This is a genomic window from Variovorax sp. P1_G12 (assembly GCF_056405555.1).
On the sequence record NZ_JBFUBW010000002.1, the window covers coordinates 281177 to 394197 of the forward strand.

The 113021-nt window shown below is 66.4% G+C and carries 109 protein-coding genes and 1 pseudogene (2 of these 110 running past the window's edge); 49 read left to right on the forward strand and 61 right to left on the reverse strand.

Going from position 1 to position 113021, the window contains the following annotated elements; translation table 11 throughout:
* Positions 1–655: the beginning of a GMC family oxidoreductase gene (locus AC1D2O_RS03470; protein WP_478156179.1), read on the reverse strand. 956 nt of this gene lie to the left of the window's left edge; only the first 655 of its 1611 coding nucleotides appear in the window; it begins with the start codon at positions 653–655; its stop codon lies off the left edge, out of view.
* 126 nt (positions 656–781) lie between these two features.
* On the opposite strand from AC1D2O_RS03470, the gene AC1D2O_RS03475 reads away from it, so the two are divergent.
* From AC1D2O_RS03475 to AC1D2O_RS03490, 4 genes are all read left to right on the forward strand, one after another.
* On the forward strand, positions 782–1741 hold the full coding sequence (locus AC1D2O_RS03475) for a LysR family transcriptional regulator (RefSeq protein WP_478156181.1): 960 nt from the start codon (positions 782–784) through the stop codon (positions 1739–1741).
* A gap of 257 nt (positions 1742–1998) precedes the next feature.
* Positions 1999–3831: an ATP-binding protein gene (locus AC1D2O_RS03480; RefSeq protein WP_478090470.1), complete on the forward strand. Its 1833-nt coding sequence runs from the start codon at positions 1999–2001 to the stop codon at positions 3829–3831.
* Between the two features lie 8 nt (positions 3832–3839).
* Complete coding sequence (locus AC1D2O_RS03485; protein WP_478090471.1) at positions 3840–4454, forward strand: response regulator transcription factor; 615 nt, start codon at positions 3840–3842, stop codon at positions 4452–4454.
* An 85-nt stretch (positions 4455–4539) separates the two neighbouring features.
* Positions 4540–4896 carry a hypothetical protein gene (locus AC1D2O_RS03490; RefSeq protein WP_478090472.1) on the forward strand — a complete coding sequence of 119 codons (357 nt, stop codon included), beginning with the start codon at positions 4540–4542 and terminating at the stop codon, positions 4894–4896.
* Between the two features lie 13 nt (positions 4897–4909).
* Here AC1D2O_RS03490 and AC1D2O_RS03495 read toward each other — a convergent pair whose 3' ends face one another.
* Positions 4910–5989, reverse strand: coding sequence for an AraC family transcriptional regulator (locus tag AC1D2O_RS03495; RefSeq protein ID WP_478090473.1), 1080 nt, complete (start codon positions 5987–5989; stop codon positions 4910–4912).
* 139 nt (positions 5990–6128) lie between these two features.
* Between AC1D2O_RS03495 and AC1D2O_RS03500 the strand changes: the two genes are divergently transcribed.
* Complete coding sequence (locus tag AC1D2O_RS03500; protein ID WP_478093232.1) at positions 6129–7655, forward strand: coniferyl aldehyde dehydrogenase; 1527 nt, start codon at positions 6129–6131, stop codon at positions 7653–7655.
* Positions 7656–7667: 12 nt separating this feature from the next.
* Here the strand turns inward: AC1D2O_RS03500 and AC1D2O_RS03505 are convergent, their stop codons facing one another.
* Positions 7668–7820 (reverse strand): hypothetical protein, encoded by a 153-nt coding sequence (locus tag AC1D2O_RS03505; RefSeq protein WP_478093222.1) that lies wholly within the window; start codon positions 7818–7820, stop codon positions 7668–7670.
* A 354-nt stretch (positions 7821–8174) separates the two neighbouring features.
* Here AC1D2O_RS03505 and AC1D2O_RS03510 point away from each other — a divergent pair, with 354 nt between their 5' ends.
* Positions 8175–8765, forward strand: coding sequence for a hypothetical protein (locus AC1D2O_RS03510; RefSeq protein ID WP_478156183.1), 591 nt, complete (start codon positions 8175–8177; stop codon positions 8763–8765).
* Between the two features lie 150 nt (positions 8766–8915).
* Here the strand turns inward: AC1D2O_RS03510 and AC1D2O_RS03515 are convergent, their stop codons facing one another.
* The 9 genes from AC1D2O_RS03515 to AC1D2O_RS03555 all read right to left on the reverse strand — a co-directional run bounded on the left by AC1D2O_RS03515 (position 8916) and on the right by AC1D2O_RS03555 (position 15995).
* Positions 8916–9164 (reverse strand): hypothetical protein, encoded by a 249-nt coding sequence (locus AC1D2O_RS03515; protein WP_478093226.1) that lies wholly within the window; start codon positions 9162–9164, stop codon positions 8916–8918.
* A 59-nt stretch (positions 9165–9223) separates the two neighbouring features.
* Positions 9224–9430 (reverse strand): hypothetical protein, encoded by a 207-nt coding sequence (locus AC1D2O_RS03520; protein ID WP_478093228.1) that lies wholly within the window; start codon positions 9428–9430, stop codon positions 9224–9226.
* Positions 9431–10215: 785 nt separating this feature from the next.
* Complete coding sequence (locus AC1D2O_RS03525) at positions 10216–11217, reverse strand: cysteine synthase A (RefSeq protein WP_478156259.1); 1002 nt, start codon at positions 11215–11217, stop codon at positions 10216–10218.
* A 91-nt stretch (positions 11218–11308) separates the two neighbouring features.
* On the reverse strand, positions 11309–12799 hold the full coding sequence (locus AC1D2O_RS03530) for an arylsulfatase (protein ID WP_478156185.1): 1491 nt from the start codon (positions 12797–12799) through the stop codon (positions 11309–11311).
* A gap of 65 nt (positions 12800–12864) precedes the next feature.
* The gene (locus AC1D2O_RS03535) at positions 12865–13263 is read right to left on the reverse strand and encodes a hypothetical protein (RefSeq protein ID WP_478091738.1); all 399 of its coding nucleotides are present in this window, start codon (positions 13261–13263) and stop codon (positions 12865–12867) included.
* 12 nt (positions 13264–13275) lie between these two features.
* Complete coding sequence (locus tag AC1D2O_RS03540) at positions 13276–13689, reverse strand: YidH family protein (protein ID WP_478156187.1); 414 nt, start codon at positions 13687–13689, stop codon at positions 13276–13278.
* A 47-nt stretch (positions 13690–13736) separates the two neighbouring features.
* A complete protein-coding gene (locus AC1D2O_RS03545) occupies positions 13737–14495 on the reverse strand; it encodes a YfaZ family protein (protein ID WP_478091743.1) in 759 nt (252 codons plus the stop codon).
* A gap of 26 nt (positions 14496–14521) precedes the next feature.
* Positions 14522–15115: a hypothetical protein gene (locus AC1D2O_RS03550; protein ID WP_478091745.1), complete on the reverse strand. Its 594-nt coding sequence runs from the start codon at positions 15113–15115 to the stop codon at positions 14522–14524.
* 31 nt (positions 15116–15146) lie between these two features.
* Complete coding sequence (locus AC1D2O_RS03555; protein ID WP_478156188.1) at positions 15147–15995, reverse strand: DUF2092 domain-containing protein; 849 nt, start codon at positions 15993–15995, stop codon at positions 15147–15149.
* Between the two features lie 271 nt (positions 15996–16266).
* Between AC1D2O_RS03555 and AC1D2O_RS03560 the strand changes: the two genes are divergently transcribed.
* Together AC1D2O_RS03560 and AC1D2O_RS03565 are read left to right on the forward strand one after the other, a co-directional pair.
* On the forward strand, positions 16267–16629 hold the full coding sequence (locus AC1D2O_RS03560; protein ID WP_478091747.1) for a hypothetical protein: 363 nt from the start codon (positions 16267–16269) through the stop codon (positions 16627–16629).
* Between the two features lie 98 nt (positions 16630–16727).
* A complete protein-coding gene (locus tag AC1D2O_RS03565) occupies positions 16728–17309 on the forward strand; it encodes a BPSL1445 family SYLF domain-containing lipoprotein (RefSeq protein ID WP_478156190.1) in 582 nt (193 codons plus the stop codon).
* A gap of 83 nt (positions 17310–17392) precedes the next feature.
* Here AC1D2O_RS03565 and AC1D2O_RS03570 read toward each other — a convergent pair whose 3' ends face one another.
* From AC1D2O_RS03570 to AC1D2O_RS03610, 9 genes are all read right to left on the reverse strand, one after another.
* A complete protein-coding gene (locus tag AC1D2O_RS03570; RefSeq protein WP_478088421.1) occupies positions 17393–18589 on the reverse strand; it encodes a PP2C family protein-serine/threonine phosphatase in 1197 nt (398 codons plus the stop codon).
* Positions 18590–18620: 31 nt separating this feature from the next.
* Positions 18621–19508, reverse strand: a complete 888-nt coding sequence (locus tag AC1D2O_RS03575; protein ID WP_478088420.1) for a patatin-like phospholipase family protein — start codon at positions 19506–19508, stop codon at positions 18621–18623.
* On the reverse strand, positions 19505–19849 hold the full coding sequence (locus AC1D2O_RS03580) for an STAS domain-containing protein (protein WP_478088419.1): 345 nt from the start codon (positions 19847–19849) through the stop codon (positions 19505–19507). The genes AC1D2O_RS03575 and AC1D2O_RS03580 overlap by 4 nt, the downstream gene beginning before the upstream one ends.
* A 15-nt stretch (positions 19850–19864) precedes the next feature.
* Entirely contained in the window at positions 19865–20335 is a 471-nt protein-coding gene (locus tag AC1D2O_RS03585; protein ID WP_478088417.1) for an ATP-binding protein, read from the reverse strand.
* Positions 20332–21792 carry an ATP-binding protein gene (locus AC1D2O_RS03590; RefSeq protein WP_478088416.1) on the reverse strand — a complete coding sequence of 487 codons (1461 nt, stop codon included), beginning with the start codon at positions 21790–21792 and terminating at the stop codon, positions 20332–20334. Before AC1D2O_RS03590 ends, AC1D2O_RS03585 begins: the two co-directional genes overlap by 4 nt.
* A gap of 105 nt (positions 21793–21897) precedes the next feature.
* Positions 21898–23298: an ATP-binding protein gene (locus AC1D2O_RS03595; RefSeq protein ID WP_478088415.1), complete on the reverse strand. Its 1401-nt coding sequence runs from the start codon at positions 23296–23298 to the stop codon at positions 21898–21900.
* Positions 23295–25487: an ADP-ribosylglycohydrolase family protein gene (locus tag AC1D2O_RS03600; protein WP_478088414.1), complete on the reverse strand. Its 2193-nt coding sequence runs from the start codon at positions 25485–25487 to the stop codon at positions 23295–23297. Before AC1D2O_RS03600 ends, AC1D2O_RS03595 begins: the two co-directional genes overlap by 4 nt.
* Before the next feature lie 51 nt (positions 25488–25538).
* Positions 25539–26600, reverse strand: coding sequence for a LacI family DNA-binding transcriptional regulator (locus tag AC1D2O_RS03605; protein WP_478156191.1), 1062 nt, complete (start codon positions 26598–26600; stop codon positions 25539–25541).
* Between the two features lie 281 nt (positions 26601–26881).
* Positions 26882–27973, reverse strand: coding sequence for a LacI family DNA-binding transcriptional regulator (locus AC1D2O_RS03610; RefSeq protein ID WP_478156193.1), 1092 nt, complete (start codon positions 27971–27973; stop codon positions 26882–26884).
* A 93-nt stretch (positions 27974–28066) separates the two neighbouring features.
* On the opposite strand from AC1D2O_RS03610, the gene AC1D2O_RS03615 reads away from it, so the two are divergent.
* Positions 28067–29056 carry a tripartite tricarboxylate transporter substrate binding protein gene (locus tag AC1D2O_RS03615; RefSeq protein ID WP_478088408.1) on the forward strand — a complete coding sequence of 330 codons (990 nt, stop codon included), beginning with the start codon at positions 28067–28069 and terminating at the stop codon, positions 29054–29056.
* A gap of 241 nt (positions 29057–29297) precedes the next feature.
* On the opposite strand, the gene AC1D2O_RS03620 is transcribed toward AC1D2O_RS03615, so the two are convergent.
* From AC1D2O_RS03620 to AC1D2O_RS03645, 6 genes are all read right to left on the reverse strand, one after another.
* Positions 29298–30098 (reverse strand): c-type cytochrome, encoded by an 801-nt coding sequence (locus AC1D2O_RS03620; protein ID WP_478088406.1) that lies wholly within the window; start codon positions 30096–30098, stop codon positions 29298–29300.
* A gap of 14 nt (positions 30099–30112) precedes the next feature.
* On the reverse strand, positions 30113–31732 hold the full coding sequence (locus AC1D2O_RS03625) for a cbb3-type cytochrome c oxidase subunit I (protein ID WP_478156195.1): 1620 nt from the start codon (positions 31730–31732) through the stop codon (positions 30113–30115).
* Positions 31719–32282, reverse strand: a complete 564-nt coding sequence (locus AC1D2O_RS03630; RefSeq protein WP_478088426.1) for a cupredoxin domain-containing protein — start codon at positions 32280–32282, stop codon at positions 31719–31721. The genes AC1D2O_RS03625 and AC1D2O_RS03630 overlap by 14 nt, the downstream gene beginning before the upstream one ends.
* Before the next feature lie 5 nt (positions 32283–32287).
* Positions 32288–32494, reverse strand: a complete 207-nt coding sequence (locus tag AC1D2O_RS03635; protein WP_478088402.1) for a hypothetical protein — start codon at positions 32492–32494, stop codon at positions 32288–32290.
* Between the two features lie 20 nt (positions 32495–32514).
* On the reverse strand, positions 32515–33726 hold the full coding sequence (locus AC1D2O_RS03640) for a c-type cytochrome (RefSeq protein WP_478088424.1): 1212 nt from the start codon (positions 33724–33726) through the stop codon (positions 32515–32517).
* A gap of 84 nt (positions 33727–33810) precedes the next feature.
* Positions 33811–34515, reverse strand: a complete 705-nt coding sequence (locus tag AC1D2O_RS03645) for a c-type cytochrome (RefSeq protein WP_478088423.1) — start codon at positions 34513–34515, stop codon at positions 33811–33813.
* Between the two features lie 306 nt (positions 34516–34821).
* Between AC1D2O_RS03645 and AC1D2O_RS03650 the strand changes: the two genes are divergently transcribed.
* Both AC1D2O_RS03650 and AC1D2O_RS03655 read left to right on the forward strand, forming a co-directional pair.
* A complete protein-coding gene (locus AC1D2O_RS03650) occupies positions 34822–35469 on the forward strand; it encodes a TetR/AcrR family transcriptional regulator (protein WP_478088400.1) in 648 nt (215 codons plus the stop codon).
* Positions 35466–36335 carry a crotonase/enoyl-CoA hydratase family protein gene (locus AC1D2O_RS03655; protein ID WP_478088398.1) on the forward strand — a complete coding sequence of 290 codons (870 nt, stop codon included), beginning with the start codon at positions 35466–35468 and terminating at the stop codon, positions 36333–36335. The genes AC1D2O_RS03650 and AC1D2O_RS03655 overlap by 4 nt, the downstream gene beginning before the upstream one ends.
* Before the next feature lie 67 nt (positions 36336–36402).
* On the opposite strand, the gene AC1D2O_RS03660 is transcribed toward AC1D2O_RS03655, so the two are convergent.
* Both AC1D2O_RS03660 and AC1D2O_RS03665 read right to left on the reverse strand, forming a co-directional pair.
* Positions 36403–37638 carry an ABC transporter substrate-binding protein gene (locus tag AC1D2O_RS03660; protein WP_478156197.1) on the reverse strand — a complete coding sequence of 412 codons (1236 nt, stop codon included), beginning with the start codon at positions 37636–37638 and terminating at the stop codon, positions 36403–36405.
* 261 nt (positions 37639–37899) lie between these two features.
* Positions 37900–38625: a GntR family transcriptional regulator gene (locus AC1D2O_RS03665; protein ID WP_478156199.1), complete on the reverse strand. Its 726-nt coding sequence runs from the start codon at positions 38623–38625 to the stop codon at positions 37900–37902.
* 179 nt (positions 38626–38804) lie between these two features.
* Here AC1D2O_RS03665 and leuC point away from each other — a divergent pair, with 179 nt between their 5' ends.
* From leuC to AC1D2O_RS03740, 15 genes are all read left to right on the forward strand, one after another.
* A complete protein-coding gene (gene leuC / locus AC1D2O_RS03670; RefSeq protein WP_478091846.1) occupies positions 38805–40211 on the forward strand; it encodes a 3-isopropylmalate dehydratase large subunit in 1407 nt (468 codons plus the stop codon).
* Positions 40212–40235: 24 nt separating this feature from the next.
* Positions 40236–41405, forward strand: a complete 1170-nt coding sequence (locus tag AC1D2O_RS03675; protein WP_478091848.1) for an enolase C-terminal domain-like protein — start codon at positions 40236–40238, stop codon at positions 41403–41405.
* 16 nt (positions 41406–41421) lie between these two features.
* Positions 41422–42351: a ketopantoate reductase family protein gene (locus AC1D2O_RS03680; protein WP_478156201.1), complete on the forward strand. Its 930-nt coding sequence runs from the start codon at positions 41422–41424 to the stop codon at positions 42349–42351.
* Positions 42348–43034, forward strand: a complete 687-nt coding sequence (leuD, locus tag AC1D2O_RS03685) for a 3-isopropylmalate dehydratase small subunit (RefSeq protein ID WP_478091863.1) — start codon at positions 42348–42350, stop codon at positions 43032–43034. Before AC1D2O_RS03680 ends, leuD begins: the two co-directional genes overlap by 4 nt.
* Positions 43016–43954 (forward strand): Bug family tripartite tricarboxylate transporter substrate binding protein, encoded by a 939-nt coding sequence (locus AC1D2O_RS03690; RefSeq protein ID WP_478156203.1) that lies wholly within the window; start codon positions 43016–43018, stop codon positions 43952–43954. The genes leuD and AC1D2O_RS03690 overlap by 19 nt, the downstream gene beginning before the upstream one ends.
* Before the next feature lie 171 nt (positions 43955–44125).
* On the forward strand, positions 44126–46276 hold the full coding sequence (gene fadB, locus AC1D2O_RS03695) for a fatty acid oxidation complex subunit alpha FadB (RefSeq protein WP_478091852.1): 2151 nt from the start codon (positions 44126–44128) through the stop codon (positions 46274–46276).
* Between the two features lie 45 nt (positions 46277–46321).
* The gene (locus AC1D2O_RS03700; RefSeq protein WP_478091854.1) at positions 46322–47104 is read left to right on the forward strand and encodes an SDR family NAD(P)-dependent oxidoreductase; all 783 of its coding nucleotides are present in this window, start codon (positions 46322–46324) and stop codon (positions 47102–47104) included.
* 178 nt (positions 47105–47282) lie between these two features.
* Entirely contained in the window at positions 47283–48461 is a 1179-nt protein-coding gene (locus AC1D2O_RS03705) for an acetyl-CoA C-acetyltransferase (protein WP_478156205.1), read from the forward strand.
* Between the two features lie 75 nt (positions 48462–48536).
* On the forward strand, positions 48537–49352 hold the full coding sequence (locus tag AC1D2O_RS03710) for an ABC transporter ATP-binding protein (RefSeq protein ID WP_478091857.1): 816 nt from the start codon (positions 48537–48539) through the stop codon (positions 49350–49352).
* Positions 49349–50065: an ABC transporter ATP-binding protein gene (locus tag AC1D2O_RS03715; RefSeq protein WP_478091859.1), complete on the forward strand. Its 717-nt coding sequence runs from the start codon at positions 49349–49351 to the stop codon at positions 50063–50065. Before AC1D2O_RS03710 ends, AC1D2O_RS03715 begins: the two co-directional genes overlap by 4 nt.
* Before the next feature lie 10 nt (positions 50066–50075).
* Positions 50076–50948, forward strand: coding sequence for a branched-chain amino acid ABC transporter permease (locus AC1D2O_RS03720; RefSeq protein WP_478156207.1), 873 nt, complete (start codon positions 50076–50078; stop codon positions 50946–50948).
* Positions 50949–50991: 43 nt separating this feature from the next.
* Positions 50992–51984, forward strand: a complete 993-nt coding sequence (locus tag AC1D2O_RS03725; protein WP_478156209.1) for a branched-chain amino acid ABC transporter permease — start codon at positions 50992–50994, stop codon at positions 51982–51984.
* 27 nt (positions 51985–52011) lie between these two features.
* Positions 52012–53022 carry a phosphotransferase family protein gene (locus AC1D2O_RS03730; protein WP_478092785.1) on the forward strand — a complete coding sequence of 337 codons (1011 nt, stop codon included), beginning with the start codon at positions 52012–52014 and terminating at the stop codon, positions 53020–53022.
* Positions 53022–53393, forward strand: a complete 372-nt coding sequence (locus AC1D2O_RS03735) for a DUF6285 domain-containing protein (protein WP_478092784.1) — start codon at positions 53022–53024, stop codon at positions 53391–53393. The genes AC1D2O_RS03730 and AC1D2O_RS03735 overlap by 1 nt, the downstream gene beginning before the upstream one ends.
* Positions 53394–53396: 3 nt before the next feature.
* On the forward strand, positions 53397–54686 hold the full coding sequence (locus AC1D2O_RS03740; protein WP_478092783.1) for an acyl-CoA dehydrogenase family protein: 1290 nt from the start codon (positions 53397–53399) through the stop codon (positions 54684–54686).
* 79 nt (positions 54687–54765) lie between these two features.
* Here the strand turns inward: AC1D2O_RS03740 and AC1D2O_RS03745 are convergent, their stop codons facing one another.
* Positions 54766–56319, reverse strand: coding sequence for a long-chain-fatty-acid--CoA ligase (locus AC1D2O_RS03745; protein WP_478092782.1), 1554 nt, complete (start codon positions 56317–56319; stop codon positions 54766–54768).
* Between the two features lie 235 nt (positions 56320–56554).
* Here AC1D2O_RS03745 and AC1D2O_RS03750 point away from each other — a divergent pair, with 235 nt between their 5' ends.
* On the forward strand, positions 56555–57793 hold the full coding sequence (locus tag AC1D2O_RS03750; RefSeq protein ID WP_478156211.1) for an ABC transporter substrate-binding protein: 1239 nt from the start codon (positions 56555–56557) through the stop codon (positions 57791–57793).
* Between the two features lie 29 nt (positions 57794–57822).
* A complete protein-coding gene (locus AC1D2O_RS03755) occupies positions 57823–58296 on the forward strand; it encodes a hypothetical protein (protein ID WP_478089026.1) in 474 nt (157 codons plus the stop codon).
* Positions 58297–58363: 67 nt separating this feature from the next.
* On the opposite strand, the gene AC1D2O_RS03760 is transcribed toward AC1D2O_RS03755, so the two are convergent.
* The 5 genes from AC1D2O_RS03760 to AC1D2O_RS03780 are packed head-to-tail and all read right to left on the reverse strand — an operon-like array spanning position 58364 to position 64813.
* On the reverse strand, positions 58364–59134 hold the full coding sequence (locus tag AC1D2O_RS03760) for an SDR family NAD(P)-dependent oxidoreductase (protein ID WP_478156212.1): 771 nt from the start codon (positions 59132–59134) through the stop codon (positions 58364–58366).
* Positions 59135–59190: 56 nt separating this feature from the next.
* Positions 59191–60219, reverse strand: coding sequence for a phosphotransferase family protein (locus AC1D2O_RS03765; protein WP_478089028.1), 1029 nt, complete (start codon positions 60217–60219; stop codon positions 59191–59193).
* Complete coding sequence (locus AC1D2O_RS03770; protein ID WP_478156214.1) at positions 60216–61385, reverse strand: acyl-CoA dehydrogenase family protein; 1170 nt, start codon at positions 61383–61385, stop codon at positions 60216–60218. Before AC1D2O_RS03770 ends, AC1D2O_RS03765 begins: the two co-directional genes overlap by 4 nt.
* Positions 61386–61422: 37 nt before the next feature.
* Positions 61423–63597, reverse strand: a complete 2175-nt coding sequence (locus tag AC1D2O_RS03775; protein ID WP_478089030.1) for a 3-hydroxyacyl-CoA dehydrogenase NAD-binding domain-containing protein — start codon at positions 63595–63597, stop codon at positions 61423–61425.
* A 10-nt stretch (positions 63598–63607) separates the two neighbouring features.
* Positions 63608–64813 (reverse strand): acetyl-CoA C-acetyltransferase, encoded by a 1206-nt coding sequence (locus AC1D2O_RS03780; RefSeq protein WP_478089031.1) that lies wholly within the window; start codon positions 64811–64813, stop codon positions 63608–63610.
* 355 nt (positions 64814–65168) lie between these two features.
* Here AC1D2O_RS03780 and AC1D2O_RS03785 point away from each other — a divergent pair, with 355 nt between their 5' ends.
* A complete protein-coding gene (locus tag AC1D2O_RS03785; RefSeq protein ID WP_478156216.1) occupies positions 65169–66809 on the forward strand; it encodes a fatty acid--CoA ligase in 1641 nt (546 codons plus the stop codon).
* A 72-nt stretch (positions 66810–66881) separates the two neighbouring features.
* Here AC1D2O_RS03785 and AC1D2O_RS03790 read toward each other — a convergent pair whose 3' ends face one another.
* Complete coding sequence (locus tag AC1D2O_RS03790; protein WP_478089033.1) at positions 66882–67484, reverse strand: NADPH-dependent FMN reductase; 603 nt, start codon at positions 67482–67484, stop codon at positions 66882–66884.
* Positions 67485–67585: 101 nt separating this feature from the next.
* Here AC1D2O_RS03790 and AC1D2O_RS03795 point away from each other — a divergent pair, with 101 nt between their 5' ends.
* Positions 67586–68155: a VOC family protein gene (locus AC1D2O_RS03795; protein ID WP_478156218.1), complete on the forward strand. Its 570-nt coding sequence runs from the start codon at positions 67586–67588 to the stop codon at positions 68153–68155.
* Between the two features lie 103 nt (positions 68156–68258).
* Here AC1D2O_RS03795 and AC1D2O_RS03800 read toward each other — a convergent pair whose 3' ends face one another.
* From AC1D2O_RS03800 to AC1D2O_RS03810, 3 genes are all read right to left on the reverse strand, one after another.
* On the reverse strand, positions 68259–68789 hold the full coding sequence (locus AC1D2O_RS03800; protein ID WP_478089035.1) for a MarR family winged helix-turn-helix transcriptional regulator: 531 nt from the start codon (positions 68787–68789) through the stop codon (positions 68259–68261).
* A gap of 129 nt (positions 68790–68918) precedes the next feature.
* On the reverse strand, positions 68919–70043 hold the full coding sequence (locus tag AC1D2O_RS03805) for a hypothetical protein (protein WP_478156220.1): 1125 nt from the start codon (positions 70041–70043) through the stop codon (positions 68919–68921).
* A 336-nt stretch (positions 70044–70379) separates the two neighbouring features.
* On the reverse strand, positions 70380–71348 hold the full coding sequence (locus AC1D2O_RS03810; protein ID WP_478089037.1) for a Bug family tripartite tricarboxylate transporter substrate binding protein: 969 nt from the start codon (positions 71346–71348) through the stop codon (positions 70380–70382).
* Positions 71349–71648: 300 nt separating this feature from the next.
* Between AC1D2O_RS03810 and AC1D2O_RS03815 the strand changes: the two genes are divergently transcribed.
* From AC1D2O_RS03815 to AC1D2O_RS03825, 3 genes are read left to right on the forward strand one after another with little or no spacing between them, the layout of a single operon-like run.
* Entirely contained in the window at positions 71649–72752 is a 1104-nt protein-coding gene (locus AC1D2O_RS03815) for a CaiB/BaiF CoA transferase family protein (RefSeq protein WP_478089038.1), read from the forward strand.
* A gap of 2 nt (positions 72753–72754) precedes the next feature.
* Positions 72755–73903: an acyl-CoA dehydrogenase family protein gene (locus AC1D2O_RS03820; protein ID WP_478156221.1), complete on the forward strand. Its 1149-nt coding sequence runs from the start codon at positions 72755–72757 to the stop codon at positions 73901–73903.
* A gap of 37 nt (positions 73904–73940) precedes the next feature.
* A complete protein-coding gene (locus AC1D2O_RS03825) occupies positions 73941–75272 on the forward strand; it encodes an amidohydrolase (RefSeq protein WP_478156223.1) in 1332 nt (443 codons plus the stop codon).
* Positions 75273–75318: 46 nt separating this feature from the next.
* On the opposite strand, the gene AC1D2O_RS03830 is transcribed toward AC1D2O_RS03825, so the two are convergent.
* Positions 75319–77982: a winged helix-turn-helix domain-containing protein gene (locus tag AC1D2O_RS03830; RefSeq protein ID WP_478156224.1), complete on the reverse strand. Its 2664-nt coding sequence runs from the start codon at positions 77980–77982 to the stop codon at positions 75319–75321.
* 409 nt (positions 77983–78391) lie between these two features.
* Between AC1D2O_RS03830 and AC1D2O_RS03835 the strand changes: the two genes are divergently transcribed.
* The gene (locus AC1D2O_RS03835) at positions 78392–79537 is read left to right on the forward strand and encodes a porin (protein ID WP_478156226.1); all 1146 of its coding nucleotides are present in this window, start codon (positions 78392–78394) and stop codon (positions 79535–79537) included.
* Between the two features lie 39 nt (positions 79538–79576).
* Here AC1D2O_RS03835 and prpR read toward each other — a convergent pair whose 3' ends face one another.
* On the reverse strand, positions 79577–81508 hold the full coding sequence (prpR, locus tag AC1D2O_RS03840) for a propionate catabolism operon regulatory protein PrpR (RefSeq protein WP_478086851.1): 1932 nt from the start codon (positions 81506–81508) through the stop codon (positions 79577–79579).
* A gap of 171 nt (positions 81509–81679) precedes the next feature.
* Here prpR and AC1D2O_RS03845 point away from each other — a divergent pair, with 171 nt between their 5' ends.
* The 4 genes from AC1D2O_RS03845 to AC1D2O_RS03860 all read left to right on the forward strand — a co-directional run bounded on the left by AC1D2O_RS03845 (position 81680) and on the right by AC1D2O_RS03860 (position 85768).
* Positions 81680–82876, forward strand: coding sequence for a CaiB/BaiF CoA transferase family protein (locus tag AC1D2O_RS03845; RefSeq protein ID WP_478086850.1), 1197 nt, complete (start codon positions 81680–81682; stop codon positions 82874–82876).
* An 11-nt stretch (positions 82877–82887) separates the two neighbouring features.
* Entirely contained in the window at positions 82888–83826 is a 939-nt protein-coding gene (locus AC1D2O_RS03850; RefSeq protein ID WP_478086848.1) for a hydroxymethylglutaryl-CoA lyase, read from the forward strand.
* 78 nt (positions 83827–83904) lie between these two features.
* Complete coding sequence (locus AC1D2O_RS03855; protein ID WP_478086847.1) at positions 83905–84471, forward strand: VOC family protein; 567 nt, start codon at positions 83905–83907, stop codon at positions 84469–84471.
* Positions 84472–84520: 49 nt separating this feature from the next.
* Complete coding sequence (locus tag AC1D2O_RS03860) at positions 84521–85768, forward strand: alpha/beta hydrolase (protein ID WP_478086846.1); 1248 nt, start codon at positions 84521–84523, stop codon at positions 85766–85768.
* Between the two features lie 87 nt (positions 85769–85855).
* Here the strand turns inward: AC1D2O_RS03860 and AC1D2O_RS03865 are convergent, their stop codons facing one another.
* On the reverse strand, positions 85856–86527 hold the full coding sequence (locus tag AC1D2O_RS03865) for a hypothetical protein (RefSeq protein WP_478086845.1): 672 nt from the start codon (positions 86525–86527) through the stop codon (positions 85856–85858).
* A 64-nt stretch (positions 86528–86591) separates the two neighbouring features.
* Here AC1D2O_RS03865 and AC1D2O_RS03870 point away from each other — a divergent pair, with 64 nt between their 5' ends.
* Positions 86592–89804: an adenylate/guanylate cyclase domain-containing protein gene (locus tag AC1D2O_RS03870; RefSeq protein WP_478156228.1), complete on the forward strand. Its 3213-nt coding sequence runs from the start codon at positions 86592–86594 to the stop codon at positions 89802–89804.
* A 22-nt stretch (positions 89805–89826) separates the two neighbouring features.
* Positions 89827–90477: a peroxiredoxin family protein gene (locus tag AC1D2O_RS03875; protein WP_478086841.1), complete on the forward strand. Its 651-nt coding sequence runs from the start codon at positions 89827–89829 to the stop codon at positions 90475–90477.
* Between the two features lie 25 nt (positions 90478–90502).
* Here the strand turns inward: AC1D2O_RS03875 and AC1D2O_RS03880 are convergent, their stop codons facing one another.
* Both AC1D2O_RS03880 and AC1D2O_RS03885 read right to left on the reverse strand, forming a co-directional pair.
* Positions 90503–91240, reverse strand: coding sequence for a Crp/Fnr family transcriptional regulator (locus AC1D2O_RS03880; RefSeq protein WP_478086839.1), 738 nt, complete (start codon positions 91238–91240; stop codon positions 90503–90505).
* 60 nt (positions 91241–91300) lie between these two features.
* A complete protein-coding gene (locus tag AC1D2O_RS03885; protein WP_478086837.1) occupies positions 91301–92053 on the reverse strand; it encodes a sulfite exporter TauE/SafE family protein in 753 nt (250 codons plus the stop codon).
* A 96-nt stretch (positions 92054–92149) separates the two neighbouring features.
* Here AC1D2O_RS03885 and AC1D2O_RS03890 point away from each other — a divergent pair, with 96 nt between their 5' ends.
* Together AC1D2O_RS03890 and AC1D2O_RS03895 are read left to right on the forward strand one after the other, a co-directional pair.
* The gene (locus tag AC1D2O_RS03890; protein WP_478086836.1) at positions 92150–93043 is read left to right on the forward strand and encodes a LysR family transcriptional regulator; all 894 of its coding nucleotides are present in this window, start codon (positions 92150–92152) and stop codon (positions 93041–93043) included.
* Positions 93044–93049: 6 nt separating this feature from the next.
* On the forward strand, positions 93050–94243 hold the full coding sequence (locus AC1D2O_RS03895; protein WP_478086834.1) for a M20 family metallopeptidase: 1194 nt from the start codon (positions 93050–93052) through the stop codon (positions 94241–94243).
* Positions 94244–94340: 97 nt separating this feature from the next.
* Here the strand turns inward: AC1D2O_RS03895 and AC1D2O_RS03900 are convergent, their stop codons facing one another.
* Positions 94341–94949, reverse strand: coding sequence for a glutathione S-transferase (locus tag AC1D2O_RS03900; protein WP_478086833.1), 609 nt, complete (start codon positions 94947–94949; stop codon positions 94341–94343).
* A gap of 199 nt (positions 94950–95148) precedes the next feature.
* On the reverse strand, positions 95149–95559 hold the full coding sequence (locus AC1D2O_RS03905; RefSeq protein ID WP_478156230.1) for a hypothetical protein: 411 nt from the start codon (positions 95557–95559) through the stop codon (positions 95149–95151).
* Between the two features lie 260 nt (positions 95560–95819).
* On the opposite strand from AC1D2O_RS03905, the gene AC1D2O_RS03910 reads away from it, so the two are divergent.
* From AC1D2O_RS03910 to AC1D2O_RS03920, 3 genes are all read left to right on the forward strand, one after another.
* Positions 95820–96896 (forward strand): Acg family FMN-binding oxidoreductase, encoded by a 1077-nt coding sequence (locus AC1D2O_RS03910; RefSeq protein WP_478156232.1) that lies wholly within the window; start codon positions 95820–95822, stop codon positions 96894–96896.
* Positions 96897–96900: 4 nt separating this feature from the next.
* Positions 96901–97740: a DUF6920 family protein gene (locus AC1D2O_RS03915; RefSeq protein WP_478086829.1), complete on the forward strand. Its 840-nt coding sequence runs from the start codon at positions 96901–96903 to the stop codon at positions 97738–97740.
* Positions 97741–98001: 261 nt separating this feature from the next.
* Complete coding sequence (locus AC1D2O_RS03920; RefSeq protein ID WP_478086827.1) at positions 98002–99723, forward strand: serine hydrolase; 1722 nt, start codon at positions 98002–98004, stop codon at positions 99721–99723.
* Between the two features lie 37 nt (positions 99724–99760).
* On the opposite strand, the gene AC1D2O_RS03925 is transcribed toward AC1D2O_RS03920, so the two are convergent.
* The 6 genes from AC1D2O_RS03925 to AC1D2O_RS03950 all read right to left on the reverse strand — a co-directional run bounded on the left by AC1D2O_RS03925 (position 99761) and on the right by AC1D2O_RS03950 (position 103434).
* Positions 99761–99886 (reverse strand): hypothetical protein, encoded by a 126-nt coding sequence (locus AC1D2O_RS03925; protein WP_478086825.1) that lies wholly within the window; start codon positions 99884–99886, stop codon positions 99761–99763.
* Positions 99883–100770, reverse strand: coding sequence for a patatin-like phospholipase family protein (locus tag AC1D2O_RS03930; RefSeq protein WP_478086823.1), 888 nt, complete (start codon positions 100768–100770; stop codon positions 99883–99885). The genes AC1D2O_RS03925 and AC1D2O_RS03930 overlap by 4 nt, the downstream gene beginning before the upstream one ends.
* 154 nt (positions 100771–100924) lie before the next feature.
* Entirely contained in the window at positions 100925–101269 is a 345-nt protein-coding gene (locus tag AC1D2O_RS03935) for an STAS domain-containing protein (RefSeq protein ID WP_478086821.1), read from the reverse strand.
* Positions 101270–101289: 20 nt separating this feature from the next.
* On the reverse strand, positions 101290–101709 hold the full coding sequence (locus AC1D2O_RS03940; RefSeq protein WP_478086819.1) for an ATP-binding protein: 420 nt from the start codon (positions 101707–101709) through the stop codon (positions 101290–101292).
* Complete coding sequence (locus AC1D2O_RS03945) at positions 101706–102083, reverse strand: response regulator (RefSeq protein ID WP_478086818.1); 378 nt, start codon at positions 102081–102083, stop codon at positions 101706–101708. Before AC1D2O_RS03945 ends, AC1D2O_RS03940 begins: the two co-directional genes overlap by 4 nt.
* Positions 102076–103434, reverse strand: a complete 1359-nt coding sequence (locus tag AC1D2O_RS03950; protein ID WP_478086816.1) for an ATP-binding protein — start codon at positions 103432–103434, stop codon at positions 102076–102078. Before AC1D2O_RS03950 ends, AC1D2O_RS03945 begins: the two co-directional genes overlap by 8 nt.
* A gap of 136 nt (positions 103435–103570) precedes the next feature.
* Between AC1D2O_RS03950 and AC1D2O_RS03955 the strand changes: the two genes are divergently transcribed.
* Complete coding sequence (locus AC1D2O_RS03955) at positions 103571–104656, forward strand: AraC family transcriptional regulator (RefSeq protein WP_478086815.1); 1086 nt, start codon at positions 103571–103573, stop codon at positions 104654–104656.
* On the opposite strand, the gene AC1D2O_RS03960 is transcribed toward AC1D2O_RS03955, so the two are convergent.
* The gene (locus AC1D2O_RS03960; protein WP_478086813.1) at positions 104608–105003 is read right to left on the reverse strand and encodes a PaaI family thioesterase; all 396 of its coding nucleotides are present in this window, start codon (positions 105001–105003) and stop codon (positions 104608–104610) included. The two genes, AC1D2O_RS03955 and AC1D2O_RS03960, sit on opposite strands and share 49 nt — an antisense overlap.
* 54 nt (positions 105004–105057) lie before the next feature.
* On the opposite strand from AC1D2O_RS03960, the gene AC1D2O_RS03965 reads away from it, so the two are divergent.
* Complete coding sequence (locus tag AC1D2O_RS03965) at positions 105058–105861, forward strand: STM2901 family protein (protein WP_478086811.1); 804 nt, start codon at positions 105058–105060, stop codon at positions 105859–105861.
* Complete coding sequence (locus AC1D2O_RS03970) at positions 105821–106180, forward strand: DUF1493 family protein (RefSeq protein ID WP_478156234.1); 360 nt, start codon at positions 105821–105823, stop codon at positions 106178–106180. The genes AC1D2O_RS03965 and AC1D2O_RS03970 overlap by 41 nt, the downstream gene beginning before the upstream one ends.
* A 97-nt stretch (positions 106181–106277) precedes the next feature.
* Here AC1D2O_RS03970 and AC1D2O_RS03975 read toward each other — a convergent pair.
* The 3 genes and pseudogenes from AC1D2O_RS03975 to AC1D2O_RS03985 all read right to left on the reverse strand — a co-directional run.
* Positions 106278–107045, reverse strand: a pseudogene (locus AC1D2O_RS03975) (enoyl-CoA hydratase); the annotation flags it as partial.
* 22 nt (positions 107046–107067) lie between these two features.
* On the reverse strand, positions 107068–108036 hold the full coding sequence (locus tag AC1D2O_RS03980) for a Bug family tripartite tricarboxylate transporter substrate binding protein (RefSeq protein ID WP_478095072.1): 969 nt from the start codon (positions 108034–108036) through the stop codon (positions 107068–107070).
* A 13-nt stretch (positions 108037–108049) separates the two neighbouring features.
* Positions 108050–108988: a CaiB/BaiF CoA transferase family protein gene (locus AC1D2O_RS03985; RefSeq protein WP_478156236.1), complete on the reverse strand. Its 939-nt coding sequence runs from the start codon at positions 108986–108988 to the stop codon at positions 108050–108052.
* A gap of 169 nt (positions 108989–109157) precedes the next feature.
* Between AC1D2O_RS03985 and AC1D2O_RS03990 the strand changes: the two genes are divergently transcribed.
* Positions 109158–109679, forward strand: a complete 522-nt coding sequence (locus tag AC1D2O_RS03990) for an H-NS family nucleoid-associated regulatory protein (RefSeq protein ID WP_478156237.1) — start codon at positions 109158–109160, stop codon at positions 109677–109679.
* Positions 109680–109794: 115 nt separating this feature from the next.
* Here AC1D2O_RS03990 and AC1D2O_RS03995 read toward each other — a convergent pair whose 3' ends face one another.
* The 5 genes from AC1D2O_RS03995 to AC1D2O_RS04015 form a co-directional block, all read right to left on the reverse strand.
* Positions 109795–110133 (reverse strand): hypothetical protein, encoded by a 339-nt coding sequence (locus AC1D2O_RS03995; RefSeq protein ID WP_477650693.1) that lies wholly within the window; start codon positions 110131–110133, stop codon positions 109795–109797.
* Between the two features lie 71 nt (positions 110134–110204).
* Positions 110205–110810 carry a hypothetical protein gene (locus tag AC1D2O_RS04000; RefSeq protein ID WP_478093429.1) on the reverse strand — a complete coding sequence of 202 codons (606 nt, stop codon included), beginning with the start codon at positions 110808–110810 and terminating at the stop codon, positions 110205–110207.
* Positions 110779–111294 (reverse strand): single-stranded DNA-binding protein, encoded by a 516-nt coding sequence (locus tag AC1D2O_RS04005; RefSeq protein ID WP_478156239.1) that lies wholly within the window; start codon positions 111292–111294, stop codon positions 110779–110781. Before AC1D2O_RS04005 ends, AC1D2O_RS04000 begins: the two co-directional genes overlap by 32 nt.
* A gap of 69 nt (positions 111295–111363) precedes the next feature.
* Entirely contained in the window at positions 111364–112434 is a 1071-nt protein-coding gene (gene virB11 / locus AC1D2O_RS04010; protein WP_478093432.1) for a P-type DNA transfer ATPase VirB11, read from the reverse strand.
* Positions 112435–112444: 10 nt separating this feature from the next.
* On the reverse strand, positions 112445–113021 hold the 3' portion of the coding sequence (locus tag AC1D2O_RS04015) for a TrbI/VirB10 family protein (protein ID WP_478093433.1). Its footprint extends 665 nt past the window's final position; only the last 577 of its 1242 coding nucleotides appear in the window; its start codon lies off the right edge, out of view; its stop codon occupies positions 112445–112447.

Here is a 113021-nt window from a genome sequence, read left to right on the forward strand (position 1 = left end):
AGGCCACGGCATGGGTCACGACCTGCAAGTTGGGCCGCGCAAGGTGCGGGGTCAGATAGCCCTTCGCGGCACTGCAGCGCTCCCCGTTGCGCTGGGTCACCTGGTACATGAAGGCGCCGAACGGGTCCGGGACGTTGTAGTCGGCGATCGTCGGCACGCCCTGCAGTGCCGCGGCCGCGAGGAAGGCCTTGTTGATCGGGCTGGGACACTGCAGCGCCGCCACGTTCAGCGGGCCCCCCTGGCCATGCCAGGGCGTGCCGCCGAACTGCTCGTTGTGCTCGGCCTTGCGAAAGAGGGGCAGCACCTCGTCGTAGGCCCAGCCCGCATTGCCGAGGCCGGCCCAGTGGTCATAGTCATGGCGGTGCCCGCGCACGTAGAGCATGGCATTGATCGAGCTGCTGCCGCCCAGCGTCTTGCCGCGCGGCTGATAGCCGCGGCGGCCACCCAGGCCCGGCTGCGGCACGGTCTGGTAGGCGTAGTTGTGGATGCGCGTGGGCACCATCGCCACCACGCCGGCCGGCGCGTGGATCAGCACGCTCTTGTCCGGCCCGCCCGTTTCCAGCAGGGCGACCGAAACGCCCGGATCCTCGCTCAGGCGCGAGGCGATCACACATCCGGCCGATCCGGCCCCCACCACCACGTAGTCAAATTCCATCGTTGTCTCTCATCGTTTGTGCCGGCGCATGGATCACGGGGGCCGGTCCGTGGACCCGAAGAATGCCGAAGGGAGATGCATCCGTCCAATGCATAATCAGGAGCCACTCATTGCGTGGAGTGCATAGTGAACCTGCGACAACTCAGTCATCTGATCGCGCTCGCCGAAGAGGGGCGCTTCGTCGCGGCGGCCGACAAGGTTCATCTCAGCCAGGCGGCCTTCAGCCGCAGCATCCAGTCGCTGGAAGAACACTTCGGCCTGCGGCTGTTCGAACGGGGTCCCCAGGGCGCGACGCTGACGCCGGCCGGCCGAACCCTGGTCGAGCGCGCGCGACGCCTGGTCTTCGACAGTCGATGCCTGGAACGCGACGCCCAGTTGCTGCGCCAGGGCGAACTGGGCGAACTCTGCATCGGCATGGGGCCCATACCCGCCGCCATCCTGGTGCCGAGGCTGCTGGCCGATTTGCGCCGCAAGGCCCCGCAGGTGATTGCGCGCGTGCGCAGCGGCAACGTCGACAGCCTGCTCGCCCTGCTCCTGGCCGAGTCGATCGACTTCTTCGTCGCCGATCCGCGTCTGCTCGTTCGCGATGCCCCGCTGGACATGGTGCCGATCATGAAGATCGCCGGGGCGCTGTACTGCCGACCCGACCACCCCTTGCTGCGGGACAAAAGGGYGACGCCGGAGAGCCTGCGCCGCCATGGCATCGGCATGGTCTCGACCAAGCCGGAGCTGTTGTGGATCGTCGCGCAGGCCCTCGGCTTCGAGGATCCCGGGAGGTTTCCGCTGGCGGTCGAATGCGACGACCTGCCCACGCTGGCCAGGCTGGCCCTGGAGGGCGACCTGCTGGCCTTGCTGCCGCACGGGCTGGCAACGGTCCTCGGCATCGACTTGCGTCCGGTACGCATGATCGCGGCCGAAACGACGCTGTTCGCCGATGTTCACGCGATCTGGCTGAAGGGCCGCACCCTCTCGCCCGCGGCCGATCTGGCGATTCGCGAGTGCCAGGCGCTGGGCGCGGACTGGCCCGGTCTGTCCCCGGCGCCTGCGGCGACCCCGCACACATCAAGCTCGTCGCACTCGTCTTGACACGGAAATGTGACAACCCGATGACCGGCGTCGCTCCCCGTCGACGACTGTCGCCATATCCCGAAAGCCGGGTTGACGGTGCGCAAACGAAGTGGCGATGATGCGAATGCGTCGCGATGCATCCGGATCCGATCGGAAATCACCGCAATGCCGCGAGGAGCCTCGGACGTGATCGATCGCGACGGCTCCGGCGCCCCGGGATGGCACGGGGATCATCACGCCGACACACAAGGAGGGTTCCCGCCACGGGCGCCGATATGACGGCCTCAGTCCTTCCATGGGCCTCGCGCCCGCCTCCTCGCGACCTGCAGGGCCTGCTGCGCTTCGAGCGCCTGCTGTCGGACCTGTCGGCCACCTTCGTGGCCGTGCCGCTGCACGACATCGACCGCGCCATCGAGGACAGCCTCGCGCGCATCGTGAAGGCCCTCGACATCGACCGGTCGACGCTGACGCGCGTGTTCACGCTGACCGGAAGCGCCCATGTCACGCATTCGTTCTCCAGGGAAGGCATCGCGCAGGTGCAGCACTGCCTCGACGTGCGCGATTCGAATCCGTGGGCGCTTTCGATGGCGATCGCGAACAGGCCGGTCGCCTTTTCGCGCCTCGACGACCTGCCGCCGGAGGCCCGCGTCGACAAGGAGAGCTGGCGCCGGCTCGGCCTGAAATCACACGTCATGATGCCCATCATGGTGGCGGGGCATCTTCAAGGTGCCCTCATCTTCGGCTCCGTTCGGTGCGAGCGCGAATGGTCGGACGAACTTCTCGAGCGGATGCGTCTGCTGGCGGAAATCCTCGGCAGCGCCCTCGCACGCAAGCGCGCGCAGGAAGAACTCGAGCTCGCAATCGGCTTCGAGCGGCTGGCCAGCAGCATCCTGGCCTCCCTGGTGCTGGCCAGACCGGACGAGCAAGGCGAGGCCGTGTTGCACGGATTGCGCGAGATCGGCGAATTCGTGGGTGCCGAGCGGGTCGCCCTCTGGCCGGGGATCGACAGCGACGGGCGCTACGAGCCGGCGCGGCATTGGCATGCCGTAGGGTTCGCGGCACCGCCGGGCACGCACGCAACGGGTTGCCTGCCGTGGCTGGGCAGCCGCGTGGCTGCCGGCCGGGTGGTCCGGCTGACCGGTCTCGCCGAGCTCCCTGCCTCGGCGCATCGGGACCGCGACACCTTGCAGGCACTGGGCATCCGCTCGTTGCTCGTGGTGCCGGTCGCGGGGGAACAGGCGGGCGCCCTCTCGATCGCGACGGTCCGGCGTGAACATGCCTGGCCCGACGCGCTGCTCCCCGGGGTCCAGCTGCTGGCTGAAGTCTTCGGCAGCCTGCATGCCCGCGAATCTGCCGAGCGCCGCCGGCTGGCCGCGGAAGTCGAGGCGGCGCACTGGCGCGAACGACTGGCGCACCTGGTGCGGGTCCACACGGCCGGAGAAATGTCGGTCGCACTGGCCCACGAGATCACACAGCCGCTGGGTGCGATCGAGAATTACGCGCTCGCCGCGCGACGCCGCGCGGGCGAGCGATCGCCCGACATGGTCCGTGTCACGGAACTGCTCGACAAGGTGATCGGCCAGTCGACGCGCGCCGGCGATGTGGTGACGCGAATGCGCAGCATGGTGCAGCGCCACGAACTGGACCCGAAGCCGATCCGCATCGACCAGGCGGTGCGCGAATGCGTCGGCATGGTGAAGCTGGATTGCGATCTTCGCGACATCCGCATCGAGTTGCCGCCGACGGGCCCCCTGCCCGTGGTGGTCGTCGACGAAATCCATGTGCAGCAGGTGGTCCTGAACCTGCTGCGCAATGCGATGGAGGCGATCGAACTGGCGCCGCCCGCCGGTGCCCGGGAGATCAGCATCGCCATCCAGGCCGGCGAACACGACGAGGTGCGGGTCGATATTTCCGACCGCGGCGTCGGCATCCACGAAGGCGACCTGGAGCGCGTCTTCGAATCCTTCTATTCGACCAAGTCCAGCGGTCTCGGGGTGGGCCTGGCGATCTGCCGCAAACTGATCGAGGCCCATGGCGGCAAGCTCTGGGCCTCGCACAATCCCGGCGGCGGGGCGGTGTTCAGCTTCACCCTTCCGCGGCTCCCCTAGCCCACGCCATGGACGAACCGACTGTCTTCATCATCGATGACGACGAGGCCTATCGCGACTCGGTGCGCGAACTGGTGAACTCGATCGGCCTCGCCACCGAGGTCCACAGCTCGGCGCTGGAGTTCCTCGGGACCTTCGATCCGTCGCGGCCCGGCTGCCTCGTGCTCGATGTGCGCATGGCGCGCATGAGCGGGCTCGCGCTGCAGCAGCGCCTGGTCGCGATCGGCGCGCGAATCCCGATCGTCTTCATCAGCGGCCATGGCGACATCACGATGGCGGTCAAGGCGGTCAAGGACGGGGCCGTCGACTTCGTACAGAAGCCCTACCGCGAGCAGCAGTTGCTGGACGCGATCGACGAGGCCTTGCGCCGTGATGCCGGCATGCGGGCGGCGCCGGCCGCCGATGTGCATCAGGGCCTGGCCAAGCGGATCGCCGCCCTGACCGATCGCGAACGCGAGGTGATGTCGCTGGCGCTCAAGGGCTTGCCGAGCAAGGTCATTGCCAAGGAGCTCGCGATCAGTCACCGCACCGTGGAGCAGCATCGCAGCCGGTTGATCGAGAAGCTGAAGGTGAATTCCATCACCGATCTGCTGCGATTGAATCTCGATGCGCCGGACGAATGAGCAGCCGCCGCCCGCCATCCCTGCAGCCACTTGGAACCACGTACGTGGTGAAGGCGGTGGAGACAACGGCCAGGCCCGCCATAGAATGGCCCTGCTCCTCGCACGCCTTATGTCACGACATCGTTTGAGTTTGAAGAAGCCGCTGCTTGCCGCGATGGTTCTCGCGAGCGGGTGGAGTTCGAGCGCCCTGGCCTTCGATGATTTCGAGGGCACGTACGTGAGCGGCGACACCACGATCACGTGGCGAGCGGGCGGCCGTTCGGGCAACGAGTTCCTGTCCAGTCGCTGTCCCGACAAGAAGTTTCGCCACCGCACGCAGCCGGGCGACGCCCATAAAGGCAAGGACTACGCCGTCAAGTCAGACTTCGGGTTCACGAAGCTGGTGGTCACCGGCTCCAGCAAGTGCCTGCCTCCAGGCACCTACCCGCGCGCGGGTCCGTAGGCGCCCCGGCGCTTCAGCCCCGAGGCGCGCGGAAGTACGCCGGGGTCTGGCCGGTCCACTTGCGGAACGCCTTGCGGAAGTTGGACGTATCGGCGAAGCCGCTGCGCTCCGCGATCTCGTCCACCGACAGCTCCGTGCGCTCGAGCAGTTCGATGGCCAGGCGCTTGCGGATGCCGTCGATGATGTCCTGGTAGCACGTGCCTGCATCGACCAGGCGGCGATGCAGCGTGCGCGTCGACACGTGCAGCCGGCTGGCCATCTCGTCCGCCCGCGGCATGCCGCCCGCGCCACGGTTGAGGCAGGCTTCCTTGATCGACTTGACCAGGGTGTCCTCGCCGCCGATGGCTTCGAGCATGCGGGCGCAGAAGTCGGTGGAGAGGCTGGCCGTGAGGGGGTTGGCGTTGGGCAGCGGGAGCCCCAGCAGGCTGGCGTCGAAGTGCATCTGCATGACCTTCGCCTCGAAGCTCACCGGGCAATTCAGAATCTCGGGGTAGCGGCCTGCACAGGCAGGTGCCGGATAGGGCAAGAGCATGCACCGCGGCTGGAACGGTCGCTCGAGCACCCGCCCCAGCAAGGTCAGGATCGAGCTGAACCAGAACTCCGTCGCCAGCGGCAGCAGGTGCCCGAGGTCCAGCACATCCCGCCCTTCGAAGATCGCCAGTTCGCCCTCGACGCGGAACCCTTTCTCCAGCACAGGTCCCGCGAGCCGGACGTGCCGGATGCCGAAAGCCACCGCATCGGCCAGGGTCGCGCTGCTCAGCAGCACATAGCCGAAGACACCAAAGTCCGGAATCCGCTGCCGCTGCCCGGCCAGCAGGCCGATGGCCGGGTCCGGCGACAGGCGCTGCACGTTGTCGAACAGCGCCACCTTCTGGCGCTGCGACAACCGCGCGTTGTGGTCCGTGAGGGCCAGCGGCGAGATCCCCGTGCCTTCGAGCACCGCAGCCGCGTCGACGCCCAGCGCCGCCATCGTCTCGACCAGCGCGGGCAGGCCCAGCGTGCTCTCGGTCGGCGTGTCGAGGTCGCCGCGGCCGTGGCGATGCACCAGGGGCGAGAGGGCCGGGGACGGGCGGGCAGTGGACTTGCTGGGCACGGGGTCTGCTTGGAGGGTTGGCAGATTTTCACCCGAATCTGGCGAGCCGCAACCTGGGCGCCGAGGCCCGGCCCGCCTACAGTCGAGGTCGATGCAGGCGGCGCCGACCCGGGCGCCCATCCAATCACCTGGAGACCGCATGAGCCATACCCTGAACGCGTCGCGCCCCGCGGCGGCCGTCGACCCCGCGTGCGAACGCGTCGCACGCCTCTTCGCTGCACAGCAGGCCGCCTTTGCCGCGGCGCCCTTCCCGGAGGCGGACCAGCGGCGTGCGCACCTGCGCTCGCTCAAGAAGCAGGTTTCGCGCTACCAGGATCTTCTCGCGGAGGCCATGAGCCGCGATTTCGGCTATCGCGCCGAAGCGGAATCGAAGATGCTCGACCTGCTGGGTTCGATGCTCGAACTCAACCATGCGATCTCGCATGTGCGCCGCTGGATGAAGCCGAGCCGCCGCTCGACGGAACTGCTGTTCCTCAGCAACGGCCTCAAGGTCGTCTATCAGCCCAAGGGCGTGGTCGGCGTGATCGTGCCCTGGAACTTCCCGGTCTACCTGGCGCTGGGGCCGATGGTGGCCGCGCTGGCCGCCGGCAACCGGGTGATGGTGAAGATGCCCGAGGTCACGCCGGCCACCAACGCGGTGCTCAAGCGGATGCTCGGCGAAGTGTTCCCCGAGGACCTGGTGGCCGTGGTCGGCGAGGAACTGGTCGACCCCAATGCCTTCACGTCGCTGCCGTTCAACCATATCGTCTTCACCGGATCGCCGGCCATCGGCCGCGTCGTGATGCGCACGGCCGCGGACAACCTCACGCCGGTCACGCTCGAGCTGGGGGGCAAGTCGCCGGCGCTCGTCACCCGCAACTACCCGGTCGCCGACGCCGCCAAGCGCATCACGCACGGGAAGTCGACCAACTGCGGCCAGATCTGCGTCTCGCCCGACTATGCGCTGGTGCCGCGCGAGCATGTCGACGCTTTCGTGGCCGCCGTGCGACGCACCTTCGATCAGTTCTACGACCACACGACGGTGGGCAACGCCGACTACACGGCCATCGTCAACGAGCGGCAGTACCAGCGCCTGAGCGGCCTGCTGGCCGATGCCCGCGCCAAGGGGGCGTCCGTCGTGAGCTGCGCGCCGATGCCCACCGGGGACGGCCGCCAGATGCCGCTTCAGATCATCACCGGCCTCTCGCCCGACATGCGCGTGATGTCGGAGGAACTGTTCGGCCCGATCCTGCCGGTCGTGCCCTACGACACGATGGACGAAGCCATCGCCTTCATCAACGCCCGGCCCCGTCCACTGGCGCTCTACTGCTTCAGCCATGACCGAGCCGAGCGCGACGCGCTGCTGCGCCGAACGCATTCGGGTGGCGTCGCGATCAACGACTGGGGCTGGCAGGTGGTCAACCACGACGCGCCCTTCGGCGGCATCGGCAACTCGGGCATGGGCACCTACCACGGCGTGGAGGGCTTTCGCGAACTCTCCCACGCAAAGACCGTGTTCAAGCGCCAGCGACTGTTCCCCATCGATCTCTTCTACCCGCCCTACGGCACGCTCGTGCAGCGGCTGGCGCTGAAGTTCTTCGTGGGGCGCGCAGACGCCAGCCTGGCGGCCGGGGCGCCCGCCGCTGGGCATGCGACCCGCGCCGGGACCGAGACGATCGGGACCTGAAAACCCCCGGCCCTACTTGGCGGGCGGCATGCCGGGCGTGTTGGGCGGGGCCTGGTACTGGCCTGGCGCCTTGCCCGGGTTGGCGGCTTCGCGGGCGTTGGCGCGCGACTGGCCGGCTTCCGCCGCCTTGCCCGAGCCGATGTTGTCGTTCAGGGGCGAATTCACTTCGTCACCCCCGACCTTCTTGACCTTGTCCTGCGGCCGTGCACATTCCGGGCTCCTCGGTGGGGATTGATCGATGCCTCATTGCCACGAAGATCTCATGCCGGCCCATGCCATGCGCGAGGGTCTGACGAAATCATTCCGGGAACCTCCGCAGGGCAATTCAACCCCGGCGGCCACCTACCTCCACGTACGTGTTCATGCGTGGCCGTCGGGATGGCGCGCGGCCCAGCAGCGGTGAGAATCGGCGGTCGGAGTGCAAGGGATTACTGCGAGGGATGCCCGGCTTGTCGATGTCCCGCGTGGCGAACGCGTTCCGCCTACCTGATCTTCCTGAAAGTGAAAGGAAAACGTGAAATGAAAGCAGCCTACTACCCCCTTCTCGCGTTGGCTTCGGCCCTGGCTTTCACCCCGCCGGCCATGGCGCAGTCGGGCACGCCTTCAGCCGCACCCAAGGTGCTGGATGTCCGGGACATGATGAAAGAGGTCTCGATCTCCGCGCAGGTGACCGCGATCGACCAGAAGAACCGCATCGTGACCCTCAAGGGACCGGAGGGGAATGAATTCGCGGTGATGGTCGACCCGAGGGTCCGGAACCTGGCCCAGGTCAAGGCCGGCGACATGGTCGATGCCACCTACATCCAGTCGGTGGCGCTCGACTTCCAGACGGGCAACGGGATCCGCATGGCGACGACGACGACGGCCGTCGACCGCGCCCAGGTCGGACAGCTCCCCGGCGGGGCGGCGATGAAGCAGACGACGCTGGTGTCGAACATCTGGGCGATCGATCAGGCCAAGGGCACCGTGATGGTTCGGGGTCCGTTCGGTCACTTCACCGAAGTGAAGCTGAAGGACCCGGCCATGCTCAGTGGCGTCAAGGTCGGCGACCAGATGAAGATGACCATCACGCAGGCGATCGCCACTTCGGTGGTGGTGAAGAAGGGCTAGCTGGATCAGCCACTGCCGTGAGCCCGCCTCCTTGAGCGTGAGGCGTAACACCTATGAGAACGTGGTGTTGAGTTCCAGCGTGCTCATTGAGCTGAGCTTGGTCGATTTCTAGTCGCGCGCGGCGGCCACAAGGCCGTCGCACGCGTGACGTCAGGGCCCGGAAAACTCAAATTTGATGCGGCAGGCCACGCAACGCGCTACGACCAGGGGGCCTACGCTGGGGAGCAGTTCCAGGCGCTGAAGGCTGCCGTCAAGGAAGCACTCAGGGCAAGGCAGCGGTTCATCAGGAAATCTCTGTGCCTGATACCACGCGCTCTCCCAAGCGTCGATCACAAACTGCACGGCTCCCTTTTGCCTCAGATAGCCCAGCAGTATGTAGTGCATGCCTTCGGGCGCCATTTCCACCTCCTTCCATCGGAGCACGCAGCATGAAGGTGCTCTCCATTCCTTTCGCGAGCCTACGGCCCGGCATCCAGCTCCTTGATCGCCGCGATGGCTTCGTGCCTCGCCTCGATCAGCGCCTCTTCCTCCGAGCGTGCACCGGACTCGGCAATGTCAACAGTCTTCCGGTCGTCGATCTGGTACGACCAACTCCAGCGCGCGCCGGTTGGCCAGACGTTGATCGTGACTTGGTGGCCGTGGTGTTCAAAGCTGGTGTCGGACATGTGTTTCCTCCAACGAAGAGGACCGACGCATCAAGGACCGCCCCACCCGCCTGTCGACGCCGAGGGCGCGCCCCTCCTGACCATGAGACTCGTCGAATGCCCTCGTCAGGTTCTTCCCGTTTGGGATGAATGCCTCATCCCTTCCTTCGAGTTCGTCTGCTCGCCGACGTGTTCTTCCGACGCGGATCCTCCGGTCGCCATCACGGTGTCGATGTCTCTATTGCGATGTTCCCTCGGCGGAATCAGGGCCGAGGGGTCCTCTGCAGCCAGCTTCGGGTCCTCTGAAAGTTGGGAGTTCTTGCGAGCGCGTGGCATAGGCGGTACCTCCAGACGTTCGGCCTACCGTAGACCTTCGCAGACAACGTTGCAAGTAGGGACGAGCCGCGGAAGGGCCATCGCATGTCGCGTCCTCGAGGAGGCCTGAACCGATGACCCTCGCCCGCTTCAAATCAGCACTGCCGCATGGGCCGTACGAGCGTGAACCCACTTCATGGCCTGCGCTTCAGCGTGCCGGATGGCTTCCGCCTCGGTTCGACAAGTGTCGGCGTCGCTCAGCAAAGACACTCGCCCTTCGCTTGGCCAGGCAAGCCGACGCACGAGGACCGGCCGGTACAAGGCACGGTCCAGACGCTCTGCCGAGCAGAGGAATCGATAGCCCTCGTATACGCGCAACACGCTTCTCGCCATGGTCGGCTCCCGATAGCCAACTTGGGTTGGACATCGGTCACTCCATCAATGTTCCCGATCGCAACACTGGCGATCAGGCCTGCGATTTGGCTAACAGTTCACGCAAGCCACGCCGGAACCGGAAGATTCTTCTCGCGCAGGAAGGCCGGGTTGTACAGCTTCGACTGGTAGCGTGTGCCGGCGTCGGCCAGGATCGTCACGATCGTGTGGCCCGGCCCGAGCTTACGCGCCAGGCGGATGGCGCCGGCCACGTTGATGCCGCTGGAACCACCCAGGCACAGGCCTTCCTCTCGCAGCAGGTCGAACAGCACCGGCAACGCCTCCTGGTCTTCGATCTGATAGGCGTCGTCCATCGGGGCGCCTTCCAGGTTGCCCGTGATGCGGCTCTGGCCGATGCCTTCGGTGATCGAGCTGCCGCTGCTGCGCAATTCGCCGTGCTTGATGTAGTTGTACATCGCGGCGCCCATCGGATCGGCGGCGGCGATCACGACACCCGGCTTGCGTTCCTTCAGGTACTGGCCGACGCCGGCCAGCGTGCCGCCTGTGCCGATCGAGCAGATGAAGCCGTCGATCCGGCCGTCCGTCTGCTGCCAGATCTCAGGGCCGGTCGAGCGGAAGTGGCCATCCCGGTTGGACAGGTTGTCCCACTGGTTCGCATAGAGCACGCCATGGGGCTCGCTGTGCGCGAGCTCTGCCGCGAGGCGTTCGGCCACGTGCACGTAGTTGTTCGGATCGCTGTAGGGCACCGCGGGCACCTCGCGCAGCTCGGCTCCGTACAGGCGAAGCGCGTCCTTCTTCTCCTGACTCTGTGTCAGTGGGATCACGATCACCGTGCGGTACCCGCGGGCGTTGCCCACCAGCGCAAGGCCGATGCCGGTATTGCCGGCCGTGCCCTCGACGATCACGCCTCCCGGCTGCAGGTCGCCGCGCGCTTCGGCATCAAGCACGATATAGAGCGCTGCGCGATCCTTGACCGATCCGCCGGGATTCATGAACTCGGCCTTGCCGAGAATCGCGCAGCCGGTCAGCTCGGAGGCCTTGCGCAACCTGATGAGCGGTGTATGGCCCACCGCCTGGATGAAACTTTCACGCACGTCCATGATGAAGGAGGATAGTCTGCGCGTCCGGGCGTTCCAGGTACCCGCGGCCCGCATCAGACTACCCGCAGAAAGGTCTTTGGCCGGGCGTCCCTCAATGCGCGGCGCTGGAGGATTCCTGCAATTTCCGCATGAGTTCGTCCAGGTTGAACGCGGCCGGCTTCTGGCGCGGTGGAAACTTCTCGAACGCTTCCATCTGCTGCGCGACCGCGCCCTGCATCGCGTAGACGATGTAGGCGTGCGAAATGACCCAGTCCCAGTAGGTGTTCGAGTTCTCGTCGGCCCGCTCGAACGGATCGCGGCGCAGGTGGAACATCTTGGGGGCCCGGTACTTGACGAAGGGCTCGAACCAGCACTGCAGCGTCTTGGCGCGCTGCTCCATCAGCACGACCTTCCAGTCGTGCATGCGGATCGCCATGATGTCCCCGTCATCGCTGATGTAGAAGAACGACTGCCTCGGGCTCTCCTGCACCTGGCCGCTCAGGTACGGCAGCATGTTGTAGCCGTCGATGTGCACCTTGAAGCTCTTCTCGCCGACCTTGCAGCCTTCGAGCAGCTTCTCCTTGACATCGTCTTCGCCGACCGCAGCCAGAAGCGTCGGCAGCCAGTCCTGGTGCGACACGATGCCGTTGATGACCGTGCCGGCCTTGAATTTTCCGGGCCAGCGCACGAAGCACGGCACGCGCCAGCCGCCTTCCCAGTTGGTGTTCTTCTCGGCCCTGTAGGGCGTGATGCCCGCGTCGGGCCAGCTGTTGTAGTGCGGGCCGTTGTCGGTGGAGTACATCACGATCGTGTCTTCAGTGATGCCCAGTTCGTCGAGCTTGTCGAGCATCTGCCCGATGTGCTCGTCGTGCGCGACCATCACGTCGTTGTAGTCGCCCTGCCCGCCGCTCTTTCCCTTGTGCTTTTCCGCGCAATGCGTCCTGAAATGCATCGCCGTGGTGTTGTACCAGAGGAAGAAAGGCTTGCCGTCGGCGTGGCACTTGTCGATGAAGTTGAGCGCCTTCCCGGTCGTTTCGTCGTCGATGGTTTCCATGCGCTTCTTCGTCAGCGCGCCGGTGTTCTCGATCGTCTGTCCGCCCTTGCCGTCGGCCAGGCAATGCAGCACGCCGCGCGGGCCGAAGCGCTTCTTGAACGCGGGATCCTTCGGATAGTCCGGATCCTCGGGCTCTTCTTCGGCGTTGAGGTGGTAGAGATTGCCGAAGAACTCGTCGAAACCATGCATCGTGGGCAGGTACTCGTCCTTGTCGCCGAGGTGGTTCTTGCCGAACTGGCCGCAGGTGTAGCCGTGCGGCTTCAGCATCTCGGCGATGGTCGGGTCTTCCGCGTGCAGCCCGACCGACGCCCCGGGCATGCCGACCTTCGTCAGCCCGGTCCTGATGGGGTTCTGGCCGGTGATGAACGCGGCCCGGCCCGCCGTGCAGCTTTGCTGCGCGTAGTAGTCGGTGAACGCAACCCCCTCGTTGGCGACGCGGTCGATGTTCGGCGTACGGTAGCCCATCTGACCCCGGCTGTTGTAGCTGATGTTCCACCAACCCACGTCATCGCCCCAGAGAATCAGGATGTTGGGCTTTTTCGTCGTCATGCTTCTTCCTCAACGTTGGAGAGGCGCCAGGTCACCTCGAAAAAAATTGCTCCTGGGAATGTGCGTCAGAGATGCGGCCGCCGGCGCAGGATGAGATTCACCAGGCTGCGAAATACCAGATAAGGCAGGACCGCCAGGACCACCGCGACCATCACGGCCTCGCCCGGATAGACCCAGCGCACCGAGATGAACTGGTAGACGGCGTCCATGACGATGGCCACGATGAAGACCTTCCCGATGTGATGCCAACCTTCGCGCAGCAGGGCCTTGCGTTGCACCCGGTCGCGCATGAGCGCCCACATGTAGAGCGGTCGCCCGTCCCGCGCGTCCTGTCTTCCGGCCCTGAAGGCGAAGAAGGCCGCAACAGCCGGCTGGAGAACGAAGCGGAAAGCCAGCGGCGCATGCCGGCCGCTCGTGATGTCGTCCCAGATACGCATCCAGACATCCAGCATCACGTCCCACATGGTCGATTCACCTCAAAGCAGCCTGAAGGCGATGCCGGCAAAGATGAACAGTCCCGCCACGGACATGACCAGCGCCATGACCAAGGAAGGCTGCATGATGCGAAGCCGGCTGTTCTCGCGCAGGTGCTTGAGCCGCAGCCAGTACTCGATCGTTCCCATCACCATGGCCACGGTGCCCAGGCCGGTGAGGAACAGGCCCATGTCGCGTGGCATCTCGGCCTTGATGGTGTGGACAGCTTCGTGCTGGAGCCCCTCGATGACCTTGTAGATGGTGAAGCCGAAGCTGATCATGGACAGCGCCGTCCTCACCCATGCCATGAGCGATCGGTCCGCGGCCATGATGGTCCGTTCGACGGCCAGTTCGGTGTTGAACTGCGCCAGCTCGCCGGATGTCTTCGCCGGCGGCGTGCCCGTTTCCGGCTTCACCGTCGGAGGCGTTGGGGAACTGTCTTTCGTGTCCATCGCCGGTTCGGTCAGAACTTGAAGCCGGCGCCCGCGAACAGGCCGCCGAGCGCCACCTTGCTGAGGAGCCCATCGTCGCTCTTGAAGTTCAGGTAGCGGTAGCCGAACTTGAACGAGACGGTGGGTGAGTACTGGTAGCTGGCTCCCGCGATGGCTTCCCAACTCGACGTCGAACTTCCCCAGCCCGTGTCGAGGTAGCCAAGCAGCGACCACTTGTCGTTGATCGGCGCGATCACGCGCGCGCCGATGATGCCGTTCCAGAAGCTGATCGAATCGTGGAGCCCCGGGCCGGGCAGGTTCGGGGCAATATTCAAATCGGTCTTGGCGTTCACGTAGCGCCCGCCCGCCAGGACATCGACTGCGACGGAACTGTCGAACACCCGATAGAGGCCGGCCAGGGTGTAGATCTGCTGCTCGTAGTCGACGTCCAGACCCAAGGGGGCGCCGAAGGTCGGCTGCCGGGAGACGCCGAGCTTCACGTATTGCATGTCGAGCAGCCCACCCCAGGGGCCCTTGCGGGCCTCGAGCGTACCCATCGCGCCGAAATCGAGTGCGCCCAGCACGCTCGAGGAACTCACGTGCGTGGTGCTCCGGGGCGTCAGGCCGAAGCGAAGATCCGACGAAACCCCGGCCGCCCAGAGGTACGGAATGAACTCGAACTGCCATGCATCGGCCGGCAGGACCGTCTGCCCGGCGGCCGAGAGACAGGTCAGCGCCGCGGCCAGCCCGCCGGCATTCTTCAGGGAGCGCGAGTACGTCGATTTGCGCATGGTGTTGACCGATCGATGGTTCGAATTCAGGGCGCCGGGACCACGCTGTAGTACACGCCGTTGGCGCCGAACGAGGGCCTGAACCAGGAGTTGCCGACCTGGTAGTAGGTGACGCCTGCGCGATCCACATAGACCGCGCCTGTCGGCAGCGTGGAGAAGTTGGCGCCCAAGGGGTAGGCCGGCAGCGTGCTGGCCCGCGCCAACGCAGCGCCGGCCACCGCGCCCGCCGCCAGCCCGACGGCGGCACCCGCAGCGACCGCAGCGCCGCAGTCGTAATAGCAGCCCGGGTGGTAGTACGGCACGCCCACCGGCCGGTAGTACGGCGCATAGCCTCCATAACCGTAGGCCGGTGGTCGATAGGTGGTGAAGCCGCCGGCCGTGGTGTGCACGGCCCCCATGCCGTAGGCGCCGGTGGTGGTTCCCCCATAGCGGTTGGTGTGGGTGGTTCCGCCGTACCAGCTGTGCGAGGTGCTGCCGCCGAACGCGTTGTCGTGGGTGAATCCGCCGAATCCGCCCATCGTGCGGCCGCCCCAGGCGTTCGCCCGCGCCCAGGCCGAGGCGGAGGTGTGGAATCCCGTGGCCAGCAGTGCCGCGGCGAGCCAGGGAAGGATGGTTGTCATCGGTTTCATCTCGAGCGTCCTTCCGCGTCCTTCATGGCGCCTTGCCCGCCTTGCCGGTCCTTGCCTTGGCGRCCGCCGCGGGTGGCTGCGGCGCGGCGAACGGAATCTTCCTCGCGTTGGCCGCGTTGACCGAGGCGAAGGCCTCCGCCGCCACGACCGGGTCGAGCTTCCAGTTCGAGAGATCCACCTGGTGGCGCAGCAGCAGCGGGTCGCCGCGGTAGGTGGCACGCAACCTGCGCGGCAGCTTGTCGTCGGCGCCGATCCAAATCTGCATGAACAGTTCGTCGCTGGCCACTGCCACCACATCGGTCGCGGTGCCGCCGACCGCCGTGGAGGGGCCGACGTAGAAGGCCTTGGTCAGGCCTTCGGTGAGGTTCTTAAAAGGATCTGCGCCCAACACATCGGCGAAGGGAAAGTAGATCGCGGCATCCTTGAATGCCGCCTCGAGCATGGCATCGATGGTGGGCGGCGCGGGCGCCACGGCGACCAGATTCTCGGAGGGCGCGAAGGCGGTGAAGGTCTTGCCGTCGTAGTAGTACTCCGACGTCTTGCCCTCGCCGCCCGTGATCACCCGCAGCTTGTTCGGCCGCTGCACCAGGACTTCGGAGCTCGTCGTGAAGGCCAGCGGCGGGCCGATGCTGGAGGGGCTTTCATAGGTTGCAACGGCAGTGAACGCCATCGACGACGGTGCGGTGAGGGCGTTGCTCATCGCACGCAACAGGTCCATCACCTTGGCTTCCAGCTCGGGCGCCGGCTTGGCCGACTTGCCTTGGGACGTGGAAGCCTTGGCCGGGGCGCCCTGGCCATTCGCCCCAACGACGAAGCTCAGGCTCGCGGCCAGCAGCAACACCTTGGTGAGGATCTGAAATCGGCTTTTCACTAAATCTCCTTCCGTGGCGCTTCCTTGCCCCGCGCAGCGACATGCGTCGGCGTGGCGCGATCATTGTGGAAGCGCCTGTGCGGCAAATCCAGCCGGGCGGCCACCTACGCCCACGTACGTGGTCCCGCGCGCACGTACGTGGCATACGTGGCCGCCGGGATGACCGCCCGAAACGGGAGTTCCAGAATGCCGGATCGGGGCCACGCGCGGCCATCATGCAAAAGCGGCCCGCATTGGATACCATCTCTGACATTCATTGAGGGGCTTTCTCATGAACAAGCGATCCATCGCAGTCAAGAGCGATGCTGCGCTTCCCGGGGCGGCGCAGCCTGGCGAGTGGGAAGTCGTCGAGCCCCCCCGCCCCGCGACCTTCGGAAGCTTCACCTGGTCTGTCACAAAGGTAACAAGCTCCGCCGGCCGGACCCGCATCAGCGCCCGGACGACCCGTTTGACTGACGGACATCTCGTCTCGGAACGGTTCGACGGCGATCTCGACGGCAGCGCGTTCGAGCGAATGGCCATGCAGGCCCATGCACAGTTCATCGAACAGTGGCGTGCCCTGTTGCGACCGATGAGTTGGCTGTTTCCGTTGCCTCGGGAACGGGATTCGCCCCGCAGGCGAAAAGGGCAATAGGACAGGCGCGTTCCTGCAAGCTCGACACTGGAACCATCCTGATTGCCCGGGCCGAGGCCTGAATTCGCCCAGTGATGTCGTGTGGAAAGGAGTCGATCATGCGTCCCATTCATCGATCAGTCCTGAGCGTCGCCTCGGTCGTCTTGGCGAGTGTCGCGTTCGTCGGCTGCACGACGACACGGCCTGGAGACACGTCGAGCACCGCGTCGTCGCGCGCCTCCATGGAGGCCCAGGTGGATGCCGCACTGTCCAAGTTGTATGCCAGCGTGCCGGGCTCGCGCGAGATGGTGGCGAAGGCCAACGGCGTGCTCGTGTTTCCCGCCGTGGTCGGGGCGAGTTTCGGCGTGGGGGCCGAATACGGTCGCGGCGCGCTGCGCGTGGCCGGCCGTACCGAGTCGTACTACAGCACCACCCTGGGCTCGCTCGGGTTCCAGGCGGGCGCGCAATCCAAGGCGGTCATCTACGTCTTCAACACGAGGGATTCGCTGGACAAGTTTCGCAGCAGCAGCGGCTGGACCGCGGGCGCCGACGCCACCGTCGCGCTCGCGACCCTTGGCGCCACCGGCAACATCGACACCAACACGTTTCAACAGCCCGTGGTCGGATTCGTGCTGACCAACGTGGGGCTCGAGGCCGGCGTCTCGCTGCAAGGAGCCAAGATCAGCAGGATCAACCTGTGATGCGTTTAGCGTGTGACGAAGCGCAGCGGGCGGCGCCCGTACCGTTTCCGTCTTGAACATGCAGGCGGCCTCCGGCGTCCTGTTCATGACCCCGCGGTTCCACGCGCCAGACAGAACAGCGTCACGTCGTCATGCGCCTCGAACGCGCCCACATGCTCCGCCAGTTGCGTGCGCACGCTGTCGACCGTTTCCTGCGCAGAGCCGGCTTGGCGGGCAAGCGCGTGCCCCAGTGCCTCTTCGCCAAAGGGCCCCGACACCCCCCGCGCCTCGGAGGCCCCATCGGTGTACAGGAGCAGCCTGGCGCCAGGCTGCATCGTGAAGGTCTGAACCGTGCAGCGTTTGCCGGCCAGCAGCCCCACCGCCGGCCCTGTGATGTCGAGCCGCGTGATGGTGCCGCCTTCGGCTTGCTGCACGAACGGCGCTTCATGGCCGGCATTGAGGTAGTGCATGCGCCCGCTGTCGGGCTCCAGCAGTGCGAAGAACAAGGTGGCGAACATGTTCTCGTGCCCGTGCACGGTGGCGATGTAGTCATTGGCGAACGCCACGCTGCGCACGAGCGTCGCGGGAGGAGATTCCTCGAGCGTCGCCTGGCAGGCCATCGCGCGCAGCAGCGTGCGGAACAGCGCCATGTAGAGCGCCGCACCCACGCCCTTGTCGCACACGTCGGCGACCACGAGAGCGAGCGCGCCTCCGGGCAGCGAATAGGCATCGTAGAAGTCGCCGCCGACCTGTCGGGCCGGCGTACAGCTGGCGCCCAGCGACCATCCCGCCAGGCTCGGCAGCTCCGCGGGCAGGAAGCCCTGCTGGATCCGCTGGCCGATCTCCAATTCGCGTGAGAGCGCCTGCAGCAGCTGGCTCTTTTGATCCTGCAGGCGCTTCTTGGCCAGCGACGATTCGACGCGCGCCTGCAGCACCACGGGGTTGAAGGGCTTGGGCAGGTAGTCGTCGGCCCCCAGCTCGAGGCAACGCACGACGCTCTCGCTCTCGTCGATGGCCGAGACCATCACCACGGGCAACTGCGCCGTCAGGGGGTCGGCCCGGATGCGTCGCAGGGTTTCGTAGCCGTCCAACTCGGGCATGGTGATGTCCAGCAGCACCAGGTCCCAGTCCTGCTGACGCAGCTTGTCGAGTGCATCGCGTCCGTTGACGGCGATGCCCGCCTCGTGGCCCAGGCGTTGGACGCGGCGTGCCAGGAGGTCGCGATTGAGCTCGAGGTCGTCGACCACCAGGATGCGCATCGGGCGTTCCACGTGCTCCGTCGGCGTCAGCTTGGAAAGCATGCCAGGGGCCCTCTTGATGTCAGCCGCGCCCTCAGGCTGCGACAGCTTCGAGGCGTTCGCGATGGGCATCGAGCAGCGCGTGAAGGTAGGGCATTTGCTGCAAGGCGGCTTGCTCGCCCTCTTCGATGATGTGGGGCACCTTGTCGGTGTCGAACAGGCGCACGCGTTGCTTGAACTGCGGCAGGATCAGGATCAGTTCCGAGTGGTGCGCCGCGCTCTGGAAGGCCAGGCGTGACTTGAGCAGATTGTTCGCGAGGATCGCGCTGAGCTGGGCCGCAAAGCGCCCGGCACTGCGGATGTTCTCCTGGTACGGGCTCTCGAAGCCCACCGCGACGATCACGCGGCTGCCGTTCTTCATCGCCACGCTGATCGGCAGCGGGTCGGCCAGGTAGCCGTCGATCAGAAGCCGGCCGTCCAGCTTCACGGGCCGGAACGCCAGGGGCAGCGAAACGCTGGCGCGAATCGCATCGACCAGGTCGCCACGGGTGATGTCGACCAGTTCGCCGTTCTGGAAGTCGGTGGCCGTGATGTGGAGCGGAATCGGCGTGTCCTCGATGCGCCGTTGCCCGAACACGTCGCGAAAGGCCGAGAGCATCGGGCCATCGTCGCGCAAGCCGAAACTGTCCGGCCGAAAACCGAAGAGCTTGGGGGCCAGCAGGCGCAGAACGCCCATGTTGCTGCGCTTGGAAGTCATCTTGCGGGTCCAGGTACGCAGGGTGATGTCCGTCATCCTGGCGGCGTCGAAACCGAGGGCCACCCCGGCCGCGAACAAGGCGCCGCCGCTGCAGCCGACCACGCGTTCGATGCCTATGCCCGCGTCGGTGAGCGCCTTGACCACACCGATGGCGGCCGCGCACTTGACGCTGCCCGAGCCGATCACCAGCGTGACCGCAGGCCCCTGAACCGGCGCGCGTTTCATGCGGCCTCCGCGAAGCTCTCCACCGCGTGGCGCACGTCGGGGAAGATGTTGAGAATGCTGGTGAAGCCGGAGATCTCGAGCACCCGCTGGACCTGAGGCTGCACCGCAGCCACACGCAGGTCGCCGCCGGCGAGGCGACAGCTCTTGACGGTGCCAAGCAGGGATCTCAGGCCGGCGCTGCTGGTGTAGTTCACCAGCGAGAAATCGGCCACCAGACGGACGTTGCCCCGGGAAATCGACTCCGCAAAGAGCTGGGTCAATTCGTCGGCGTTGAAGCTGTCGACGCTGCCTGTGATGGCCAGGACGAATATGGTGTCGTGTTGTGTGATGGCGATCTGCATGTGCTTTCTCCAGGGTCAGTGTGATGCGGGCGGCACCAGGTCTTTTTCGATGGTGAGGACGTTGCCTCGGAGCGGGTGGCGTTGGTAGTGCTGGCGGTCGGAGAGTTGTCGGATCAGGTGCACGCCCAAGCCGCCGAGTTCGCGCGCCTCGGCCGCGGCGGTAGCGTCCACGGGCGCTACCGACAGCGGGTCGAACGGCCTGCCCCGGTCTTCCAGCGTCAACTCGATGCGGCGTGGACCGCCCTCATTCACGATACGGACCGCCAGCGTCAGCGGACCACCCTGGCCTGCCGGATAGGCGTGGTGCATGACGTTGACGCAGGCCTCCTCGACGATGAGCTGAAGGTCATGGCGCGTCGGGTCGTCGATCCGCTCGCGACTGCACATGGCGGCAACCAGGGCCAGCAGAGCCGGCAGGTTGGCGAGCTCGGCGCCGCACGCGATGCGTTCGATCGCGCCAGCGGGCGCGGTGCGCGGTTCCGTCATGCGCTGCGCTCCGAGGCTGCATCCGGCGGCGGTGGCTTGGGCGCGTCTTCTGGTATCGACTCAGGCCGTTGCGAAGGGACCGGCTGAGGCAGCCGGACGGTGAAGCAGGAGCCCGCGCCGGGCGTACTGGTGACCTCGATGTCTCCGCCCATCAGGCGACACACGCGGCGGCTGATCGCCAAGCCCAGGCCGCTGCCACCGAAGGCACGCGTCGTGCCCTCGTCGGCCTGCAGGAATGGCTGAAAGAGCTTGCCGATCTCCGCCGGGCTCAGGCCGATGCCGGTGTCTTCGACATCGAAGCGCACTTCCAGCACGCCGGGTGGTCGCTCGCGCGTGGAAGCGCGCAGCTGTACGTTCCCGTGGGCCGTGAACTTGGCCGCGTTCGACACCAGCGCGACCAGCACTTGCCGCAGGCGCAGCGCATCCACATGGACCAGCGCCAGGTCCGGCTGGACGTCGACCCGCATGCGATTCCCGTTCGCCATCAGCATCGGCTGCGCGGCGGCCTCGACGGACGACAGCAGGCCGCGCAGGTCGCAGTCCTCGAGGTTGAGCTGGACCTGGCTGGCGTCGAGCCGGGTCAGGTCGAGCACGGCGTTGATCATCGACAGCAGATCCTTCGCCGCATGCTTGATGCGGCCCAGGTCGTCGCGGGCCGCGGGCGGCGTGCTGTCGGCCAGTTCTTCTTCGAGCAGCTCGGCGTAGCCGATCACGGCGTTGAGCGGCGTTCGCAGCTCATGGCTCATGTTCGCCATGAAGGCGCTCTTGGCCTTGTTGGCCGACTCCGCCTCCTGTCGCGCTTTTTCGAGATGCAAGGCCTGGGCTTCGATCTCGCGATTGCGCTCTTCCAATGCCGCGCGCGTCCTGGCGGTGCGCAGCGATTCGGCGTGAATCGCATGGCCGAAGAGCGACAGGTAGAGGGCCGCGGCCACGGCCGACAACGAGATGGTCAGCAACGAGGTGTCCGGACGGACTTCGAAGCCGGTGGCGGCAGCGCCCGTCAGGATGCCGATCGCCATGGCCATCAGGCCGCGCAACGCATGGCGCGCCCCGCCTGAACCGAAATTCGATGCATACATGGCGCCCCCCAGGGCGACGATGATCCACGGGTTGAAGCCCGAGAGTCCGCCGTAGGCTCCCATCAGGAACGAGTCGACCAGCAAGGCGCGCATCTCGCTGCGCCGGCTGTCGACGGCTCGGCAGCTCAGCCGGTAGGCGAGATGCGGCCATGTCAGCATCACCACCACCGCTCCCCACAGCGCGATCGGCGGCTGCGTCGTGAACACCGAGCCGAGCAACAGGCCGGCGGCCAGGTGGGCGCCGATGCGCACCGGGTAGTTCACGCGCACGCCGCCGTACAGGCGTCGTGGCGCAGCCGCAACGTCGTTGGCCGTGCGCGGCGAATCGGGATCGCAATCGCATCCCGTCGGCGCAGGCATGCCGGGCAGCGCCGTCACAGGAGACCCTCGATCTTCACTAGCAATCGCTCGAGTTCGATCGGCTTGGTGTCGAAATCGTCCCGGTTGAGCTCGTTGTCCTCGACCAGCAGGATCTTCGTCATGTCAATCCGCGGCGGCGTGGTCGACGAGGGGCAAGGTCGCGAGCACGGCGGCGCGAAACTGGCTGCCCTCGCCGGGCGTGCTGACGGCGGTCACGTCGCCGCCCAGCAGGCGGCACAGACGGCGGCTGATGGCCAAGCCCAGGCCCGTGCCGCCGTACTTTCGCGTCGTCTCGGAGTCAGCCTGCACGAAGGGCTGGAACAGCCGGCCCAGCTGCGAAGGGGTCATGCCGATGCCGGTGTCGCTGACCTCGAACACCACGATGGATTGGCCGCCCGCGTCGAGGCCGCCGGTGGTCTTGATCGAGATGCTGCCGTCGCTGGTGAACTTGGCCGCGTTCGACACCAGGTTGATCAGCACCTGTCGCAGCTTCGTCAAGTCCGACTGCACCTGGCCCAGCCCCTGCGCGCAATGCACCTGCAGGCGGTTGCGGTTGACCGCAAGCAGGGGCTGAGTGGTCGAGACCACCTGGTCCAGCAGTTCGGCCAGTTCGAAGGTCTCGACATGCAATTCGATCTTGTCCGCTTCGATCTTCGAGAGATCGAGCACATCGTTGATCATCTGCAGCAGATGCCGCGCGGCCCCCTTGATACGGCCCAGGTCGGCGAGCGAGGTGTCGGTCTCGCCGCGATCGGCGAAGTCTTCCTCCAGCATCTCGGTATAGCCGATCACGGCATTGAGCGGCGTGCGCAGCTCGTGGCTCATGTTCGCCAGGAAGGCGCTCTTGGTGCGGTTTGCGGCCTCTGCCTGCTCGCGGGCCCGCTCGGCGATCGCCCGCGCCTGCTCGAGATCCGCCTTCTGCTGCTCGATGACCTGGTTGCGCGCGTGAACCTCCCGCTTGGCGCCAATGGCCTGGCGCGTCTGGAAATGAGACGCCAGGCCGAACGCGGAGGTGTAGGTGACGACGGCGAGCGCCGTCATCGCGTGCGCCAGCAGCGGCACCGGCAACACGGCGAACCCGGCGTAGAGCCCCATGGTCAGGACCCCGAGCGCGAAGCACCCGGCGCCGATCAAGCCCAGGCGCAGCCCGCCGATGCTCAGGTTGGCGGCGTTGATGGCGGTGAAGGACACCACGCAGATCCACAGATCGAGGCCGGTCAGCAGCGTGAACGCGCCCATGAGGAAGCTGTCGACCAGCAAGTTCCGCCGCTCGGCGGCCTTGCTGTCGCGCGCGCGGCACGCCACCAGATAGGCCAGATGCGGCCACAGCAAGGCCGTGCCGCAGATCAGCACCAGGGCGCCGACGGGCATGGCCCGCAGCTGCAGCACCGAGAGCGCCACCGCGCCGAAGAAGCCCTGCCCCAGCACGCGCAGCCCGTAGTCCAGGCGCACGGTGGGGTGCACGCGACGGGGCGAGCCCGGGGGTGGAAGGTCTTGCAAGGCGGTATCGGCGCGAGTGGTCATGTCGGTGTCGTGGTGGGTCGGAGCGTCCGGACGATGACTTCGTCGGTCGACAGCGCGCCGGTGTCGCACATGAGGCCGATGCCGCCGGTGTTCAGCGCCTCGGGGCCGGCATCACCGACCGTGAACAGCAGGCTGTCGTCGACCCAGGCGCGCAGCGTCGTGCCGAGCACCTCGATCCTGAGCTTGCAGGGGTGCGCTGCGCGCCACGCGAACGGCGCGCTCGCGAGCGTCTGCGGCGTGTTGCGCATCCGCACCAGGCTGACACGATCGCCGCCGGCGCTGCCCGTGCCGACGCCGCGGTCGAACACCAGCCCATACCAGCGCCTCAATCCCTGGACGCGTGCGAGCAGGCCCCAGCTGCGGCCCAGATGCGGCGTCACGGTCGACTCGACGGCGTAGTCGTGCCAGTCGCGCGTGCCCTGCACCACCATCCCGACGCCGTCCGACTGCGACAGCCGGAACGCCTCCCAGCGCGGGCTGCACGTGAAGTGCGTTGCCGCGTCGGCCCAGGCCTTGAACCACATCCGGCCCGGGCCGTCGGGGCGGCGCAACACCAGCTCCGGGGCGCCCTTCCAGTCCAGCGCGTGCAGCAGCACGCGGCCGTCGAGGCGCGCGACGGGCGATTGCAGCTCCAGGCCGATGTCATAGGTCGGCAGCCCCTTCAGGTCGGGCACGGTCCAGCGCAGCTCGGCCTGTCCGCCGGGCTGCAACAGCACGCTCGGGCCGGAGATCGTCACGACCCGGTCGTGGGCGTCGTAGTGGCCCAGGCTCAGCGCGACCCGGACCGACGCGGTGTTGTCGGTCGCTGCCGAGACGCTGGCGCGCAGGTGCTGGCCCGGGTACAGCGTCGGGCAGGCCACCAGCTCGTAGGCCGGCATGCCGAACACCTCGGGGTGGATGAAGGTCGGCGTGCTGATGCGCGCCACGCGGCCCGCGCTCAGCGCGGCGTAGCGCACCTCGAGCGCACGGCCGTCGTCGACCGCGACGTTCCGCAGCGCCAGCGGGTGCACCAGGCTCGGGTCGCCGGCGCTGACGTGAAAGCCCTGCACGCTGCCGGGGAACGCGAAGCTGAAGCGCGCGCCGTCCTTGGGCCGGGCGGGGGCGCTGGCGCCGGCGAGGCGGTGACCGGCATCGATCAGACGCCAGCTTTCCTGGACCGCGTCGGTGATCGCGCCGCCTCCGTCGCCGGCGGACAGGTACATCCGGTCGGCGACCGGGCCGCGCCAGTCGGCGCCGTTGTCGATGCCGGCCAGCCCGCCGCGTATGCCCATCAGACAGCCGACGTTGCCGGCGTTGCAGTCGGTGTCCCAGCCGGCGGTGCACGAGATCGACAGCGCCTCGTCGAAGCTGTGCTGGCCGTAGAGCAGCGACAGGATGACCAATGCATGGTTGGGCACGACATGGCACAGCCCCTCGAAGCGGTCGTAGCCGTATTGCGCGGCGATGCGCTCGCGCGTCGAACGCCAGTCCTTGGCCGCGTCTTGCGCGTGCCAGCGGCGCACATCGTCGACCACCTTGCGGATGGTCGAATCGGCCGGTATCGCGGCCAGGCCGGTGTCGATCAGCTGGTCCATGTCGCGCTCGACGAAGGCCTGCGCCTCCATGGCCGCGATCAGCTGCGCCGCGTGAACCGCGATGCCGTCGTGGCTGACGCGCGCCGCCTGGCCGGCCAGCCTGGCGGCGAGCGCCGGGTTGCCAGGGGCGGCCATTGCCCAGCCGTCGATGAAGATCTGCGCGCCGATCTGCTCGGCTGCGGCCTTGCCATTCATCGCGATCGAACCGCTCTCCGGCGCCGGCACGCCCGAGTCCAGGCGCATGAACGCGGTGTGCTCGGTCGAATTGCCCGGGCCGCCCCACCACAGCACCGTGCGCTCCCTGACGACGTAGTTGAGCCAGGTCTGGCCGACCTGCCGCGCGCTCAGTTCGGCCGTGTAGCCGTGGTCCTCGAGGGCCCGCGCGAACACGAAGGTGCCGGCAATGTCGTCGTCGGTGACGACCAGCAGGTTGTTGCGCAGCGCCACGCCCTCGCGGTCGTGGACGTAGTAGCGGATGTCGCCGAGCTTGGCCGCGATGTCTTCATAGGACCAGCCTTCGAACGGCCGCCCGAGGTAGACGCCGATCAACTTGCCGAGCACGCCGCTGTAGACGCGTTCGGCATAGTCATGGGGAATCTCCCCGACTTGTTTCATCGCGATATCGCCCTTCTTCTCATGGAAGGGCGGCCGGCCGGCCGACAAGGGTCAGGTCGAGTCGCGCATCACCAGCTGGTAGGGCATTTCGATGCTGCGGCCCGGGCGCTCGGCCGCGTTCTCGTCGAGCCGGGCAATCAACATTTCGGCGGCCATGCGGCCCACCGCCGGCTCGAAGCGGTGCACCGTTGTCAGCGTCGGAAACATCAGCGTCGCGGCCGGAATGTCGTCGAAGCCGGCCACCGCAATATCCTCCGGGATGCGCAGGCCGACAGCGCGGATCGCCGCCATCGCGCCGATCGCGAGCAGGTCGTTGGCCGCGAACACCGCGCTGCAGCGCGGCCGCTGCGCGAGGAATGCCGTCATCGCCCGTACGCCGTCCTCCTGCACGAAGCCGTCGGCCGGGATCTCGATCGGACGCAGCCCCGCATCCTTCATCGCACTGCGGTAGCCCCGGCGCCGTTCCTCGCCCGGCCCGAGTGCGGGCGAGATCATCGCGATGTGCCGGTGCTCCTTGGCGATGAGCGCCTGCGTCATGGCCCGGGCGGCACCCGCGTTGTCGACATAGAGCTTGTCGATCGGCGTCGACGCCTTGCGCACCGGGCTTCCGATCAGCACGAGCGCGGTGCCGCGCTGGGCCAGGCCGGCCAGCTCCGCTTCGGCCACATGGAAGAACGACGCGAGCACGCCATCGACATGGCCCTGCAGCAGCCAGCGCAGCGCCTTGCACTCGCGCTCCGGATTGCCATCGGTGTCGAAGACCATCACGTCGTAGCCGGCCGCCTCGGACACCGCCTGGAAACCGCGCACCATCGCCGGATAGGTGGGGTTCGTGATGTCCGGGACGATGCACGCGAGCGTGTGCGAGCGGGTCGCCTGCAGATTCTGCGCGATGCGGTTCGGCACATAGCCGAGGCGCTGCGCGGCTTCCATGATGCGCTCGCGGGCATCCGCCGAGACCGCCGGCACGTCGCCATGTCGAAGCACCAGCGAGACCGCGGTCTGCGACAGGCCGGTGGCCGCCGCGATATCTTGCTGCGTCGGCCGGCGAAGCGGCACCCGCGGCCTCTTGCCCGTGGGGTCCGGTTCGGCGCCCCCCGTGCCTGCTGCCATCCGCGATTTCCTTGTCATCTGCGACGACTATACGTGCAGCCGCCCGAGCGTCATCGGGCCCCGTAGACACGGCCGGGACGCGGGAGTTTGCGGACTTGGTCGGGGACATAATACGTATTATTACATCCAAGGTATGCAATGCAAAGACGTACGGTCGCCGGCATGTCGCTTCTGCGCGGGAACATCTCCGGGAACAGCGTCAGCGACGGGCCGTTCATCGACGCGAGAAGTGGATCAAGGATCGGACCGGCCGCGAGCTGGACCAGGGCCTGCTCACAGGCCTAGGCTGAATCGCGCAGGACCAGCTGGAAAGGCAGTTCAAAGGCACGGCCCGGCCTGTCCCCATCGGGGCCGTCCAATCGTGCGATCAGCAACTCGGCTGCAAAGCGGCCAATGGCCTGTTCGGATCGGCGCACCGTGGTCAACGCCGGATGCAGCAATTGCGCGGAGGGAATGTCGTCGAAGCCGGCCACCGCGACGTCGTCCGGAATACGTCGCCCTGCCGCGCGCAGCGCTGCCATGGCGCCGATGGCCAGGAGGTCGTTGGCCGCGAACACGGCGCTGCATGAGAAGTCGCCAGCCAGTTCGGTGGCCATGGCGCGCGCGCCTGCGGCTTGCGTGAAGTCATCGGCGACGATGCTGCAGGCCACAAGCCCGGCTTCCTGCATGGCGGCCTGAAAGCCGCGTTGGCGCTCCGCCCCCGGGCCTTTCGGGCAGGACAGCATGGCGATGCGTCGGTGCCCCTTGTCGATCAGGACCTGCGTCATGGCCTGCGACGCCGCCGCGTTGTCGATATAGACCTTGTCGATGTCGTCGCGGGCCGGCCTGGCCTCGCTTTCCACCAGAACCACGGCAATGCGCCCGCGCACGGCCTCCAACAGCTCGGCTTCGTCGATGTGGAAGAACAGCGCCAGCACGCCGTCCACATGCCCCTGCGACAGCCACCGAAGCGCCCGCTGCTCGCGCTCGAGGGTGCCGTCGGTGTCGAAGATCATGGTGTCGTATCCCGCCGCGTCGGCGGCGGACTGGAACCCCCGCACCAGGGACGGATAGATCGGGTTCGTGATGTCCGGAACGATGCAAGCCAGCGTGCGCGTGCGCGCAGACTGAAGATTCCGGGCCATGCGGTTGGGGACATAACCGAGCCGCTCGGCGGTCTGCAGTATGCGCTCGCGCGCCTCCCCGGACACCGTGCACGGCTCCACGTGGTTGAGCACCAGGGACACGGCGGTTTGCGACATGCCCGTGGCAACGGCGATGTCGCGCTGCGTGGGCCGTCGCAGGGCCATCGTGGGCGCCCTGGCCTTGCCGACGGAGGCCGCCGGGGGACTGGCCACAGCGGGCGCTGACTTGCCGGTCGTTCGATTCTTCATGCTTGATCGCCATCCATAATACGTATCAACTTGCTCCAGGTTCGAAGACTGCGGGGCATCGGTCCGGATGATGCCCCGAACACGGTTTCCACCATGAACATCTCGCGTCGCGCATTCGCACTGTCGGGCCTGGGCACCGCTTCGCTCACAGTCGCCCCCCGCCTTCGCGCCCAGACCCGCGCCGGCAATCTCACCATCCTCGTGGCGCAACCCGCGGGCGGCATCACGGATGTATTCGCGCGCGCCGTCGCTCCGGCGCTGGGCCAGGGGCTCGGGCGTGTCGCGGTGGTGGAGAACGTCACCGGAGCGAGCGGCTCCATCGCCGCCAGCCGCTTGCTGGCGGCCGCGCCCGACGGCACCACGCTCTTCGTGGGGTCGCCCTCCGAGACCGTACTCGCACCGCTCACCCTGCGCGCCGTCCGATACAAATCCAGGGACTTCCGGCTCTTGGGCCTGATCAACGATTCGCCGTTGGCGCTGTACGCGCGCAGCGACTTGCCCGCGAACAACCTGGACGAACTCGTCGCACTGGCGCGCCGCGGTGGCGACAGGCCCCTGAGCTACGGCAGTACAGGCCAGGGCTCATTGTTCCACCTCGTGACGGAGATGTTGCTGTCCACCACGGGCATCGAGGCCACGCATGTGCCTTACCGTGGCGGCCTGCCCATGTTGAACGACCTTCAGGGCGGCATCATCGACTTCACGATCCTGCCCGTGGACGCACTTCTGGGAGGCATGGTCGCTGGCGGCAAGATGAAGGTGCTGGGCGTCACGTCTGCGCAGCGGCTCGCCCGGTTCCCCGCCGCCGCGACCTTCGATGAAAGCAGATCGGCGCCTGCCGTCGGTCGCCCGAGCATCTGGGTCGGCGTACTGGTGCCGGCCGCGATGAGCGAAAGCGCCAGTGTGCAGCTGCACAAGGTCGTCACGGACGCGCTCGGCAACTCGGACGTACGCAAGGCCATCGATGCCGCCGGGGGTGCCGTGCCCTCCCCGATGTCGCTGGTCGACGCCGCACGCTTCTACGCCGCAGACGGCGTGAAGCTGCAGGCGCTGGCAAAGGCGGCGCGCGTCGAGCCCATGTAGTCGTCGAGCCGGCTTGAGCCGGCCCCGGCGCTATCCGCAAACACCAAGGCGCTTTTCGAGGGCAGTGATCGCCCCTGCCAACAGCGCCTGGGCCATGCTGGCGTGGCGGTCTGGCACCGGGTGGTCAAGCGCGACCACGTGTGGCATCGAATGATCTGAACGCTTGCGAAAGGGGCGCCCGATGATCTGTGCGATGTGGACGGCCGAAACCGCTCCTGGCGCCGAGCGATCGGAATGACGTTCAGCGCTCGCGCGCGGGCTCGCGCCGCGCATAGAACTCCGCGACGCCGTCGAGTTCCTGTGCCGTCAAGGGCCGCACCATGTTGCGCATCTGGCCGAAGCTGTCGTTGCGGCGATCGCCCGACGCGAAGGCTTTGAGCTCCTTCAACAGATACTCCTTCGGCATCCCTTCCAACCACGGCGCGCCCAGCTTGTGGTCGATGCCGCCATGGCACGCAACGCAAGGCACGATGTTTCGCAGCGGGTCACCCACGCGCACCAACGCCGGTGCACCCGGTTCGTTGGCATGCACCGGAGCCGCGCGCGCCTTGGGCAGCGAGTCGTAGTACGCGGCGACGTCCTGGATGTCCCGCTCCGACAGCTTGTTGGCGATGGACTGCATGAACGCGCTGGCCCGGTTGCCGCGCTTGTAGTCATGCAACTGCTTGATGATGACCTCCGGATACTGCCCGGCCAGGTTGGGCGAACCCCCATCGCTCATGCCCTGCGCGCCATGGCACATGCTGCATTGCTGGATGGCGATGGTCGCTCCGCGGCCAGTCGCATCGCCTTCGCCGGGGCGCCCCATGGCGTTGGTCAGTATGACGCTGGTCGTCCCGGCGCCCGGCTTCGGCCATTCCTTCGCGGCCGTCCATTCGCGGGGCACGCCTGCCGCACGGCAGATGCTGTCCCAGACGCTCTTGGCGGTGAAGTCACCGTGCCTTGACGGCAGCCACACGAAGCCCACGAGCAGCGTCGCCGCGGTGAGCGCCACGAGGCCCAGCACGCTCCACCGAAACCATCGGTTGCTCCAGGCGAACATTCTGGCTTCCTGCATCATCGGCCCCCAATGGGAACGACGGGGACCGAGGCGTTCTCGAGCATCGCCAGCTGCGCGATCGGAAAGCCGTAGTTCACGACCGTGAGGGCGATCATCAGCGAGACCCAAAGTGCGAAGCCGTTCAATGCCACTGGCGTGGACGCAGGCATATGGACCGGCGTGCTGAAGGTGTAGGGTGCAGGGGGTGCTTCGCTCCTGCCCGCGCGCGCCAAGATGTAGATGAAGAGCAGAGCGGACAGCACCAGCATCAGGCCGCCGAGGGTGCCCGCCACGAGTGTCCACCCCTGATTGCTGAGCGCAGGATTCGAAAAGTCGAAGTACGCCATGCGCCGTGGCTGCCCGAGCAAGCCGACCCAGTGCCACGGCATGGTCATCACCATCATTCCGACAAACCACAGCCAAAGTTGCGTCTTCAAGAGGCCTGCAGGCAGCGGCTTGCAGCCGGTGACTTGCGGCCACAGGTCATAGGCCACCACGAAGTACATGATGACGATGGCGCCCGCGAAGATCAGGTGGAAGTGCCCCGTGACCCACTGCGTGTTGTGGATCGTCTCGTTGAGCTGGAAGCTCATGTTGATGAGCCCACCCGCACCGCCGAAGCCCAGCATGATGAAGGAGAAGGTGACGGCCAGCATCATCGGATTGTCCCAAGGCAACGCCTTCACCCATCCGAAAATTCCCTTGCCGCCGCGCAAGCGTGCCGCAATCTCAACTGACGCCACGATGGTGAACACAGTCAGGAAAGTAGGCACCGCGACCATCGCCGTGAACACCGCATGCAGGAACTTGAACCCAGCGCCGACCTGCGGGTCGGCAAAGAGGTGATGGATGCCGATGGGCATCGAGAACACGAGGAAGAGCACGAACGCGACGCGTCCCATCGTGTCGCTGTACAACCGTCCGCCAATGGCGCGCGGCACGATCGTGTAGAACGCGATGTAGGCCGGCATCAGCCAGAAGTACACGATGGCGTGCAGTGTCCATGAGAAGAACACGCGCGCCAGTGCGACATTGATGGTATCCGTCAGACCGATCGCAGCGGGCAGGATCAGCAGAAGAATCTCGACTGCCGCACCCACCGATGTCCACGCCCACAGGTAGGCGCCGGCCACGTTTCCGAACATCGCCAGCGGTACCGCCGTGCCGGCGTTCTTCTTCTTCCAGGCCCGCAGGTTGATCGCCATGAGCGCGACCCAGATCCACGAGCCGACCACCACCAGCACGACGCCGAGGTAGTAGAACGGACTGCCGATCATCGGCGGGTAGAAGGTGTAGAGCACCGAAGCAAGGCCCAGCGCGACCGGCGTTGCCGCGATCACGGTGCCGACGACCACCAGCCAGAAGCCGGCCCATGCCCAGCGCAGGCCGACGAGCGGCTGCTTCAGCGCCAGCTCGCTGACGGCGTAGCCGAAGCCCATGGCCACCAGCGTCGGGAAGACGTATCCCATCACCGTGCCGTGCGCGGTCACCGACCGGTAGTAGTGTTCCGGGTCGCCCACCCAGGCGCTCAGCGGGCTGCGCACGAACATCTGCCATTCCCCCAGGAGGATCGCCGCGCCGAAGGCGATGAAGGCGATCCAGAAGTGCGCCAGAACGAGTTTCTTAGCGAGGAACACAGCTCATCCTCTCTGCGCCCTTGGCCTTGGCAAGGAATTCGTCGGCCGGCAGCACGTGCACACGACCCCACATCGCCTCGTGGCCCGTGCCGCAATATTCGTGGCAAGGCATCAGGCGCTCGCCAGCCTCGTCGAAGGTGGCGGTGAAGGTCGCGACGAATCCCGGAATCAGCATCACGTTGGCGTTGGTCTTGTCGACGACAAAGCCATGGATGGCATCGGCACTGGTCGCGCGAAAAGTGACCGGCACACCGGCCGGAACGACCAGGCACTGTGGTTCGAAGGAATACTGCTGTGCGACGAGCCGCACCATGACCTTGCCGTTCGCATCGACCGTGGTGCCCAGGTTGTTCTCGACGAACTCGCCCGACACGTGCAGCGTGCGCGGATCGACCGTCTCCACGCGGGACGGTGGCATCGACGCCCAATGCAGTCCGGTGAAGATCATCATCGCGAGCAGCAGGGCGATGATGAGCATCACGATGATCGCCCAGCGCCTTTCCGCCCCGGCTGCAACGGCCTCCGATGCGTGCGACGCGCCGGCGTTCATCGAGGTCACTGGATGGCTCCTCGCGGCATGTAGACCAGAAAGTAGAAGAGCAAGACGATGGCGACCACGATGAAGGTGGCGAGCCCGACGACGGCGAAAGTGCCCGCCGGTCCACGCGCGACGATGTCATCGATACGCGCCTCCATACGCGCCTCCTCTTGCGCCAGGTCGGCCCGATCGGCCGCAGTCGGAAGATCGTTGTGGGTTGCCATTGCGCGGACCTTCGTTGCTGCTATTCGGGGACGAGCGTGCGCAGTCCGCTGACGTCGACGGCGGTCACCGGCGTCCCGCTGTTCTCCCACGCGACGCGGATATAGGTCACTACCGCCGCCACCTCGTCGTCGTTGAGGATATGCGAGAAGGGCGGCATGCCGTGCGGCTTCGGGTTTCGCTTCGTGCCGGGCGCATAGCCGCCGTTCAGCACCATGCGGATCGAGTTCACCGGGGAACTCATCGTGATCGATTGGTTGCCGGCGAGCGGCGGAAACTGGGGCGGGTGGCCCTTGCCTTCCTCGCCGTGGCACATGAAGCACTGCGTCGCGTAGATCTTGCGGCCGAGTTCCATCACGTTCGGGCTCACCAGCCGCGCGCTGCTCGTCGGCGGTGGTTCAGCGTCGCGCTGCGGAAGCTCCTTCAAATAGACCGCCATCGCCTCGACATCCAGGTCGGAGAGGTACTGCAGGCTGTTGTAGACCACCTCCGCCATCGGACCGTAGACCGTGGCCCGATCCGAAATGCCGGCCTGCAGGAGGTCGGTGATTTCCTTCAAGCTCCAGTTGCCAAGGCCCGCTTCGCGGTTCGAGGTGAGCGAGGGCGCATACCAGTTCTGGTTGGGGATCATCCCGCCTTCGAACTCCTGCGACGCCTTCGAGCCGCCGAGCTTGTTGATCGCGGTGTGGCACATCGCGCAATGGCCAAGGCCCTCCACCAGATAGGCGCCGCGATTCCATTGCGCGGACTTGCTCTTGTCCGGTTGGTATTCGCCCTCCTTGAAGTAGAGCGCCCTCCAGCCGATCAGCAGGTCGCGCTGGTTGAACGGGAAGTTCAACTCATGGGGCCGGTTCTTCTGGCTCACCGGCGGCACGGACATCATGAACGCGTAGATGGCGTCCGAGTCCTCGCGCGTCACCTTGGTGTACGAGGCGAAGGGCATCACCGGGTACATCAGGGAGCCATCGCGCGAGACGCCCTGATGCATCATTCGGTAGAAGTCGTCGGCGGTCCAGCGGCCGATGCCGGTTTCATCGTCCGGGGTGACATTGGGAACGAAAAGGTTGCCAAAGGGTGTGGCCATCGCGCGGCCACCCGCGAACTGCTTGCCGCCGGGTGCGGTGTGGCACGCGATGCAATCCCCGGCGCGCGCCAGATACTCGCCCCTGGTGATCGTCTGTGTCGTCGGGCTCGCTTCGATCTTGCCGGGCTCCGTTGGCAGATACCCGGGCATGAAATAGAGGAAGCCGGCGACCAGCACCACCACGACCGCCAACACGGCGAGAAGGAGGTTGCGTGTTCGGCTCTGCATGGAGGCCTACATCTGGCTGCCGCACGACAAAGGCATGCGCTGGAGATTGGACGACGCGGGAGACGCATCGCGCGGCGGATCTCGAGACGAGAGCCATGTCGCCACCGCGTGCACATCCGCTTCTGACAGGCGGTCTGCGATGCGCTTCATGCAATCGGGTTGTGCCGCTTGCCGGCTGCCCGTGCGCCAGCGCGTGAGCTGCGCAACGATGTAAGAGGGGCGCAATCCGACGAGTCCCGGGATGCCCGGCTCCATGCCGGTGAGCCCAGGGCCGTGGCAGGTGATGCAAGGTGGTATCTGCTTGCTCGCATCGCCCGAGATGGCGATCGTCGCGCCGCGCGAGATCACCGACTCTGCGGCGGTCGTCGGTTGCTTCGCTTCGAAGGCTGGCCGCTCTTTTGCGAAGTGCTCGGCGATCTCCCGCAGATAGGAGTCCGGCAGATAGGCGACCAGGTAGTTCATCGGCGGATAGACCCGCTTGCCATCGCGAAAAGCGACCAATTGGTTGTAGAGATAGGCCGCAGGCTTGCCCGCGATGCGGGGAAAGTACTGATCGCTGGTCCCTTGTCCGCTTTGACCGTGGCAGGTGACGCAGCCTTGCACACGCGCTTCCATCGAATCGACGGACTTGAAGGCGGGGATGGCCGGATCCTGCTGCGCCAGGGCGGCGCGGGCCAAAGCCATGATGAACATCGCGGTCGCCAGCAGCATGGCGCGCCTGCGCTTGACCCCGAAGCGTCGCGACGACTGGTGGTCGGGAGCCGAGACCCATCCGTTCACCATGAATTGAGCTGAGGCCATCATCTGTGTCGAGATCCAAGGCATCGTGCTCTCGATGGAACGAGAAGCGGTGAGATACACCTGACGCTGGCAGGGGGAAGAGTCAGCAGAAAAAAATTATCTGTCGATCACGCAGGCGCGCATTGACGTTTGTCAGTTCATGCACAGACGTCCGCGACCTCCTGCACCGGCGCTTGACAGTCATGGCTGACGGTGTGAGTATTCTCACCGTCAATCATGACTGTCAAATCCAAGCCCTCCATCCGCGTGGTTCAGCGCGAAGCCACTCGCCTGCGAATTCTTGATGCGGCGGTAGCCTCCCTGGTCGAGTTGGGCACCGCCGCCACGACGACCGTTGCGGTTCAGCAGCGCGCCGGCGTCAGCCGAGGCGCGCTCCTGCACCACTTTCCGAGCCACGCCGAGATGCTCGCCGCGACGATCGAAGAACTGGTGCGCCGCAACGAGGAGGCGGTGCGCCGGGCGCTCGCTGGCTTGCCCGACGATCTCGAACCGATCGAGCGCGCGACCCGCGCTCTGGCCGACGCCTTCGCACAGCCCGCCTATCTTGCCGAACTGGAGTTGTGGGCGGTGGCCCGAACGGATCCCGCACTGCGCACAGCGCTTCGCGTGGCCGAGCGAGATGCGCGCCGCGACTTCGATCGGGTCGTCGGCGACTTGTTCGCGCCGCTGCGGGACCGTCCTGCATACAGCGCTGTCGTGGCACTGAGCACCGAGTTTCTACGCGGCCTGGCATTGGCCGGCGTATTGCGCGACGACCCTGCCCGACAGGGTCGCCTGCTTGATGACTGGATCGGGGCCGTGCGCGTTCTGCTCGATCGACGGCCCGATCCTCCCCCCGGTCCTCAACCCAGGAGTAGACGATGACTGACTTTCAAACCCTTCGTTATGAGTCGCGCGACCGAAAGGCGTACATCACGCTCTCACGTCCAGAGCGCCTCAACGCCATCGATGACCGCATGCCAGGCGAGATTCGCGCCGCTGTCGAACGTGCCGACAACGACCCCGACGTTCATGTGATTATTTTGAGCGGCGACGGCGACGCATTCTGTGCCGGCTACGACTTGAAGAAGTTCGCCGAAGACGGCAACAGCGAATGGAACCAGACCGGCCCTTCGTGGGATCCGATTCGCGACTATCGTGGCATGCGCCGCAACACGGACGACTTCTTCACGCTGTTCCGTTCATTGACGCCCTCGATCTGCAAGATTCACGGTTATGCCGTCGCCGGCGGCAGCGACATCGCGCTCAGCTGTGACCTTGTGGTGATGGCCGAGGATGCCAAGATCGGCTACATGCCTGCCCGCGTCTGGGGATGCCCAACGACCGCGATGTGGGTCTACCGCCTCGGCGTGGAGCGCGCCAAGCGAATGCTGCTGACAGGCGACAAGATCGACGGCCGTACTGCCGCCGCTTGGGGCCTGGTGCTCGAAGCGGTGCCCGCTGACCAGCTCGACGCCCGCGTCGAAGAGTTGGCCGACCGCATCGCCGGCGTTCCCACCAACCAGCTCGCGATGCAAAAGCTCATGATCAACCAGGCGCTGGACAACATGGGTCTGACGTCGACCCAGACTCTGGCGACGCTGTTCGACGGCATCACCCGCCATTCGGCGGAGGGACGCTGGTTCAAGGAGTTTGCCGAGAAAAAAGGTTTCCACGCCGCAGTGGAGTGGCGCGACTCCGGAAAGCCGATCCCCAATGGCGGGGGCCCGATTCCAGAGAATCTGTCATGAGCACCGCCCTGAAGGCCTCCTGCTGGCCCGCTCCGGGGATTCGACCCCTCACAATGGTCCTATGTGTTCATTTTTTTACAAGCTTGCACGTGCTTTGCTCCAGTGGCCGGAATGCCATCTCCGCAGGAATCGTCGCACGCAGTTTGTAATAGTCCCACGGATATTTCGACTCTTCGGGAGATTTGATCTCCCACAAGTACATGTCGTGCACCATTCGACCGTCCTCCCGAATCTTGCCGTTCGTGGCGAAAATGTCGTTGACGGGGATCTTCTTCATGGCTGCGACCGTGGCCTTGGCCTCATCGGTTCCCGCCGATTGAACACCCTTTAGATAATGCAAGACAGCCGAGTACGTGCCGGCTTGAACCATCGTGGGCATTTTCTTTTTCTGTGCGAGGAATCGCTCTGACCATGCACGTGTTTCGGCATTGCGATCCCAGTAAAAGCCGTCGGTCAGATACATGCCCTTGGTTGACTTCAGGCCCAAGCCGTTTATCTCAGTGATGTGGATCAACGATGCGGCAATGATCTGTTTGGGAGTTACGCCGAAACTCGCGGCCTGTTTGACGAAGTTCGCAGAATCCCCGGCCGCATTGGCCATGCCGATCACGTCTGCCTTGGAGTTTTGTGCCTGTGCAATCTGTGACGCAAAGTCCATGGCACCCAGTGGGTGCTTCGCCGAGCCGACAACATTGCCACCAGCCGCTTTCACGGCATCTTCGAAGCCAGAACGCAGTGCCCTGCCACCCGCGTAATCAGCCTCGATGAAGAACCAGTTCTTGTGACCGGCCTCCGTGATGGCACGTGCCGTGCCTTGCCCCTGAGAGTATTCGTCGTAGGCCCAATGCAGTGCGGTGGCCATGCAGTCTTCATTGGTGATACGCAGCGATGCCGGACCGGTAGGAATCACGACCTTGTTCTTCTCGGCAGCCAGATTCATGACTGCCAGCGTCACTGCGGATGACGGTATGTCGACAATCATGTCCACGCCATCGCGATCGAACCACGTCCGGGCGATGGTAGCGCCGACATCTGGCTTGAGCTGCGTGTCCGCCGACAGAAGCTTGACCTTGAACTTCGGCTTGGCTTGCGCAACGAAGTCGTCGATGGCCATTTGCGCTGCGATCACCGATCCGCGGCCGCTGGCGTCGGAATAGACGCCCGAAAGATCCGTCAGGACGCCAATGCGCACCTCGTCGTCGGAGATGCCGGATTGTTGTGCGCCGGCATAAGGGGCCGCTGCCGCAATGAGCAAGACGGCCRCTGCCGCCTGTGTGAACCTGGATTTTTTTCTCCAATTCATTGTCTTTGTCTCCTTGTGTGTGTGGTGGTTTCTTCAACGGCGGAGCGTTCCAGATGACTCGACCATCGCTGATCAGCTAGTATCTGGAAAGGGGAAGGCTTGGGCATCGTCCGAAACGATGATTCTTGAGGTCCGCACCGGCGACCTTGGCACGATGGACGCCCGCGGATACATGCAGGTCACGGGGCGTTTGTCTTGATTGAAGGCTATCGTCGCGCTGGCGCCGATGCGGCAGTTTTTTTGGCCAAGTCCTCACTGGGTTCAACTTGTGCGGATCAAGGTTGTCGAGATGACATAGCGATCCGCCGGGTAGTACGAGCGGGTGACCAGCACCAAGGCGTTTGCTGCGTCCCGATACTTCCGAATGATCTCCAGTCCGGGCGTTCCTTCCGGCACCGACAGCCTCTTCGCATGATCGCCGCCGAGCGCTCGAGCACCCACCGTCTGCTCTATGGTGGCGATGCGCCGCCCGTAGTTCATCTCGATCAGATCGCACAACAACCGGTCGGGATGCTTCTTGGCCAGCAGGCGCACACCGGCATAGTGCGGATCGACATAGGCATCCGTCCACGCGAGGGGAATGGCCGCCCCGGGCTCGCTTCGCGTCATCGCGATGTGGAGCCACCGCGAGCCTGGCTGGCATCCGAGGGCGCGCGCAGTATCGATGTCCAACACCATTTCTCTGCTGGCGTTCACCGCGCGGGTTGCCGACTTGGCAAAGCTGACCAGATCATCCAGTGTCGACAGTGACTGAGTAAAGGCCCCTGCGGAAGGACGCGCCTGGATCGTTGTGCCGCGATTGCGCTTGCGCGAAATCAGCCCGATGTCCTGCAGTTGCTTCAACGCGGCCCGCACGGTGTTGCGGCTCGTGCCATAGGTCTCCATGAGCTTGAGCTCGCTCGGCAGCACGCTGCCAACCGGAAAAACGCCAGACGTCACTTTCTGGACCAGGTCCTGCGCGACGTGTTGATAAAGAGGAATGGACATATTTCGAAGGGCTTTGGATTCAGTCTAGCAACGCAAGGGGCACGGTCCTCGCACGCGTCGATTGACACGACGGCAAGTCGACAGTTTAATATGTACCTACATATCGTTTGAACAGTACATACGCACTTCTGTTCGCATGAACAGGCCGGCAGACCGCGAACAACGCAGCAAGAACATCAATGGCGGGACAGACTCTTTTCGACAAGGTTTGGGATGAGCACGTCATCGACGTGGCACCGGACGGAAACACCCTCCTGTACATCGACCGCCACCTTCTGCATGAAGTGACCAGCCCGCAGGCGTTCCAGGGCCTGCGCATCGCCGGTCTGAAACCGTGGCGCCTGGACGCGAATCTGGCGACGCCGGATCACAATGTGCCGACGCAAGGCCGCGGACAGCAGATCGAGGACCAGGTCGCTCGCGTGCAGATCGAAAAACTCGACCAGAACTGCGCCGAGTTCTCGGTGCCGCTGTTTGCGCTCGCGGACCGCCGACAGGGCATCGTCCATGTCGTCGGCCCCGAACAGGGCGCCACCCTGCCGGGCGCGACGGTCGTGTGCGGCGACAGCCACACCAGCACGCACGGCGCCTTCGGCGCCATCGCACACGGCATCGGCACTTCCGAAGTCGAGCACGTGCTGGCCACCCAGACGCTGCTGACGCGCAAACCCAAGAGCATGCGGATCAACTTCCGAGGAACCCTGGCGCCAGGCATAGGCGCCAAGGACCTGGCGCTGGCGATGATCGCGAAGATCGGCACGGCAGGCGCAACGGGCCATGCCATCGAATATGCCGGCGAGGCGGTGCGGAACCTGTCCATGGAAGCCCGCATGACGCTGTGCAACATGTCCATCGAGGCCGGGGCACGGTGCGGAATGGTCGCGGTCGACGAAAAAACCGTCGACTATCTGCGCCACCGCCCATTGGCCCCCAAAGGACGCACCTGGGAGGCGGCGGTGCCGGTCTGGCTCGCCCTCAAGACGGACGACGACGCGCGCTTCGACGCCGAGGTCGACATCGACGTCAGCTCGCTCGGTCCGCTCGTGACTTGGGGCACATCGCCGGAAATGGTGGTCTCGGTGGATGGTCGGATTCCCGACCCCGCGCTGGAGCAGGATGCGACGCGCCGCGCAGCCATGGAGCGCGCACTGAAGTACATGGCAGTCCAGCCCGGCATGGCCATCGCCGACATTCACCTCGACAGCATCTTCATCGGGTCGTGCACCAACTCGCGCATCGAGGATCTGCGGGCCGCCGCGGGCGTCGTGCGCGGCAGACATCTGGCGCCGACTGTCCGTCGGGCATTGGTCGTGCCGGGCTCGGGCCTGGTCAAGCTGCAGGCCGAAGAGGAAGGGCTCGACCGCGTCTTCATCGACGCCGGCTTCGAATGGCGCGATGCCGGCTGTTCGATGTGCGTGGGCATGAACCCGGACAGTCTGTCTGCCGGAGAGCGGTGTGCCTCCACATCCAATCGCAACTTCGAAGACCGGCAGGGCGTCGGCGGTCGCACGCATCTTGTCAGCCCGGAGATGGCGGCCGCTGCTGCCATCGCAGGCCACTTTGTCGATTTCAGGCGACTGAATTGACAGCCACCCATCCCAAGGAACCCCATGCGAATCGTCGATATTCGTGAGATGTCCATTCCACTGCGCGGGGATGTGTCCAACGCGCTGGTCAATTTCTCGGAGCACACGGTCTCCCTGGTTGCGGTCTTCACCGACGTGATCCGCAACGGAAGGCCTGTCGTCGGAGTCGCATTCAATTCGATCGGCCGCTTCGCACAAGGAGGCCTGTTGCGCGAGCGGTTCATCCCCCGAGTGCTCCATCGCCCGCCAGGAGATCTGCTCGCGCCTGACGGCCGAAGCTTTTCAGCGGATGCGGTGTACCGCGCCGCAATGACGAACGAAAAGCCGGGAGGCCACGGCGATCGGGCCACGGCCGTCGCCGCGCTCGAGCTCGCGATCTGGGATTTGAACGCAAAGCTCGCAGACGAGCCGGCGCATGTGACGATCGCGCGCGCGGCCGGCCGACCGGCCGCGATCGACCCGATACCGGTCTATGCGGCAGGCGGCTACTACTACCCGGGCGACTCGCTGAATCGATTGCAGACCGAGATCAGGACCTACCGGGATCTTGGCTTTGTCGACTACAAGATCAAGATCGGGGGCGCTTCCCTGGATGAAGATGTGCGGCGCATTCACGCGGCGCTCGAAGTCGCTGGCGCTGGCGAGCACCTGGCCGTCGATGCCAATGGCCGCTTTGATCTGAGAACCGCGCTGGCCTATTCGGATGCCATCGCTCCATTGAGGCTGCGATGGTACGAAGAAGTCGGTGATCCGCTGGACTTCGGCCTCAATGCAGAGCTGTCGACACACTATAGCGGCGCGATCGCCACAGGCGAGAACCTCTTTTCCACCATCGATGCCGTCAACCTGCTGCGCTTTGGCGGCATGCGGCCAGGCAGGGACATCTTCCAGATGGAAGCTGGACTGAGCTACGGCCTGACCGAATACATGATCACCATGCGGGCGCTGGAGGCACGCGGCTTCTCCTTGGCTCAGGTGTTGCCGCACGGTGGCCATCTGATCAATCTTCACATCGTGGCGGGCCTGGGGCTGGGGGGATGCGAGGTCTATCCAGGCGTCTTCCAACCGTTCGGAGGCTACCCCGAGGCCTGCATGGTTTCGCAAGGCCACGCCCTGCCCACGCAAGCGCCCGGCTTCGGCCTCGAAGAAAAGGCCGGCCTGCGCGAGGCGATTGCCGACCTGATCAAGAACTGAGCAAGAGCAAAACGTCATGAAAATTGCAATCGTAGGCTGTGGAGCGATGGGGTCGGTCTACGCCGCGCTGCTCGCCRCTGCCGGAAACCAGGTGTGGGCGCTGGCCCGATGGGACGCCCACGTGCAAGCCATCAACGACAACGGCTTGCGCCTGGAAGGGCCGCTCGGGGATCGGTGGGTCAGGATCCAGGCATCGACCCGTGCACCGGAAGAAGCGATGGATCTCGTCGTGATTGCGGTGAAGGCGGCGGACGTGGAGGCCGGCGCCCAGCAGGCCCTCCCCTTTCTCGGCACCAACACCGTCGTCATGACGATTCAGAACGGCCTGGGCTCGGCTGACACAGTCGCGCGCGTCGTGGGCCCGGACCGCCTTGCCGTCGGCATCGCGAGCGGATTCGGCGCATCGTTGAAGGGTCCTGGCTACGCACACCACAATGCGATGCAGGCGATGCGCTTTGGCGCTTATGGGGCCCTGCCGTTCGAGCGGCTGCAGGCCGCGACGCGGATCTGGGAAGACGCCGGCTTCGATGCCAAGGCCGTGCACGACATCGTGGCGATGCAATGGGAAAAGCTCATCTGCAACGTGGCCTACAGCGCGCCATGCGCGCTGACCGGCATGACGGTCGGCGAAGTACTCGACGATCCCGAGATGGGCCCGATCAGCCGCGCCGCGGCAACCGAGGCCTGGAGGGTGGCCAAGGCCCTGGGGGTCAAGATCGAGGTCGCAGATCCGGTGGAACATGCCAGGGCTTTCGGCATGCGGGTATTCAAGGCCAAGCCCTCTGCCCTGCTCGACCACGAGGCGGGCCGCGTCAGTGAGATCGACGTCATCAACGGCGTGGTACCCGCGCAGGGCGCCAGAGTCGGCATCGCGGCACCTGTGAACAGCACGCTGGTCGGCCTGGTGAAGGTCAAGGAGCGGCAATGGCAGCGCAGCCCGCGATGAAGCCGTTCGACTGCCACCGGGGAACGGTCGTGCCGATCGACCGTGCCAATGTCGACACCGATGCAATCCTGCCCAAGCAATTCATGAAGTCGATCGAGCGCACCGGCTTCGGACCGCGTCTGTTTGACGGCATGCGCTACCTCGATGTGGGAGAGCCGGGCATCGACTGCAGCGCCAGACCGCTCAATCCCGACTTCGTACTGAACCAGCCACGCTACCGACATGGGTCGATCCTGCTGGCGCGCCGCAACTTCGGCTGCGGTTCGAGCCGCGAGCACGCACCGTGGGCGCTGGAGCAATACGGTTTCCGCGTGCTGATCGCACCGAGTTTTGCGGACATCTTCTTCGCGAACTGTCTCAAGAACGGATTGCTGCCGATCGCACTCCCCGAAGAAGCAGTCGAGTCCCTCTTTGGCGAAGTGTCGCGCCAGGCAGGCTATGCGCTCGAGGTCGACCTGCCATCTCAGACGATCGTCACGCCGGACCGGCGGTGCATCGGATTCGACATCGAGCCCACTCCCAAGGAACAGCTGTTGAAGGGGCTCGACGAGATCGGCGCGACCCTGACGCTGGCACCGCGAATCAGGCAGTTCGAGGCCGACCGGCGCCGGACGCGACCATGGTTCTTCAGCGACCCCAACTCATCACTTCAACGGAGAATCCCATGCGCTTTGTTAGATTGATCGCTGCCGCGCTGGCGTCCTTTGTGACGAGCGCGGCTTTGGCTCAGGGCTATCCCAGCAAGCCGATCCGACTCATCGTTCCGCAGGGCGCCGGCGGGGGTGCCGACCTCGTGGCGCGTCTGATGGGCGATGAACTGCGTCAACGCCTGGGCCAACCTGTCGTCGTCGAAAACCGGCCTGGAGGCAATGAATCGATCGGGCCCGACGCGGTGGCCAAGTCGGCACCCGACGGCTACACGCTCGGAATCATCAGCGCCACGCATTCCATCAATCAAACCAGCGCCGGCATACGCCTGCCCTTTGATCCGCAGAGCTTCGTGCCCATTGCGCCCATGATGAGCGTTCCGATGATCGTCATCGTGAACAGCGACGTCGACGCCAGTGACATCAAGTCACTGGTCGCCAAGTCGAAGGCCAACCCGGGCAAGTTCAACTATGGCTCGGCGGGCCCCACCACCTTCGCCGGCATGGCGACGGAATGGTTTGTGCGCATGAGCGGGGCAGACCTCACAGGCGTGACGTATGGCACCAAGGGCATTCTTCAGGGCATCGTTGCCGGCGATATCCAGATGGCCTTTGGGGGTTTGGCCGCAGCCTCGCCCATATTGCAGACCGGCAAGGCAAAGATCATCGCGGTGACCAGCGCTCGCCGAACGGCACGCCTGCCAGACGTTCCCACCGTCGCCGAAACCTATCCCGGCTTTGCAGTGGTGCCCTGGTACGGATTTGTTGCGCCACCCGGCACGCCGCCGGAGATCGTTGCGCGGCTCAACAAGGCGATTGGCGAGACCATCACCGCAATGAGCCCCAAGCTGGTGGACATGGGCAATGAGCCGATGGTCATGACTCCGACCGAGTTCCAAGCCTTCCTGAAGAAGGACTTGAAAGATTGGCAGAAGATCGTGGAGGCAGCAAAGTAGAGCCGTGAGCTGTAGCGCAGCTCCATCGGTCCGAGCCCTCGTCGATCTGTTCCGCCGGAGACTTTCGCCACGACTGCCTCAATCGTCGCTTCGGACGATGCCTACGGCTGGGGCGCGTCCTTAAACTTTTCCCCATTGGCCGGCGTGTCGCCGGCTGTGAGGAGAATTTCTTTGTTCCAGGGCGAAAGTATCGAAATCCTGCCGTTGCAGGACGGACTGGTGGAGTTGCGCTTCGACCGGCGCGGAGAGGCCATCAACAAGCTCGACGCGCGCACCGTCGAGGAGTTCCGGCAGGCCACCCAACGCATTGCGGCTTCACCCGAAGTGCGCGGCGTGCTGGTGACGAGCGCGAAGGACGTGTTCATCGTCGGCGCCGACATCACCGAGTTCGGCGCGACCTTCCAGCAGCCCGAGGCGGAGATCGCGCGCGGCGTGCGCGCAAGCAACGAACTCTTCAACGCCTTCGAGGACCTGAGGGTGCCCAGCGTGGTCGCCATCAACGGCTTCGCGCTGGGCGGAGGACTGGAGCTGGCAATGCTCGCATCATTGCGCGTGATGGCGGACACGGCCCAAGTGGGCGTGCCCGAGGTGAAGCTTGGCCTGATCCCCGGATTCGGCGGCACGGTGCGGCTGTCGCGCCTGGCGGGCCTGGCCACCGCCACCGATTGGGTGGCGAGCGGCAAGCCCGCCAAGGCGCCGGCTGCACTGGCGGCAGGCGTGGTCGACGAGGTCGCCGCTCCTGACGCGCTGCGCGAACGGGCACTGGCGCTGCTGCAGCGCGCGGTCCACGGCGAGGTCGATTGGCAGGCCGCGCAACAGCGCAAGCGCTCGCCCCGGGGCCTGGCGACGCGGGAGGCCGGCGCGCTGGCGGAAACTGTGCGCGCACAGGTGATGGCACGCAGCGGCAAGCATCAGCCCGCAGCCGTCATCGCGCTCGAAATGATGGCCGAGGGCGCGGGCCGTGACCGCGCGGGCGCCCTCGATCTCGAATCGATCGCTTTCGGCCGCGTGGCGAAGACGCAGGCGGCCGCCTCGCTGGTGCAAGCCTTCCTGAACGAGCAGGCGCTCAAGAAGCTCTACAAGCGCCATGCCCGCGAAGGCCGTCCGGTGAAGCAGGCGGCCGTGCTCGGCGCGGGCATCATGGGCGGCGGCATCGCCTACACCAGCGCGCTGCGCGGCACCCCGGTTCTCATGAAGGACATCGCGCAACCGCAACTCGACCTCGGCATGGCCGAGGCCGGCAAGCAGTTGGCCAAGCAAGTGAAGAGCGGCCGGCTCGTGCAGGCCAAGGCCGACGCGGTACTTGCGTCCATCGTGCCGCAGCTCGACGAGACGGGTTTCGATGCGGTGGACTGCGTGATCGAGGCCGTGGTCGAGAACCTCGAGGTCAAGCGCAGGGTGCTGGCCGCATTGGAGCACGGCGTGAGGCCCGGCACCGTGATCGCCTCGAACACCTCGAGCTTGCGTATCGATGACATCGCCCAGCCGCTCGCGCGGCCCGAAGACTTCGTCGGCATGCACTTTTTCAACCCGGTTCCGGTGATGCAGCTGGTGGAAGTGATCCAGGGCGCCAAGACCCGTGACACCGCCGTGTCCACCGCCGTGGGCTATGCGGTCGCCATGGGCAAGACGCCCATCGTGGTGAAGGATTGCCCAGGGTTCCTGGTCAACCGAATCCTCACGCCGTATGTCAATGCCTTCGTGCAGCTGGTGGCCGACGGCGCCGACTTCGAGGCCGTGGACCGCGCGATGGAAGCCTTCGGCTGGCCGATGGGTCCGGCCTATCTGCAGGACGTGGTGGGTATGGACGTGGGCGCGCACGTGGGCGACGTGATCGCCGCTGGCTACCCGCAGCGCATGCCGACAATCGAGCGCAACGCGGTGAAGCTGATGGTGGCGAACAAGCGCTACGGCCAGAAGAGCGGCGCAGGCTTCTACCGCTACGAGAACGACCCCTCGGGCCGTCCGCGCAGGTGCGCCGCGCCAGAAGCGCATGCACTGGTCGCCGCGCTGCAGCCGCAGGGCCGGCGCGGCTTTGCCGACGCGGAGATCGTCGAACGCATGATGCTGCCGATGATCGTCGAGGCCGCCCACGCACTCGAGGACGGCGTCGTCGCCACGCCGGCAGAGCTGGACATGGCACTGCTGCTCGGGGTGGGCTTTCCGGCTTACGCGGGCGGCGCGCTCAAGTACGCGGACTGGCTCGGACTGGCGCGCGTCGTCGCGCTGTGCGATAAACATGCGGCCCTCGGTGCGCCGTACGTGCCCACGGCACGCATGCGTGAGATGGCGGCGCAGAAGCAGCGTTATTACCTTCTCTGAGCGGCAAGCACCTTTTCCCTCTTCTCTATCAAAGGACAACAAGAGATGCATCTCGATTCCAGCATTGCCGCCGTCGTCACGGGTGGCGCCTCGGGCCTTGGCGCCGCCACTGCGCGGCGCCTGGCTTCCCACGGCGTGAAGGTCGCGCTGTTCGACCTCAACGCGGAGCACGGCGAGGCCCTCGCGAAGGAACTGGGTGGCGTGTTCTGCAAGGTCGACGTGACTTCCGAGGAGCAGGTGGATGCCGCTTTCGCCAAGGCCCGCGCGGCGCACGGTCAGGAGCGCGTGCTCGTGAACTGCGCCGGCACCGGCAATGCGGTGAAGACCGCGAGCCGCGACAAGAACTCGGGCGAGATCAAGCATTTTCCGCTCGCGAACTTCGACCGCATCATCCAGATCAACCTGGTCGGCACCTTCCGCTGCATCGCCAAGTCGGCGGCAGGCATGCTCACGCTCGATGCGCTGGAAGACGGCGAGCGCGGCGCCATCGTCAACACCGCCTCGGTCGCGGCGCAGGACGGGCAGATGGGCCAGGCGGCCTACACGGCCTCCAAAGCTGGCGTGGTCGGCATGACGCTGCCGATCGCGCGCGACCTGATGGGCGAAGGCATCCGTGTGAACACCATCCTTCCGGGCATCTTCAACACACCGCTGCTGCAGGCCGCGCCCGACAATGTGAAGGCGGCGCTGGCCGCTTCGGTGCCGTTTCCCAAGCGACTGGGCAACCCGGCCGAGTACGCGACGCTGGCCGAGCTGATGATCACCAACGGCTATTTCAACGGCGAGAGCGTGCGGCTGGATGGCGGCATCCGGATGGCGCCGCGCTGAGGATAGAGGAAGAAGTGGCGCCCTCCAGGAGCGCGTTTCGCCACCGCGCATGCGCTTGAGGGCTCCGGTGACTTCCTGACGCGGGGCCCAAAACCGTCGGTTCCGACGACACCGCAATACGGCACAGCGTCAACAATTCTCCGACGTACCCAAATGAGGGTGCAACCGGAGAATTCGCATGACTGAAGCCTACATTGTTGCCGCCGCGCGGACCGCCGGAGGCCGCCGAAATGGCCGCCTCGCCGGATGGCACCCGGCCGACCTCGCCGCGCAGGTGCTCAACGCGCTGGTGCAGCGCACCGGCGCCGACCCCGCGCTGATCGAGGACGTGATCATGGGCTGCGTCGGCCAGGCCGGCGAGCAGGCCTCCAACATTGCGCGCAATGCCGTGCTGGCCTCGCAGCTGCCCGAGTCTGTGCCCGCCACCTCGGTCGACCGCCAGTGCGGCTCTTCGCAGCAGGCGCTGCACTTCGCGGCGCAGGCCGTCATGTCGGGCACGATGGACATCGTCATTGCCGCCGGTGTCGAGAGCATGAGCCGCGTGCCGATGGGCCTGCCCACCACATTGCCGCTCAAGCACAATCTTGGCTTCTACGTGAGCCCGCTGATGGAACAGCGCTACCCCGGCGTGCAGTTCAGCCAGTTCGCGGGCGCCGAGATGATCGCCCGGAACCACGGCATCGAGAAGGATGCATTGGACCGCTATGCGCTGGAAAGCCACCGCCGTGCGATTGCCGCCACCCAGCAGGGTTATTTCGAGCGCGAGATTGTGCCCGTGGCCGTGCGCATGGCCGACGGCGCCGAGACCGGCGAGCAGCACACCACGGACGAAGGCATCCGCTTCGACGCCACGCTCGAGAGCATCGCCGGTGTCAAGCTGATCGCCGAAGGCGGCCGCTGCACCGCCGCCACCGCCAGCCAGATCTGCGACGGCGCCAGTGGCCTGTTGGTGGTCAACGAGCGCGGCCTCAAGACGCTGGGGGTGAAGCCGTTGGCGCGCGTGCATCACATCAGCGTCATGGGGCACGACCCGGTCCTCATGCTGGAGGCACCGCTGCCCGCCACGCAGCGCGCTCTGAAGAAGGCCGGCATGAAGATCGAAGACATCGACCTGTACGAGGTCAACGAAGCCTTCGCGCCGGTGCCGCTTGCCTGGCTGAAGGCGTTGGACGCCGACCCCGCGCGCCTCAACGTGAACGGCGGCGCCATCGCGCTGGGCCATCCGCTGGGCGCCTCGGGCACCAAGCTGATGACCACGCTGGTCAACGCGCTGGGCCAGCGCGGCAAGCGCTACGGCCTGCAGACCATGTGCGAAGGCGGCGGCATGGCCAACGTGACCATCGTCGAACGGCTCTGACGCCGGCGCCGCCATTCGAAGGCAGCCGCATGGGCGGTGCCGTCATACCCCGCCCCAACGCAAAGAGATCGAAATATGGTTCAAGATTGCGATCGCGCAGACAAGAGCACCCCCTTGTTGCGCATCGACGGCGTGTCGGTGCGCTTCGGCGGCATCGTGGCGCTCAATGGGGTCTCGTTCGACATCCAGCGAAGGCAGATCTGCGGCCTCATCGGGCCGAACGGGGCAGGCAAGAGCACGCTGTTCAACTGTCTCTCGCGTCTGTACGACTGCAGCGCCGGCCGCATTGAATTCGACGGTCATTCGCTCACCCACATGCCGCGCCATCGCATGGCCGGCATCGGCATCGGCCGTACCTTCCAGAACCTCGCGCTGTTTCGCACCATGACGGTACGCGAGAACGTGCTGGTGGGCTGCCACAGCAAGCACCACGCAGGCTTCCTGCGCCACGCCTTCCGGCTGCCCGGCGTGGCGGCCATCGAGTCGCAGGCGCGCGCGCGCGCCGACCACTCCATCCATTTTCTCGAACTGGATGCCGTGGCCGATCGCGAGGTGGGCGACCTGCCCTTCGGCACGCAGAAGCGGGTCGAACTGGCGCGTGCGCTGGCGGCCGAACCCCAACTGCTGCTGCTCGACGAGCCGGCCTGCGGCCTCAACCACGAGGAACTCGAAAGCCTGGGCGCGCTGATCCGCAACATCCGCGACAGTCTGCACATCACCGTGCTCCTGGTGGAGCACCACATGAGCCTGGTGATGGGCGTCTCGGACAAGGTGGTGGCACTCAACTTCGGCAAGAAGATCGCCGAGGGCACGCCAGCCGAAGTGCGCGCGCACCCCGAGGTGATACGGGCCTACCTGGGCGAAGACGCGGAAGCGGAGGCCATGGCATGACGAACATCCTCGAAGTGCGCGATCTGCGCGCCGCCTACGGCCACACGCGCGTGCTGCAAGGCATCGACCTCGACATTCCCACGGGCCAGGTCGTGGCGCTGCTCGGTGCCAACGGCGCCGGCAAGACCACCACGCTGCGCGCGCTGTGCCAGATGATGGTCAGCACCGAGGGGTGCGTCATGCTGGCCGGCCAGCGTATCGACGGCCGCTCCACCGAGCAGATCGCCAAGTCCGGCGTAGGCCACGTCCCCGACGGGCGCGGCACATTTCTCGGCCTCACGACCGAAGAGAATCTGCGCCTGGGCGCCTACGCCCGCGGCAACCGCGAGGGCGTGGACGCCGACATGGTGCGCGTGTTCGACTACTTCCCGCGCCTGCGCGAGCGCCGCAACCAGCAGGCCGGCACGCTGTCGGGCGGTGAGCAGCAGATGCTCGCCATCGGCCGCGCGCTCATGGGCAAGCCGCGCCTGCTGCTGCTCGACGAGCCGTCTTTCGGGCTCGCCCCGCTGATCGTGAAGGACATCTTCGCGATCATGCGGCGCATCAACAAGGAAGAGCGCGTGTCGATCCTGCTGGTGGAGCAGAACGCGAAGCTCGCGCTCGACCTGGCCGATTCGGCCTACCTCCTCGAGACCGGCCGCATCGTGCTCTCGGGCCCCACCGCCGAAATCCGCTGCAACGACGCCGTCCGCAAAGCCTACCTCGGCGATTGAGAACCTACACATGAACGCATTCCTGCACCAACTGCTGGCGGGCCTGGCCACCGGCGGCATCTATGCCTGCGTCGCGCTGGCGCTGGTGATGATCTACCAGGCCACGCACCACATCAATTTCGCCCAGGGCGAGATGGCGATGTTCTCGACCTTCATCGCCTGGAGCCTGATGCAGGCCGGGCTGCCCTACTGGGTCGCCTTCACCGCGACCGTGGTGCTGTCCTTCGCACTCGCGGTGGTCGTTGAATTCACCGTGATCCGGCCGATGCACGACAAGCCGGCACTCTCGGTGGTGGTGGTGTTCGTCGGCCTGCTGGTGATCTTCCACAGCATCGCGGGCTGGCTCTTCGGCTTCACCATCAAGCGCTTCCCGAGCCCCTTCCCTGCGGACGCATGGTTCGGCGGCACGATGATGTCGGCGCACGAGGTCGGCGCCATCGGCGTCACGCTGTTGGTGGTCGTGCTCCTGTTCGCGTTCTTCCGCTTCACGCCCCTGGGCTTGGCCATGCGCGCTGCCGCGCAGAACGCGGCCTCGTCGCGGCTGGTGGGCATCAACGTCGGGCGCATGTTGATGCTCGGCTGGGGTCTGGCCAGCGCCATCGGAGCGGTGGCCGGGATGATGGTCGCCCCTGTGGTGTTCCTCGATCCGGACATGATGACCGGCGTGTTGCTCTACGCCTTCGCGGGCGCACTGATCGGTGGCATCGACAGTCCCGTGGGCGCGGTGCTCGGCGGCTTCATCGTCGGCGTGCTCGAGAACCTGATCGGCACCTACGTGGTGGGCACCGAACTCAAGCTGTCGGTCGCGCTCGTGCTGATCGTCGGCGTGCTCATCGTCAAGCCTTCTGGCCTCATGGGCCGCAAACTGGTCACTCGTGTCTGATCGCATGAACTTCGCTCAAGCCTCCACCCCCACGCCTGCGCCCATGGCAGCATCGGCCGCCCGCAATGAAGCACGCGCTGCCGTGGATTCGCGTCAAAGGCTCATGTGGGTCAGCGTGCTGATCCTCCTGGCCACCAGCGTCGCCTTCGTGGCGCACGGCTACCAGCTGTTCCAGGCGACCATGGTGCTGTCGTATGCCATCGCTTTGGTGGGCCTGAACATCCTCACGGGCTACAACGGACAGATCTCGCTCGGTCACGGGGCCTTCTTCGCCATCGGCGCCTACACCGCCGGCATGCTCATGGAACATGCGGATGCGCCGTACTGGCTCGTGGTGCCGGCAGCAGCGGTGGTGTGCCTGATCGTCGGCTATCTGTTCGGGCGGCCCGCGCTCAAGCTCGAAGGGGTGTACCTCGCGCTGGCCACCTTTGCGCTCGCCGTGGCGATGCCGCAGCTGCTCAAGTACAAGCACCTCGAGCCCTGGACCGGCGGCGTGCGGGGCATTGTGCTCATGAAGCCCTCCGCACCCTTCGGCCTGCCGCTCAGCGATGACCAGTGGCTCTACCTGTTCTCGCTGTTCGTCACGGTGGTGGCATTCGTCATCGCGTACAACCTGCTGCAAAGCGGGAGCGGCCGGGCCATGCGCGCCATCCGCGACCACGCGATGGCGGCGGAGGCGATGGGCGTGGACAACAACCACTACAAGGCCATGACTTTTGGCGTCTCGGCCGCTTACACCGGCGTAGGCGGTGCACTGTCGGCCATCGCGGTGCAGTTCGTGTCGCCCGATTCGTTCACGCTGTTCCTTTCGATCTCGCTGCTCGTGGGCATCGTGGTGGGCGGCGTGGGCACGCTGTACGGGGCCATCTTCGGCGCCATCTTCATCATGTTTGTGCCCTCGCTGGCCGAGCAGATCTCCAAGGCCGTGCCCTGGGCGGTGTACGGCGTGGTGCTCATTGCCTGCATGTTCGCCATGCCCGGTGGCGTGATCGGCCTGCTGCGCAAGATCCAGGAGCGCTTCGCCCGCGCCAGATAGCCGCCGCGCCACATCACGAAACAACGAATGAACGACGATGCGACGCTCGTTGCAAACGCGCTGCAACGCCTGGCCGGGCGCATGGCGCCCGGCCAGGCGGTCCAGGCGCTGCGCCGACTCTCAGGCGGCGCCAGTCAGCAGACCTGGGCTTTCGACGTGGCAATGGCAGGCGCGCAGTCTGTCTTGCCGCTGGTGCTGCGCTGCGCGGCCGATGCCTCAGGCGCGCGCGCACAGGGCACCGCCGGCCTGGGCACGGAGGCGCAACTGATCGACGCTGCGCGCGCAGGCGGCGTGCCAGTGCCCGGCGTGCGGCATGTACTGCAACCCGCCGACGGACTGGGCGAAGGTTTCGTGATGGACCGGATCGACGGCGAGACGCTGGGCCGCCGCATCGTGCGCGATGCCCGGCTGGCCGGCGCGCGCCGCGTGCTGGCGCACCAGTGCGGCGCGGCCATGGCGCGCATCCACCGCCTGCCCGCGCTCGGCCTGCCATCGCTTCGAACGGCCGCCGCGCGAGCCGAACTGGATTTCCAGATCGGCCTGCACCGCAGCCACGGCACCGCACGGCCGGTGTTCGAACTCGCCTTCCGATGGCTGCGCGCACACGCGCCCGCCGACGTGTCGACACCGGTGCTCGTGCATGGCGATTTCCGCAACGGCAACCTGATGGTCGGCGAGGAGGGCCTGCGCGCCGTGCTCGACTGGGAGTTGGCGCATCTCGGCGATCCGATGGAGGACCTCGGCTGGATGTGCGTGCGCTCCTGGCGCTTTGGCCGCGGCGAACTGCCGGTGGGCGGCTTCGGCACGCGCGAGCAACTGTTCGAAGGCTACGAGGCCGAAGGCGGGCGGGTCGACGCGGACCGCGTGCACTGGTGGGAAGTGCTGGGTACGCTCAAATGGGGCATCGTCTGTGAAGCCATGGCGCATGCCTGGCTCAGCGGCCGCGAGCGCGACGTCGAGAAAGCCGCCATTGGCCGCCGTGCGTCGGAGGTCGAGTCCGACCTGCTGGCGCTGCTCGTGCCCGAGGAGGCCATCTGATGCAGGATCGTCCCGACGTCATTGAACTGCTGGAGGCCGTCGCCGCCTTCCTGCGCGAGCAGGTGGTACCGGCCACCGAGGGCCGGGTGGCCTTCCACGCACGCGTGGCCGCGAACACCCTCGACATCGTCCGGCGCGAAGTGCAGCTCGGTCCGCAGGCGCAGGCGCGCGAAGCGACGCGGCTGCATGAGCTGCTGGGATCCGATGTGCCCGCCGACTTGGCGGCGGCCAACCGATTGCTCTGCGATCGCATCGCCGCCGGCCGGCTCGGTCCCGAAACCCCGGGCCTGGTCGCCCACCTGCGCCAGACCACACGCGACAAACTTGCCATCAACCAGCCCGGCTATGCCGCCGGCACGAAGGAAGACTGACCCATGGATTTCGACCTGCCCCGCGACCTCGTCGACTACCTGAACGAACTTGACGCCTTCATCGACCGCGAGATCGCACCGCTGCAGGCGCAGGACGACAACGAGCGTTTCTTCGACCACCGCCGCGAATGGGCGCGCACCGATTTCGACAACGGCGGCCTGCCGCGTCCCGAATGGGAAGCCCTGCTGGCCGAAGCGCGTCGCCGTGCCGACCGCGCGGGCCATCTGCGCTTCGGGCTACCGGGCGAGTTCGGCGGCCGCAACGGCAGCAACCTCTGGATGGCCGTGATACGCGAGCACTTCGCCGCGCGCGGCCTGGGCCTGCACAACGACCTGCAGAACGAACACTCCATCGTCGCCAACAACCCCTTCGTGCTGGCCATCCGCGACTTCGGCACGCCCGCGCAGTGCGACGAATTCATCCAGGGCATGCTCGACGAGCGCTTGCACCTCGCCTTCGGCCTGACCGAGCCCGGCCACGGCTCCGACGCCACCCACATGGAGACGCGTGCCGTGCCCGAGGTGCGCAACGGCCGCGCGGGCTTTCGCATCGACGGCGAGAAGATGTGGGCCACCGGCATGCACACCGCCACCCATTGCGTGGTGTTCGCGCGCACCAGCGGCCGCGATGGCGATGCGCGCGGCATCAGCGCGCTGCTGGTGCCGGCCCAGGCCGCGGGCCTCAAGATCGAGGAATACCTCTGGACCTTCAACATGCCCACTGACCATCCGCGCGTGAGCTTCACGAACGTGTGGGTGCCCGAGGACGCCGTGCTCGGCCCGCTCGACGGCGGCCTGGCCATCGCCCAGCATTTCGTGCACGAGAACCGCATCCGTCAGGCCGCGTCGAGCCTTGGCGCGGCCGACTACTGCGTGCGCGAGAGCGTGAAGTACGCGCGCGAGCGCAAGCCCTTCGGCGAGGAACTGGCGCGCAATCAAGGCATCCAGTTTCCGCTGGTCGAGCTGGCCACGCAGATCGAGATGCTGCGCCTGCTGATCCGCAAGACCGCGTGGCAGATGGACCAGATGCCCAAGCCGCAGGTCGAGAAGCAGCTTTCCGACAAGGTCTCGATGTGCAACTACTGGGCCAACCGCCTGGTGTGCGAGGCTGCCGACCGTGCGATGCAGGTGCACGGCGGGATCGGCTACTCGCGCCACAAGCCCTTCGAGCACATCTACCGCCACCACCGCCGCTACCGCATCACCGAGGGCTCCGAGGAGATCCAGATGCGCAAGGTGGCGGGCCACCTTTTCGGCTACATGGGGCCCAACCGCGTCGCCACTGCCGACTGAACTGTTTCTCCGACGACCGACCACGACCGCCATGAGGGCGTGGCACTCGCCGGGGTAGCCCATCGGCAGGGCCCTCCTGTCAGGCCACTTTCCGCTCGCGCCCTTGCCAGTGCCGCTCACGCAGCTTGTACTTCAGTATCTTGCCCGCCGGCGACAGCGGCATCTCTTCGAGGAACTCCACGCTGCGCGGGCACTTGTAGCCCGCGATCAGGGTCTTGCAGTGAGCCATCAGCGCCTCGGCGCTCAGGGTTTCGCCAGCGCGCAGCACCAACACCGCGTGCACACGCTCGCCCCACTTGTCATCGGGCACGCCAACCACGGCGCACGCCGAGACCTGCGGAAGCTGCGCGATCGCGTTCTCGACCTCGGCCGAGTAGATGTTTTCGCCGCCGCTCACGACCATGTCCTTGAGCCGATCCACGACGTAGACGAAACCGTCGGTATCCATGCAACCGCCATCGCCGGTGTGCATCCATCCGTCGCGCAGCACCTCGGCGGTCTGCGCGGGCTTGTTCCAATAGCCGGCCATCACCATCGGTCCGCGCACGGCGATCTCGCCGACAGCGCCGTTCGGCACGGGACGGCCTTCGACATCGACGATCCGAAGTTCTGCGATGGGCACGGGCCTCCCGGCCGAGCGCCGGCGGCCCGACGGCTGGTCGAGGCGGTGGCACCACGTGGGCAGCACCGTGACCACGGGCGACAGCTCGGTCATGCCGTAGAGCTGGCAGAAGCCGGCACGCGGCAGCTTCTCGATGGCTTGCAGCAGCAAGGTGTCGTCGATGGGGGCCGCGCCGTACAGCACCAGCTGCAGGCTGGAGGTGTCGAATTCGGAGAAGCGCGGGTGCTCGATGAGCCGCTTGATCATGGTGGGCACCATGAAGGTCTCGCTGGCGCGCTCGTTCTGAATCGCCTCCAGCACCTTTACTTCGTCGAAGGCGGGGATGATGACCTGGGTGCACAGTCGCATCATCAGCTGCAGCGTGAGGCCGGCGCCGCCCACATGGAACATGGGCGCCATGTTCAGGCCGACGGATTCGGCCGGGCGCGTGGCGGCCATGTTGGTCGAGAGCTGGCCGGCGTAGAGATTGCCATGCGTGAGCATCACGCCCTTGGGCAGGCCGGTGGTGCCGCCGGTGTACATCACCGCGGCCAGGTCGGCGCCGCTGCGCCTGGCGTCGGACACGGGCTGCGCCTGTGCCATCAGCGCTTCGGCGTCGGCCATGCCTTCCGGCGCGGGGCCATCGCCGAAGTGCAACAGGTGCTTCATCGAGCGAGACAGTTCGCGCTGCTGCTGCGCGACGGCGCCGAAGTGCGCATCGGACAGCAGGATGCGGGTGTCGCAATCGTCCAGCGAGTACGCAATCTCGCGCGCACTCCATCGGATGTTGACCGGGTTGATCACGCCTCCCGCCCACCAGGTGGCGTAGAGGTATTCCACATAGCGGTCGGAATTCAGGGCCAGCAGGCCCACGCGGTCGCCCGGCTGCAGGCCGAGCGATCGCAGCACGGCCGCGAGCCGCGCCACGCGGTCAGCGACCTGGGCGAAGGTGTGTCGGCGCTCGCCGCACACGAGGGCGGTGGCGTTCGGGCGTTCCTGCAAGGCCTTGTGCAAGGGCTGGGTGAGGTCCATGGACAGCGTGTCTCCGTCGAATCGTCGTTGTCTGCCAAGTATGAGGCGGACGCGGCCGGCCTGGATCGTCGGAAGCGACGAGAACGGATGGCCTCTCGCTCGGGCGCGCTCAACCGTCCGTTCCGACGATGGGATGTGCGAGCGAAGCTACCTAACATCCGGCACGAACGCCGAACGAGACCCAGCGAGAGGTCCGTCGGCAGCCGCTTCCCTTGAGAACAACCGAGACAACACCATGACATGTGCCACCCTTTTGACCCACCACGCCTCGCGACGCCGCCTTCTGAGCGCCGGCATTGCGGCAACGCTCGGGCTCGCCGCCGCCTTCACGGCCCAGGCCGAAAAACGCTATGACACGGGCGCGAGCGACACCGAAATCAAGCTCGGTCACGTCATGGCTTATTCCGGGCCCGGCTCGTCCTACGGCACCATCGGGAGGGCGGAAGCCGCCTACTTTGCCAAGGTGAACGCCGAAGGCGGCATCAACGGGCGCAAGATCAATTTCATCTCGCTCGATGACGCCTTCAACCCCGCGCAAACGGTGGAGCAGACGCGCAAGCTGGTCGAACGCGACGAGGTGCTCGCGATGTTCGCCGTGCCGGGCACGCCGAACAACCTGGCGATCCAGCGCTACTTGAACGCGAAGAAGGTGCCGCAGCTCTTCATCGCCTCCGGCGCCACGCGCTTCGGCGACCCCAAGGCCTTCCCCTGGACCATGGGCTGGCAGCCCACCTATCTGACCGAAGGCAAGATCTACGCGCAACACATCTTGAGCGCCAATCCCAACGCGAAGATCGCCGTTCTGACGCTGAACGACGACTCCGGCAGGGAATTCCTCAAGGGCCTCACCGACGTGCTGGGCGACAAGGCCAAGACCATGATCGTCGCGCAGACCACCTATGAGATGTCCGACCCGACCATCGACAGCCAGATGATCAGCCTCAAGGCCTCCGGCGCCGACACCTTCATCAACTTCACGATCCCCAAGTTTGCGGCCCAGGCGATTCGCAAGGCTGCGGAGATCGGCTGGAAGCCCACGCAGTACCTGTTCAGCGCCTCGGTGTCGGTCTCGACGGTGATCAATCCGGCCGGTCCCGAGAACGCGAAGGGCGTGATCTCGGCGATGTACATTCGCGACCCCGTCGACCCCGTGTGGAAGGGCGCGAAGGAATTCGAGGACTACAAGGCCTGGATGACCAAGTACTACCCTGCGGGCGACGTGAGCGATTCGCTCAACGTGCTGGGCTATTCCATAGCTCAGACGATGGAACAGGTGCTGCGCAAGGCCGGTGACGACCTCACGCGCGCCAACATCATGAAGCAGGCCGCGAACCTTCAGTACACCCCGCCGATGCTGCTCCCGGGCATCGAGGTCAAGACCTCGCCGACCGATTTCTTCCCGATCGAGCGCATGCAGCTCGTGCGCTTCAACGGCACCCGCTTCGAGCCTTTCGGCAAGGTGCTGGGCGACTGAACTGCATGCCTCACCTTGAGAACCCGAACATGAGCTTTTCCGAACTCCATTCAAGGCTGACTGCCTGCCACCAGAGCGTTCTCCTCTTTTACTATGGCGTGGACCGAGGCGACTACGCCCTCGCCATGGAACAAGTGGCACCCGAATGCCTGTGGGAGCGCGGTGGCGTCATGCTGCGCAATCGACAGCAGATCGAGGAATCGTTGCGCAAGCGGTCGGCAACGCAGGTGGCTCGGCACATCGTCAACAACTTCGCCCTGCTCAGGCAGGACGCCGAGAGTGCCACCGCGGTCTATGGTCTGGCCTTGCATCTCTACGACAGCGGCTCGCCAGCCAGCCTCCCGGTGCCGGGCTCGACACCATTTCTGCTCGTCGACGTCACGTGCGAGTTGGCACTGGCGTCGGACGGTGCCTGGCGTATCCGGCAACTGGATATTCAGCGCACCTTCAGCTATTCCCGAGAGATCACCTCCCCCCTGGTGGCACCCGCCGGCAAGGGGTGAGTCCCGCGCCACGACGAGGGTATCTTGCACCTCGCTGATGTGCGCACCACGTCCGGCCGGACCGTTCCTAGAGCGTGGAGCAAAGGTGTCCTCCGTCGACCGGGATGCAGGCCCCCGTCATCCAGGCACCGGCATCGGTGGCCAGCAGCAGCAGCACGCCGTCGAGTTCCTCGGGCTGCCCCAGGCGGCGCATGGGAATGCGCTTGATCATGGCTTTTCCGTAGTCGGTTTCCCACAAGTCGTCGGTCATCTCGGTGCGGACGTAGCCGGGCTCGATGGCGTTGACGCGGATGCCGTACCGCGCCCATTCCAGGGCCAGGCTCTTCGTCATGTGGACGACGCCGGCCTTCGAGATCGAGTACGCGGCGACGCCGGGCGACACCCGCTCTCCCTGGATCGACGCGATGTTGACGATGGACCCGCCTCGCCCGGCCGCCTTCCAGCGCCTCGCTGCTTCGGTCGCAACGAGCCAGACGCCGCGCAAGTTGGTCGACATGACCGCGTCGAATTGGGCGATCGGCTGCTCCATCGACGCGGCGCCGCCCCCAATGCCAGCGTTGTTGACGACCACGTCCACCAGCGCCCCGGTCACCGAGATGGTCTCGAAGGCCTGCGTCACCGAAGCCTCGTTGGTCACGTCGCACTCAACTACCGTCACGAGCGGTGCGCCGAGCTCCCGCAGTTCGACGGCCAGGGCCTCCAGCCGCGAAACGCGCCGTGCGCTGATGACCACCGCCGCACCACAGCGTGCGGCAAGCCGTGCGAAATGCGCGCCGAATCCAGACGACGCGCCGGTGATCAGCACCTTCTTTCCCTTCAGCTTTGCCCCGAGATCCATGTCTTTTCCTTGTCAATCAATTCGCATCGACGCCCGCTGACTTCAAGGTCGGATAGTCAGCGCTGGTAGCTCTGCGCGCTGGCCCACCCGAGTTGCGCCAACGGCTCGGCCTTGCGCCCGGTCTCGACGGCGTCGGCCGCCGCAGCATTGCCGGAAGCTGCACGCTCCGCAATGCCGTGCAGGATCGCGGCCATGCGGAACAGGTTGTAGGCCATGTAAAACTCCCAGTGCTCCAAGGGCTCGCGTCCGGTGCGCCGTGTGTAGGCGCGCAGGTAGGCCGCCTCATCGGGAATGCCCAGGTCCTCCAGGTCCAGGCCGCCCACGCCGCGCCACAAGGTGGCCGGAATGCGCCAGGCCATGCATTGGTACGAGAGGTCGGCAAGCGGATGCCCGAGCGTGGAGAGCTCCCAGTCCAGCACCGCCACCACGCGCGGCTCGGTGGGATGGAAGATCAGGTTGTCCAGGCGGTAGTCTCCGTGCACGAGCGTGGTCTCGTCATCGGGCGGAACGTGCTCGGGCAGCCAGTCCATCAGCTCGCGCATCGCGGGACCGACCGGCCGCCGTGCGTCCCGGCACTGGCGCGACCAGCGTGCGATCTGCCGGGCAAAGTAGTTGCCGGCCTTGCCAAAATCCGCCAAGCCCGCCGCACGGAAGTCCACCGCGTGCAGCGCCGCGATCACCCGGCCCATCTCCTGGTAGATGGCGCCGCGCTCCGTCCGCGAACACTCGGGCAACGACTGATCGACAAAGACACGCCCCGCGACAAGTTCCATCAGATAGAACTCGCGGCCCAGGCAGGCCGTGTCGGCGCAATAGGCCACCATCTGCGGCACCGGCACGTTGCTGTCGATCAGCGCCTCCATCACCCGGTATTCGCGGTCGATGGCGTGCGCAGACGCCAGCAGTTGGCCGGGCGGCTTGGTGCGCAGGACGAGGCGCAGGTCGCCCGATGTCAGCACGTAGGTCGGATTGGACTGGCCTCCGGACAGGGGCGTCAACTGGACTTCGGGCGTCGGGGTCAACCCCTGCGCCAGCAGATACTCGCCCAGCTTGCGCACGTCGATGGTGGTGTCCGCGGTCGTCACGCGCCGGCCCCGGCCGCCTTGACGATCTTGCGGGCCATGCTCCAGCGATGCACCTCGCTCGGGCCGTCATAGATCCGGAACGCGCGCATGTCGGTGAAGATGCGCATGACCGGCGTCTCGGCCGTCACGCCTTGTCCGCCCAGGATCTGCACGCAACGATCCACGACGCGCCAGAGCGCTTCCGAGCACACGACCTTGGCGCGGCTGGATTCGAAACTGCAGGGCTCGCCCTTGTCGAGCAGCCAGGCGGTATGCCAGATGTGCAAGCGCGCGGTCTGCAGGTCGATGTCGTTGTCCGCCAACTGGAAGCCCACGCCTTCGTGTTGCGCCAGCGGCTTGCCGAAGGCGTGGCGGCGGGCCGCATAGGCGACGGCCGCGTCATGCGCGCGTCGCGCCTGCCCCAGCCAGCGCATGCAGTGGGTGAGCCGCGCCGGCGCCAGGCGCACCTGGGCGTAGCGGAAGCCCTGGCCCACCTCGCCGAGCACATCCTCGACGGGAACGCGCAGGTTCTCGAAACGCAACACGCCGTGCCCGCCCGTGAAGCAGCGGTCCATCGCATCCATGCTGCGCTCGAGGGTGATGCCGGAGCGATTCATGTCGGTGAGGAACATGGTGGCGGATCCATCCTCCATCCGCGCCATGACGATGCCATAGTCGGCGCCCTCGGCGCCGGTGATGAACCACTTCGTGCCGTTGATCACATAGTGGTCGCCGTCGCGCCGGGCGGTGGTCGCCAGCATCGAGGGATCGGCCCCTGCGCCGTCGGGCTCGGTCATCGCGAAGCAAGAGCGGGTGTGCCCCTCAACCTGCGGCCGCAGCCAGCGCTCCTTCTGCCGCGGTGTCGCCACCTCTTCCATCAGATGAATGTTGCCCTCGTCGGGTGCGTGGATGTTGAGTGCCGTCGGCCCGAGCCACGAGTAGCCGGCCTCCTCGAAGACCATCGCCTTGGCGATGTGGCTCAGTCCCTTGCCGCCCAGGGCGACCGAGGCGTGGGGCGTCAGCAGTCCGGCCGATCGGGCCCGGGCCACCAGTTCCAGGCGCAGGCTCTCGTCGGGCCCGTGCGAGGACTGGCGCGGATCGTTCTCCAGCGGGATGACTTGTTCAGCGATGAAGCGCCGGGTGGCGAGCTTCAGTTCCTCGATGGAGGGGCAAATCGTGAAGTCCATGTCGTGTCGATTGAAAGAGGGGGTACTGGGGACGGCGTCACTGGGGCGCCGGCGCCCGGTGGTAGAAGCCGCGGCGCGCCGCGGCGCGGTCGCGCAGCCATGGCGAAGGGCGGAACCGCTCGCCGTACGCGTCTGCCAAACGCTCGCACTCCGCCACGAACTGCGCGGGACCGACCGTCTCGATGAACGACAGCGTGCCGCCGGTCCAGCTCGGATAGCCCAACGCCAGAATGGCGCCCAGGTCGGCATCCGCGACTTCCGGCACCACCTGCTCCTCGACGCAGCGTGCGGACTCGAGCGCCTGGATGTAGAGCAGCCGGTGCTTCACGTCGGTGAAGTCGGGCTGCTCGGCCGCCAATGGAAACAGCTGCGCCAGCCCGCCCCACAGGCGCTTGGGCTGTCCGGGTGCGAAATCGTGGAAGCCTCCCCCGCTCTTGCGACCCAGCCGACCGCGCGCCAGCATCGCATCGACCACCGGCTGCGCGTGCTGCCGCAGGAACTTGCCGGGCAAACCGTCCGCCCTCGCCTGCTTGATCACCCGCGCCTGCAAGTCCAGCGACACCTCGTCGGTGACCGCGAGCGGACCGGTTGCGAAGCCGGCCTGGCGGGCGGCGTTCTCGATCAGTGCCGGCGCCACGCCTTCGGCCAGCATCGCCATGCCTTCGTCGATGTAGGCACAGAAGATCCGGCTTGTGTAGAAGCCGGGACTGTCATTGACCACGATGGGCACCTTGCCGAGCTGCGCCGCCAGGTCCAGTGCACGCGCGAGCGCACGCGGCGAAGTGCGCTGGCCCACGATGACCTCGACCAGGGGCATGCGCTCCACGGGCGAGAAGAAATGCAGGCCGATGAACGCCTCGGGTTGCGGCCACAGGGCCGCCAGGCCCGTGACAGGAAGCGTCGACGTGTTGGTCGCCATCACGAAGCCATCGGGCAGCGCGGCCAAGCCTGCTTTGGCGTGGTGGAAGGCGGTCGCCTTCGCGTCACGGTCCTCGAACACGGCCTCCACCACGAAATCGCAGCCACGCAGCGAGCCGTACTCGGCGCTGGGATGGATCCGGGCCAACTGCGCGTCGGCATTCTCCTGCGTGCAACGCCCGGCCTTCACATCGCGCGCATAGCCGGCCGCGACCTTGGCCTTGGCGGTGTCGACCGCGGCCTGCGAAGTGTCGATGAGAACCACGTCGATGCCGGCAGCCGCCGCCACCTGTGCAATGCCCGCGCCCATCATGCCGGCGCCGAGCACGCCCAGACGCCGGACCGGCTGCTTTTCGACGTCGCGGGGCCGGCGCACCAGCTTGCGTGCCGCCCCCTTGTTGATGAACAGGGTGCGCATCAGATTGCGCGCCACGGGACCCGCCAACAACTGGCCGAAGCAGCCGCGCTCGATGGCAAGGCCGAGGTCGATCGGGACCTGCGTGCCCTCGTACACGGCCGTCAGGATGGCTGCGGGTGCCGGGTAGTTGTCCTGGGAGTCGCGCCGGATCTTCGCCAGCCCCAGGCTGAAACTCTCCATGGCGTGCGGCGCCATCGCGCCCGCTCCGCCGGGCACGGTGAAGCCCTTGTGGTCCCAGGCGGGCTGCCAGTCGGGATGAGCGAGCACCCAGCGTCGCGCCGCCCCGACCACCTCGGCGGCCGGGCGCAATTCATCGACCAGTCCGAGCTGCAACGCCTCCGCTGCGCCAACGTGCCGGCCGCTCAGCAGAAGGGGCAAGGCCTTGGGGATCCCGATCATTCGCGGCAGCCTTTGCGTTCCGCCCCCGGCGGGCAGCAACCCGACCGTGACCTCGGGCAGGCCGACGACCGCCTTGGGGTCGTCAACCAGCACCCGGTAGTGGCAGGCCAGGCACAGCTCGAAGCCGCCGCCCAGCGCCAGCCCGTTGATCGCCACGGCCACCGGTTTGCCGCAACGCTCCAGCGCGCGCAATGCGTTCGCCGATGGCGCCACCCATTCACCGGCTTCCCGCGCCGACAGTCCGCGGTCGTGCACATGCACGAAGTCGAGCAGGTCGGCGCCCGCCATGAAGCCGTTCTTCTTGCCGGAGGTGATGACCGCACCGACGATGTCTGCCCGGCTTGTCAGCTGGACCACGACGTCCTGCAGTTCCCGCGTGAAGGCCGGAGTAAAGACGTTCATGGTGCGATCCGCCACGTCCAGCGTGACCAGCGCAACACCGTCGCCGTCGATTTCGAGATGGATGTTTCTCGTCATGGTTGCCGCCTCAAACACGTTCAATGATCACGGCCGTGGCCTGGCCGGCTGCCGCGCACAGCGTCACCAGCGCGCGGGCGAGGCCGCGCCGCTCGAGTTCGTCGAGCACGGTCCCCACCAAGATGGCGCCGGTGGCGCCGAGCGGATGGCCCAGCGCGATCGCGCCCCCGTTGACGTTCATGCGTTCGTGCGGGATGCCGAAGTGGCGCATGTAGCGCATCGGCACGACGGCGAACGCCTCGTTCACCTCGAACAGATCGATGTCGTCGATCCGCAGACCGGCGCGTGCGAGCACCTTGTCGGTGACGGGCATCGGGCCGCCCAGGCTCAACAGGGGCTCGGAAGCACAGGTTGCCGTCGCCACGATGCGGGCACGCGGCCGCAAGCCGCGCCGCTCGCCGTACGCCCCGCTGCCCAGCAGCACCGCGCAGGCGCCATCGACGATGCCGCTGGATGACCCACCGGTGTGCATGTGCCGGACAGCCTCGAGATGGGGATAACGGCGCAACACGATGGCGTCGAAGCCGGCCTCGCCCGCAGCGATGAAGCTCGGCTTGAGCTTGGCCAGGTCCTCCATCGAGATTCCGGGCCTGGGTGCTTCGTCGCGTTGCAGGAGCAATCCGCCGAAGGCGTCATGCACCGGAATGATCGAAGCGTCGAACCAGCCCTGCCCCCGTGCCATCGCGGCGCGGCGCTGGCTTTCCACGGCATAGGCATCGAGGTCTTCCCGGGTGAAGCCGTCGAGGGTTGCCATCAGATCCGCACACACGCCGTTGGGCACGTACGGGTACTGCTGGCCAAGCCTGGGGTCGGTATAGGCCGCGCCGCCGTCGGAGCCGATGGCCACGCGCGACATCGATTCGACGCCGCCTCCGACCACCGCATCGGCCTGCCCGGAAGCGATCAGGCCGAAGCCCATCTTCAGCGTGTCCAGGCCCGAGGTGCAGAAGCGGTTGATCTGATAGCCGGCGACGCTTTCGCCGTAGCCGGCCGCCAGCAACGCGGCGCGGGCAATATCCGCGCCCTGCTCGCCGACGGGCATGACGACCCCGAGACCCACGTCCTCGAGGTCCTCGGGTTCGATGCGATTTCGCTCCTTGAGCGCGCGCAGCACGGCTGCCGCCAGGTGCACCGGGGCGACGGTGTGCAATGCGCCGTCCGGGCGGCCTTTGCCGCGCGGCGTGCGCACGTGGTCATACAGAAAGACGTTGTTCATGGGTTCACTGTGGGTGTCGACCGGTCCATCCCGGTTTTCGAATGCGACGAGCCAGCGCCTGGGCACTTCCGCCGAGCTTCGCGGCGGCCAGCCCAAGGGGAAGGGCCGCTTCTCGCCGACTTGCAAATTCATCCGAGACGACTATAGGTTTGCCGGCACCAAATGCGGTCGTCGCTTCCGACGGTTCCGCCGAATGTTTCAGCCGCCAGGGCCGTCCGAGGCCACCCGCTGACGCCCCACTCCTGCCGGCTCGAATCGTCGAATCCGACGATGCCGCCGCGCAACGACCAGTCCTACAGTCGCTCGTTCGAGGGCAGCACAATGGACCGCCCTGGCAGCACAAGAGCGCAGACCCATGAATCCGTACGCATTTCCTTTGCTGATCAAGCAACTTCTAGTCACGCCGATCGCCCAGCGCTCGCGCAAGGAGATCGTCTACCGCGACCGCCTGCGCTTCGGCTACCCCACCCTCGTCGAACGCATCGGCCGGCTGGGCAGCGCGCTCACGCGCCTGGGCGTCGGGCCTGACAGCACCGTGGCGGTGCTCGACTGGGACAGCCATCGCTACCTGGAGGCCTACTTCGCCGTGCCCATGCTCGGTGCGACCCTGATGAAGACCAACATCCGCCTGTCGCCCGAGCAGATCGCCTACACGCTCGACCACTCCGAGGCAGACACGGTGTTGCTGAACGTCGACTTCATCCCCTTGATCGAGGAGATTCGCGCGCAGCTGCCACGCGTCAAGCGCTTCATCTGCCTGGCTGACGACGGCCAGGTGCCGTCGCAGTTCGACTGGGCCGGCGAGTACGAGGCGTTGCTGGCCGAGGGTGATCCGACGCACGAGTTTCCCGATTTCGACGAGAACACGCGTGCCACGCTGTTCTACACCACCGGCACCACCGGGCTGCCCAAGGGCGTGTACTTCAGCCATCGCCAGCTCGTTCTGCATTGCCTGACCGTGTTGGCAACGGTGTCGCAGGCCGGCGAGAATGGCCGCTTCTCGCGCAATGACGTGTACATGCCATTGACGCCGATGTTCCATGCGCATGCCTGGGGTTACCCCTACATCGCGACGTTGTGCGGCTGGAAGCAGGTCTACCCAGGCCGGTACGAGCCCTCGATGCTCGTCAACCTGGCGAAGAAGGAAGGCGTCACCTTTTCGCACTGTGTGCCGACGGTGCTGCACATGGTGCTGTCCGCGCCCGAGGCGCAGGACGCCGATTTCGGCGGCTGGAAGATCCTGATCGGCGGCAGCGCCCTGTCGCGTGCGCTGTGCCGGCAAGCGCTGGCACGCAACATCGACGTGTACAGCGGCTACGGCATGTCGGAGAGCTGCCCGCTGCTGACCCTGGCGCAGATCAAGACGGACGCCGCCGAGGACATGGCCGACGACGAAGCCCGACGGGACTACGAGATCGATGTCCGCCTGACGCCCGGCATGCCGGTCCTCCTGTCGCAGGTGCGAGTGGTCGACGCCGGCATGAAATCGGTGCCGGTGGACGGCACGTCCGTTGGCGAAGTGGTGGTGCGCGCGCCCTATCTGACGCAGGGCTACCTGAAGAATCCCGACGCTGGCGCAGCGCTGTGGGAAGGCGGCTGGATGCACACCGGCGACATCGGGCAGTTCGACGACCAGGGCTACCTGCACCTGGTCGACCGGCAGAAGGACGTGATCAAGAGCGGCGGCGAGTGGATCTCGTCGATCGCGCTGGAGAACGCGATCAGCGGGCACCCCGGCGTGTACGAGGTGGCCGTGATCGGTGTGGTCGACGCCAAATGGGGTGAACGGCCGCTGGCCCTGGTGGTGCCCCGGCAGGCGGGTGCGCTCGACGCCGCCGAGCTGCGGCGGCACCTGCGCGCGCTGGTCGCTACCGGCGCCCTCCCGTCCTATGCGATTCCGGAGCGCTTCCAGTTCGTCGACCAGATCGAGAAGACCAGTGTCGGCAAGCTCGACAAGAAGCGCTTGCGCGAACGCTACGCAAGCCTTGCGGGATGAGGAAGGCCGCGGCAACACACCATGCTGCAACTTGACCAAGGGCTCTCGCCTCGCAGCGGGATGCCCGCAGAATTACCGCGCAGGCACCTCGGCCGTCGCGCGAGCCAACTGGGTCACTTGCCCCACGAGGATCGGCAGGAGTTGTTCCGGGAGCGGATCGATGAGCTTGTCGCCAACGAATGCCTTCTCGGCAAAAGGAACAGACACCTGCTGGGTGACCACGAGCGTATGCAGGATGCCCAGGATCTGGCGCAGATGCTGAAGGCCTCGCAAGCCGCCAAAGGGGCCTACCGATGCAGACATGACGCCAGCGATCTTGTTTCGAAATGCGCGGCACGCCGTCTGTCCCTCGCCATCAGTGGGTCGGGACACCCAGTCGATCGCGTTCTTCAGAACCCCGGAAACGGATCCGTTGTATTCGGGCGATCCGATCAGGAATCCCGAGTGACTGACGAACAAGGCCTTGAGTTCGCGCGCAGCGCTCGGAAAGCCGGCCGCCTCGATCTGGGGCGAGTACAGCGGCAACGGGAAGTCCGCCAAGTCGATCTGCGTCACGACGGCCCCCATCTCACTCGCGACATCTGCCGCGCGATTGACTAGCGTCTGATTGAACGAACCAGCTCGCAGGCTGCCGGAAAAGGAGAGCAACTTAACTGTCGACATCGATTCACCCATATCAATAGAGCCCTAAGTTTATTGCAAGTTTGCTTAGGCGACTACATAATAATCCGGCTGGTTGCACCCCGAGACATCAGCCATATCAAGAGGAACATCACATGACAACCAATGGGAACACTGAGTTCGACATTCGCGGCGTCAATCACTTGGCGCTGGTCTGCAAAGACATGCGCCGGACGGTCGAGTTCTACCGCGACGTGCTTGGCATGCCGCTGGTCAAGGTCATCGATCTGCCCAACGGAGGGCTTCACTTCTTCTTCGACATCGGCAACGGCGACAAGATCGCCTTCTTCTGGTTTCCGGTGGCGCCCGAGGCGCATCCGGGAGTCGCTGCACCCGCTGCGCTGCCAGGCCAGGGATCGTGGCTTTCGGCGCACGGCTCGATGAACCACATCGCCTTCAACGTCCCGGCGGACAAGTTCGATGCCTATGTCGCGCGCCTTGCACAGAAGGGCGTCGAGGTTTCCCGCGTCCTCAATCACGACAACTCTGCCAAAGGGGCCACCGACATCCTCACGGATGACGTCTACGTTCGCTCGGTGTACTTTTTCGATCCTGACGGCGCCTGCCTGGAGTTTGCAGCCTGGACGCGTGATCTCGACGAATCCTATGAGCGTGATGTCACGCAGCGGATTCTGACGCGCCTCGGCATCCCGCAAAGCGCGTAAGGCCGACAGCAGCACGAAAGGGCGGGACTCTGCCCTGCAGCCAGCGTGCCCGCATCTCGATCGGGTGCCGTTGATATCTCGTGCGCGTGATCGGCTGAGCTGCCTACGGCGCGCCGTTGTCGGCATGAGAATCCGACACCAGGTCGTCGCGGGCAAGGTTGTCCAGCATCACAAGCATGGCGCGACGCGTGGTTGCGATGGCCGCCTCGTCGAGGCCGCGCATCGCCAGGCCGTTGACCTCCTCGGCCAGCGGCACCAGCTTCTTCTTCAGGGCTCTGCCGGCCGGGGTGAGGAAGACGTACAGATTCTTCCGGTTTCCCGCCATATGCTCTCGCCGGATGTAGCCCAGTGATTCCATCGCGCGCAACGCGATGAGCGTAGTCGGCTCCATGACGCCCGCTTCCTGGCTGAGCTCGCGCTGAGTGAGGCCGTCGTGCTCCCAGAGAATCCGCAGGAAGGTCCAGTGCCCGAGAGACACGCCGTGCGTGACCAGCCGCGCTTGCAGCGATCTCAGAAAGCTGCGAGTGGTGTCCTTGACCAAGTGCGCCATTCGGTCATTCGGAACCGCCTCATGCCAATGTTTGAGCAATCGACCGGAGATTTCGGCTTCGCGCGCCGCTGTGAGTTTGGACATGCGTGCCATTTTCTCAGAGGCGCGCAGGCCATGGCTTGGCACTATTCACTTCTCCGCGATTTTCGGACCCTGCCTGGTCACGTGCGCGACCGAGTTCCGCAGGAGAAGCTCAGCTTGCAGCGCCGGCGCTCATAGCGGGCAGCGCGCCTGAAGCCAAGGCAGCAGCTTTGCCAGTTGCTCGGCCGCGCCGGCGTTCTGCGGCTCGTCGCCTTCCGGCTCGAAGTAGTGCAGCCGGTTGGGGAACTCGAACAACGTCTTGTCGGTGCTCGCCAGCGAATCCATGATGCCCTTCGTGTGCTCCGGGTATGCATCGAGGTCGCGGCCGGCATGCACGACAGCGACTGGTTCGGTCACGGACGGGGCAGTTTTCAGGACATTGGCATTGCTGCTCAGCCCCGACCAGGTGGACAGCCACGCGTCTGGTGTCTGCAGCCGTCCGAAGCCGAGCAGCTGGAAATTCATGATGTCGGGCCGGTCGCTCAACAGACTGCCGTAGCCCCGCTCGCTCGGATCAATGCTGTGGTCCACGTAGTTCAGGTTGGCCATGGTGCGGTAGGTCGTCATCACCGGCGTGAACGTCGCTTGCTGGACGGCAGAACGCTGCAAATGCTGCGGGGCATTCTCGAAGCCCGGCCAGTTGCACAGATCCTCGCCGCGGCTGCGCTCGTCGATCAGCGAATGGGCCAGTGCGTCGATCCGCGCCACGCGTTCCAGCTGCTTCTGGCGGTAGCGAACCACGAATTCGGGGTCGTATCGCGTCCACTGCGGGGCCGGCTGGAAGCCGTTGATCGGGTCATACATATCCAGCGACGAATCGGTCAGCATGGGGTTGTGCTCGTCGACCACTGACGGATCGATGGTCTGGCTGAGCACCAACCCTTGGCCTAGATGCGCGGCCGAGATCATCATCGCGTCGAACGCAGGCATCGAGATATCGGCCAATGGCACCGGCCGCCCGGCCGGCGTCTTGCGCAGGCGCTCGGAAGGCTTGGCCTTGGCCTGCTGCTGGTAGAAGCAGCCCAGCGTGCCGCCGCCCGAATTGCCGAGCCACACGACCTTCTCCACGCCGCACTCGTCGCGCAGCCAGTTGACGTAGGCCGCCAGGTCGATGAGCAGTTGCTCGTGCACGCAGTTCAGGTCGTTGTTGATCGATCGCAGGTTGGCGCCGACGCAGGCGTAGCCGGCGCGAAGCAACGCCGGGAAGGCATAGTGCTGCGAAAAGTCCACCCGCGGATGCGCCGCGATCACGGCCACCTTGGGCCGCGGGTTCGACCGGGGTGTCCAGTGCAGTCCCCTCACCTGCACGCCATCGTGGGTGTTCAGGAGCACAGGTTCACATTGGGCGAACTCGTTCACTGGCTCGCGAAAGCGAATCCAGCTGGCGCGCCAGTAAGTGGCGGAAAGCAGTCGGGAAGCGGTCATGGGGTCCTCGTCAAAGTATCTGAATTCGCTGCGCCTGTGCAGCAGTATGGCCGGAGTCCAGGGCCTGCGCGGCGCGCCAAACGCCGCGAAGGTTCAGGTTCACATCCGTCGTCCTCGTCCGGCAGCGTCTTCGCGGCGCCCTCGATGCGATTGCCATGGCGCGCCGCATCATCGTTCGATCACCACGCCCGAGCGCTGGACCATCGACCGCCAGGTCTCCATGTCGCGCTTCATGGCCGGCTGGAACTCCGGGCCGTCCATCCAGTTCATCGTGATATTCAGGTCGTCCAGCGTCTTGCGCATGGCGGGATCCTCGCCAATGGCGTGAAGCTCCTTGACCAGCCTGGCGGCAATGTCAGGCGGCAATTTGGCGGGTGCCATGAAGGCATACCATCCACCCGTCCAGTTGACCTCCTTGAAACCCTGTTCCAAGAACGTGGGCACGCTGGGCAGCGAGGGTGCGCGCCCGGGCGCGATGACTGCCAAGCCCTTGAGCTTTCCACTTTGAATGTGCGCGCGCGCGGTGGCTACCGTCAGCAGCGCCAAGTCGATCTGGCCACCCACCAGGTCGGTCAGCGCCGGCGCTTCGCCCTTGTAGGGCACGTTGAGCATGCCCAGCCTGGACGACTTGTTGAACACCTCGAGGATCACCTGGGGACCGAGCCCCGTCGTGCCGAAAGTCAGCCCTTTGCCGGGCGCGAACCGCACCAGTTCCGTGGCGGAGTTGGCCCCCAGGTCGGCGCGGGCGACCAGCACCGTCGCCGCCGCGCCAATGCGGCACAACGGCGTGAAATCGGCGATCGGGTCATATCCGACATCCTTGAACTGCACCGGATTCTGGACGTGCTGGGTAAAGGTCAGCATCAGCGTGTAGCCATCCGCTGGCGCGCGCGCTACGGTCACCGTGGCCGGAATGCCATTCGCGCCGGGACGGTTTTCCACCACGACAGGTTGCCCGACACGTTCACCAAGCCGTCGGCCGAACTCACGCGCCATGACGTCGGCCGTGCCGCCGGGCGTCACGGGAACGATGATCTTGATCGGGCGCACGGGCCAGCGCTCCTGGCTACGCGCCAGCGACGTCATGGTTGGCAAAACCGATGCGCCCAACAGTTTGACGAACGTGCGTTTTCTCATTCAGTGTCTCCTTCTCCAAAGTCAATCGTGAGCCAATGGCAGTGAAGAAGGCCGAGTAGCGCCAGGACACCGCCAAGGGTTGACCCGGCTGCATTCAGTGTAGGACCGCGCCTGTCGACAACCCATCGTCCGTTGCGACGTATTCGATCACTGCGAACCGACCGACCAAATCCGTCGAATCCGACGATGGCGCCCGCCGGAGCGCGCGGCGAGCATCCGTACCTGCGACGTGAGCTTCACGCCGACCTTGGTGCGCTGCCGCGCGTGCCAGGCAACAACGACTGACATGTTGAGGGATGGATGGCTGGACCGCTTACAGGATTGCGAATGGTCGAGATGGCCGGGTTGGGGCCGGGGCCTTTTTGCGCCATGCTCTTCGCCGATCTCGGTGCCGACGTCATTTCCATCGACCGCCCGGGAGGCCCGGGAGGCCCGGGCGAAGTGACCGGACGCGGCAAACGCCGCCTGACGCTCGACCTGCACCAGCCGGAGGCCCGCGAAGATGCGCTCGCATTGATTGCCCAGGCCGACTTTCTGGTCGAAGGTTTTCGACCGGGAGTGATGGAGCGCCTGGGCTTGGGCCCTGCCGAGTGCCACGCCCTCAACCCGCGCCTGGTCTACGGCCGCATCACCGGATGGGGCCAGACCGGCCCCTTGTCCGCCGCCGCCGGCCACGACATCAACTACATCGCCCTGAGTGGCGCGCTGCATGCCATCGGCCGCCCAGGCGAGGCGCCGCCCCCGCCACTCAACTACATCGGCGACTACGGCGGGGGCGCCATGCTTCTGGCGGTGGGCCTGCTGGCCGCCCTGAATGAAGCGCGCAACTCGGGCCGCGGCCAGGTCGTCGACGCGGCAATGACGGACGGCGCCGCGCTGCTGTCCTCGTTGTTCTATGGCCTGAAGGCGGCCGGGCAATGGTCTGGCGAGCGCGGTGGCAACCTGCTGGACGGCGGGGCGCACTTCTACGACACCTACGCATGCGCCGACGGCAAGTTCGTCTCCATCGGCGCCATCGAGCCGCAATTCTTCCGCCGCTTGTGCGACCTGTGCGGGCTGGACGAGTCCTTCGCCGCGCAGCAAATGGACCGCTCGCAATGGCCGCTGATGAAGCTGCGCCTGGCCGATGTCTTTCGCACGCGCACCCGCGACGAGTGGTGCTCGGTGCTGGAAGGCAGCGATGCCTGCTTTGCGCCGGTGCTTGACTGGGACGAGGCGCCGGCCCATCCGCACAACCGTGCGCGCGGCACCTTCGTCACGCTAGGCGACGTCGTGCAGCCGGCCCCGGCGCCGCGCTTCTCGCGTACGCCCGCGGAAGCGCCGCGCGCCGGCAGCAGCGCTGACCTGGCCGTGGCGCTGGACGACTGGGGTGCGCGCCGACCCGCCGCCTGTGCAGGCGCCTGATCATGCCCATCAATCTCCAGCGCAGTTGGTCCGACTCGGACCTGGAACAGTACCGCGACACGGTCGTACGCTTCATCCATGCCGAACTCGCGCCGGGCGACGCCCAGGCCAGGCGCGACGGCAACGTCGGGCTTGCGGTCTGGCGCAAGGCCGGCGAGCTCGGCCTGCTGTGTACCGACATCCCGGAGGAATGGGGTGGCGGGGGTGGCGATTTCCGCCATGAGGCGGTCGTCTATGAGGAACTGGCACGCCGAGCGCTCAGCGGCATGAACATTTCGGTGCACAGCATCGTCGCTCACTACCTCCTCAACCACGGCACAGACGACCAGAAGCGGCGCTATCTGCCGCGCATGGCGCGAGGCGAGTTGGTGGGCGCGATCGCCATGACCGAGCCGGGCGCCGGCTCGGATCTGCAGGGCATCCGGACACGGGCCACGCCGACAGCCGCCGGATGGCGCATCGATGGCAGCAAGACCTTCATCAGCAACGGCCTGCTGGCCGGGCTGGTGCTGGTGGTCTGCAAGACCGACCCGTCGCAGCGCGCCAGCGGCATGTCGATCCTGATCGTGGAAACGGAAGGCGCGGCGGGCTACCGCGTCGGGCGCGTCCTGCACAAGATGGGCATGCAGGCGCAAGACACTTCGGAGCTGTTCTTCGACGGCGTCGAGGTGCCCGGGCAGAACCTGCTCGGCGGAATTCAGGGCCGAGGCTTCTACCAATTGATGGGTGACCTTCCCTACGAGCGCCTGGCGATCGGCGTCATCGCGCTGGCTGCCATGGAGGGCGCCTACCAGGCCACACTGGACTACGTGCGAGAGCGGCAGGCCTTCGGCAAGCTGCTGGTGGAGCAACAGAACACGCGCTTCAAGCTGGCCGAGATCGCCACCCGGATCATGGTCGGCCGGGCCTTCGTCGACCAGTGCGTCCAGCGCCTGCTCACCGGCGACCTGGACACCGCCACCGCCTCGATGGCCAAGCTATGGGCCTCGGAAGCCCAGGGCCAGGTGGTGGACGAGTGCGTGCAACTTTTCGGGGGTTACGGCTACATGGACGAGTACCTGGTCAGCCGCCTCTACACCGACGCCCGCGTGCAGCGAATCTATGGCGGCACGAGCGAGATCATGAAGGAAGTGATCGCGCGGTCGCTCTGAGCCAGCCACTTCGATCGGAACACATGGAGACTACAGAATGCTATTGAATGCCATTTTCCGTCGCTGCGCCGTCGCCAGCGCGGTGCTCTGCGTCACCGCCGGGGCCGTGGCCCAGACCGGTTCTTCCCTGCACAAGCAGGTGGCGCCCATCGTGTCCGGCATGTACCCCTCGCTCGAGGTGCTCTACAAGGACATCCACGCCCACCCTGAACTCGCGTTCCAGGAAGTGCGCACCGCCGCCAAGCTGGCCGAGGAGATGCGCAAGCTCGGCTTCGAGGTGACGGAGAAGGTCGGCGGCACCGGCGTCGTCGCCATCTACAGGAACGGCGCCGGCCCGACCGTGCTGGTGCGCACCGAACTCGACGCCCTGCCGATGGAAGAGAAGACCGGCCTGCCCTACGCGAGCAAGGCCAAGACCCAGTTCAACGGCCGCGAGACCTTCGTCGCCCACAGCTGCGGCCACGACGTGCACATGGCGAGCTGGGTCGGCACCGCGCGCACCCTGCTGGCGATGAAGGACCAGTGGAAGGGCACCTTGATGTTCGTCGCCCAACCGGCCGAGGAGACGGTGTCGGGTGCCAAGGCGATGATCGACGACGGCCTGTTCAAGCGCTTTCCCAAGCCCGACTACGCCTTGGCGCTGCACGTCTCGCCCCTGCCCTACGGCACCATCGGCTACATGATCGGCCCGGGCAGCTCCAACTCCGATTCGCTCGAGATCACTTTCAAGGGTCGCGGCGGCCATGGCTCGGCGCCGGACAAGACGATCGATCCGATCGCCATCGCCGCGCGCTTCGTCACCGACGTGCAGACGGTGATCAGCCGCGAGAAGGACCCGGCCGAGTTCGGCGTGGTCACCGTCGGCGCCATCCAGGGCGGCACCGTGGGCAACATCATTCCCGACACGGTGGTGCTGCGCGGCACCATCCGCTCCTACAAGCCCGAGGTGCGCGAGAAGCTGCTGGCCGGCATCCGCCGCACGGCGAACGCCGCCGCCATGATGGGCGACGCGCCCGAGCCGGTCGTGGAACTGGTGTCCGGCGGCAAGGCCGTCATCAACGATCCCGCCGTATCTACCCGCACCGCGGCCGCGCTGAAGGCGGCGCTGGGCAACGCCAACGTGGTGGAGGTACCGCCGTTCGGCGGCAGCGAGGACTTCTCGGAGTTCCTCAACGCCGGCGTTCCGGGCATGATGTTCTCTGTCGGCGCCGCCTCGCCGGATGACCTGGCGGCCTCGCGCAAGCCCGGTGGCAAGCCGGTCCCCTACAACCACTCGCCCTCCTTCGCGCCGGTGCCCGAGCCCTCGATCAAGACCAGTGTGGTGGCGATGAGCCTGGCGGTGCTGACGGCGATGGCGCCGCAGCCGTAAGTCGGCGCGCCTGAACCGGCGTGGCGTTTCGCCGCGCCCGGTCCGCTCAGCCGATCAGGCCGTGCCGGCGCGCGATCGACACCGCCTGGGTGCGATTCTGGGCCGCCAGCTTGATGTTGATGCTGCGAAGGTGGGTACGCACGGTGCTTTCGGCGATGAAGAGCTTCTCGGCCATCGCGCCGTTCGAGTAGCCTTCCGCCACCAGCTTGAGCACTCGCAACTCCTTGTTGGTAATGGGCTCTCCGCGCCAAGGGGTTTGCGTCGCTGGTGCCGGGCCTGATTCACCAGCCAGCGCGTCGCCGCCCAGCGATGCGAGCAAGCGCTGCACGTACTCCAGCAGGATAGGATCTTCCGGCCGGCAGGCCTTGCTCAGGTTCTGGAGCACCGCCTGAATGGGGCCCACGACGGCCGCGCCTTCATCGAGGATCAACCGCGCGAAGCCCTCGCGGCTGCCCGCCAGCAGCACCTCGCCCATCGCGTCGGCGGCAGCCTGCGCGTTGTTCTGGCGCCATAGTGCCACCGCCCACAGCACCCGAAGCTTGTGCGCTCGACGGATGCGCGACTCGGCGTGCGCCATCGGCAGTTCGGCCTCGATGCGCCGGGCCGCCGCAGCCGCATCGCCGAACTGAACCTCCCAGCGCAACCACCCGATGCCGATGTCCAGCAGCTCGTGCGCCGGGAGCCGCTGACGCGCCACCCGATCCCATACTTCACGGTCGTCACTGCGCTCCAGTTCGGCACGCGAGCCGAACGCATTGCCCTGACGCATGAGCATGCAGGCTCGCTCGAGTCTGGCCGACGCCACCACCCGCGGCAGTTTTCTCAGGTGACCCAGGGACTCCAATTCGGTCAGCACGCGCGACGCGCCATCGACGTCGCCGCGTCCGAAAAGCAGTCGCGAGCGGATCGCGTGGCACTCGATCATGTGGTCCGGCAGCCCGACATCGCGGGCCAGAGGCAGGTAGACGTTCAGCAGACGTTCGACCGACTCCAGGTCGTCGGCCTCGTACATCGCGCTCGCGTAGAGAACGCCCGCCCACGCATTGCCGCCGGTGTAGCGGTACGAGCTGGAGCGCGTGCTGCCCACCGCGATCCGAAAGCGTGCCATGGCCTGGCGGAACATGCCGCGCTGGAAATCCAGCATGCCCTCCGTCGACTCGGTGTACATGCGGTTGAAACCACTGCCGTACTGCGCGCTGCGGGCCGAATCGAGCAGCCGCTGGGCCTCGCGTGTCTCGCCCAACACCGCCGTGACGTGCGCCATGCAATTGATCAAGACGGTGTCTGCAAAGCGCACCGCGGTAGGCAGCCGTGCCAGGCCCTCGCGGCCCAGATCGTTGGCCTCGGGATAGCGGTCCGCCATGGCGAGCAACAGTGGACGCAGCGCATTCACGTGGGCACCGATGATGGCGTCGTGGCTCGTCGCGATGCCGCTGTCGAACAGCAAGGCGTGGGCCTCGGCCGGTCCCTGGGTGAACAGGACCGCCCAGATCTCTATGGCCTGCATCAGCGGATGCTGGCGCAACTGAGCGCGCGGGATGGCAGCGAACCAGCGCGCCAGCAACCGCATGCGCCCTTCTTCCAGAAAGCCCTGCGCCGTGCGTGACAGCAGCGTCAACGCATACGGAAAATCCCCGCCTTCGATCGCATGATCGATGGCGGATACCGGTCGGTCGGCCGATTCGTACCATGCAGAGGCGGCCAGGTGCAGCCGCACGACTTCATCCGGATGTTCGCGGGCCAATTGGGCCCGCAGGAATGCGGCGAACAGGCTGTAGAAGCGGTAACGAGGCTCGACAGCATCGGTCTCGACCGGCAGCAGAAACAGGCTGGATGCATGCAGGTGCGCCAGCATGCGTGCGCAGTCGGTACGCGGCAGCAACGCCTGGCACAGCGAAGGGCTCAACTGCCGCAGGATGCTGGTGCGCATCAGGAAATCGCGCACCTCCGGTGGCTGGCGGCCGAGCACGTCTTCGGCCAGGTACTCGGCGATGACGCCGCTGCCGCCGGACAGTCGGTGCACGAAGTTGGCCGGATCGTCGTGGCGTTCGAGCGTGATGGCAGCAAGCATGAGCGCCGCGACCCAACCCTCCGTGCGTGCGTGCAGTGTCTCCAGCACGTCGTGGGACAGCGCCGGCAGGCCACGCGCCTTCAGGAAGTCGCGCGTCTCTTCCACGCTGAAACGCAATGCCTCGACGTCGATCTCCATCAACTGTCCGCGCACGCGCAACCGGCCGAGATCCAGATCGGGCAGGTGGCGCGAACCGACCACCAGCCGCCCGTTGCGCGGCAAGCGCGCGACGATCTCGCGCAGCAGCGCCAGCACGGCGGGAGACTGCAGGACCTCGAATTCATCCAGGAACAGTGCAAACGGGGGCCCCTCTCGCTCGAGCAGCGCAACCGCATCGGCATCGCCTCTGGTTTGCCCATCGTCGGCGATCTGCAGACGGGCTACGGCTTCCGCCAGACAACTGAGGAAGCGGGGCACGTCGTTGTCGGCCGCGTCGAGCGTGATCCATGCCGTCGCGATGCCGCGCGCCTGCAGCTGTTCGTGAATCTGGCGCAATGCCGTGGTCTTGCCAAAGCCAGCGGGCGCACGCACCAGCACCAGTTTGGCAGCGGCGCCGCGCTCGACGCGGTCGGTGACCACTTGGCGATGCACCAGTGAGGCGTTGGAACCCGGGAGGTCGAACTTGCCGGCGTGCGCCAACGCACGCTCGCAAGCCAGAGTGGCAGAGGGGGGCGACGACATGGACAACTGCTGGCGAAGAGTGGCGTCGGATTCTAAGGCCTCTAATCGTTTTTGGCAGCCGCTCCGGCGCGCCCTCGGAAAAACACCTAGTCGCATGCGACGAATTGCACCGCGGACCCAGGCAATGGAATCCGTCTGAACCGACGATGCCCAGCGGGAAGGCCCCCGCCTAGAGTCCCCCGTCAGCAGCGCCATCCCATTGAGACCTGCAACGAACAGCGACTTTGGTCGCAGTTCGCAGGGCTTTGGAATCCAGATGAAACAAGTCTGGCGTGCCTTCGCGCCAGCTTCCCATAAGGAAGATGGCTCGGCGGACAGGGGGAGACAAGGGTGCCAGGCATCTCTATCCAAACTTGAAGAACTTGAAATGAAAAAAACGCTAATTGCTCTGGCTGCACTGAACCTCGTGGGTGTCGCCTCAGCTCAGTCGTCCGTCACCTTGTTCGGCACTCTGGACGCTGCCGTCAGCTACTACCGGAACGAAAGCACTGCCGGCGTGACAACCACCCAGTGGGCGCTGTCGAACTCGGGCCTCGGTTCGAGCCGTCTGGGCTTTCGTGGCACGGAAGACCTCGGTGGCGGCCTGGCCGCCAGTTTTTGGCTCGAGTCGCAACTGAACAACGACGATGGCCGCGCCGGATCGGCGGTCCAATTTTTCAGCCGTCGTTCGACGGTGAGCCTGTCGGGCATCCTCGGTGAAGTCCGCCTCGGCCGTGACTACACGCCGACTGTATGGAACGACGTGGTCTTCGATCCGTTCTACACCATCGGGTCGGGAGGCAGCCTGCTCCTGATGGCCAACACCCCGTTCAACAACAACGGCATCGCCGGCAGTGGCGGCAACAACTACATTCGCGCCAGCAACAGCGTCGGCTACTTTTTGCCCCCGGGTCTCGGTGGTTTCTATGGCCAGCTGATGTACTCCTTCCCCGAAGCCACCAAGTTCGATCCTGGCGCCCTCACGCCGAACACACCGAACACTCAGCGCGCTGGCCGCTACGCCGGCGGCCGCTTCGGGTACACCAGCGGCCCGCTGGACGTTGCTGCTTCTTACAGCCAGAACACCATCGGCGACAACTTCTTCGTCGGCACCACCACCTCGGTGGACAACTTCAACCTCGGCGCTTCGTACGACTTCGGCGTCGTGAAGCTCTCCGCTGAATACACGGACTCCAAGGCCCACGTCGATTACAAGGTCACTCCGGCAGACCCCGTGCATGACATCGATCTGAACGGCTATCTGATTGGTGCGACCGTGCCCGTGGGTCCTGGCCTGATTCGCGCGACTTACGCCCAGGTCAAATACGACTTCAACCGCCTCGGCGTCAGCAACCCGTCCGCCTACAAATGGGCCCTCGGCTACGTGTACAACCTGTCGAAGCGTACGGCCTTGTATGCGACGGTGGGCTATGTGCACGACAAGGATGGCGGTGCCATGACTGTGTGGGGCCTGTTCAGCACCCAGCCAAAGAGCTCGACCGGCTACGATTTCGGTATCCGGCACAACTTCTGATTCGAAGCAGCCGGTTGGCGACGGATCTTCCAAGCGCCATCAGGCGCTTTCATGCGCCTTTGCATCGAGCTTCAATTCGCGTAGCCAACGCCACAGCGTCGAGCGACTGACGCCGAGATGCCGAGCAGCACGCTGGCGATTGCCTTCGCAAATGCGAAGGGCCTCCAGCACGCGCTCGCCCAGTGGCTGTGTCGCGGGCGGATGCTTCTCGAACAGTTCGGGGCAGTCGAGCCGCAGTTCGTCATAGGGGATGTCTTCGAGTCGCTCGAACTGCAGCAGGAAGACGGCGACTCTTTCGCAGATGTTCTCCAGCTCTCGCACATTGCCCGGCCAGTCGCACGCGACGAAGCGGGGCAGCAGCGGTGCGAGCGCGCCCACGGCGTCCATGCGAGAGCCCAGTCGATGGAGGCAACGCCCCACGTGGGTCTGCGCAAGCTCGGCGATATCGTCACCACGATCTCGCAGGGGCGGAATGCTCAGGCGCAGGGTATTGATGCGGTAGTAGAGGTCTTGCCGAAATCGCCGCGCTGCGATCATCTCCTCCAGTGGCTGATGCGTCGCGGCGATCACGCGCACATCCACGGGAACGGGGGCCGTCGCACCCAGGCGGGTGATCTCCTGCTCCTGCAGCACGCGCAGGAGCCGGGTCTGCAGCGACAGCGGCATGTCGCCGATTTCGTCCAGGAACAAGGTGCCCGTGTGGGCTGTCTCGAAGAGTCCGCGCTTGCCGCCGCGGCGCGATCCGGTGAACGCACCTTCCTCATAGCCGAACAGTTCGCTCTCCAGCAGCGTTTCCGGAAAGGCGGCGCAATTGACCGCAACGAAAGGCCGGTCGGCGCGTGCGCTTTCGTTGTGCATCGCCTGGGCGAAGAGCTCCTTGCCGACACCGCTCTCGCCAACGATCAGCACGCCCAGATCGGTCTTTGCGAAGCGGCGCGCCGTGGCAACGGCGCGAACGAAGACGGGGCTTTGACCGACCAGGCTTGCGAAGCCGTACTTCGCGGCATTCTGATGGCGACGCTGCTGAATCCGCAGGGTGGTATCGGCTTCGTGGATGGTTCGCGCGTCGTACAGCGTGATGGCCGCGCCCACGATTTCGCCGTGCTCGCGAATGGGGGTGCGGTTGACGATCCAGTCGCGGCGGGCAAAGCGCTGCACCGCGGCACGCGCTTCGGTGCCCGTGTCCAAAGTGGCTTGGAGGGACAGTTCGGGCTCCAGGAGGTCCAGGCGCTGGCCCAGCAAGGGCCGATGCGGCGTGCCCAACAGCTGCTGCATTGGCGGATTGACCGCGATGATGCAGTTGTCCCGGTTGACGGCGAGCACGGCCTCCTGCAGGTTGTGCAGCACGCTGTTGAGCTGCTCGTAGCGACCTGCCTCGAGCTGGGCCACCCGCGCCAGCTCGACGGCATCCTCGAATCCTTTGCGGATGCTGGCCAGCGAATAGGCCAGGAAGCCATGCAACCCGGCCTCCTCGGCCAGTTCGACCACCAGACTCGAGCCCACGATGACGTCGAATCCGTCGCGGCGCAATTGCTCGAATTGCTGGCGGGCGTCCTCCGGTGTCCGGTAGGCGTGCTGCTGGATCTCGAGGTTGAGAAGATCCTTGATTGCGTCCAGCTCAGGGATGATCTGGCCGTACGTCACCACGCCGACGCGGCTCGAGATGCGGCGCGCCTTGATCAGCGCCTGCAACAGATCGAAGCCGTCAAGCTGGATCGTTGCCACCGGCGCCTCCAGTCCCGCCCGCAGGATGCTGGCGTTGGAGCCGGCGCTGACGAACGCGTCGACCATGCCGCGCTCGACGCGGTCTCGCGCGATCGCCAACGCGCCGTCAAAGGTGCCGTCCACCACTTCGATGTCCGCGCGTCCGACGTATTCCATGACCACGGGCATGGCGAGTTCACGGATCTGCCGGTAGCCGAGAAAGCACAGCCGGGGCAGGCGCGTTCGATGAAGGGGTTTGGCGGCCATGGGATTCAGTGTCTCAATGAGACATTCAAGTGTTTCACTAATGTCGCATGAAACCGTCAATCAAAGCGTCACTTTCAACAAGTCTTTGAAAATCAACACGTTACGGGCTCATCAGCGGTTGGCATGCCTCATGCGATACGAAGAGGGACTGCTCTCTTTGGAAACATCCCCTTGGCACTCGAACACATCACCATCCTCGACCTGACCCACATGCTCTCGGGCCCCTACGGCACCATGCTCCTGGCAGACCTGGGAGCGCGCACCATCAAGGTCGAGCCACCCGGCGCCGGCGAGGGCACGCGGCGATTGCTGGAAAAGGACCCCGACTACGCTCGCGACGGCATGGGCGCCTATTACCTGACGCTCAACCGCAACAAGGAAAGCGTGTGTGTCGACCTCAAGAGCGAGGCTGGCAAGGCGGTGTTTCTCGACCTCGTGCGGCAGGCCGACGTGGTGTTCGACAACTTCAGCGTCGGCGTGACGGCAAGGCTGGGCATCGACCACGCGTCGCTGGCGCAGGTGAACCCGCGAATCGTCACCTGCTCGGTCACCGGCTTCGGCCAGACCGGCCCCGAAACCAACCGCCCGGCCTTCGACCAGGTGGTGCAGGCCATGGGCGGTGGCATGTCGATCACCGGCACCCCCGAGACCGGCCCCACGCGCAGTGGCATCCCGATCGGCGACCTTGGCGGCGGCATGTTCGGGGCCATGGGCGTGCTGGCGGCGCTGGCCGAGCGCGAGCACACCGGCCGCGGCCAGCATGTGGACATCTCGATGCTGGATGTACAGATCTCCCTGCTCAACTACATGGCGACCATGCATCTGATGTCCGGCCATGTGCCCGCCGGCATCGGCAACGGGCATTTCGTGCATGTGCCCTACAACAGCTATCCGACGGCCGACGGCCACATCATCATCGCGTGCATCGGCGATCCGTTCTTCGAACGCTTCGTCGACTTCATCGACCTGCCGGCCCTGCGCAAGCCCGAGTACCTGCAGCAGCCTGCGCGCTACGCGGCAAAGGCAGAGATCGATGCGCTGGTCGGCGCCGAACTCCAGAAGCAATCGACCGCCTTTTGGCTCGAGCGCCTGCATGCCGCTCGCATTCCCTGCGGCCCGGTCAACAACTTCGAGCAGGCTCTCAACGACGTGCAGGTGCGTGCGCGCGACATGGTGGTCGAGGTGCCCCTCAAGACCGGCGAGACCCTGCGCATGCCGGGCAATCCCATCAAACTCTCCGCCGCGTCCGCGAAGCCCTTTTCCTGCCCGCCCGCGCTGGGCGAGCACACGCAAGGCGTGCTGTCCGAACTGGCCGGCTACTCGGCGGAACAACTCGATCGACTGCGGCGCGACGGCGCGATCGCCTGAGGGGCCGCGCGATGGAAAGAATCCACATCACGGACGTCGCCCCGCGCGACGGGCTGCAGAACCAGCAGGTGCACCTCTCCACGGAATCCAAGCTGGAGTTGATCCGCCTTCTGGCAGCCGCTGGCGTGCAGAGCGTGGAGGCCACGAGCTTCGTGTCGCCCAAGGCGGTGCCGCAGATGGCCGATGCCAGCGAACTGGTTTGCCGGTTGAATGAAGCGCTGCCGCAGTTGCGCAGCTCGGTGCTGGTGCCGAACCTGAAAGGCCTGGAACGCGCGCATGCGGCCGGGGCACAGGAGATCGCCGTGGTGCTCTCGGCCACGGAGACCATGAACCGCAGGAACATCCATATGGGGCTGCAGGAAGCCACCGACGTCAGCGCGCGGACCCTCGCAGAGGCCCGGCGTCTCGGCTTGCGCACACGCGCCTACGTGGCGGTGGCCTTCGACTGCCCCTTCGAGGGCGAGACCCCCCTGTCGGAGGTGATGCGACTCGCTGCGTGCATGCACGCGGCAGGTGCCGGCGAAATCGTGATCGCCGACACCATCGGGTCCGCCGCGCCGGGTCAGGTGAAGGAGCGCCTGCGTGCGCTGCGAGACGTGGTGCCGGTGGGGCAGCTCGCCGTCCATTTCCACGACACGCGCGGCATGGGCGTCGCCAACGCCTGGGCCGCGCTCGAATCGGGAGTGCGCCGCTTCGATGCCAGCGTTGGCGGCATCGGCGGTTGCCCCTTCGCGCCCGGCGCCGCCGGCAACGTCGCCACCGAGGACTTGGTGCTCATGGCGCAGCGCAGCGGCTTTGCGACAGGCATCGCCACGGACGGGCTCCTGGATGCCGTGAGTTACGCCGAGGCGCGACTGCAGCGTCCGCTGGGCGGGCGCTCCATTCGCTGGCTGCGCCAGCGACGGGAAGTGCAACCACGCCAAGTGCTGGTGCCGGCGCGGCAAGCCTGAAGCGCGCTCGGCACTTCTTCAACCCTTTGTTCAACAACAACGCCGATCCTGACCGGCGCAACACTCGGAGACACGAACATGTCACTCAATACCCCCACGCCCACGTCTCGTCTCGGCGTACCCATCCAGGGCGTGCACCACTTCGCATACTTCTGCCGGGATTCCGAAGAAACCCGCCACTTCTACGAAGACATTCTGGGTTGCCCGCTGGTGCACGTGATCCGAGTCGAAACCCTGCGCGGCAGCGGCGCGCGCTGCCCTTACAGCCATTTCTTCTTCCAGATGATGGACGGCTCGTTCCTCGCCTTCTTCGATCTGCTCGAGGCGCCGGACGATCCGGCGCTGGTGGCACCTCAGCCATGGACCAACCATCTCGCGCTTCGCGTGAATTCGCTGGCGGAACTGCAGACGGCAAAAACCAATCTCCAGGCCGCCGGCGTGGCAGTGATGGGGCCGATCGATCACGAATTTGTCGAATCGATCTACTTCATGGACCCCAACGGCGTTCGCCTCGAGTTGACCACTGCGACGGAGACAGAGGAATTCGCCCGCCGCGAACGCGAGTCCGCGCACGCGAATCACGCCAACTGGATCCGGGAAAAGAGCGACTGGCGTTCCCGAAACCCGGTGGCTGCGACCGATTGAAGGTGGCGCCGATTGCAAGGCTGCTCTTTGCCCCCAAGGACCTCACACCATGGACCAAGCTACCACCACTTCCCCGGCCGCTCCGAAGGCGCCTCACGATGGCGCCGCAACGAAGCCCGACGGCCAGGCCCGCCATGCGTTCGATCGCATCCCGGTGATCCTGCGCTTCAAGGAGTCGATCGCCATGGCGGAGACCTATGGCTTCAGCGGCACCCAGGGCGAGGTGATCCTGCAAAGTCAGCTGATGATTCCGCGCGGCGTCAAATCCAAGGTGCTGTACGTCTTCATGCACCCCGCTGCCACCTGCGAGATGCTGCCGATGCCCATCGCCATGGCCGAGGCCGGCGTGCACGTGTTGTGCGCCGGCAGCCGCTACCCGAAGAACGACTCTGCGCTGATCATGGAGAAGGTCGCCTTCGACATGGGCGTGCACGTTCGCGAAGCACGCGAGGTCTGGGGCTACGAGAAGGTGATCCTGGTCGGCTGGTCTGGCGGCGGTTCACTGTCGCTTTTTTACCAGGCGCAGGCCGAGTCTCCCACGATCACCCACACACCTGCCGGCGACCTCTACGACCTGACAAGCGCCCGGTTGCCGCCCGCCGACGGTGTGATCTTCATCGCAGCGCACCTGAGTCGGGCCGAGACGCTCACGGGATGGCTGGACCCGTCGATCACCGACGAACTGGACCCGGACCATCGTCTGCTGGAGATGGACATCTACGATCCGCAATGCCCGCACCAGCCGTCTTACGACAGCGAGTTCGTGGCCCGCTTTCGCCAGGCCCAGATCGACCGCAATCGGCGCATCAGCCATTGGGTGTTGGAGACGCTGGAGCGCCTCAAGCGAGGCGGCGTGGAGAAGGAGCGTGGCTTCGTGGTGCACCGGACCATGTGCGACGTTCGCTGGCTCGACCCCAAGGTCGATCCCAACGGGCGTCGAGCCAACTGGTGTTACCTGGGCGATCCGCGGGTGGTCAACAACGGACCGGCGGGGATTGCACGCTTCTCGAGCTTGCGCAGTTGGCTGTCGCAATGGTCCTACGACCATTCCAACATCAAAGGCGCGGTCAACGCGGCGCGCATCCACCGCACGCCGGTGCTCCAGATCGAGAACCAGGCCGACGACGCCGTCCCGGCCACCCACAACCCCATCATCCGAAGTGCGCTCGCGACACCCGACAAGGAGTTCGTCCAGATCCAGGGTGCTACCCACTACTACCTGGGACAGCCGGAGCTGATGCAGGAGTGCCTGGGTCACGTCAAGCGATGGGCAACCCGTCATTGCTTCATTGACTGAACGACGTCGCCCCGACGGTCCGACCACCATCGGCGTCAGGGCACCGTCCATCGTGATGAGCGCCTCGGGTGCGGACATCGGCACCCCTCACTGCGCCGCGGGTCCCAGCGTCAGGAACGCGATGCCGAAGGCCAGCAGGAAGACGACGAGCGCGAGCTTGCAGACGATGCCGAAGGCGCGCAGGCGGCCGATGCCGAGGCGGGTGCGAAACCATTCCGCCTCGACGCCGAGGTACCAGGCGAGCGCGCCGATTGCCAGCACGGCGGCCGGGAGCTGAAAGCCGAGCCGGCCGAACACCGACGCCAGCGAGAGCGTCAGCACGACAGGCGAAGCGAAGAAACACTGCAGGAAGAACGGCTGCCGCAGCGTCTGCCGATCGATCTCCCGCCGCTGCCTCCGAAGCAGGCCGCACGCCATCTGCAGCGCAAACAGGCTGAAGGTGAGCGCGCGAAAGATCAGCAGGCTGGTGTCGGAAGACGGCAGCTCCTTCGGCATCCCCGAAGTGAACGGCGCCAGGCTCGCGTGCAGGCTGATCTCGAGCGCATGCGCCAGCAGGATCGACAGCACCAGGAACAGCGGCGGACTCACGAGGTCGTCGAACGGGTCCTCGGCCTTCTCGCTCATCTCGGACTCCACCCGCGCTGCCAGCGCCAGCGGATGGCGCAGCACGCGCCACAGCGTGCGGGGATAGAAGACCAGCCAGGCCATCACCTCGTACAGCAGCGCTTCGAGTGACCGGATGAACTTGAGGAATTCCATGGTGGCGGGCGGTCATCATGGCGGATTCCGCCGGCCTTGGGAACGCCGCCACCGGGGCGCCCCGGTGGCGCGCGCGCCCGAACTGGCGCAGCATCCGGGCTCGGGACTCGCGATGACCACGACCTGTACCGGCTGCGGCGCCGAAGTGCCGCCCTCCTCGTCCTTCTGCCCGCACTGCGGGCAGCGGCTGGCGGATCCTCGCCCGGCGGAGCCCGAACCGCTGGCCGACCGCCGCCAGGTCACCGTGCTGTTCGCCGACCTGACGGGCTTCACCTCGCTGGCCGAGCAACTCGACCCCGAGACCGTGCGCAGCTTCCAGAACGCCTTGTTCGAGACCCTGGCGCAGGCCATCGCACGCTGCGACGGCTTCGTCGAGAAATTCGTCGGCGACGCCGTGATGGCGGTGTTCGGCGCCCCGCGCGCGCACGAGGACGACCCCCTGCGCGCCCTCGAGGCCGCGCAGGACATGATGCAGCGCGTGGAGCGGCTGAGCCGGCAGTGGGCCGCGCGCCTCGGCCGCCCGGTGACGCTGCACATCGGCGTCCACACCGGGGCGGTGGTTGCCGGCAGCCTCGGCAGCGGTGCCGGCGGCGCCTATGCGGTCACCGGCGACACCGTGAACACCGCCTCGCGGCTGCTCACCGCCGCGCTGCCGGGCACGGTGCTGGTGTCGGAGGCGACCCACGCGATGGTGCGGCACCGCTTCGACTTCGAGCCGGCCGCCGAGCTGGCGCTGCGCGGCAAGGCGCGGCCGATGCGGGTCCATTGCCTGCGCGGCCTGCGCACCGATGCGGTTTCCGCGCGCGGTCTCGCCGAACTCGGGCTGGTGGCGCCGCTGGTCGGGCGCGCCGAAGCCATCGATCGCCTGGTGGCCGCGTTCGACCGCATGCAGGGCGGCCGGGCCCAGCTCGTCGGCATCGTCGGCGAGGCCGGCGCCGGCAAGTCGCGCCTGCTGGCCGAACTGTTCCAGCGGCTCGAAAGCGACCCCCGGCTGGCGGCGACGGGCGTGCGCCGCACCACCTGCTCGTCGCACGGCGAGCCGACCTACGGCACCTTCGGCGCGCTGTTCCGCGAGGTCTACCGGGTCGACGCCGCTGACACGCTGGAAGTCGCCCGACGCAAGCTCAACGAGGGGCTGAAGGCCCTCGGCGCCGACGCCGACGAGGTCGATGCGGTCGAACAGGTGGTGAGCCACCTGCTCGGGATCGAGGACACGGGCCCGCGCGACATCGACCCCGAGCAGTTGCAGCGCCAGATCACGCTGGCGGCTCGCGCGCTGCTCGAGCGAAGGCTGGCCCGGCAGCCGGTGATGATCGTGATCGACGACATGCAATGGGCCGATGCAGCGTCGATGGACCTGCTGCGCGAGGTGATCGACCAGCTGGCCGACCGGCCGCTGATGCTGCTGGCCGCGCAGCGCCCCGACGCCCGTGCGCTGCGCCCGCTGCGGGCCGAGCATTCGATCGTCGAGCTGGGCCCCTTGAACGACGAAGACGCCGGCGCGCTGGTGAGCCACCTGCTGGGCGCCGCGGCCGACGACGGCCTGGCGCCAGTGCGCGAACTGGTGGCGGCGCGCGCCGGCGGCAACCCCCTGTTCGTCGAGGAGATCGTCCGCAGCCTGGCCGGCTGCGGCCTGCTGGTGCGCCAGGGCGAGCGCTGGGTCTGCGAGGCCACGCACGAGGCGGTGGATGTCCCGTCGACGCTGTACGGCCTGCTGCTGTCGCGCATCGACCGGCTGGACGCGCGGGACCGCCGCATGCTGCAGGAGGCGGCCGTGCTGGGCGCCGAGTTCGATGCCGGGCTGCTGCAGCGCATCGCGAGCGACCCGCCGTCGACCGAAGCGGCGCTGGGCCGGCTGGCGGCGGCCGATCTGATCCGGGCCGGGGCGGCGAGCGGACCCCGCTGGCGCTTCACGCACGCGCTGCTGCACGAGGTCGCCTATCAGAACCTGCTGCTGGCGCGGCGCACCGAGCTGCACCAGCGGGCGGGCCAGGCCCTGGAAGCGACGTTTCTTGCGGATCGGGAGCCGAGTGCCGATGGCGAGGCCCGCAGCCCGCGCCGCCTGGCCGAACTCGAGGCCCTCGGCCACCACTGGAGCCTGTCGCCGGACAAGGCGCGCGGCGCCCACTACCTGCTGGCCGCCGGCGACCGCGCGCGCGCCGTCTATGCCAACGACGACGCCATCCGCCATTACGAGCGCGCGCTGCGCACGCTGGCCGAGGCCCCGGCGGACACGCCGGCCGCCGTGTCCGTGATCGAGGCCGCGACGCTCGACGCGCGCGAGCGCCTGGCCGACCTGTTCGGGCTCCAGGGCCGGCGCGCCGAGGCGCTGGCGCAGTACGACCTCGTCCAGCGCGGCGCCGAACAGCAGCACGACCCGGTCCGGGCCGCGCGCGCGCTGCGCAAGATCGGCGGGCTGCACTGGGAAGCCGGCGAGCGCGAGCGCGCCGGCGCCTGCTTCAGCGCCGGCCTGGAAGGCCTGGGGCCGGACGGCGATCCGATCGAGCGCGCCCACCTGTTCCAGGAAATGGGCCGGCTCGCCTTCCGCGCCGGCGACAGCGCCACCGCCCTGACGCTGGCGCAGCGCGCGCTGGCCGAACTGCCCCCCGATGCGCTCGGGCGCGAACGCGAGGCCACCGTGGTGCGCGCCGAGGCCTGCAACACGCTCGGCGTCGCGCTGGCGCGGCTGGGCCGGCCTTCCGAGGCGGTGGCGCAGATCGAGAGCAGCGTCGCCCAGGCCGAGGCTCATCAACTGCTGCAGGCGGCCTGCCGGGGCTACACCAACCTCGGGGTGCTGTATGCGTCGCTCGATCCGCAGCGCAGCATCGAGACCTGCCTGCGCGGGCTCGAGACCGCGCGCAAGGTCGGCGATCTCGGCTTCCAGTCGCGGCTCTATGCCAATCTCGCGGTCGCCTATTGCGCGCTGACCAACCGCTGCGAAGCCGAAGGCATCGAGGCCGCGCGCGCCGCCGCCAGCCTCGACCGCCGGCTCGGCCTGCTCGATCACCTGGCGGTGCCGCTGATCGTGCTGGGCCAGATCTATCAATGCCACGGCGACCATGCGCGCGCCTTCGTGTCCTACAACGAGGCGTTGCAATTGGCCGAGCAGATCGACGAGCCCCAGCTTCTCTTTCCCTGCTACGATGGTTTGGCGACGCTGTACCTCGACACCGGCCGCATGGCGCAGGCCGAGACCTATCTGGCCAAGGCACAGGCCGTTTGCGAGCGCGCCGGCCTCGAACCCGACGCCCTGATGGTGCTTCCGTTTCTCTGCTGAACCTGCCGGAAGGAGTTTCGACATGACCTCCCAGATGGAATCCCCCGTGGCACCGGGCGAAGCAGCCCCGGACTTCGCGCTGCCTGCGGTGGCCGGCCCCGAAACCATATCGCTCGCCGACTACCGCGGACGCAGCCCCGTGTTCCTCGCGCTGATGCTCGGCCTGTGGTGCCCGTTCTGCCGCCGGCAACTGGTGCAGCTCGGCAAGTTCGAGGTCAAGCTGAAGGCGCTGGGGGTCGAGAGCCTGGTGGTGGTGGCCACCGATCCCGAGAACGCGCGGCTTTATTTCAAGTTCCGGCCGACCCCGCTGCGGCTGGCGTCCGACCCCGCCCTGTCGACGCACCGCGCCTACCGGGTGCCCAAGCCCGAGGCGACGCCCGCCCTGATACAGGCCCTGGACGAGATCCGCGTCAATCCGACCGGCGAGCTGCCCGAGCCGCTGCCGATCTCGGAAGCCGCCAAGGTGCTGACCGAACTCGACGGCTATGCCTGCACGCCGACCGACCTGGGCGACGTCGACCGCCAATGGCCGCAGCTCAAGGCGATGTTCATGATCGACCGCGAAGGCATCGTGCGCTGGCACGACATCGAATGCGCCCGCGAAGGGCTGGCCGGCATCGGCAAGCTGCCGTCCGAAGAAATGATCCTCGGCGCGGCCCGCGCCTGCGTCTGATCTGCCCCGGCGCCGGCCTGAGGGCTCAAGTGCCGAGGGCGACCGTCTCCGGTGCCCCCGGCGCCCCTGGTGCCCGCGGTGTGTTTGCCGCCATCAGGGATTCCAGTCGCTTGCGGTCGGCGATCAGCCGCGACGTGACCAGGGTCACGACCTGGAATCCGAAGGCCGGATTCTGGAAATACAGCTGCTTGAAGGTGTTTTCGTCGATCCTCAGGACGGTGCAGTCGGTGACGCAGCGCGCGGTCAGCGAGCGGCGCTTGTCGGGCGCGAAGAAGGCGATCTCCCCGAACAGGCGCCCGGCCTCCATGAGCTCGCCGATCTCGACGAATTCGATCTGTCCCGAGGCGAGGAAATACAGGTGCCTGGCGGCGTCCCCCTTGCGGAACAGCACGTGGGAGGCCTTCAGGCGGCGGCTGCGCATGTAGGGGCGCAGCCAGACCCCGGACAGGTCGTCTTCCGCCGCCGCGGCGGTCACGCGGCGCGTGAGACGCACCATCTCCGCGGTGCGCCAGATATTGATCGGCAGCAGCGCCCCGTGCAGCAGCATCATGATCAGCGAGGGATGCAGCGCCCCGTAGACCAGGAAGCCGAGGTTGCCTCCCACCGCGAGACAGCGCAGCGGGATCATGGTCTTCACGAACGAGCTGACCACCACCAGCGCGCCGGCCACCGCCGCCGAGCACACGGCGACGACGCCGGCCGGCGTGGAGATCGATGACGCCAGACTCGCCATCGCGGTGTCCCACAGTACGTGCATTGACATGCGTCCTCCTTGTCTGGTCAATTCGTCGCGCCTTGCATTGTGCGACGAGGCAGGGATTTCTCAACGCGGCAGTTCGCGTCCGACCATGTAGAGGCCCAGCAGCGCCAGCCCGATGAAGAAGCAGCGCTTGAACACGGCCACGGGAAGCCGCAGCCGCAGCCGCTGGCCCAGCACCATGCCCGCCAGCGCGGGCACCAGCATCGCCAGCGAGGCGCCGACCCATGGCGCCGAATAGCCGCCCTGCCCCGCCAGCGCGAAGCCGAGCGCGAAGGTCGCGCTCGTGAACGACAGCCCCATCGCCTGGATCAACTCGTCGCGCGACAGCCTCAGGGCCTGCAGATAGACCACGGCGGGCAGCACGAACACGCCCGTCAACGCGGTGATCGCGCCGGTGAGCGCGCCCGCGAGGGGGCCCAGCCAGGCTTCATGGCGCGCAGGCAGATCGAGCGGGCGCCCCAGCAACCCCCAGGCCGCATAGGCGGCCAGCGCCAGGCCAAGGGCCAGCATCGCGCCCGAACCGGCCGGGGCACCGAAGCACCAGGCGCCGAGCAGCGTGCCGCCGACGATGCCGAGCTGCATGCCGCCGAGCCGGCGCAGCATGCCCAGCACGCTCGGCCACGGCCGCAGCTGCCAGAGATTGGTCACGAGGGACGGCGCGATCAACAGCGCGGCCGCCGCCGCCGGCGGCATCCACACGGCCAGCAGCGCCATCGACAGCGTCGGCAGGCCGAGCCCGATGACGCCCTTGACGACGCCCGCGAGCACGAAGACGGCCGCCATCAGCGCCCACAGGGAGAAATCGAATTCCAGCATCGGGCCAGTGTCGCGGCCCTCGCGGCACTTGAAAATGCGGAACCTGCACACCCTGCCTCAGGCACAGACTGAGGGCTACCGTGGTACCTTGCCGGCATGCGATTCGACCTCACCGACCTGCGGCTGTTCGAGAACATCGTCGAGGCCGGCAGCATCACCGGCGGCGCCGCGCAGACGCACATGACGCTGGCCTCCGCCAGCCAGCGCGTGCTCGGCATGGAGGCCGACCTCGGCACGCCGTTGCTGCTGCGTTCCAGGCAGGGCGTGCAGCCGACCGAAGCCGGACACACGCTGGTCCACCACGCGCGGCTGGTGCTGCAGCAGATGGAGCGCCTGCGCGGCGAACTCGGCGACTACGGCGCCGGCCTGCAGGGCCACGTCCGCCTGCTGTGCAACACCTCGGCGATGACCGAGCACCTGCCCGAGGCGCTGGGCCGCTTTCTGGCGCAGCATCCCCGCGTGTCGGTCGACCTCGAAGAACAGGCCAGCACCGACATCGTCGACGCGGTGCGCGCCGGGCTTTGCGACATCGGCATCGTCTCCGACGTGGTCGACGTCGAGGGCCTGCAGCACTTCGTGTTCCGGCGCGACGACCTGGTGCTGGTGGTGCCGCGCGGCCATGCGCTGGCGCGCCGCCGGCGCGTGGCATTGGCAGAGGTGGTCGATGACCGGTTCATCGGCCTGGCGGAGGGCAGCCCGCTCCAGGCGCACGTGGCGCAGCACGCCCGGCGGCTGGGCAAGCGGCTGGCCTACCGGGTGCGGGTGCGCAGCTTCGAGGCGGTCTGCCGGATGGTCGCGCAGGGCATCGGCGTCGGCATCGTGCCGAAGGCCGCGGCGGACCGCTCCCCGTCCCTCAGGGAGATCCGCGCCATCCCGATCGCCGAGGCCTGGGCCGCGCGGCACCTGCTGGCCTGCGTGCGGGACCTCGATGCGCTGCCGCTCAACGCGCAGCGCATGCTGCACGCGCTGCTGGCGCCGGCGGCACAATAGCCGCGCATGCCAAGCCCCGTCGTCCCGGCCGACTCGATCGTCGCGCTGCTCCAGTCGCTGGTGCGCACGCCCAGCCGTGCCGGCACCGACGCGCCGGGGCCGGTGGTGCACTGCATGGAGGGCTGGCTCGATGCGCGCCGCCTGCCCTTCCGCCGGCTGCGCGGCGCCGACGGCAAGGCCCTCGGCCTCTATGCCGAGGTGCGCGGCGGGCAGGCCGGCGGCCCCTGGACCGTGCTCGACGCCACGCTGGACACCGCGGGCTTCGGCGAGGCCGCCACCTGGACCTCGCCGCCGACCGAGCCGAGGATCTCGCAGGGCTGGCTCTACGGGCGCGGCAGCGCCGACTCCAAGGGCGGCGCGACCCTGTTCGCACACCTGCTGCAGGAATTCAGCCAGGCGCGGGATCGCTTCGCCGGCCGGCTCGGCGTGCTGCTCGACCTCGACGAGCATTCGGGCCGCTTCGGCGGCGCGCGCGCCTTCTTCGACCACCCCTTCGATGGCGCACCAGCGCCCCGCCCGAACGGCGTGATCATCGGCTACCCCGGGATGCAGCGGATCGTCACCGGCGGGCGCGGCTTCCTGCGCGCGCGCCTCGCGGTGCACGGCATCGCCGCGCACTCCGGCGCCACCCGCCAGCGCGGGCTGAACGCGATCACCCGCGCCACCGCGCTCGCGCGCGCGCTCGAGGCGGCCGGACTGCCGGCGGCGGACGATGCCTTCGGGCTCCCGCCCCAGTTGACGCTGACCGGCATGCACGCCGGCGACGGCGGCTACAGCCAGGTGCCCGACCTGTGCGAACTGCGCCTCGACCTGCGGCTCACGCCGGGCTTCACCGACGAGCACGCGCGCGCGCTGGTTCGCCGCACGGTCGAGCGGCAGGACGCCGAATACGCGCCCGCGCCGGCCAGCGATATCGAATGGACCGCCGGCTGGCCCGCCTACCGCGTGCCCGACACCCACCCGATGGTGGCCGCGCTGCGCGAGGCCGGCCGCGCCGAACTCGGCCTCGATCTTCCGACCACCGTGGTGGGACCGTCGAACATCGGCAACTACCTCCACGGCCTGGGCGTGCCGGCCTTGTGCGGCTTCGGCCTGCACGGCGAGAACATCCACGCGGCCGACGAGCGGGTTTCGCTCGACAGCATCGGCCCCGTGTACCGGATCTATCGCGACGCGCTGTACCGCCTGCAGCGCGCCTGAGGCGTCGCGGCCCGGTCGGCCGCACACGAGGAGCCGTCACTTGTGAGCGCTTACTCTCAAACGATGTCCCGAAAGAAGGGGCCCTGAGGGAACGCGCTCAGAGCGACCAGCTGGCCTGCAGGGACGGGCGCTTCGAGAACTCGGCGAACCATGCCGCCACCCCGGCATGCCTCGTGCGCCAATCGAAATCGCCGAATCGCAGGTCCAGATACCCAAGCGCGCAGGCCACGGCGAGGGTGCCGATGTCCACGCGCCCGGGTGCCAGCAGCGCCGGATTCGCGTTCAGGTGCGCCAGCGAAGTCTCGGCCTTGTCCAACTGCGCCGCTCGCCATTCGGGCCAGCGCAAACCCTCCGGCCGGGCCACATCCTCGTAGCGCGCCAGCAGTGCGCCGTCGAGGATGCCGTCCGCCAGCGACTGCAGGGTCAGCGCACTCCAGCGCGCCGCACCGCTGGCGGGAAACAGATTGCCGCCTCCCACGCTGTCCAGGTACTCGCAGATCACACGGCTGTCGTACAGGGCCTCGCCGTCGTCGGTGATGAAGGTGGGGACCTTGCCCAAGGGATTCTTGGCAATGATCTCCTGGTCGCGTTGGACCGGGTTCGCGTTCGATGGCAGCAACTGCACGCGCTCGCCGAGGCCGAGTTCGTGCGCCACCACCAGGCATTTGCGCACGTAGGGAGAGAAGGGAGAAAAGTAGATCTTCATGAGCCGAGGGGTTCCGTCGTTGAAAGTTCAGGCGCCGTTGCGAGATGCCGCCCGGCGATCCAGCCGAACGTCAATGCCGGGCCCAGCGTGATGCCGGGCGCCGGGTACTCCGCTGAAGGGCGCATGCGCTCGATCGCGCAGACGAGTCCAGGCGCCGTGGCCATGATCTCGTCTTCGGTGAGCGTGGAGTCGACGCGGGCTAGCAGCGCCCCTTCTTCGCCTGCCCCGGCGGGCAGTGGTAGCCGCCATCGCCCTGGTCGTCGTGGTCGTGATTGCTGTGTTTGCCGTTCTTTTGCTTGCCCGGCTTCCACTGGTCGTCGACCCAGCGCCATCCGCCGCTCGCCTGGACCCAGCGGCCCGGTGCATAGACGTAGTCCGGCCGGTCTTGCTGCCAACGGCCGCCCTGCCAGACGTAGTCGCGCTCGTTCCAGACCCAGCGACCCTGCACCCACACCTGGCCCGGGCGCGGTCCTGGGACCATTTCATAGCGCGGCGGCGGCGGCGCCATCTGCACGATGCCGGGCACGTTGATGTTGATGTTGACCTGCCCGAGGGCCGGGAAAGTGGCCGCCGCGGCAAGGGCGGCGAAGGCGAAGGTGGCAATGCGCAAGGGAAGCTCCATTCAACTCGTGGCTGGCCATTCTAGGGAAGCGGCCCAGTCGAACGCGCAGGGGTCGTCAGCGTCGGCTTTCGGGCCGTCCCCGAGCAAGCAGCAACTGATTCTGGACCAACGGCCAGAATCAGCTGAAGATGCGATCGAATCTGGACAACAGGGAGCGCCGCGACATGGATCGACGAGACTTCATTCGCCTGACCTCGGGAGGCGGCATCGCACTGGTCGCCGCAACCGGCACCGCCTGCAGCCAGCAGATGCCCGAGGATGCCGTCGCCGCGTGGAAAGGGCCCGGCGCCGAGCCTGACGCACGGCGCTGGATTCTTGGCTATGCCATCCTGGCGCCCCATTCGCACAACCTGCAATCGTGGCTGGTCGATCTGCGCACGCCGGGCGAGATCCTGCTGCGCTGCGACCTCACTCGCCTGCTCCCCGAAACCGATCCGTTCTCGCGGCAGATCATGATGAGCCACGGCACGTTCCTGGAACTGCTCGACATCGCGGCACGCGAGCGCGGCCTGAGGGCCGAGATCTCCTTGTTCCCGGAGGGTCCGTTCGGCCCCTCCAACCTCGACCAACGGCCGGTCGCGCGCATCCGCCTGATCGCCGACCCCACCATATCCAGGGACCCGCTGTTCGCGCAGATCCTGACTCGCCGCACCAACCGCAGCGCCTACGACCTGGCCCGCCCGGTGCCGCCTCATGCCTGGCAGACGATGATGGAGAGCGTGAAGCCGAATTCCTTGCGCTTCGGATTCGTCGGCCTGGATCAGCCCGATGCGCTCCAGCGCCACCGCGCCATTGCCGCGCAGGCGTGGCAGATCGAACTGACCACGCCGCGAACGATCATGGAGTCGTACAAGGTGCTGCGCGTGGGGGCCACGGAGATCGAACAGCACCGAGATGGCTTGTCCGTCCTCGATCGAATCCCCGTGTGGATGAGCCAGGTCGGGCTGTTCGACCGCAGCAGGCCGCCGGCGCCGGGTGACTACGCCACCACGAGCCAGATCAAGGACTTCAAGGCCAAACTCGATTCAACGCCAGGCTTTCTGTGGATGGTGACCGATGGCAATGACCGATCAACCCAGGTCAACGCCGGCCGAGCGTACGTCCGGGTGCAACTCGCCGCCACGGCTGCCGGCATTGCGCTGCAGCCACTCCAGCAGGCCTTGCAGGAGTATCCGGAGCAGGCGAAACCCCACGCGGAGGTTCGAAGCCTGCTGGATGCGTCGCCATCAAACCTGACGGTGCAGATGTGGGCACGTGCTGGCTTTGCACCGCCCGTCGGTCCCGCTCCGCGCAGGGGCGTGGACGCTCAGCTGGTACCAGCGTGAGTCGATGAAGACGTCCGGCTACATCCTGGTCGCAGGGTTGGTCTCGGCCGCGGCCGGCGCGGTGGCGCTGGGCCGGTGGCAGTGGCAGCGACAGGGCACCGCCCTTCGCGCGACGATGCGGACGGCCTGCCTGCCCCCGTCCGTGAAGACCTACGACGCTCGCGATATCGAAACGCTCCCGCCGCCCGTGAGGCGCTACTTCGAAGCCGCATTGCAGGACGGCCAGGCCATGATCTCCAGCGTTCGGTTCTCGCAGCAAGGGCAGTTTCGGCAGAAGGATGCCTGGCAGACCTTCAGCGCGACCCAGTTCGCGACGATGCACCCTCCCGGCTTCGACTGGGACGCGCGGATCAGGATGGCACCGGGCGCCGATGTCTGGGTTCGAGACACCTATGCCCTGGGCGCCGGATCCTTGCGCGCCGCGGTGCTCGGACTCGTGACCGTGGCGGACATGCGTGACACGGCGGCATCGGCACGCGGCGAATTGATGCGCTACCTCGCCGAAGCGGCGTGGTATCCGACCGCCCTGCTGCCCAGCCAGGGCGTGCGATGGGAGGGCATCGACGATGCGTCCGCGCGAGCGACGCTCTGCGACGGGACGACCACGGTCACGCTGGAGTTCAGATTCGGGACGGACGGCTTGATCGCGGCGGTGTGGGCCGCGTCCCGTCCGCGATCGGCGACCGAGTCTGCGCCGTGGCTGTGCCGCATCACCGGCTACGAGCTGCGAGCCGGCATGCGCGTCCCGCTACAGGGCGAAGTCGAATGGGAATTGCCGAGTGGGCCAGCGCCGTACTTTCAGGGGCTCGTGACGGACATCGACTATGAGTTCGCAGCGCGGTGATCGTGTCCCGATTGTTCCGGCTGGCGCTACGTGGCGCTGATGATCGGCTGCGCCCGGGCTTGATGGCGCGCGCCAACCAACTCCGCCGGATTGCGCATGCGGGAAGGGTTGGACCAGACGAGCCCCGCCCGGACGCGACCCAGGAAAGGGCGGAGCAGGCAGAATGCGCCGCACAGCCGGGTTCGGCCAGGACCGGACCTCCGGCGCCAGCCCAAGAGTTTCAACAGGGATCACCGTGGCTGAAGGCCCCAAGGAGGACTGATGGCAGCTCGCCTCGACGGTTTCGAAGGTTTCATGACCCAAACCTTGCAGGAGTGGAACATTCCGGGCGCGGCGGTGTGCGTCATGTCGGGCGACGATCTGGTGCTGCGCCAGGGTTACGGATACCGGGACTGGGCCACTCGCGCTCCGTTCACGACGCAGACCCTCTTTCCCATCGCGTCCAACACCAAGCTCTTCACCTCGATGGCTGCGGGGCAGCTCGTTCAGCAAGGCCAGCTGACCTGGGATGAGCCCATTCGCGACAAGGTGCCCTCCATCCGATTTGCGACGCAAGCGCTGAACAGCACGGTGACCCTGCGCGACATGCTTTCGCATCGGACCGGGATCCATCGGCACGACAGCGTGTGGAACAAGTCTGCGCTCACACCCGCCGAGATCTTCGAGCGGCTGCGCCACCTGCGGCCGGTGGAGTCCCTGCGCCAGAGCTTCATCTACAACAACCTGATGTATGCCGCGGTCGGCCACATCATCCATATGCTCTCGGGGCAGCCGTGGGCCGAATTTGTCCGGGACCATCTGCTCGAACCGGCGGGGATGGGCAAGACCCTCTTCTCGCACGCCGCGCTGCTGGCGAGCACCGATCGGGCCGTGCCCTACATCGAGAAGCGGGATTCCGAAGAGCTCCTGCGCTTGCCGGATGAAGACCAACTGAGCGGATCAAGCGCTGCGGGCGGCATGGTTTCCACTCTGGAAGACATGTCCAAGTGGCTGCGACTCCTGATGGACGACGGTCGCATGGGCGAGCGACAGATCGTCCCCCGGCAGGTTGTCCAGGAAACAATGGCACCTGCCATGGCGCTGCCCAACACGCTGGCGTTGACGCGGGGGTGGCGCGAAATCCTGAATGTGACCTATGGCATGGGGCGGCACACCGCTGTGTACCGCGGCCATCTCATCAGCTACCACGGTGGGTTGCTCGATGGGGTCACGTCCCAGGTCCTGCTGCTGCCGCACGAACGCATCGGAGTGGTGACGTTCGTGATCGGCGACAGTTTCGGGGTTCTGCGCGACACCATCGCCTACCAGGCCGTCGAGCGCCTGCTTGGCCTGGCACCCACGCCGTGGCACGAACGCTGGCTTGCCGTGAAGAAAGCCTTCCGCACAGGCATGACCCAGGCACGGCAACGCGCGGGAAACGAGCGCATACCAGGCACCGTGCCCTCGCACCCACTCACGGCGTATGTCGGTGAGTACGAGCATCCGGCCTATGGACGGACGGTGATCCGCCACGACCCCGAAGGACTCCGCTTCGCGTTCCGTGCTGCGGACCTGGCACTCGGTCACGTGCACTACGACCGATTCGACACCCCCGACGACGAGCTCCGAGGCAAGTGGTCGCTGAACTTCACCACGGATCCGCAGGGCGACATCGGCGCGCTGCACATGGTGCTCGACCAGGCCGAGGCGACATTCACCCGCGTCGCACCCCACCCGACAGTCGACGACCTCCGGGACCTGTGCGGCACATTCGAAACCGCGTCGGGCGTCAAGTGGCAGGTCGGCGTCAAGAACGGTGCGCGGCTCTATCTGTGCTTTCCGGGCACACCCGACGTAGAACTCGTGCCCTACAAAGCCTCCCGCTTCAGGATTGCGCAGTTCCCGGATCGGGTCTACGCGTTCGAAACGGACGAGGCTGGCCGGTGCCGTCTGCGCATCGCTGGGCCCGAGGGCGTCTATCTGCTGACGCGCGTCGAGCTGTGACGCCGCTGCGCTGCAGCCGGCGCGACGGCGGTGGCGTTCACCGGCGCTGCAGCACCTTGAGCACGCCGAGCGCGGCGGCGCACTTGAGGCCGCCCGACCCGATCACCACCGCCACCTTCGGCTTTCTCCTGTGCTCCGGCGGCCCGGGAGGCCCCTGCTTCATGCGACTTCCGCCGGCTCCGGGCTCTGCCGCATCAGCTCGCGCAGGTACGGCAACTGCTCCTCGGCGGCGCGCTCGCCGGCTTCGATGATGTAGGGGATCTTGTCGGTATCGAACAGCCGCACGCGCTGCTCGAAGCGCGGAATGATCGGGATGATCTCACTGTGGTGGGCCAGGCTGTGGAAGGCGAAGTTCGACTTCAGCAGGTTGTTCGACATGATCGCGCTGAGCTGGAAGGCGAAGCGACCGGCCGAGTGGATGCTGGACTGGTAGGGGCTCTCGAAGCCGGCCGCCACGATCACGTGGGCGCCCTGCCGGATGGCGACGCCGATCGGCAGCGGGTCGGACAGGAAGCCGTCGATCAGCAGCTTGTCACCGATGCGCCAGGGCGAGAAGGCGAACGGCAGCGCGATGCTGGCGCGCACCGCATCCACCAGGCGGCCCGACGACAGCACCACCTGCTCGCCGTTGGCGAGGTCGGTGGCGGTGACGTGCAGCGGCGTCGGCAGGTCCTCGATGCGGGTGTCGCCGAAGGCGCTCTGCAGCCGCTGCATGATCATCCGGTCGTCGCGCAGGCCGTAGGTGGCCTTGTCGAAGCGCAGCCAGCGCGGCGCCACGGTCTGCAGCAGCGCCCGGGTGTTGCGCCTGTTCGCCACTTCCTTGGTCCACAGCCGACGCGTCATGTCGGCCGCCACGTCCGCATCGTGCCCGGCCGCCATGACGGCCGCATACATCGCACCGGCGCTGCAGCCCACCACCATGTCGAGCTCGAAGCCTTCGCGTTTGAGCACGGTCTGGATGCCGATGGCGGCGGCGCACTTCACGCTGCCCGAGCCGATGACCAGCGCGATGCGCTTGCGCCCGTGCGCGGATCCAGATGATTTCATCGCAGTTCTCCACCGCGCGTGGTTCGATCCACGCCGTATGACATCGCAGGACCGAAGCCAGGAACACCGCGGAACCGGCTCTGCCGGGCCGCTGGTGTTGCCCCCTTGAGGGGGGAGGCGGCGACACGAAGTGAGCAAGCAACGGGGGTGGGTGTCATTGCACTTCGGCGTCGAAGCTCGCCACGGCCGAGCCGACGTCGCCATAGAGCCTCAGGATGCTCGTGAAGCCCGACAGCTCCAGCACCCGCAGCACGCCGGGCTGGACGCCCGCGAGCCGGAAGTCGCCGCCCTGGCGCCGCGCGTCCTTGAGGGTCGCGAGCAGCGCCCTGAGGCCGGCGCTGCTGGTGTAGACCACCTCGCTGAAGTCGGCCACCAGCCGCACCCGTTGTTCGCTGACCGCCTTGCCGAGCGCCGCCATGAGGTGCTCGGCGGTGAGGCTGTCGACGCTGCCGCTGATGGCCGCAATGGTGACGTCGCCGGGGGTGATGTGGATCTGCATGGGAACTCCTCTGCTCTGGATTAGGGACGGATCTGCTTGACGAGCGTCAGGTGGTTGCCGCGCTCGGGGTCCGGCCGGTAGCGCACCTCGTCGACCATCTGGCGCACCAGGTGCCAGCCGAGGCCGCCGATCGGGCGCTCCTCCCACGAGGCGTCGAGCGAGGGCGCGGCCAGCGAGTCCGGATCGAAGGCGCGCGCACGGTCGGCGATCTCGATCGTCATCGGACAGCTTTCCCAGTCGCACGCCAGCGTGATCGGACCCGGCGGGCCGTCGGCGTAGCCGTGCGTGATGACGTTGACGCTGACCTCCTCGACCGCCAGCCGGACCTCGTCGCGCACCTCGCGGCTGGCACCGGCGCGCCGGCAGGCCTGGTCGGCCACGGCGAGCAGATCGGGCAGGTTGTCCAGCGTGGCGGTGCGGGTGATGCTGAGCCTGTTCATCCAGGCTCTTTCGGCAGGAGTGCGCGCGCGATCTTGTCCATCAGCCGCGCCAGGTCGACCGGCTTGGTGTCGAAGTCGTTGCAGCCGGCGGCCATGGCGCGCTCGCGATCGCCCGACATCGCGTGCGCCGTGAGCGCGATCACCGGGATCGCCCGGGTCGCCGCATCGGCCTTCAGAACGCGGGTCGCCTCCCAGCCGTCCATCACGGGCAGGCTCATGTCCATGAGGATCAGGTCCGGTGCGGCGCTCGCGGCCAGCGCCACGGCCTGCGCGCCGTCGATGGCGGCCGAGATCTGGAAGCCCTGGCGCGACAGCCTGCGCGACAGCATGTCGAGGTTCATCTCGTTGTCCTCGACGATCAGGATCCTAGGCATGGGCCAGGCCCCTCCTGGCGGCCACCGGCGCCGGCACGCGAACGACGAAACGGGCGCCCGCGCCGACCTGGCTGTCGACGTCGATCGTGCCGCCCATCAGTTCGCAATAGTGGCGCGTGATGGCCAGGCCCAGGCCGCTGCCGCCGAAGCGGCGCGTGCTGGAGCTGTCGGCCTGCGCGAAGGCGCGGAACAGCAGCTCGCGCTGGGCGCCGGAGATGCCGATGCCGTTGTCGCTCACCTGGATCACGAGCATCTGGGTCTCGGGCTCGTGCCGGACGTTGAGCACGACCTCGCCGTCGCGCGTGAACTTGCCGGCGTTCGATAGCAGATGGGCCAGGATCTCCCGGATCTTCTCCGCATCGCCCAGCAGGCGCAGCGGCGGGACGTCGCAAAACAGGCTGAAGACGTTGCCGTTGCGCTCGATCTGCTCGCGCATCTCCTGCGCCACGTCCGCCACCAGTTCGTCGGGCCGGAACGGCGCGTTGAAGACCTCCGCCTGGCCGGCCTCCATCCTGGAGAGGTTGAGCACGCCCTCGACCATGGCCAGCAACGTCATGCCCGCGCTGCGGATCTTCTGCACGTCGCCGACGCGATCGGCCTCGCCGATGTCCATGAACTCCGATTCGAGCAGCTCGCTGTAGCCGATGATGGCGTTCAGCGGCGTGCGCAGCTCGTGGCTCATGTTGGCCAGGAAGGCGCTCTTGGTCCGGTTGGCCGAATCGGCCAGCATGCGCGCGAGTTCGAGCTGCCGGTTCTTCAGCGTGATCTGCTCGTTGCGCTGGATCACTTCGCGCCGCGCCGCCAGCGCGCGCTGGGCCTGCGAATACGAATGGACGCCGAACATCAGCAGGTAGGGCACGAAGCAGACCACCGACAGCAGCGCGGTACGCAGCGATGACTCCAGCTGCAGATCGAAGCCGTTGGCGGCCGCGCCCAGCAACGCCCCGGCCAGCCAGGCGACGAAGCCGCGCTGAGCCAGCGGCGGGCCGCCCAGGCTCAGGATCGACAGCAGGCCCGAGCTCAGCATCAGCGTGCTGGGCCACAGCGAGAAGGACACCAGCCCGCTCAGGACGCCGAACAGCAGCGCGTCGACCATCAGGTTGCGGTGTTCGGCCCGGCGGCTGTCGGGCGCCCGGCGCGCCACCCAGCGTGCCAGCGGCGCCCACAGGAAGCCGTGGAAGACGAGCACCGCCCAGGCCCACGGCGGCGGCGGCCGCTCGAGGAAGTGCGACACCAGCACCACCAGGACCAGCAGGCTGGCCCAGCGCCGCACGCCGTAGTCGAGCTCGACGATCGGGTGTGTCTTGCGCGCGCCAAGCCCGCCCGCAACAGCTTCAGCCGTGGGAACCATACAGAAAGTAATAATTGTGTTTTCTTTCGTTTGCAGATTAAGCTGCGCCCGGGCTGGAAAACTGTCCGCAGCCGCCAATCTCACTTGCCGAACGCGCCAAGGAACGGACACCGCAATTCATCGAAGGACCGACCTCGTGACGCCCACCGCCGCCTTGCCGTTCAACATGCTTGCCGGGATCCAGAAGGCCGGCATCGACCTCGCAGCGCTCGCGGTGCAGGCCGGGCTCTCGCCGGAGGCGTTGCGCAAGCCGCTCAGCGCGGAACAGGCGGACCGCTTCTTCACGGTGGCCTACGAACGGATCGGCGATCCGGCCGTCGGGCTGGCGCTGGGCATGCAGCCGATGCGGCCCGAACTATTCGGCGTGGTCGGCTTCTCGGCCATGACCTGCAGCAGCTTCGGGGCGGCGCTGGCGCGCATCGCACGCTACAACGCCCTGGTGTCGGCCTGCGAACTCGACATCGTGCCGGACGCCGACGAGGCCGCGGTGCGCGTGCGCTACGGCGGCCCCGGGCGCCCGTACAGCCGCTGCCGGATGGATCTGCAGATGGGGACGCTGCTGAACTTCGGCCGCCTGTTCACCGAGCGCGAGATCACGCCGGTGCGCCTGACGCTGATCGGAGAGCCGCCGCCCTATCACGCGCGTTATGCCGAAGTGTTCTCGTGTCCGGTGCTGTTCGGCCAGCCGCACGACTCGATCGTGTTCCGCCGCAGCGACCTGGACCTGCCGCTGGTCAGCGCGAATCCGACCGTCGCCGCCCTGTTCGAGGATGCCGCGGAGCGCGACCTGATGGCCCACCGGTCCCCGCGCGACACCGCCCATGTGGTGCGCGAGGCGCTGCGGCAACTGCTGCACGGCGATGTGCCGAGCATCGCTCAGGTGGCCGGCGCGCTGTTCGTGAGCGAGCGCACACTGCAGCGCCGGCTGGCGCGCGAAGGGGTCCAGTTCAGCACGCTGCTGGACGAAGCCCGCCTCGAGATGGCGCGGCGCTACCTCGCGGCCGGCCGCGCGAGCCTGACCGAGATCGCCTACCTGCTCGGCTTCGTCGACCCCAACTCCTTCTTCCGTTCCTTCAAGCGCTGGACCGGGAAGACGCCGGCCGACTACCGGCTCGGCAACGGCGTCGAGCCGGCGAAGACGACGCCACGGGCCCCTGCCTCTTCGGCCGCGCCTTACGGCGCGACAGAACCCACGTTCTTGCGTGGCATGAAAATCGAGTAGTTGCCATTGGCCTGCGCGACCAGGGTGTCTCCAGAGAAGATCCTCGACTCGAGATTGGCGATGGTCCTGCCTCGGCTGACGAGTTCAGTGACGCACCTGATGAGGCCGGAAGCCACGGGCTTGAAGTAGTTGATCTTCACCTCGATCGTGGCGCAGATCTCGTCTTCGGCCAGTGTCGGGTAGAGCGCGACGCCCATGCCGGTGTCCGCGAGCGCGAAGATGACGGCGCCATGCACGACATCGTGCGGATTGCGGTGATGTTCCTCGACCTGCAGCGTGCACTGGCTGAAGCCGGCACGCTGCTCTTCAACGATGAGGCCGATGAGGTCTGCGTAGGGGTGGTTCATCGGCAGGATTCTGCACCCTGACGCTTGACTTCAGCGGCGCCAACGGCGCGCTCGATGGACATTCAGACCACGGGCCGGGGTGCGGCGCCTACCGAACGACGGCGCTGGCCCCCCCGAGCGCGTGGCCAGGGCCGCAGCCGACGGCTCGGCGGCTTCGACGACAGCGTGCTGACGATGCTGTCCAACATCTGCAAGCCCGAGGGGCGTGACGGAAAAGCCGCGATGAAAATTGAGAATCATCGCATCTCGGCATGGGCCCAGTCGCCGTCTATTCTTTGCGCGGCAACAAGACAAGGGAGGTACGCCATGAACGATTTCGCCTTTCAGAACGAGCTTTTGAAATGCATCAGGACTGCTCAGGACAATGCGAATTTTTGGCTGCGCAGTGGAAGCAACCCATACCCCGAAAACGAGCTCAAAGACCGACTCGAACATGAATTCAATCGGCTCAATCGGCGACTGACGCAGAGCGCCGTGGTCGTCGATTCGATTCGTTTGAAGGAAGACCGGGTGTCCGACGACCACTGGAACCACACAGCCGCACGGATGACGGGCGGAGCCGTGTGGGCGCTGGGTCAACCAGTGCTGAAAAAGAGGTTCGTGATGCCGGGGTCGGCTCCGGGCACATCGATCGCATCGAAGTATCTGTCGCGGGCATTCCCTCAGAAATTGCCCGTGAGAATTCTCAAGACAAACGTCCTCGGCAGAGTGATTGGCAGAGCATTCCCGGCCGTGGGGGGCACGATCATCGCGATCGATGTCATCGAAACGCTCCTTGTGAAGAGTGCCGATGGCGGGTCTCGATACATGGCTGACGGTGGAGATTTCGGAGGTGCCGGTGCAAGCAGATCATGGTGACAACGAGCTTCCAGACTTCGAGGCACTCTATCGGTTCCTCGCAGAATGGTTTCCGGAAAAGAAATTCAATGACGATTCGCCGAACTGGCGTCTGGAAGAGGACTTGGATTGCTATGGTGACGACGCCTATGACCTGCTCGCAAGGTTCTCCGAGCAGTTCAAGGTCGACGTGTCCGAATTCGATCTGTATGCCCACTTCGCGCAAGAGGGGGCGGTCGGCTTCCTGCTTCGCAGGCTCTTCCGGCAGAAGCGGGAATTGAAACCCTCGCCATCGATTCAGGATTTGAAGCACGCCATCACGACACGACGACTGCGCTAGCTGCGCGGATCGACGGCGCCGAGCTTTTCGCGCGTGCGCTCAGCTGCGCCTTCGCGCGCTCGACGTCGCGCAACCGGACCGCAGGCGTAGTAGGTCCCTAACCCGCTCGGCCCGCCTTCCGGGCGGTGAATTCCTTCATGAAATGCTGGGGTTCGCCCGTGAGGAAAGCCGCTGCGAACTCACCCACGCCATCGCGGATGGACGTCTCCAGCGGCTCCTGCTGCCATTGCCGCAGCAAGCGCTTCTGCTGGCGCACCACAGCGGGTCCGTAGGCGGCGAGTTGACTTGCCACGCGAGCCACTTCGGTGTCCAGCCTGTCGGCGGGCACCAGAGTGTCGACCACACCCCATGCCAGAGCCTGCGTCGCATCGATCGAATCCCCGGTCAAGAGCATCCAGTTGGCGCGGGCATTGCCGATCAGCCGCGGCAGCAAGGCCGCATGAATGATGGAGGGAATTCCCACCTTGATTTCCGGCATTCCGACATGCGCCGCAGCCGATGCGATGCGCAGGTCGCACGCGAGAGCCAGCTCAAGGCCTCCGCCCAAGGTCCAGCCCGGGATGCGGGCGATGACAGGCACCGCGAGTTGTCGTATCGCTTCGCAAAGCTCACGCAGGTTGTCGATGAAGACCCGTGCGCTCGCCGGGTCCAGCGCGCCCATTTCCTTGATATCGGCACCGGCAACAAACGCCTTGTCGCCAGCCCCGCGCAGGATGACCACACGCACTTCGGCGTCGCCCGATAGCTGGCGAAATGCCTGGATCAGGTCCGAAATCACCGGCGACCCGAGGATGTTGAGCGATCCGGCATCGCGGATGGTGACAGTCACCACGCCCTGGTCGTCGATGCGCACATCGGCATGGCGGAGAGTCGCTTCTTCATGGGTGTCAAAGCCTTTCGAATCCGATTTCCCCGAGGACCTTCTTCCAGAAGGCGTTCTGCTCGACGACGAGCCTGGCGAACCCTGCACGCGACATCGGACTCGGGATCGCGCCCAGCTTCTCGATCGCGGCGATGACGCCGGGGTCGCCCAGTGCTTCGCGCACCGCCTGATGGAGCTGATCCAGGATCCGGGGCGGCGTGCCCGCCGGGGCCCCCAGTCCGAACCATGAGGGGTTGTTCATGGCCGGCAGGCCCAGCTCGGCGTAGGTCGCCACCTGGGGCAACAGCGCGAGCCGCTGTTTCGCCGCCACCGCCAGCGGACGGATCTTGCCGGCCTGGATCAGCGAGGCGGACGAAGGGATGTTGTCGAAGACCGCATCGATCTGTCCCGATACAAGATCGGTCAAGGCCGGCCCCAGTCCCTTGTACGGCACGTGCAGCATCTGCGTGCCACTGACATGCCTGAACAATTCGCCATTGACGTGGCTCAGCCCTCCATTGCCGGACGAGCCGAACGAATACCGGCCCGGATGCGCCTTGAGTTCCTTGACGAATGCCGACAGATCGGCCGCGGGAAAAGAAGGTCGGACCACCAGCACATTGGGCACGTCGGCCATGTTGCTGATGGGGGCGAAATCCTTGACCGGATCGTAGGCCGGCCTGGCATACACATTGGGGTTCACCGCATGCGAACTCTCCACCACCATCACCAGCGTGTAGCCGTCCGCCGGCTCCCTGGCCGCGTAGGCACTCCCGACCGAACCACCGGCGCCGGGCCGGTTCTCCACGACGAAGGGCTGGTTCAACAAGGCACCCAGCCGGGTCGCGATGATGCGGGCCAACAGGTCGGTGGTGCCCCCCGGCGCGTAGGGCACCACGACCCTCACCGGCCTGTTCGGGTAGTTCTGCGCATGGGCCCGCAGGGCCAGCGCGCCACCGGCCAGGATCGACGCGACAAGAGTTCTTCGCTTCATGTCTCCAGGTCTTTCACTTCGAACGAAGATCTCGACCGGTCCCTGGCCGGATTGACCAGGCTGCTTCCAGCGTCTGCGCCAACAGTGGCGGCGGCGGCACCTCGGTCGAGGGTCGGCCGGATGCGCAGAGCATGGGATTACGCACCGTCGGGATGTCGCCCAACACCGGATGGCGCAGTACCTGCACCATGCGCCGATGCCGCACCTGCGGGTCGTCGAAGACTTCTTCCAGGCTGTTGATCGGCCCCCAGGGAACGCCGGCGCCGTCGAAGGCTCGCGTCCAACTCTCGCGCGTGCGCGTCGGGAACAACGCCGTCAGGCGGCGGCGCAGCGCGGCCAGGTTTTCGATGCGGTCGGCATTTCGCGCGAACCGGGCATCCTCGGCCAGTTCGGGCATGCCCGCGACCTGGCAGAACCGCTGGAACTGGGCGTCGTTGCCCACGGCGAGGATGAGGTGTCCGTCGCTGCAGCGGAACACCTCGTAGGGCGCGCAGTTCGGATGCGCATTGCCGCTGCGCTTCGGGCTGACGCCAGACATCAGATAGTTCGCAGCCTGATTGGCATTGAAGGCGACCGCCACATCCAGCAGCGCGATGTCCAGGTACTGGCCGCAGCCGGTGCGTTGCCGCTGGAACAATGCCGCCAGCACGGCCGAGGTCGCATACAGGCCCGTGCTCAGATCGACCACCGCCACCCCGGCACGCAGCGGGCCTGCACCGCTTTCACCATCGGGATGGCCGGTGTAGCTCATCAATCCGCCCATGCCCTGGAACACGAAGTCATAGCCGGGCCGCTGCGCCATCGGCCCGGTCTGGCCAAAGCCGGTGATCGAAAGATAGATCAGCTTCGGATTGATCCGCTGCAAGGAGGCATGGTCGAGCCCGTAACGGGCCAGCGTGCCGGCCTTGTAGTTCTCGACCAGCACGTCGGCATTGCATTTGGCGCGACTCAATCGCGCGAAGATCGACTTCGCGGTTGTCCGCTGACGTGTTCGCCCCAAGTGTCGGTCATCGGTGCCCCTGAAACTCCGGGTCTAAATGCTCTCTTTACACCAGGGAGTGGCAAAATCGCGCCCAGAGAGTCGGAGTACTCTCAACTTGAGCAACCAACCAGAGCAAGCAATGGCACAAACCTACAAGCAGATCCAAAAGCAGATCGAGCAACTCCAACGTCAGGCAGAAGCATTACGTGGCAGTGAGATCAAGGGCGTCGTCGATCGCATCAAGGTCGCGATTGCGCACTACGGCCTGACGGCCGCCCATCTGGGTCTTGATTCCACGCCGAGCCGGGCCGCCAGGAAGAAAAGCACAAAGCCCTCTGCCCAGTTCAGTGATGGCGCCGGCAATGTGTGGTCAGGCCGTGGCCCGCGTCCGCGTTGGCTGCGCGATGCTCTGACAGCCGGGCGGTCGATCGATGAATTTCGGGCAGGTTCGGGGACCCCGTCAAAGCTAGCTTCCGCGATGGGTCGAATGGAAGCTGCAAACCCAGCGAGCAAGGCGCCGGCCAAAAGGGCCAAGCGAGCACCTTCGAAAATCACCTACAGCGACGGCGCCGGCAATTCGTGGACCGGCCGCGGTCCAAAGCCGCGGTGGCTGAAGACTGCCATCGGCAGCGGCAAGACGCTTCTGGATTTCGTGAAGTAAGTCTGCGCTGGAAACGCGGGGCTGCTCGAGGTGGGCGGCCCCCGCGGCTCGTGGGGCACCAAGCGGTCCATCGCCTGCAGGGCGCTTCGCGTGTTGCGTTCGGCTCACCGTCCGTTCACTGCCGGATGGCCTTCGTGGCGCGGCGATAGATTTGCAGCATGGCTCCCAGACCCAACGACGACATCATCGTCGCCGCAAGAGCCAGCGCATAGAGCAGATCCGGAACATCCTCGCGGGTTGCCACCATCGCCAAGACCATGGTCAAGGCCCATAGGACGCCCCATCGCAGGATGTAGATGTCCATGTGCATCCTCAACCACTTGGCGTTTCGAAAGCTGATCTCGCGCACTTCCTGAGGCGACGCATCAACGGGCCACGTCTCCACATAGGCGCGAGGCGACCAGAAACGGTTCCAGACGGAGGCCGGTGGCGCGGGCTTGCGATTGTCATTCATGAAGATCGAAGCCTACTTGGGCTGGGGCGCAAGCCTCATCTCGGCCAACGCAGGGAACTCGCGCAGCCGGCTCATCTGGACCTCGCCGGTGCCTGGAGCGTCGCTCGAACTGGCAGCGTTGGCGCCCTCGATGGCGCTGACATGCGCTGCTGCTGAGCCGACAGCGACGGGCTCGCCGAGAGGCTGGCTTTGCCAAGACCGTAGGGCGTCGGCGTCTTCGATGCGGGCATGGAATCATCCACCCGATGCGGTGGGGCCAGCGGGCGCCCCATCTCCAGGGTTCGCACCGTGCGCGGCGCGGCAGGGGTGACACCCTCGGTGGCAGAAGGAAGACGACTAAGTTCGCTCGCCACCTGCTCAGCCGCCACAGGCTGCTTCCAGCCAACTCGATCTCGCATGTCGACGTAGACAAGGCGATCCGCGCCATCGATCACCGAAACACGCACGACCACTTCGGGCCGCGCCGAACGCGGATCTGCGTTGGCGTCGCCACGGGCAGCCGCACGAGCCCCCGGCTTGTCAGGCCCGATGACGTTCGACGGCGCCTCATTCGAAGTCTTGTCGGGTAGCGCTCCCCGTGCGTCGATGGCACGTCGCACGCTGTCAACGTCCTGAATGAACCTGGTGTCCGCCTCGCGCGGTGACTCAGGCGGCAACGCTTTGAGCGATTGGTTCACGAGCATCCTCCTTGTCGGGGCCGTCGCCGACCAAGGTGGTCCGCACCACGTTCAGCATCCCGGCGAGATCGGCCAGCGTGACGTCGTTTCGCAGACCCACGGCGAGGTCCCTCATCATGGTCTCGATCGAGGCCATGCTTTTGGCCGCCGCGACCACAGGATCCATCTTCGGAGCCCTGCGAAGCATCTTCATTTCATCGATCCGGATCTCGGAGCCTCGCTGCTCCTTGCCGTCCTTGTCGGTCCAACGCGTCGTCCGCAGCCGTCCTTCGACATAGACCTCGCTGCCCTTGGTGAGGAACTCCTGGGCGATCTGCGCCAAGCGGTCGTAGCAGATCAACTGGTGCCATTCCGTGTGTTCGACCAGTTCACCGGAGCCACGATCGGTCCAGTATTCATTCGTCGCCAGGCCGAAGCTCGCATAGCTGCCCTTGCCGCTCAGCCCACTTTCGGGATCTCGGCCAAGCCGGCCGATCAGTTGCACTCGATTCATTGCACTCTCCTTGGGAACGAGGAGGGCAGCGCCCTCACACCTGCGCTGGTTCCATCCACCTCACCGCACGACCGACAGCGCGAGCATCGGGTCGTAGTAGATCGCCGGCACGTGCCGACCGCGTTCTTTGTCAAACACCAATTGCACGACCACATGCACCAGCGTGTGCAGCAGCCGCATGATTTCGTCGAGCGCGAGGCTGCGGCCTTCGTCCGACGCCTTGATCAGCAGCGCGATGCGGATGAAGGCCTGCTGCGAGGAGTTCGCGTGGACGGTCGTGATGCCGCCGGGGTGGCCCGAGTTGAGGACATTCTGCACGTAGTAGAAGGTCTCATCGCCGCGCAACTCGGCCAGCAGGACGCGATTCGGCGTCTTGCGCATCACCGCCTGGAGCACCTGCTTGGCGGTGGCACCGACCACGCGCTCGCCGGCATGCCCGTCACGACGGTAGAACAGCGCCTGGGAGTTCGGATGGTTCCAAAGCGGCATCTCCGGCGTGTCCTCCACCGTGATCAACCGTTCCCAGTGAGGAATCAGTTCGATCAACGCGCGAATGAACGAGGTCTTGCCGCTGCCGGTCGCACCGGACACGATCAGGTTCTGATGTTGTCCCACCGCCTGCGTGAGAAATGCGGACCAATCCCCGGCCTGGGCCAAGGCCCATAGCTCGACCTGGACGGGCTCGAGCTGAGCGAGGAGCCTCGTACGCTCGCCTTCAACCAGGGCTGTCGAATACACATGCCGTGTTTGCTCAAAGTACCCCTGATCCACGAACTGGCTAAGCTTGAAAGACTGGCTCGTGTGCTTGCGCAGGTTCAGATAGATCATTCCCCGCGCCGCGGCCGGCGGCATCGTCATTTCAATCCGCTCGCCGTCGGGCAGGTACGCCGACAGGATGGGATTTCCTTCGTCGAAGGGTTTCTGCGAGATGTTCGCCAGGAAACTGCCCAGGGCCTGGAGATATTCGAAGTTGACCGCGGGGGCGTCGACCCGCTCCCACACCCCTCTCTTCCACAGCTGCACGGCCCCCGGGGCGTTGACGGCGACCTCGTTCACGCTTGGGTCGGCCAGCCAGCCTTCGAAGGCGCGCAGATGGGCCAGGATCGAGACGTATTTGTCGGGCGCGCCCATCCGCGAGGCCTCAGTTGGTTGCCGCCGCCGGGCGCAGCTCATACACCGTCGAAAAGTCGACGTCACGGGCCACGAAGATCTTGATGATCTCGCCTTGGTTCTTGTAGAGGCTCGGCTTCAGCTGGCTGCCCTGCTTGAGCATTTCCTCGACGATCGTGTTCGTCGTGTTGCCGGTGTTGTTCAGCTGGGAGAGCATGCTTTGCGTCCCGATGTTGTACGTGGTGCCATAGGGGCTGCCGCTGGCCCTTTGCGCGCGGGCATCGTCCTGGGCAATGTAGATCTGCTTGGCGTCCTGGAGCAGAGAGAAGAAGATGGCCCCGGCAAAGCGTTCGATCCATTTGTTGTCCACATAGCCCGACGTGCCGGCACGGCCGAGGGCATCGGTGCCGGGCGAGTTCAGTTGTACCGAGACGAAGTTCGGCGTCACGGCCCGCGACCACAGCGTGAAGATCGTCTTCTGGCCCGCCTGCAGGCCTTGGGTGTATTCGCCTTCCATCGTGGTGCCGGCTTCCATGAGCACGACCATGCCGTCCATCGACATGACGGGCGCGCTCAGGATGCATTTCAGGAACCCCGGCTGATCAGTG

Coding starts and splice junctions, on each gene's coding strand:
- AC1D2O_RS03480 (WP_478090470.1), top strand. CDS start 1,999: ATGACGGCCTCAGTCCTTCCATGGGCCTCGCGCCCGCCTCCTCGCGAC.
- AC1D2O_RS03485 (WP_478090471.1), top strand. CDS start 3,840: ATGGACGAACCGACTGTCTTCATCATCGATGACGACGAGGCCTATCGC.
- AC1D2O_RS03490 (WP_478090472.1), top strand. CDS start 4,540: ATGGCCCTGCTCCTCGCACGCCTTATGTCACGACATCGTTTGAGTTTG.
- AC1D2O_RS03500 (WP_478093232.1), top strand. CDS start 6,129: ATGAGCCATACCCTGAACGCGTCGCGCCCCGCGGCGGCCGTCGACCCC.
- AC1D2O_RS03510 (WP_478156183.1), top strand. CDS start 8,175: ATGAAAGCAGCCTACTACCCCCTTCTCGCGTTGGCTTCGGCCCTGGCT.
- AC1D2O_RS03515 (WP_478093226.1), bottom strand. CDS start 9,164: ATGGCGCCCGAAGGCATGCACTACATACTGCTGGGCTATCTGAGGCAA.
- AC1D2O_RS03520 (WP_478093228.1), bottom strand. CDS start 9,430: ATGTCCGACACCAGCTTTGAACACCACGGCCACCAAGTCACGATCAAC.
- AC1D2O_RS03525 (WP_478156259.1), bottom strand. CDS start 11,217: ATGGACGTGCGTGAAAGTTTCATCCAGGCGGTGGGCCATACACCGCTC.
- AC1D2O_RS03530 (WP_478156185.1), bottom strand. CDS start 12,799: ATGACGACGAAAAAGCCCAACATCCTGATTCTCTGGGGCGATGACGTG.
- AC1D2O_RS03535 (WP_478091738.1), bottom strand. CDS start 13,263: ATGTGGGACGTGATGCTGGATGTCTGGATGCGTATCTGGGACGACATC.
- AC1D2O_RS03545 (WP_478091743.1), bottom strand. CDS start 14,495: ATGCGCAAATCGACGTACTCGCGCTCCCTGAAGAATGCCGGCGGGCTG.
- AC1D2O_RS03550 (WP_478091745.1), bottom strand. CDS start 15,115: ATGACAACCATCCTTCCCTGGCTCGCCGCGGCACTGCTGGCCACGGGA.
- AC1D2O_RS03560 (WP_478091747.1), top strand. CDS start 16,267: ATGAACAAGCGATCCATCGCAGTCAAGAGCGATGCTGCGCTTCCCGGG.
- AC1D2O_RS03565 (WP_478156190.1), top strand. CDS start 16,728: ATGCGTCCCATTCATCGATCAGTCCTGAGCGTCGCCTCGGTCGTCTTG.
- AC1D2O_RS03570 (WP_478088421.1), bottom strand. CDS start 18,589: ATGCTTTCCAAGCTGACGCCGACGGAGCACGTGGAACGCCCGATGCGC.
- AC1D2O_RS03575 (WP_478088420.1), bottom strand. CDS start 19,508: ATGAAACGCGCGCCGGTTCAGGGGCCTGCGGTCACGCTGGTGATCGGC.
- AC1D2O_RS03580 (WP_478088419.1), bottom strand. CDS start 19,849: ATGCAGATCGCCATCACACAACACGACACCATATTCGTCCTGGCCATC.
- AC1D2O_RS03585 (WP_478088417.1), bottom strand. CDS start 20,335: ATGACGGAACCGCGCACCGCGCCCGCTGGCGCGATCGAACGCATCGCG.
- AC1D2O_RS03595 (WP_478088415.1), bottom strand. CDS start 23,298: ATGACCACTCGCGCCGATACCGCCTTGCAAGACCTTCCACCCCCGGGC.
- AC1D2O_RS03600 (WP_478088414.1), bottom strand. CDS start 25,487: ATGAAACAAGTCGGGGAGATTCCCCATGACTATGCCGAACGCGTCTAC.
- AC1D2O_RS03605 (WP_478156191.1), bottom strand. CDS start 26,600: ATGGCAGCAGGCACGGGGGGCGCCGAACCGGACCCCACGGGCAAGAGG.
- AC1D2O_RS03610 (WP_478156193.1), bottom strand. CDS start 27,973: ATGAAGAATCGAACGACCGGCAAGTCAGCGCCCGCTGTGGCCAGTCCC.
- AC1D2O_RS03615 (WP_478088408.1), top strand. CDS start 28,067: ATGAACATCTCGCGTCGCGCATTCGCACTGTCGGGCCTGGGCACCGCT.
- AC1D2O_RS03620 (WP_478088406.1), bottom strand. CDS start 30,098: ATGTTCGCCTGGAGCAACCGATGGTTTCGGTGGAGCGTGCTGGGCCTC.
- AC1D2O_RS03630 (WP_478088426.1), bottom strand. CDS start 32,282: ATGAACGCCGGCGCGTCGCACGCATCGGAGGCCGTTGCAGCCGGGGCG.
- AC1D2O_RS03635 (WP_478088402.1), bottom strand. CDS start 32,494: ATGGCAACCCACAACGATCTTCCGACTGCGGCCGATCGGGCCGACCTG.
- AC1D2O_RS03640 (WP_478088424.1), bottom strand. CDS start 33,726: ATGCCCGGGTATCTGCCAACGGAGCCCGGCAAGATCGAAGCGAGCCCG.
- AC1D2O_RS03645 (WP_478088423.1), bottom strand. CDS start 34,515: ATGCTGCTGGCGACCGCGATGTTCATCATGGCTTTGGCCCGCGCCGCC.
- AC1D2O_RS03650 (WP_478088400.1), top strand. CDS start 34,822: ATGACTGTCAAATCCAAGCCCTCCATCCGCGTGGTTCAGCGCGAAGCC.
- AC1D2O_RS03655 (WP_478088398.1), top strand. CDS start 35,466: ATGACTGACTTTCAAACCCTTCGTTATGAGTCGCGCGACCGAAAGGCG.
- AC1D2O_RS03665 (WP_478156199.1), bottom strand. CDS start 38,625: ATGTCCATTCCTCTTTATCAACACGTCGCGCAGGACCTGGTCCAGAAA.
- leuC (WP_478091846.1), top strand. CDS start 38,805: ATGGCGGGACAGACTCTTTTCGACAAGGTTTGGGATGAGCACGTCATC.
- AC1D2O_RS03675 (WP_478091848.1), top strand. CDS start 40,236: ATGCGAATCGTCGATATTCGTGAGATGTCCATTCCACTGCGCGGGGAT.
- leuD (WP_478091863.1), top strand. CDS start 42,348: ATGAAGCCGTTCGACTGCCACCGGGGAACGGTCGTGCCGATCGACCGT.
- AC1D2O_RS03690 (WP_478156203.1), top strand. CDS start 43,016: ATGCGCTTTGTTAGATTGATCGCTGCCGCGCTGGCGTCCTTTGTGACG.
- AC1D2O_RS03700 (WP_478091854.1), top strand. CDS start 46,322: ATGCATCTCGATTCCAGCATTGCCGCCGTCGTCACGGGTGGCGCCTCG.
- AC1D2O_RS03705 (WP_478156205.1), top strand. CDS start 47,283: ATGACTGAAGCCTACATTGTTGCCGCCGCGCGGACCGCCGGAGGCCGC.
- AC1D2O_RS03710 (WP_478091857.1), top strand. CDS start 48,537: ATGGTTCAAGATTGCGATCGCGCAGACAAGAGCACCCCCTTGTTGCGC.
- AC1D2O_RS03715 (WP_478091859.1), top strand. CDS start 49,349: ATGACGAACATCCTCGAAGTGCGCGATCTGCGCGCCGCCTACGGCCAC.
- AC1D2O_RS03720 (WP_478156207.1), top strand. CDS start 50,076: ATGAACGCATTCCTGCACCAACTGCTGGCGGGCCTGGCCACCGGCGGC.
- AC1D2O_RS03725 (WP_478156209.1), top strand. CDS start 50,992: ATGGCAGCATCGGCCGCCCGCAATGAAGCACGCGCTGCCGTGGATTCG.
- AC1D2O_RS03730 (WP_478092785.1), top strand. CDS start 52,012: ATGAACGACGATGCGACGCTCGTTGCAAACGCGCTGCAACGCCTGGCC.
- AC1D2O_RS03735 (WP_478092784.1), top strand. CDS start 53,022: ATGCAGGATCGTCCCGACGTCATTGAACTGCTGGAGGCCGTCGCCGCC.
- AC1D2O_RS03740 (WP_478092783.1), top strand. CDS start 53,397: ATGGATTTCGACCTGCCCCGCGACCTCGTCGACTACCTGAACGAACTT.
- AC1D2O_RS03745 (WP_478092782.1), bottom strand. CDS start 56,319: ATGGACCTCACCCAGCCCTTGCACAAGGCCTTGCAGGAACGCCCGAAC.
- AC1D2O_RS03750 (WP_478156211.1), top strand. CDS start 56,555: ATGACATGTGCCACCCTTTTGACCCACCACGCCTCGCGACGCCGCCTT.
- AC1D2O_RS03755 (WP_478089026.1), top strand. CDS start 57,823: ATGAGCTTTTCCGAACTCCATTCAAGGCTGACTGCCTGCCACCAGAGC.
- AC1D2O_RS03760 (WP_478156212.1), bottom strand. CDS start 59,134: ATGGATCTCGGGGCAAAGCTGAAGGGAAAGAAGGTGCTGATCACCGGC.
- AC1D2O_RS03770 (WP_478156214.1), bottom strand. CDS start 61,385: ATGGACTTCACGATTTGCCCCTCCATCGAGGAACTGAAGCTCGCCACC.
- AC1D2O_RS03775 (WP_478089030.1), bottom strand. CDS start 63,597: ATGACGAGAAACATCCATCTCGAAATCGACGGCGACGGTGTTGCGCTG.
- AC1D2O_RS03780 (WP_478089031.1), bottom strand. CDS start 64,813: ATGAACAACGTCTTTCTGTATGACCACGTGCGCACGCCGCGCGGCAAA.
- AC1D2O_RS03785 (WP_478156216.1), top strand. CDS start 65,169: ATGAATCCGTACGCATTTCCTTTGCTGATCAAGCAACTTCTAGTCACG.
- AC1D2O_RS03790 (WP_478089033.1), bottom strand. CDS start 67,484: ATGGGTGAATCGATGTCGACAGTTAAGTTGCTCTCCTTTTCCGGCAGC.
- AC1D2O_RS03795 (WP_478156218.1), top strand. CDS start 67,586: ATGACAACCAATGGGAACACTGAGTTCGACATTCGCGGCGTCAATCAC.
- AC1D2O_RS03800 (WP_478089035.1), bottom strand. CDS start 68,789: ATGTCCAAACTCACAGCGGCGCGCGAAGCCGAAATCTCCGGTCGATTG.
- AC1D2O_RS03810 (WP_478089037.1), bottom strand. CDS start 71,348: ATGAGAAAACGCACGTTCGTCAAACTGTTGGGCGCATCGGTTTTGCCA.
- AC1D2O_RS03815 (WP_478089038.1), top strand. CDS start 71,649: ATGGCTGGACCGCTTACAGGATTGCGAATGGTCGAGATGGCCGGGTTG.
- AC1D2O_RS03820 (WP_478156221.1), top strand. CDS start 72,755: ATGCCCATCAATCTCCAGCGCAGTTGGTCCGACTCGGACCTGGAACAG.
- AC1D2O_RS03825 (WP_478156223.1), top strand. CDS start 73,941: ATGCTATTGAATGCCATTTTCCGTCGCTGCGCCGTCGCCAGCGCGGTG.
- AC1D2O_RS03835 (WP_478156226.1), top strand. CDS start 78,392: ATGAAAAAAACGCTAATTGCTCTGGCTGCACTGAACCTCGTGGGTGTC.
- prpR (WP_478086851.1), bottom strand. CDS start 81,508: ATGGCCGCCAAACCCCTTCATCGAACGCGCCTGCCCCGGCTGTGCTTT.
- AC1D2O_RS03850 (WP_478086848.1), top strand. CDS start 82,888: ATGGAAAGAATCCACATCACGGACGTCGCCCCGCGCGACGGGCTGCAG.
- AC1D2O_RS03855 (WP_478086847.1), top strand. CDS start 83,905: ATGTCACTCAATACCCCCACGCCCACGTCTCGTCTCGGCGTACCCATC.
- AC1D2O_RS03860 (WP_478086846.1), top strand. CDS start 84,521: ATGGACCAAGCTACCACCACTTCCCCGGCCGCTCCGAAGGCGCCTCAC.
- AC1D2O_RS03865 (WP_478086845.1), bottom strand. CDS start 86,527: ATGGAATTCCTCAAGTTCATCCGGTCACTCGAAGCGCTGCTGTACGAG.
- AC1D2O_RS03875 (WP_478086841.1), top strand. CDS start 89,827: ATGACCTCCCAGATGGAATCCCCCGTGGCACCGGGCGAAGCAGCCCCG.
- AC1D2O_RS03880 (WP_478086839.1), bottom strand. CDS start 91,240: ATGTCAATGCACGTACTGTGGGACACCGCGATGGCGAGTCTGGCGTCA.
- AC1D2O_RS03885 (WP_478086837.1), bottom strand. CDS start 92,053: ATGCTGGAATTCGATTTCTCCCTGTGGGCGCTGATGGCGGCCGTCTTC.
- AC1D2O_RS03890 (WP_478086836.1), top strand. CDS start 92,150: ATGCGATTCGACCTCACCGACCTGCGGCTGTTCGAGAACATCGTCGAG.
- AC1D2O_RS03895 (WP_478086834.1), top strand. CDS start 93,050: ATGCCAAGCCCCGTCGTCCCGGCCGACTCGATCGTCGCGCTGCTCCAG.
- AC1D2O_RS03900 (WP_478086833.1), bottom strand. CDS start 94,949: ATGAAGATCTACTTTTCTCCCTTCTCTCCCTACGTGCGCAAATGCCTG.
- AC1D2O_RS03910 (WP_478156232.1), top strand. CDS start 95,820: ATGCCCGAGGATGCCGTCGCCGCGTGGAAAGGGCCCGGCGCCGAGCCT.
- AC1D2O_RS03915 (WP_478086829.1), top strand. CDS start 96,901: ATGAAGACGTCCGGCTACATCCTGGTCGCAGGGTTGGTCTCGGCCGCG.
- AC1D2O_RS03920 (WP_478086827.1), top strand. CDS start 98,002: ATGGCAGCTCGCCTCGACGGTTTCGAAGGTTTCATGACCCAAACCTTG.
- AC1D2O_RS03925 (WP_478086825.1), bottom strand. CDS start 99,886: ATGAAGCAGGGGCCTCCCGGGCCGCCGGAGCACAGGAGAAAGCCGAAG.
- AC1D2O_RS03930 (WP_478086823.1), bottom strand. CDS start 100,770: ATGAAATCATCTGGATCCGCGCACGGGCGCAAGCGCATCGCGCTGGTC.
- AC1D2O_RS03935 (WP_478086821.1), bottom strand. CDS start 101,269: ATGCAGATCCACATCACCCCCGGCGACGTCACCATTGCGGCCATCAGC.
- AC1D2O_RS03940 (WP_478086819.1), bottom strand. CDS start 101,709: ATGAACAGGCTCAGCATCACCCGCACCGCCACGCTGGACAACCTGCCC.
- AC1D2O_RS03945 (WP_478086818.1), bottom strand. CDS start 102,083: ATGCCTAGGATCCTGATCGTCGAGGACAACGAGATGAACCTCGACATG.
- AC1D2O_RS03950 (WP_478086816.1), bottom strand. CDS start 103,434: ATGGTTCCCACGGCTGAAGCTGTTGCGGGCGGGCTTGGCGCGCGCAAG.
- AC1D2O_RS03960 (WP_478086813.1), bottom strand. CDS start 105,003: ATGAACCACCCCTACGCAGACCTCATCGGCCTCATCGTTGAAGAGCAG.
- AC1D2O_RS03965 (WP_478086811.1), top strand. CDS start 105,058: ATGGACATTCAGACCACGGGCCGGGGTGCGGCGCCTACCGAACGACGG.
- AC1D2O_RS03980 (WP_478095072.1), bottom strand. CDS start 108,036: ATGAAGCGAAGAACTCTTGTCGCGTCGATCCTGGCCGGTGGCGCGCTG.
- AC1D2O_RS03990 (WP_478156237.1), top strand. CDS start 109,158: ATGGCACAAACCTACAAGCAGATCCAAAAGCAGATCGAGCAACTCCAA.
- AC1D2O_RS03995 (WP_477650693.1), bottom strand. CDS start 110,133: ATGAATGACAATCGCAAGCCCGCGCCACCGGCCTCCGTCTGGAACCGT.
- virB11 (WP_478093432.1), bottom strand. CDS start 112,434: ATGGGCGCGCCCGACAAATACGTCTCGATCCTGGCCCATCTGCGCGCC.